At 38.3% G+C, this 81,234-nt stretch carries 69 protein-coding genes, 1 tRNA gene and 1 pseudogene; 33 read left to right on the top strand and 38 right to left on the bottom strand.

Annotated features, from left to right (window positions below; genetic code table 11):
- Window positions 1-149: 149 nt before the first annotated feature.
- Window positions 150-812: an iron-sulfur cluster repair protein YtfE gene (gene ytfE / locus C0T34_RS16970; RefSeq protein WP_098941606.1), complete on the top strand. Its 663-nt coding sequence runs from the start codon at window positions 150-152 to the stop codon at window positions 810-812.
- Between the two features lie 58 nt (window positions 813-870).
- Here the strand turns inward: ytfE and C0T34_RS16965 are convergent, their stop codons facing one another.
- Window positions 871-3,081, bottom strand: coding sequence for an extracellular solute-binding protein (locus C0T34_RS16965; protein WP_098941605.1), 2,211 nt, complete (start codon window positions 3,079-3,081; stop codon window positions 871-873).
- Window positions 3,082-3,426: 345 nt separating this feature from the next.
- On the opposite strand from C0T34_RS16965, the gene C0T34_RS16960 reads away from it, so the two are divergent.
- Genes C0T34_RS16960 through C0T34_RS16950 form a run of 3 tightly spaced genes read left to right on the top strand, consistent with a single transcriptional unit; the run spans window position 3,427 to window position 6,257 of the window.
- Window positions 3,427-4,248, top strand: a complete 822-nt coding sequence (locus tag C0T34_RS16960) for an MBL fold metallo-hydrolase (RefSeq protein WP_098941604.1) — start codon at window positions 3,427-3,429, stop codon at window positions 4,246-4,248.
- Between the two features lie 13 nt (window positions 4,249-4,261).
- The gene (locus tag C0T34_RS16955) at window positions 4,262-5,509 is read left to right on the top strand and encodes an MFS transporter (protein ID WP_109850531.1); all 1,248 of its coding nucleotides are present in this window, start codon (window positions 4,262-4,264) and stop codon (window positions 5,507-5,509) included.
- 34 nt (window positions 5,510-5,543) lie between these two features.
- Complete coding sequence (locus C0T34_RS16950; RefSeq protein ID WP_088494251.1) at window positions 5,544-6,257, top strand: MgtC/SapB family protein; 714 nt, start codon at window positions 5,544-5,546, stop codon at window positions 6,255-6,257.
- Window positions 6,258-6,338: 81 nt separating this feature from the next.
- On the opposite strand, the gene C0T34_RS16945 is transcribed toward C0T34_RS16950, so the two are convergent.
- From C0T34_RS16945 to C0T34_RS16900, 10 genes are all read right to left on the bottom strand, one after another.
- Window positions 6,339-8,321 (bottom strand): acyltransferase family protein, encoded by a 1,983-nt coding sequence (locus C0T34_RS16945; RefSeq protein ID WP_109850530.1) that lies wholly within the window; start codon window positions 8,319-8,321, stop codon window positions 6,339-6,341.
- 101 nt (window positions 8,322-8,422) lie between these two features.
- Window positions 8,423-9,139 carry a hypothetical protein gene (locus tag C0T34_RS16940; protein WP_109850529.1) on the bottom strand — a complete coding sequence of 239 codons (717 nt, stop codon included), beginning with the start codon at window positions 9,137-9,139 and terminating at the stop codon, window positions 8,423-8,425.
- 179 nt (window positions 9,140-9,318) lie between these two features.
- Window positions 9,319-10,209, bottom strand: a complete 891-nt coding sequence (locus C0T34_RS16935) for a dihydrodipicolinate synthase family protein (RefSeq protein WP_109850528.1) — start codon at window positions 10,207-10,209, stop codon at window positions 9,319-9,321.
- Window positions 10,210-10,381: 172 nt separating this feature from the next.
- The gene (locus C0T34_RS16930) at window positions 10,382-11,269 is read right to left on the bottom strand and encodes a MurR/RpiR family transcriptional regulator (RefSeq protein ID WP_088494247.1); all 888 of its coding nucleotides are present in this window, start codon (window positions 11,267-11,269) and stop codon (window positions 10,382-10,384) included.
- 189 nt (window positions 11,270-11,458) lie between these two features.
- Window positions 11,459-11,932 (bottom strand): N-acetylneuraminate anomerase, encoded by a 474-nt coding sequence (gene nanQ / locus C0T34_RS16925; protein ID WP_098941599.1) that lies wholly within the window; start codon window positions 11,930-11,932, stop codon window positions 11,459-11,461.
- Window positions 11,933-11,945: 13 nt separating this feature from the next.
- Window positions 11,946-13,436, bottom strand: coding sequence for a sodium:solute symporter (locus C0T34_RS16920; protein WP_098941598.1), 1,491 nt, complete (start codon window positions 13,434-13,436; stop codon window positions 11,946-11,948).
- 51 nt (window positions 13,437-13,487) lie between these two features.
- Entirely contained in the window at window positions 13,488-14,357 is an 870-nt protein-coding gene (locus C0T34_RS16915) for an N-acetylmannosamine kinase (protein WP_109850527.1), read from the bottom strand.
- Window positions 14,354-15,052: an N-acetylmannosamine-6-phosphate 2-epimerase gene (locus C0T34_RS16910; RefSeq protein ID WP_109850526.1), complete on the bottom strand. Its 699-nt coding sequence runs from the start codon at window positions 15,050-15,052 to the stop codon at window positions 14,354-14,356. Before C0T34_RS16910 ends, C0T34_RS16915 begins: the two co-directional genes overlap by 4 nt.
- A gap of 208 nt (window positions 15,053-15,260) precedes the next feature.
- Window positions 15,261-15,956, bottom strand: a complete 696-nt coding sequence (locus C0T34_RS16905) for an oligogalacturonate-specific porin KdgM family protein (RefSeq protein ID WP_098941597.1) — start codon at window positions 15,954-15,956, stop codon at window positions 15,261-15,263.
- An 81-nt stretch (window positions 15,957-16,037) separates the two neighbouring features.
- Entirely contained in the window at window positions 16,038-17,195 is a 1,158-nt protein-coding gene (locus C0T34_RS16900) for an N-acetylneuraminate epimerase (protein ID WP_109850525.1), read from the bottom strand.
- A gap of 622 nt (window positions 17,196-17,817) precedes the next feature.
- On the opposite strand from C0T34_RS16900, the gene fdnG reads away from it, so the two are divergent.
- From fdnG to fdoI, 3 genes are read left to right on the top strand one after another with little or no spacing between them, the layout of a single operon-like run.
- Window positions 17,818-20,865: a formate dehydrogenase-N subunit alpha gene (fdnG, locus tag C0T34_RS16895; RefSeq protein WP_099659235.1), complete on the top strand. Its 3,048-nt coding sequence runs from the start codon at window positions 17,818-17,820 to the stop codon at window positions 20,863-20,865.
- A 10-nt stretch (window positions 20,866-20,875) separates the two neighbouring features.
- Window positions 20,876-21,805, top strand: a complete 930-nt coding sequence (gene fdxH / locus C0T34_RS16890; protein WP_098941594.1) for a formate dehydrogenase subunit beta — start codon at window positions 20,876-20,878, stop codon at window positions 21,803-21,805.
- A complete protein-coding gene (gene fdoI, locus C0T34_RS16885; RefSeq protein ID WP_109850524.1) occupies window positions 21,802-22,461 on the top strand; it encodes a formate dehydrogenase cytochrome b556 subunit in 660 nt (219 codons plus the stop codon). Before fdxH ends, fdoI begins: the two co-directional genes overlap by 4 nt.
- Window positions 22,462-22,545: 84 nt before the next feature.
- Here fdoI and fdhF read toward each other — a convergent pair whose 3' ends face one another.
- A complete protein-coding gene (gene fdhF / locus C0T34_RS16880) occupies window positions 22,546-24,714 on the bottom strand; it encodes a formate dehydrogenase subunit alpha (RefSeq protein ID WP_109850523.1) in 2,169 nt (722 codons plus the stop codon).
- A 615-nt stretch (window positions 24,715-25,329) separates the two neighbouring features.
- On the opposite strand from fdhF, the gene C0T34_RS16875 reads away from it, so the two are divergent.
- A complete protein-coding gene (locus tag C0T34_RS16875) occupies window positions 25,330-26,646 on the top strand; it encodes a sodium-dependent transporter (RefSeq protein WP_098941591.1) in 1,317 nt (438 codons plus the stop codon).
- A 149-nt stretch (window positions 26,647-26,795) separates the two neighbouring features.
- Here the strand turns inward: C0T34_RS16875 and C0T34_RS16870 are convergent, their stop codons facing one another.
- From C0T34_RS16870 to C0T34_RS18370, 6 genes and pseudogenes are all read right to left on the bottom strand, one after another.
- A complete protein-coding gene (locus C0T34_RS16870) occupies window positions 26,796-28,103 on the bottom strand; it encodes a TRAP transporter large permease (protein WP_098941590.1) in 1,308 nt (435 codons plus the stop codon).
- A gap of 2 nt (window positions 28,104-28,105) precedes the next feature.
- Window positions 28,106-28,666, bottom strand: coding sequence for a TRAP transporter small permease (locus C0T34_RS16865; protein ID WP_098941589.1), 561 nt, complete (start codon window positions 28,664-28,666; stop codon window positions 28,106-28,108).
- A 52-nt stretch (window positions 28,667-28,718) separates the two neighbouring features.
- Window positions 28,719-29,729, bottom strand: a complete 1,011-nt coding sequence (locus tag C0T34_RS16860) for a TRAP transporter substrate-binding protein (protein ID WP_098941588.1) — start codon at window positions 29,727-29,729, stop codon at window positions 28,719-28,721.
- Between the two features lie 340 nt (window positions 29,730-30,069).
- The gene (locus C0T34_RS16855) at window positions 30,070-30,543 is read right to left on the bottom strand and encodes a YhcH/YjgK/YiaL family protein (RefSeq protein ID WP_088494233.1); all 474 of its coding nucleotides are present in this window, start codon (window positions 30,541-30,543) and stop codon (window positions 30,070-30,072) included.
- A gap of 34 nt (window positions 30,544-30,577) precedes the next feature.
- Window positions 30,578-31,198 carry a bifunctional 4-hydroxy-2-oxoglutarate aldolase/2-dehydro-3-deoxy-phosphogluconate aldolase gene (locus C0T34_RS18375; RefSeq protein ID WP_226892366.1) on the bottom strand — a complete coding sequence of 207 codons (621 nt, stop codon included), beginning with the start codon at window positions 31,196-31,198 and terminating at the stop codon, window positions 30,578-30,580.
- A 45-nt stretch (window positions 31,199-31,243) separates the two neighbouring features.
- Window positions 31,244-32,158, bottom strand: a pseudogene (locus tag C0T34_RS18370) (sugar kinase); the annotation flags it as partial.
- A gap of 422 nt (window positions 32,159-32,580) precedes the next feature.
- On the opposite strand from C0T34_RS18370, the gene kdgR reads away from it, so the two are divergent.
- Window positions 32,581-33,402, top strand: coding sequence for a DNA-binding transcriptional regulator KdgR (kdgR, locus tag C0T34_RS16845; RefSeq protein ID WP_098941587.1), 822 nt, complete (start codon window positions 32,581-32,583; stop codon window positions 33,400-33,402).
- Between the two features lie 74 nt (window positions 33,403-33,476).
- Here the strand turns inward: kdgR and C0T34_RS16840 are convergent, their stop codons facing one another.
- The 7 genes from C0T34_RS16840 to C0T34_RS16810 all read right to left on the bottom strand — a co-directional run bounded on the left by C0T34_RS16840 (window position 33,477) and on the right by C0T34_RS16810 (window position 40,427).
- Window positions 33,477-33,989: a YgjV family protein gene (locus tag C0T34_RS16840; protein ID WP_098941586.1), complete on the bottom strand. Its 513-nt coding sequence runs from the start codon at window positions 33,987-33,989 to the stop codon at window positions 33,477-33,479.
- 69 nt (window positions 33,990-34,058) lie between these two features.
- Window positions 34,059-34,820: a 2-dehydro-3-deoxy-D-gluconate 5-dehydrogenase KduD gene (kduD, locus tag C0T34_RS16835; RefSeq protein ID WP_098941585.1), complete on the bottom strand. Its 762-nt coding sequence runs from the start codon at window positions 34,818-34,820 to the stop codon at window positions 34,059-34,061.
- Window positions 34,821-34,903: 83 nt separating this feature from the next.
- A complete protein-coding gene (gene kduI / locus C0T34_RS16830; protein ID WP_098941584.1) occupies window positions 34,904-35,740 on the bottom strand; it encodes a 5-dehydro-4-deoxy-D-glucuronate isomerase in 837 nt (278 codons plus the stop codon).
- 229 nt (window positions 35,741-35,969) lie between these two features.
- On the bottom strand, window positions 35,970-37,340 hold the full coding sequence (locus C0T34_RS16825; protein ID WP_098941583.1) for an adenylosuccinate lyase family protein: 1,371 nt from the start codon (window positions 37,338-37,340) through the stop codon (window positions 35,970-35,972).
- Between the two features lie 11 nt (window positions 37,341-37,351).
- Window positions 37,352-38,908, bottom strand: coding sequence for a PTS transporter subunit EIIC (locus C0T34_RS16820; protein ID WP_098941582.1), 1,557 nt, complete (start codon window positions 38,906-38,908; stop codon window positions 37,352-37,354).
- Between the two features lie 335 nt (window positions 38,909-39,243).
- Entirely contained in the window at window positions 39,244-39,984 is a 741-nt protein-coding gene (locus tag C0T34_RS16815) for a MurR/RpiR family transcriptional regulator (RefSeq protein WP_098941581.1), read from the bottom strand.
- Between the two features lie 197 nt (window positions 39,985-40,181).
- The gene (locus tag C0T34_RS16810) at window positions 40,182-40,427 is read right to left on the bottom strand and encodes a DUF2543 family protein (protein ID WP_098944033.1); all 246 of its coding nucleotides are present in this window, start codon (window positions 40,425-40,427) and stop codon (window positions 40,182-40,184) included.
- A gap of 124 nt (window positions 40,428-40,551) precedes the next feature.
- Here C0T34_RS16810 and C0T34_RS16805 point away from each other — a divergent pair, with 124 nt between their 5' ends.
- Entirely contained in the window at window positions 40,552-41,268 is a 717-nt protein-coding gene (locus C0T34_RS16805; RefSeq protein ID WP_109850522.1) for an RluA family pseudouridine synthase, read from the top strand.
- Between the two features lie 10 nt (window positions 41,269-41,278).
- Here the strand turns inward: C0T34_RS16805 and C0T34_RS16800 are convergent, their stop codons facing one another.
- Window positions 41,279-41,761 (bottom strand): cold shock domain-containing protein, encoded by a 483-nt coding sequence (locus C0T34_RS16800; RefSeq protein WP_109850521.1) that lies wholly within the window; start codon window positions 41,759-41,761, stop codon window positions 41,279-41,281.
- 101 nt (window positions 41,762-41,862) lie between these two features.
- The gene (locus C0T34_RS16795; RefSeq protein WP_109850520.1) at window positions 41,863-42,396 is read right to left on the bottom strand and encodes a DUF2058 domain-containing protein; all 534 of its coding nucleotides are present in this window, start codon (window positions 42,394-42,396) and stop codon (window positions 41,863-41,865) included.
- A gap of 186 nt (window positions 42,397-42,582) precedes the next feature.
- On the opposite strand from C0T34_RS16795, the gene yajD reads away from it, so the two are divergent.
- Both yajD and C0T34_RS16785 read left to right on the top strand, forming a co-directional pair.
- Window positions 42,583-42,930 carry an HNH nuclease YajD gene (yajD, locus tag C0T34_RS16790; RefSeq protein ID WP_006534437.1) on the top strand — a complete coding sequence of 116 codons (348 nt, stop codon included), beginning with the start codon at window positions 42,583-42,585 and terminating at the stop codon, window positions 42,928-42,930.
- Between the two features lie 105 nt (window positions 42,931-43,035).
- Window positions 43,036-43,398, top strand: coding sequence for a YibL family ribosome-associated protein (locus tag C0T34_RS16785; protein WP_098941578.1), 363 nt, complete (start codon window positions 43,036-43,038; stop codon window positions 43,396-43,398).
- A 289-nt stretch (window positions 43,399-43,687) separates the two neighbouring features.
- On the opposite strand, the gene C0T34_RS16780 is transcribed toward C0T34_RS16785, so the two are convergent.
- Window positions 43,688-43,782 (bottom strand) — tRNA-Sec (locus C0T34_RS16780).
- A gap of 240 nt (window positions 43,783-44,022) precedes the next feature.
- Between C0T34_RS16780 and prlC the strand changes: the two genes are divergently transcribed.
- Complete coding sequence (gene prlC / locus C0T34_RS16775) at window positions 44,023-46,065, top strand: oligopeptidase A (RefSeq protein WP_109850519.1); 2,043 nt, start codon at window positions 44,023-44,025, stop codon at window positions 46,063-46,065.
- Window positions 46,066-46,068: 3 nt separating this feature from the next.
- The gene (rsmJ, locus tag C0T34_RS16770; RefSeq protein WP_098941576.1) at window positions 46,069-46,815 is read left to right on the top strand and encodes a 16S rRNA (guanine(1516)-N(2))-methyltransferase RsmJ; all 747 of its coding nucleotides are present in this window, start codon (window positions 46,069-46,071) and stop codon (window positions 46,813-46,815) included.
- A 75-nt stretch (window positions 46,816-46,890) separates the two neighbouring features.
- On the opposite strand, the gene gdhA is transcribed toward rsmJ, so the two are convergent.
- A complete protein-coding gene (gdhA, locus tag C0T34_RS16765) occupies window positions 46,891-48,231 on the bottom strand; it encodes an NADP-specific glutamate dehydrogenase (protein ID WP_075672585.1) in 1,341 nt (446 codons plus the stop codon).
- A 252-nt stretch (window positions 48,232-48,483) separates the two neighbouring features.
- Window positions 48,484-48,915, bottom strand: coding sequence for a universal stress protein UspA (gene uspA / locus C0T34_RS16760; RefSeq protein ID WP_023583131.1), 432 nt, complete (start codon window positions 48,913-48,915; stop codon window positions 48,484-48,486).
- A gap of 406 nt (window positions 48,916-49,321) precedes the next feature.
- On the opposite strand from uspA, the gene uspB reads away from it, so the two are divergent.
- Window positions 49,322-49,654: a universal stress protein UspB gene (gene uspB / locus C0T34_RS16755; RefSeq protein WP_075672586.1), complete on the top strand. Its 333-nt coding sequence runs from the start codon at window positions 49,322-49,324 to the stop codon at window positions 49,652-49,654.
- A 67-nt stretch (window positions 49,655-49,721) separates the two neighbouring features.
- Here the strand turns inward: uspB and pitA are convergent, their stop codons facing one another.
- Window positions 49,722-51,221 (bottom strand): inorganic phosphate transporter PitA, encoded by a 1,500-nt coding sequence (pitA, locus tag C0T34_RS16750; protein WP_098941575.1) that lies wholly within the window; start codon window positions 51,219-51,221, stop codon window positions 49,722-49,724.
- Window positions 51,222-51,530: 309 nt separating this feature from the next.
- On the opposite strand from pitA, the gene C0T34_RS16745 reads away from it, so the two are divergent.
- Window positions 51,531-52,748: an NAD(P)/FAD-dependent oxidoreductase gene (locus C0T34_RS16745; RefSeq protein WP_098941574.1), complete on the top strand. Its 1,218-nt coding sequence runs from the start codon at window positions 51,531-51,533 to the stop codon at window positions 52,746-52,748.
- Between the two features lie 600 nt (window positions 52,749-53,348).
- On the top strand, window positions 53,349-54,050 hold the full coding sequence (locus tag C0T34_RS16740) for a pirin family protein (RefSeq protein ID WP_098941573.1): 702 nt from the start codon (window positions 53,349-53,351) through the stop codon (window positions 54,048-54,050).
- A gap of 208 nt (window positions 54,051-54,258) precedes the next feature.
- On the opposite strand, the gene pckA is transcribed toward C0T34_RS16740, so the two are convergent.
- From pckA to umoB, 4 genes are all read right to left on the bottom strand, one after another.
- Window positions 54,259-55,878, bottom strand: a complete 1,620-nt coding sequence (gene pckA, locus C0T34_RS16735; protein ID WP_098941572.1) for a phosphoenolpyruvate carboxykinase (ATP) — start codon at window positions 55,876-55,878, stop codon at window positions 54,259-54,261.
- A 204-nt stretch (window positions 55,879-56,082) separates the two neighbouring features.
- Window positions 56,083-56,967, bottom strand: a complete 885-nt coding sequence (gene hslO, locus C0T34_RS16730) for an Hsp33 family molecular chaperone HslO (RefSeq protein WP_098941571.1) — start codon at window positions 56,965-56,967, stop codon at window positions 56,083-56,085.
- 26 nt (window positions 56,968-56,993) lie between these two features.
- The gene (hslR, locus tag C0T34_RS16725) at window positions 56,994-57,407 is read right to left on the bottom strand and encodes a ribosome-associated heat shock protein Hsp15 (protein ID WP_098941570.1); all 414 of its coding nucleotides are present in this window, start codon (window positions 57,405-57,407) and stop codon (window positions 56,994-56,996) included.
- 71 nt (window positions 57,408-57,478) lie between these two features.
- On the bottom strand, window positions 57,479-59,587 hold the full coding sequence (gene umoB, locus C0T34_RS16720; RefSeq protein WP_098941569.1) for a flagellar biogenesis regulator UmoB: 2,109 nt from the start codon (window positions 59,585-59,587) through the stop codon (window positions 57,479-57,481).
- A 353-nt stretch (window positions 59,588-59,940) separates the two neighbouring features.
- Between umoB and nudE the strand changes: the two genes are divergently transcribed.
- Complete coding sequence (gene nudE, locus C0T34_RS16715) at window positions 59,941-60,492, top strand: ADP compounds hydrolase NudE (protein WP_109850518.1); 552 nt, start codon at window positions 59,941-59,943, stop codon at window positions 60,490-60,492.
- Window positions 60,493-60,539: 47 nt separating this feature from the next.
- On the opposite strand, the gene mrcA is transcribed toward nudE, so the two are convergent.
- A complete protein-coding gene (mrcA, locus tag C0T34_RS16710) occupies window positions 60,540-63,074 on the bottom strand; it encodes a peptidoglycan glycosyltransferase/peptidoglycan DD-transpeptidase MrcA (RefSeq protein WP_109850517.1) in 2,535 nt (844 codons plus the stop codon).
- Window positions 63,075-63,189: 115 nt separating this feature from the next.
- Between mrcA and C0T34_RS16705 the strand changes: the two genes are divergently transcribed.
- The 11 genes from C0T34_RS16705 to trpS all read left to right on the top strand — a co-directional run bounded on the left by C0T34_RS16705 (window position 63,190) and on the right by trpS (window position 72,906).
- On the top strand, window positions 63,190-64,014 hold the full coding sequence (locus C0T34_RS16705; RefSeq protein WP_109850516.1) for a hypothetical protein: 825 nt from the start codon (window positions 63,190-63,192) through the stop codon (window positions 64,012-64,014).
- Window positions 64,002-64,577, top strand: a complete 576-nt coding sequence (locus C0T34_RS16700; protein ID WP_109850515.1) for a fimbrial assembly protein — start codon at window positions 64,002-64,004, stop codon at window positions 64,575-64,577. The genes C0T34_RS16705 and C0T34_RS16700 overlap by 13 nt, the downstream gene beginning before the upstream one ends.
- The gene (locus tag C0T34_RS16695; protein ID WP_109850514.1) at window positions 64,574-65,104 is read left to right on the top strand and encodes a hypothetical protein; all 531 of its coding nucleotides are present in this window, start codon (window positions 64,574-64,576) and stop codon (window positions 65,102-65,104) included. The genes C0T34_RS16700 and C0T34_RS16695 overlap by 4 nt, the downstream gene beginning before the upstream one ends.
- Complete coding sequence (gene pilQ, locus C0T34_RS16690) at window positions 65,101-66,201, top strand: type IV pilus secretin PilQ (RefSeq protein ID WP_098941563.1); 1,101 nt, start codon at window positions 65,101-65,103, stop codon at window positions 66,199-66,201. The genes C0T34_RS16695 and pilQ overlap by 4 nt, the downstream gene beginning before the upstream one ends.
- A 580-nt stretch (window positions 66,202-66,781) precedes the next feature.
- On the top strand, window positions 66,782-67,303 hold the full coding sequence (aroK, locus tag C0T34_RS16685; protein ID WP_036914409.1) for a shikimate kinase AroK: 522 nt from the start codon (window positions 66,782-66,784) through the stop codon (window positions 67,301-67,303).
- A 54-nt stretch (window positions 67,304-67,357) separates the two neighbouring features.
- The gene (aroB, locus tag C0T34_RS16680; RefSeq protein ID WP_098941562.1) at window positions 67,358-68,452 is read left to right on the top strand and encodes a 3-dehydroquinate synthase; all 1,095 of its coding nucleotides are present in this window, start codon (window positions 67,358-67,360) and stop codon (window positions 68,450-68,452) included.
- Between the two features lie 170 nt (window positions 68,453-68,622).
- A complete protein-coding gene (locus tag C0T34_RS16675) occupies window positions 68,623-69,552 on the top strand; it encodes an SPOR domain-containing protein (protein ID WP_098941561.1) in 930 nt (309 codons plus the stop codon).
- A gap of 82 nt (window positions 69,553-69,634) precedes the next feature.
- Window positions 69,635-70,450 (top strand): adenine-specific DNA-methyltransferase, encoded by an 816-nt coding sequence (gene dam, locus C0T34_RS16670; RefSeq protein ID WP_075672599.1) that lies wholly within the window; start codon window positions 69,635-69,637, stop codon window positions 70,448-70,450.
- A gap of 44 nt (window positions 70,451-70,494) precedes the next feature.
- Window positions 70,495-71,166, top strand: coding sequence for a ribulose-phosphate 3-epimerase (gene rpe, locus C0T34_RS16665; RefSeq protein ID WP_109850513.1), 672 nt, complete (start codon window positions 70,495-70,497; stop codon window positions 71,164-71,166).
- Window positions 71,166-71,876: a phosphoglycolate phosphatase gene (locus C0T34_RS16660; protein ID WP_088494200.1), complete on the top strand. Its 711-nt coding sequence runs from the start codon at window positions 71,166-71,168 to the stop codon at window positions 71,874-71,876. The genes rpe and C0T34_RS16660 overlap by 1 nt, the downstream gene beginning before the upstream one ends.
- A 1-nt stretch (window position 71,877) precedes the next feature.
- Window positions 71,878-72,906 carry a tryptophan--tRNA ligase gene (gene trpS, locus C0T34_RS16655; RefSeq protein ID WP_075672602.1) on the top strand — a complete coding sequence of 343 codons (1,029 nt, stop codon included), beginning with the start codon at window positions 71,878-71,880 and terminating at the stop codon, window positions 72,904-72,906.
- Between the two features lie 88 nt (window positions 72,907-72,994).
- Here the strand turns inward: trpS and yiiM are convergent, their stop codons facing one another.
- The gene (yiiM, locus tag C0T34_RS16650; RefSeq protein WP_098941559.1) at window positions 72,995-73,669 is read right to left on the bottom strand and encodes a 6-hydroxyaminopurine reductase; all 675 of its coding nucleotides are present in this window, start codon (window positions 73,667-73,669) and stop codon (window positions 72,995-72,997) included.
- A 115-nt stretch (window positions 73,670-73,784) separates the two neighbouring features.
- Window positions 73,785-74,408, bottom strand: coding sequence for a superoxide dismutase [Mn] (sodA, locus tag C0T34_RS16645; protein ID WP_109850512.1), 624 nt, complete (start codon window positions 74,406-74,408; stop codon window positions 73,785-73,787).
- 372 nt (window positions 74,409-74,780) lie between these two features.
- Here sodA and acs point away from each other — a divergent pair, with 372 nt between their 5' ends.
- The 4 genes from acs (at window position 74,781) to C0T34_RS16625 (ending at window position 80,870) form a co-directional block, all read left to right on the top strand.
- Window positions 74,781-76,739, top strand: coding sequence for an acetate--CoA ligase (acs, locus tag C0T34_RS16640; protein WP_098941558.1), 1,959 nt, complete (start codon window positions 74,781-74,783; stop codon window positions 76,737-76,739).
- A 159-nt stretch (window positions 76,740-76,898) separates the two neighbouring features.
- A complete protein-coding gene (locus C0T34_RS16635; RefSeq protein WP_098941557.1) occupies window positions 76,899-77,210 on the top strand; it encodes a DUF485 domain-containing protein in 312 nt (103 codons plus the stop codon).
- Entirely contained in the window at window positions 77,207-78,862 is a 1,656-nt protein-coding gene (locus tag C0T34_RS16630) for a cation acetate symporter (protein ID WP_098941556.1), read from the top strand. The genes C0T34_RS16635 and C0T34_RS16630 overlap by 4 nt, the downstream gene beginning before the upstream one ends.
- A gap of 433 nt (window positions 78,863-79,295) precedes the next feature.
- Entirely contained in the window at window positions 79,296-80,870 is a 1,575-nt protein-coding gene (locus C0T34_RS16625; RefSeq protein WP_098941555.1) for a phosphoethanolamine transferase, read from the top strand.
- The last annotated feature ends 364 nt before the right edge of the window (window positions 80,871-81,234 follow it).

The following is an 81,234-nucleotide window of genomic DNA, read 5'->3' as shown; positions in this document are numbered from 1 at the left end:
ACGCAAACAGATACTCTAAATAATTCGAGGTGTAGCTAGGCGACAAGTGAGCGAGTCGCTAGGAGCATACATAAGTATGTGACTAGTGCGAATGAACGCCGTCAACAACGCTACAACTTGAAGTATGACGAGTATAAACAGGTGAAACTATGAATTTACGTGATCAACCACTAGGCCAACTGGCTCTCTCTATTTCTGGCGCCAGTGCCATATTCCGTCAATATAACCTCGACTTTTGTTGCGGTGGAAAAAGAACATTAAGCAAATCTGCAGAGAAAGCAGGACTCAATATTGATGAAATTGAAAGTAAATTAATTGCCCTTTCAGAACAGCCATTAGAAAAAGATTGGCGACAAGCTCCATTGAGTGAAATTATTGATTTTATTATTGTTCGTTATCATGACAAACATAGAGCACAATTACCGGAGCTTATTCTACAAGCAGAAAAAGTAGAGCGGGTTCATGAAGCAAAACCGACTGTTCCTAAAGGGCTATCTCGTCAATTAACGCTATTATTAGATGAGCTGACAAGCCATATGATGAAAGAGGAACGCATTCTCTTTCCTATGATAAAAAATGGATTAGGAAGCCAAGCAGGGGCACCCATTAGTGTTATGGAACACGAACATGATGATGCAGGTGAAATTGTTGAAGTGATTAAGTTTATTACCAAAAACGTCACACCACCACCTGAGGCCTGCACCACATGGCGAGTGCTTTATAATGGTATTAATGAGCTTATCGATGATTTAATGAATCATATTAGCTTAGAAAACAACTTATTATTTCCAAGGGCATTAGCGGGCGAGTAGTCGTGTACATACAGGGGATTTCATCATCCCCTGCCATTTTTATAACAATCAGTAAACCCTACCGCTCACCTTGAGTATCTATTAACAAACGCTGATTTATATATTCGATAGTCTCGTCTATCGTCATAATATTATTAACGACATTCGTAATACCTTGCCCGATAATAATTTCGGCTTGGCGTAAATTAAATAATTTGCCATTAGGTACTGATGATTCTCGTATTCCCTTATTAATTTCTTGATAAGCTAATGTCATCCATGGGTAACGATGGCTAATTTCTTGGTTATGGCTGAAATTTTGATGATTACTGTTTCCACCCAATAAAATAAGGTGATCCATAACCACTGGGGAATAAAGCCAACGATAAAATTGCTCTGCATATCGTGATTTTTGGCTATAACGTGAAACCCCTAATACGCCACCGCCTAATTGCGGAATACTTCCTGGTACAGGTGCAAAACCTGTTTTAGGTAAAATATTGCTATGAGCAACATCGTTAAATAAATTCATATAAGCGATAAGCATAGCAAGATGCCCTTGCTCAAATTGTCTAACCGACTCACTCCACCACTTATTATGAATATTCTCAGTGATCGACAACTGTTTTAAATATTCTTCTAATATTTCACCTGCTAAAGGCATTTCTAATCTAGGAATATTATGGCTTCCTATTAAACACCCGCCTTTTGCGTAATAACGTAATAGATACTCTGTTGCGATCAATCCTGCACTACCCAATGTTGTTGAAGCTCCCATTGGGCGACTTAATTGCCCTTCTTCATGTTGTTCAGTAAAAAACTGCGTCACATTATCGTATTCTTCAAATGTTGTCGGTACAGTTAACTCATTACCTGTTTTTTCGTAATACATTCTTTTTAGAATAGGATCTTCAAACAAGTCTTTTCGATAAAATAGGAGTTGCGCACTAGCATCAAAAGGCATGGCATAAGCAACATTATTCACTAAACTAAATTTCTGCTGAGTAGGCAGTGAAAAATTATTTAATAAGTCTGTTAATCCGTTACCAATTTTATCTAATGGCTGTAATATTCTTTCCGCAAACCAAGGAAAACAAGCCATATCAATACGCAATAAATCATAATATGGATGTAAATGTAACTGGCTTAATATTTGATAAACTTCATCGTATGGATGTATTGCTAAATTAACTTTAATGCCTGTTTGGCGATAAAAATGGGGTAGCAGCTTTTTTAATGCACTGGTTGAAGGGCTAGGTAAAATCAGTAAATTAAGACTGATATCCGCTTTATCCTCACTGACAACTGCCGGCGTTAATGTATAAAGATGATCGCTTTGATTACGCACACAAGTCACATTCTTTTCAGTTATTTCACTTTCATCCTCTTCTTGCATTAATAATGCATCCATGACTTCTAATCCAAGTTGAGCGTAATTCATTGGAAAGTAATACAACCCTTTTAATACAGGTGGAATATTGTCGCTCAATGCAAAAATAGGAGGGCAATCATTATGGCTACCGAAATAACTGGCTTGTGTTAAATAACGTGCTTTCTCTATATCTTGAGCAATAAATATATCTGGGATTTGCTCCATAGAAAAGAAATCAAACGCAATTTTATAACTCTCTTCATCTGACGCACAAAGCACCACATTTTTTTTATTGGGTGCATTCTCTAAAAGCCGATTTTGTAATTCATTGGCAAAGTTTTGATTATTTAAGTAGTTGCTACTCCCCATAAAAATACCCACTAATTTACCTGTGGTTTTTGCAATCTGTTGGCAAATAGCTTCTGCGGCTTGAGCAAAATCGAGTGTGAAATATCGTTGGGTATTTAGTGGTTCACGATAAACAAATGCAACTTGAGAAGGTGGTAATTTTAACGTGTCAAAATAGATATTTGCATCTTTAAGACAGCTAACGGTGATCACTTGTTTATAGCCACCCGCTGCAATTTTCTGTAATGCCTCTAATTCGGTGGTTTCAAGATCATCGGTTAAAAAAAGATCGTAAGTAACCTCAGGAAAATGAGCAATAGACTGTCTTAAGGAATTAAAAAAAACGGCATATTTTTCAGAAACTAATTGAGGGAGAAGTATGGCAATTTTATGGCTTTTATTAGTTCTTAACAGTTGAGCCTGCGTATTTAATTGATAGCCCATTTGTTTGGCGGCTTGATACACAGCTTCAATTTTCTCAACACTCACATTCCCACGTTTATTCAATACATTAGAAACTGTTCCATGAGAGACACCTGCTAGTTTTGCAATATCTTTAATCGTTGCCATTGACCTTTTTCCATCTCAATTTCTGCTTTCACTAGCATACCTGAATTATTTATCGCGACTACTGCTAATTAATTTGAACGTTCCACTTTTAATTTGTTTACAAAACAAGCATTTGTTACTTATCATAAATAAATGATTATCAATATCAATTAAAATATATATCAATATTAATCAATATGATAAGAAATTTAATTTGAATGAGATCACTGATCTGATCTTCATTTATTGGCAAATAATCTTCATCATTTTATCATTGGAACGTTCAAATTAATCTATAACTTATAGATAGCCAACACCAGATAATTAATAAAATCATAATAAAACAATAGGATAAGGGGATTTCTTATGAAACTTCATTTTTTAGGGACGGCTGCCTCAGAAGGCATACCCAATCCCTTCTGCCGTTGTGAACACTGCCTGAAAGCAAGAGAACTTGGTGGGAAAGATATCAGAACTCACTCTTCTGCCATTGTTGATGACATTATGTTAATCGACGTATCACCTACATTTAGTTACCAATTAATGCGTGATGGAATGGATGCTACCAACTTTGAAAGCCTTCTATTCACTCACACTCATCCAGATCATTTCAATGTTGGCGATCTGTTTAGCCGAATGGAAGGTTATGGTTTTGAAATTAACCATCCTCTTCATATTTTTGGTAATGATCGCGCGATTAATGGATGCATTGAAGTTTTACCTGGCTACAGCAAAGAGCGTTTTGCTTTTCACTGCTTAATTCCTTTTGTTACTGTCGAAAGAAATGGCTATAAAATTACACCATTACTCGCTAATCATGCAAAATGGGAACTTTGCTATGTTTATCATATTGAGAAAGATGGCAAGGTTATTTTCTATGGACATGATTCTGGTTGGTTCCCTGAATTAACGTGGGAATGGTTAGAGAACAAACCACTTGATGTCGTTGTTTTTGAATGTACTTATGGACTCAATGGTAAAAATCGTACCGATAATCATATGAGCCTAGAAACCGTATTTGCAGCAAAAGAAAAACTGCAACAACAAGGTTGTTTACATCAAAATACACAAATTGCTGTTTCGCATATTTCACATAGTGGCAAATTGCTTCATCACGAATTAGAAGCTGTTTGTGCTCCTCATAATATCCGCGTTGCCTACGACGGATTAACGTTAGAAACAAATTAAGAGGAGAACGATGATGGATATGAAAATAACTTCTCGCTTACTGATAATGATGTTTGTGCAATATTTCATGCAAGGTGCATGGAATATGACTATGGGACTGGTATTAAGCAGCTATGGTATGGCAAGCATTATTGGTAATGCCTACGCTTTATTAGGTGTCGCTACAATTATCTCCCCATTATTTATTGGCATGGTGGCTGACCGTTTCTTTGCTTCACAAAAAGTCATGGGCATCCTTCATTTAATTAATGCCGCAGTCATTATTTGTGTTCCTCAATTTATTGAAGCACAAAACAGTGGCATGACTTTATTCTTAATTTTCATTATTGGATTATTGTTTTATCCAACAACTGCGCTTTCAAATAGTATTAGTTTCTCCCATATTAATGGCGTGAAATATTTCCCTATTATTCGTGTATTCGGTACGTTTGGTTTTATGGCTATCGGATTTATATTAGGTGAAATGGGCTTCTCTGGTAGTACGATGACTTGGTATATCGCTTCTGCTGTAGGTGTTTTACTTGGTTTCTACTGCTTTACCTTACCTAACACGCCACCGAAAGCGAAAGGTAAACCATTCTCTACTCGTGATATTTTATGTTTAGATGCGCTTTCATTATTTAAAGATCGTTATTTCGCTATCTTAATGTTTAGTATCTTTATTTTAATGATCCCTAAAACAGCATACTCCGCTTATATTCCCGTTTTTATTAAAGCATTAGGTTTTAATAACGCGGCGTCTATCATGCAAATAGGTATAGCCTGCGAAGTTCTGTTTATGTTTGTATTGTCATTCTTCCTAATGAAGTTTGGCTTCAAAATTACATTACTTTTAGGTGCTGTTAGCTGGATCATTCGCTCGGTATTCTTCTCTTATGCAGCGGTAAATACAGAGTTTTATTTTATCGTTATTGGATTAATGCTACAGGGATTATGTTGGGACTTCTTCTTTACTGCTGGTGATATCTATGTTGACCGCAAAGCCAAACCGGAAATTCGTGCCCAAGCACAAGGCTTACGCTTTATTGTCTCTAATGGTTTCGGCTTATTATTTGCTTCCACTATTTGTGGTCAAATCTTTAATTCAACCGTAACAGAAACAGGTGATGCTGCATTACCACAGTGGTCAACATTCTGGATATACCCAGCAATCGTTGCAGCCGTTGTAACCCTATTCTTTATCTTCTTCTTTAAAGATGATGTGAGTAAAAAGAAAAATAACGAAGATAAGAAAGTACCAGAAGGCACAGTAACTCCTTAGTCTTAGAATAATAGGCCAACGTTAGGAGCAAACCATGGACGCATTAATTCAGTTTGTTGGCAGCATTGGCCCTTTATCACTATCAAGTATCGCTAAATTACTGGCCGCCTTTATTTTGGGCGGCCTTATTGGCTTAGAGCGTGAATCAAAGGGAAAACCTGTCGGTTTTAAAACCTGTGTCATTATTGCCGTTGCCAGTTGTTTATTAACCATTGTCTCTATTCAATCTGCGGAATATTACGCCAATATTTCAGACAATATTCGTAGTGATCCCATGAGATTAGCGGCACAAATTATCAGTGGCGTCGGCTTTCTTGGCGCTGGCGTTATATTGCATCGACGTGATGATGCCATTTCAGGTCTGACGACCGCAGCCATAGTATGGGCATCAGCAGGTGTTGGTATTGCTTGTGGCTCAGGTTTTTATTGGCATGCCATGATTGTGACTGTTCTCTTTTTTATGGCTATTCAACTTAGCCCGCAAGTGGTGCTATTTCAGATGAAAAACCAACGTTTAGGTAAGATTAAAGTGCGCATGTTATTTACTCATGAAAGCGGTGTTCCTCTTTTAATTGAGTATTTAAAAAGCCATAAAGATGTGATTGAAAATCTGACTATTCGCGATATTAAAAAAGAGCGTGTTGAAGTAAATTTGAAACTGTTAGTTCGGCAAAAAATTACCTTACCTGAATTTTATTGTTCATTAAAACAGCTTGAACATGTTCATTCTGTTTCTTTAGATCATTAATATATTCAAAAGTAAAAAGTGCGCTTTATCTTAGATAACTGCGCACTTTTTTATTATTTTGATGATAGATTAATTGTCTTGTTAAGAATTTTTCACGATTAACGGATTACCAAAACGTTCTAAATACATCATGCCAAAGACTGTTGAAGCATAGTCTGTAATATGTCCTACATCACGATAAACTGGCACACCTTCTATATCGGTTAGACAGATATTTTTATCACACTGCACATCTTTAGGATCGATGATAATTAAAGTTGGATAGTCCTTTTTTAACTTAACAAATAACTGATCCATCCATGTGTTTCCCTCACCTTTATAGTTTTTTGGGTTACAGTTATTATCTGCAAAATCCTTTCTTAATTTTGCATTTTCATAAAAACAAGTCATAAAACCACTTGGCATAGAATTAACTGTTTTAATAAAAACAGGCTTAGCCCCTGTGGCAATAATCATATCAAGCGCTTCACGCATCGCTTTCTCAACGCGTTTGCGAGACTCTTCAACGGTTCTAACATCACCTATCTTATTAATGACATGATTTGACGCGTAGTTATTCCAAACTTGTCCAAATATTACATAATCAAAGTGGCTATTCTTGATAAGTTGATAATATTTCGCCGTTTGATCGTAACAACGTTGATAAACTGTATTTTTATGATTAGACCAGTCATAAAGATAAATATTAGGAAGCGTAATACACGATGAAGTTGCTTGTGCATATACATCTATCTTGGCGTCTTTACCCAAAATATCCATAAAGCCCCAATAATGATTTGCATGAGAATCACCAAATAAAAAGGCTTTTTTCTGGCTTCCTACTTCACCAATATGACACATTTTCTCTGGATCAGAGGCTTCGAAATTCATACATTTAGTTCGATTGGGATAATCAAATTGATTCAATTTTGCTTCTAAATTAACGTAATTTTGCCCAAGTCTTGCTCCTATACCTTGATATTTTTCATTCAAAGCATTTAGCCCCAAAGCGAATAAAATAGGAACAATTAATAAGAGAGTGATGGAATATTTAAAGGCTAAACGCTTTCTTCTAAACGGTTTTTCAATCAGAAAATAAGAGCTAAATGATAGCAATAAGGTTAATGCTAACAGTGATCCCTTTTGCAGTTCTGTATTAAACACACCAACATAGCGTGCAACAGCAAATAATGGCCAGTGCCATAAATAGAGTGAGTAAGATAATAACCCAACAATCACGATTGGCTTTAACGAGAGTATTTTTTCAATAATACTTCCATGTTGTCCGGTATAAATAATTAGCGCAGCACCAAGACAAACATACAACGTATTAAGGTTCGGATAACCAGCAATAATATCGTTTTGAAATGCAACCCAAACAATAACACCTAGCGCAATTAAGCTAATAACATCGTTTATTCTTCGATTAGGTTTTATCTTTGTTGGGAAGTAGGCAACACAAGCTCCCAACATAAATTCAAAGATCCGCGTACTAAAATAGTAGTAATTTTTCGGTTGATCTTTTTGGTAATAAAACACCAGAATAAATGAAATAGCAGTGACTAACACTACGGGATAAAAATGATTAACCCTTTCTTTTGCATTGATTTTATGTAGAAAATAAACTGCAAAAGGTAAAAAAAGATACCATTGCCACTCTATCGCTAAAGACCACGTATGTAATAACGGTAAAAAGAGTGCATCTTGCGCTGCATAACTGGTTGTTGCTCTTGCAAAATATTTATTAGAGAGAAAGGCTGAGGCATATTTCTCGCTATTCGTAATATCTAAATAATCACTAGGTAGGTAGAAAAGCCCAGATATAACTAGAACCGCAATTAATACAAAAAGATAAAGTGGTTGTAATCGCCATAATCGACGATTATAAAAATCAAGAAATGAAAAATTACCTTGTGACAAGGAAGTTTTAATTATCAACGAGATCAAAAAACCAGAGATCACAAAGAAAATATCAACGCCAATAAACCCTGACGGAATTAAGCGATTATCCAAATGAAAAAGGATAACCAGAATAACAGCGACCGCTCTTAAACCATCTACATCAGCCCGATATTTTACATTCATAATCCAAACACATAATCCGAATAAAAAGAATCGCTGGATTATATACTAATTAGCCATATCACTTTAGTCACAAAAAGATGAGTACAATTTAATATTTACGGTTAATAACACCTAAATGGCCATAACTGATTAAATTCCATCGTTAACCCCATCTGTACTTCTGTTGAAAGCGAACCTTTGCTTACCACAAATTTTGGATGTCGGATAATGATAGGGGTGTTAATTGCATAATGTATTAATGATGATCGGTTTTGCTCTAGCTCATCATAAAGCTTCTTCATATCTGCTGATGGCGTATTTTCACCTAATCGCCCAAGTGTGATATGAATAATGTCTTTATGAAGTTCACTTTCAATTGGGATCTGCTGATAAATCTGTTGCCTAAAGCGTGTTAATTCCTCTGAAATACCCGTTAATATCAGACTACCATTGGATGTTAGGACAACGTCATTAAATAAAATTTCGATACTTTTTATTTGATTAAAGATTTTTGCAATCTCATGACACCACGATAATAGTACGGGCCGTTGCAGTTTAAATTGCTCATTTTGTTGATTAAAAATCGTTAATAATGTGGAATGAAATTCTTGTGGTTGAGTAAATTCAATAAATGGAAATTTAAGCGCAAGCTGTTCACAATAAGCTATTAGTTTTTGACTAAAAGGAATAAAGCTTTCCTCAATTTCAGGCTGAGAAATCATTAATTGCCCTGCATTTAAGCTGACATCAATAATACTTTCATCATTAATTTGTCGTTGCCAAATTTCGCCAGTTGCCAATTTTTTGAGCGTTGCTTGTGTCAGAAATTCGTATGCCATCAAGACACCTTAATTAAAAATAAGACAATAGTTAGTACTTTGGTTTGAGTGGCATTTAAAATCAAGTTTTAGAGTCAATAATAAAAAAGTGGCTTTATTCTAAAAGCCACTGTCACATCAAAGGGGGAGATGTTGAAATATAGGTCTATCTATAAAATTATCAATCAAAGTCAAATCAATTACAGAAAATTAGCTGCTTTAAACTTCGCTAAAGCATCAGCTTTTTGCTCTGCCGTCATTGGACGTAATGGGCGACGAGGGTCACCAACATCAATACCATGCAGTTGCATTGCTACTTTTCCTGCTGCAACACCGCCGTACTCAACTAAAACACGAATAATCGCAATCACTTTATCCATGCAAGCAGTAACACCTTCATGATCACCAGCTTTAAATTTTTCAATAATTTCAAGATATAATGGTGCAGCGTAGTTATATGTACTGCCGACAGCGCTTGATGCACCACAGGCTAATCCCGCAGGAATAAATTCATCAACACCAAATGGAACATCGTACTTTCCACCCTCTACGCGTAAGCAACGCTGGAATTCATACATATCTGGGGAATTAAATTTCATACCAGATAAATTAGGTATTGCTTTACCCGCTACTTGAAGGAATTTTTCCATATCAATATTTAAACCTGACATGGTGGAGTGATAATAGTAAAAACCTTTAGAAGGTGCACTGACAGCAGCCAAACGACAATATTCAACAAGATCATCAACATTGCTCGGTTTAAAGAAACAAGGACCAATAACGGATGTTGCTTTGATGTCTAAGGTTTCGGCATGGCGAGCAAGTTCTAGCGTATCAGCAATACTTAATGCACCTGTATGAATAATAAGATCAAGCTTACCCTGACTTGCATTAACCCAGCGTTCAGCCACTTTCTTACGTTCTTCAACAGAACAATGAATACCTTCGCCTGTTGTTCCTAATACATAAGCACCTGTCACACCACTTGCAATTAGGTGTTTAGCTATTTCATCAATGACAGGATAATTAACGCTACCATCAGTTGCAAAAGGAGTATGAGGTGCGGCAATCAGTCCAGAGAGTTTGTTCATGATAACTTCCTTTGGAGGTTAATTTCTTTTATATTAATCTTATGGAGCTTAGCTCTATATTAGGGAGCAATACTTCAGAACGCAATAACGAAATGAGCATTAAAAGAAGAGAAAAATGAAAGTGTGATCTTTAGCCAATTTTTACTAAAAACCACACAATATAGAGATAAACTTATGCGGAATGAGTCTGCTTTAGCGCATTCAATGTTCGCAGTTTTTGCTCTTTAACCATATCAGGCTGAGCTTGCACTAATAGCGTATAAAGAAGATCTAATACAAAGAGTTGTGCGGTTTTTGTACCAATAGAGTCACCTTGCAGTTTCCCTTGTCGGTTACCATTAATTAAATGATGATCAGCATACTCCATAATTTGTGATCCTAAATTATGAGTCAATGCGATCGTGCTGGCTCCTGCTTCTTTAGCTAATTTAAGAGCATGAACCGTTTCAGGAGAATTACCGGAATGGCTAATTCCAATAGCAACATCGCCTGGTTTTAATAGCGAAGCTTGCATATACATAAAGTGGTTATTTGTAACAGCATCAACACGATAGCCAATTCGCATAAGTTTATTTTTTAAATCTTCTGCTGTAATTCCTGAAGAGCCAACACCACAAATAAAAATATAATTTGCTGATAATAAAGCATTTACAGCACCTTGAACTTGCTTCATATCGAGCAGATTTAATGTCTCTGATAATACGTTATTAATCGTTGCTTGAAGTTTTAAACCAATGGTATGGATATCGTCTTGATGGGTCACTTCTGCATCAAGAATGGGTGACTCTTCATTATCAGAGGTCGCCATTTCAATCGCCAAATCCATTTTAAAATCTTGAAACCCTTTATAACCCAATGTACGGCAAAAACGCACAACCGTCGCTTCACCCGCTTTTGTTGCTTGTGAAAGTTGAGCAATAGAGAGTTGAGTAACTTCTGTAGGATGGAACAGGATATAGTCTGCAATACGCTGTGATACTCGCGTTAGACTATTTTTCATTGCGCCTAGCGTATCAAGTATTTTACCCGGCTTTAATCGAGTCGTTGCCTGTTCTGTCATGGAGATTATCCTTGGTTGCAGAAGATACACGGAAAAAAATTCTGCCAACAAGAGTACCAATTCCAACAGGTTAAAAAAAGCCTTGCTCATACAATAATATGATAATAAAAAACGCTTTATTCCTTAATCGCATCAGAATACAACTTACTGATACATCAGAAATAAAGCGCTTAATAAAAATAGTAATTATTAGTCGGTCAATACGGTGACATCTAGCTTAACAACGACTTTTTTCAGTGTGTTCGCACCTTTTTCAGCCGAAATTCCCGGTTTATGAGGTTCATAAGGCATAAAAACAGCAAACATGCTTGATGAAAGCGTTAAGGTCTGTTGACCTATTATTGTATCGGTTAGTTGGTAATCATCAGCCTCATTATAAGGCGTCACGTCTTGTGCTGAGCCTTGTATACCAAAATCAATAATTTCTTCGCCACTAAGCAATATTTGAATATCAATATAACGCTGGTGTAACTCAGCTCGCTTCTGTTCACGAGGCTGTGTTTCAAACGTCATTACATTCATAAATAGCGTTTCACCATCAATCTTATAACTTCCCGGAGCAAGTGAAGCAGGATCAAGTGCTAATGCTTTTTCCATTGCGTCACGCAACGCGGGATTCATTTCTGGCATTGTAGCCAAATCTGATATGTGTCCAAATAACATAGATTATTCCCTATTAGTTTCCTGATGTTTCACTATCATCTAATGAAATTTGTTTTGCTGATGCGAAAAGCGGTGCTGTAATTGTTCCTGCGATAACAACAGACATCGCACCAATCACTCCGTAGAAGAAGAAATTAAGATCACTGCCATAACGTGCAGCTAATACAGCAATAATACTGACAATGATCCCGACAACTGCACTACCTGCATTAGCACGTTTGACAAAAATACCCAGCATAAACAAACCGGTCATTGGGCCACCCATTAAACCAATCAGACTATTAAAGGCATCCCAAATTTCAGATTCATCAGATAAAACTAACCAAATTGCAGCTAAACTACTGAAGACACCAGCAACAATAATGACTAATCTTGCGACTTTCATTTTTTGTTCAGCGCTGCGTTCAGATTTGCTTAAACGAGTGTAGATATCAGAATTAAAACAGCTTGAGATACTGTTTAAGCTACTCGAAATACTGGATTGAGCTGCAGCAAAAATAGCTGCAATAATTAATCCAGCAATACCAACAGGCATTTCAGTCACAATAAACAGAGGCAGAATACCTCCTGTATTAAAGCCTTCAGGTAAGAAATTAGGATTCTGTTTGTAATACACAAACAAGGCAGATCCAATAGCAAAGAAGAAGATAGGAATAATGGCAACTAATTTCGCATTTGTTATCAGTGTACGTTTTGTTTCTTCAATAGAATCCGTTACGATATAACGCTGCACGACATCCTGACTTGCTGTAAACTGTTGAATATTAGCGAATAAAAATCCGATCATCAAAACAGGAATAGTGCTATCCGTCCAACTCCAACGAAATTGAGTCGTAGGAAAGAATTTATCAGCTTGTGATGTTGCAGTGAAAATTTCACTAATTCCGCCATCAACTTTAAAGCAGATCATAATAAAAATAAGAACTGCACCACCTGAAAGCAATAACCCTTGGATAACGTCCGTCCAAATAACACCTTCAATTCCACCCATCCAAGTATAAATAATACAGAGCAAGCTAATCAGTACGATTAAAACAACAGGGTCAATACCCATAAAAGGACGTAAAGCAAGTACAGTTAAATAAGTAATAATGGCAACCCGACCAATATGGAATAACATAAACGAAAGGCTGGCAAATAAACGACTGCGTACATCAAAACGTGCTTCTAAATATTCATAAGCCGAAGTGATTTTTAATTTTCTAAAGAAAGGAATATAAAAATAAAAAACTAATGGCAAAATAGCGATAGCTAAATATTGGCCGATAATAAAAGTCCAGTCGGAGGTATAGGCTTTTGCTGGGATCGACATAAAAGTAATAGAACTTAAAGTAGTCGCAAAAACAGAAACCCCTGCAGCCCAACCAGGAACCCGACCTCCTCCACGAAAATAATCATCCGCTGTTTTTTGGCGTTTAGAGAAATAAACACCCACGAGTAACATTGCAGCTAAATAACCAAACAGCACTGCATAGTTAATAAAACCAAAATCATGTAATTGCATTTTTTAGTCCTGCCATATGTAGGGTAAAAGGTAAGTTTTACGACAGTTTTTTTATTGCTCTCTAGCCCAAAGGACAGCGCCCCAGAGCCCGGCATCATGATGATAATGAGCCGATAATATCGGCACTTGTAATGCAACTGGTTGCTTTATCTGAGCGGCTTGAACGAGTTCGATATATCCCTTTGCCAGCCCAACACTTCCTCCAAGAACGACACAATCAGCATCTGTTGTTGCTTTAATATCGGTCACCAAATTTGCAATGGTGTTTGCTGAACGTTCGATAATTGATTTTGCTTGTAAGTTTCCCTGATGAAAGGCAGCAAAAATCGCTTTTGCATCTTTTCCAGCAAGCTCCTGTGTCGCTTGTGATGCAATTGCACGACCAGAAGCGATTGCTTCAACACAACCATAGCGACCACAACCACAAAGTGGGCCATGAGGATCGGCAAGCGTGTGACCTAAATGACCTGCAATACCTCGCTTTCCTGTAAAGAGTTGTCCTTGTTGAATTACGCCACCGCCAACACCTGTCGATACGGTGATAAATGCCATATCGGAAATAGTTTCACGGCGATGATCATATTCAGCCCATGTGGCCGCTTGAGCATCATTGAGTAGCCAACAAGGCAATCCTGTAAGTGAGACAAGTGTTTCTTTTAAAGGAAAATCTTTTAGTCCACCTAAATTATCCGGATTCAATGCGGTCAAAATGCCATTACAAATAATCCCTGTTGATGCGACAGCAACACTATCTGCACCGCTTTTGAGTGGTGTAGTAATAGCAACTAAAGCTTCATAAAGTTGCGTTGGTGATGCACTTGCGGGTGTGGCTATCTGTGTATGTTGTGTCAATTGGTTATCTCGACTAATTAGTGCTGCCGAGATTTTTGTTCCTCCAATATCAATTGCTAATGTATTCATTTATCTAACTCCTGCTGCCACTTTAATGCCTGAGTAAACCAATCACAGACATGTTCAAGACGCGTCAATGCAGAGCCTACTGTGACAGCCCAAGCACCCGCTTGCATTCCTCTTGCGGCAATCATTGGTGTGTTATAACGCCCTTCGGCAATCACTCGGCATCCCCTTTCGGCCAATGCGGTGACAAGTTGTAAATCAGGTAGTTTTGGTATCTCACCACCGGTATAACCCGACATCGTTGAGCCAATAAATTCAGTGCCTAACTCTTGGCAATACATACCTTCGTCAAAGGTGGCACAATCTGCCATCGCCAATCTTCCTAAACGATGAATATGAGCTAATAGTGTTTTCACTGGTATAGGACGCACACGACCAGTACCATCAAAAGCAATAATATCGGCGCCCGCTTTAGCTAAGTCATCAACATCACTAAGCCACGGAGTGATCCTTACAGGGCTATCAGGTAAATCACGCTTCACAATGCCAATAATCGGCACATCAATAAGAGGACGAGTTGCTCTTAAATTATCAATTCCCTCAATACGCACAGCGATTGCTCCTGCATTTACCGCTGCTTGAGCCATTGCAGCAACAATCTCTGGCTTATCCATTGGGCTATTATCAACAGGCTGGCAAGACACAATCAGTCCACCTTTTTGTTGAATATCTTTAGTCATCTTTTCAATTAGCGTCATTTTGACTCACTATTCTCTTCATCTGAAATGTAACTCCAAATTATAGTATTTTACGGAGTTTAATTTCTCAATCAAAAAAACAGTAATTTGTGAAGAAGATCAAACAATAATCAATAGCCTCTAACCAACTGATAAATAAACCAAATAAAAATTAGAGTGATGTTTCCACCACTCTTTCTCTTTTTTATTCCGCGTTACTTAACTTAAATTAGAAATGAAACTGCAACCCAACTCGATAACGTGTCTGGCGATCATCACTAAGAGGGCTTACAGCCATATTGCCAACTTCAATGTAGGGTGTGAAAGTGCTGTTGATTTGATATGAAAAAGCGACATTGTGCTCGTAATTGCGTTTCTTATTATCATATTTTATGGCGTCGCTATACATTTGAGTATAATCATATTCCACTTTAAATTTGTTATATTTATAACCTATAAAGCCATCAAGACGATTGGTTTTTTCATCATCAACACCTTGTTTTGTTTTACGGGCATAATCAAAACGATAACGTCCTGCAATATATAAACCATTATCAAAGTTATATTGTGCTTTTAAATAGGGTTTATATATAGAAGTATCTGTTACGGTTTCAAAAATAAGACCAGGTTGTAATGTAATATGGTTATTTAGTTTATAGTTATAACTTAATCCCATTTCAATAGCATTATTAACAACATCACTAAATAGTTTATCTTTCTCACCATCAACACCACCCGATTTAACGCTAGCATCAATATAGAAACCAACACCATTTGAAAAAGAGTGAATAAATGCAACTCTATCTTTATTAATTCGAGTAGAGTCTGCATATTCATGACGAAAGTCTAATGTAGTCGCATATAATTGAGATGACATTAATAAAGTACAGCATGACAATAAAAGTTTCTTCTTTTTATTTAGCATAATTTTTTCCAAAAAGGTGAGATCCCCTGAATTAACAAAGGAGATCTTGATGAATTATTTTAATTTATATTTAGGAAGAGATTATTCAATAATTAATTGTTTATCTTTCATCGTTAAAGTAATAACTGAATTAACAGCTTCACCTTTATTTGTTTCGCCTCCAATTAAATAAAGTGAATTATCATATGAAACAGTAACGCCATAACCAAGAGGAAGAGGTAATTCACCAATGACTTTCCATTGATTATTAATAAAACCATAAATTTCTTTATGCCATGTCTTTTCTAATCCTTGATGCGCAAAGTAATGTTGCTGTGCATAGTTTGCCTGTGCTCCAGGAAAATTTGCCCCACCAGCAACAAGTAAAGTGTGCATACTGTAACCGGAAAATGCACCAGCTAAACCGTCTTGTGGCTGATTAGGCGTAGGATCGGGTAATTTCTGAGCAATAGAATCCCATTGTAATTGAGTATTTTTTAATGTGGCAATTTGCACTTCACTGGTGCGTAACCCTGGTTTTATTTCACCATTAATTAAAGTGATTTTATTGCCATCATAAGCTAATGCAGAGCCTGCTGTTCCATTAAATGGCGTAATACCTAATAATCTCCATTGATTATTTTCAGCATTATATTCCATTATATTTCGATTAAAAAAATAACCTTCAGCAGGCTTATTAAAATAATCACTAATAATTTTTTTATTTTCAGATTCATTCGATTTAGTACGGTTTAAATCAACGAAATAACCGTCAAAGATTTGTTGATTAACACCACCAAGAATAATAGCTTGATCATTGTTAATACTAACTCCTGTATGCCCAACCAATCCGTAAGGTGCTCGAGTGTTGATCTTTTCCCATTTATTTTCTTTTGGTGAATAGCGATAAACATCTGTCAGTGCACTAATTGTTTCGCTATTTTCATTTTCTTTTCCTGCTCCACCAAAAATATAAATATCATTATTTAGCTCTAGAGCAATAGCTTGATCTCTTGGTGTTCCAGGAAAGTCTGCTATTCTTTCCCATTGTTTTTTCGAACTATTCAGGTCAAGCTTATACCATGATTTTCCCGCTGTACCTAAACCAACATAAATAATATTTTCACTAATTGTTCCAGCGCCACTTTTAAATGTTACTGGTAAATTAGGCAGCTTTTCTGCAAAACTAGTAGACGTGAATATTGCCGACACTAGCATTACAGAAAGACAGGAGTAAGATATTTTCTTTATTCTGTTCATACTTATTAGCTCTTATTATTGTCATCAAGTAGGGGTTTTTCTTGTATCTTAAATATCACTCCAATATATAATTATTTTCGGAGTTAAACTTCAAATTGATCTTTTCTGAATTGTGAAGGCGATCAAAATGTCTATTTTTTAATCTTATATTTTTACAGCTTTCTTTAAATCAAATTTAGGAATAAAAATCTGACAATAGAATAAAAGACAGTCTCAATAAATTATTATTGAGATTTTATGCAGAATATAATGTTACTTTTTTTACAGTAAAAAATTTTTATGACACAGGTAAAAATGGAGTTTTATTTCAAGAGCCTTTTTAATAGATTACATCCTCATTTTTACCTTGTGTGTTAATTGAAAAATTGGTTATTTAACATGATGGAAATCAAACTAAATTGTTATTTTTTAATATACTTTGTATCCGCATTGTTAGTATGGATTTATTTTTTTTCCTCGTTATAATCACCAACGTCATTTTAAGTAGTAGTTCATCACATTGAGTTCACAAAACGATACTCAGGTCTGTCTTGAATGATTGAAAAATGAAATCGTATCTTTACTGGACGTTTTTTAAACGCCCGGTACGGATGTTATTTATCAATTTATCAAGGAGACACTGATGCAAATCAGTCGTAGGTCTTTCTTTAAGATCTGTGCTGGCGGTATGGCTGGCACATCTGCTGCATTACTAGGCTTGGCACCTGAAGTATCTATTGCGAACGCTCGCCAATATAAATTATTACGTTCCGTTGAAACTCGTAATAACTGCACTTATTGCTCTGTAGGTTGCGGTATTTTGATGTATAGCCTTGGGGATGGCGCAAAGAATGTCGATAAAAGTATTTATCACATTGAAGGCGACCCTGATCATCCTGTTAGCCGTGGCTCTTTATGCCCGAAAGGTGCTGGGCTTGTCGATTATATACACAGTGAAAATCGCCTGAAATATCCTGAATATCGTAGACCTGGCTCTGATAAGTGGGAGCGCATTTCATGGAATGAAGCGATTGATAAAATCGCCCGTCTGATGAAAAAAGATCGTGATGAAAACTTTGTTACCCATAATGAAAAAGGGCAGGAAGTTAACCGCTGGCTCACCACCGGTATGCTTTGTTCTTCTGCTGCTAGTAATGAAACCGGAATTTTAGATAATAAATTTTCTCGTTCATTAGGTATGATTGCTATCGATTGTCAGGCAAGACTTTGCCATGCGCCAACCGTTGCAGCATTAGCTCCAACTTTTGGTCGTGGTGCAATGACCAATAACTGGGTTGATATTAAAAACGCTAACGTTGTGCTGATCATGGGCGGTAACCCTGCTGAAGCGCACCCTGTCGGTTTTAAATGGGTTATCGAAGCTAAAATTAAGAACAATGCGAAGGTTATCGTTGTCGATCCTCGTTTTAACCGTAGTGCTGCCGTGGCCGATCTCTATTCACCTATTCGTGCAGGCTCTGATACTGCATTCTTATTAGGTGTTATTCATTACCTTATCGAACACAATAAAATTCAGCATGAATATGTGAAAGCCTATACCAATGCATCTTTAATTGTGCGTGAAGATTTTAGCTTTGATGAAGGTCTTTTTAGTGGATTTGATAAAGAAAATCAAAGCTATGATAAAACCTCATGGCACTATGAACTTGATGAGAATGGTTTAGCATTAAGAGATAATTCACTGCAACATCCTCGTTGTGTGTGGAATCTTTTAAAACAGCACGTTTCACGTTATACCCCTGAAATTGTTACCACTCTTTGTGGCACACCTTTAGAAGATTTCACCTATATCTGTGAAGCGCTTGCGTCTACCAGTGTAAAAGACAGAACCTCAACTATTTTGTATGCCCTTGGTTGGACACACCATACCGGTGGTGCTCAAACTATCCGTGCGGCAGGTATGATCCAGTTATTATTAGGTAACGTGGGTATGCCAGGTGGTGGTGTGAATGCGTTACGTGGGCACTCGAATATTCAAGGTTATAGTGATCTGGGTTTATTATCATTAAACCTACCGGGTTATATGCCTCTTCCTAATGAAAAACAAACATCATTAGAAACTTATTTATCTCAGGTAACACCGAAAACCGTGGTTGCAGACCAAGTTAACTACTGGAAAAGAACCCCTGATTTCTTTATTAGCTTACTAAAAAGCTTCTGGGGTGAGCACGCAACGGCACAAAATGAATGGGGTTATCACTGGTTACCAAAATGGGATAAAAGCTATGACATCATGGCGCAAACCCAATTGATGATCGATGGAAAAATGAATGGTTATATCGTTCAAGGTTTTAACCCATTAGCCGCTTTTGCCGATAAAAATAAATGTAGCGCCGCATTAGCCAAACTAAAATATATGGTTGTCATAGATCCCTTAGTGACTGAATCATCTAATTTCTGGCAAAACCACGGCGAGATGAATGAAGTCTCACCAAAAGATATTCAAACTGAAATCTTCCGTTTACCTTCATCATGTTTTGCTGAAGAAAATGGCTCAATTGCAAACTCAGGTCGCTGGTTACAATGGCACTGGGCGGGCGCAAAACCACCAGCACAAGCATGGCATGATGGTAAAATTTTAGGGCATTTATTAATGCGTCTGCGCGAGCTTTATCGTGAAGAAGGCGGCGTTTGCCCTGAGCCTGTAATGAATCTTTCGTGGAACTACGTTGACCCTTACGATCCACAACCTGAAGAAGTGGCGAAAGAAGCGAATGGTCAAGCCATGCAAGATATCTTTGATGAAACAGGCAAATTGTTGTTTAAAAAAGGACAACAACTTGATGGTTTCCATCAACTGAAATCAGATGGTTCAACTGCGAGTTTCTGTTGGGTTTATTCTGGTTGCTGGACTGAAAAAGGCAACCAAATGGCGAACCGTGATAACGCCGATCCATCTGGACTAGGTTGTACACCGGGTTGGGCTTTTGCGTGGCCTCAAAACCGTCGTGTGTTATATAACCGCGCATCAGTTGATCCACAAGGGCAGCCTTGGGATGCAAAGCGTCAGCTTATCAAATGGAATGGTAATCAATGGGTTGGCCCTGATGTACCCGATTATAGCAATGCAGCGCCTAATAGCGGTGTAGGCCCGTTCATTATGCAACCAGAAGGTATGGGACGTTTATTTGCTGTTGATAAAATGGCTGATGGTCCATTCCCTGAATTCTACGAACCGTTTGAATCGCCAACAGAAGATAATATTCTGCACCCAAAAGTCTCTCGTAACCCTGTTGCACGTTTATATAGCTACGATGCCGAACATTTAGGTAAAGCAGATGAATTCCCTTATGTTGCAACAACCTATTCAATTACTGAATTGTTCCGTCACTGGACAAAACACTCATTGATTAATGCTATTGCACAACCTGATCAATTTATTGAGATTGGTGAACAACTTGCTTCACGTAAAGGCATTGTTCAAGGTGATGAAGTTAAAGTCAGCGCTAAACGTGGCTATATCAAAGCCAAAGCCGTGGTGACTAAGCGTATTAGACCACTAACGATCAATGGCAAAGTCGTTGATACCATCGGCATTCCTTGTCACTGGGGCTTTGAGGGGGCAACTCGCAAAGGTTTCCTTGCCAATACATTAACGCCATCTGTGGGTGATGCAAACTCATTCACACCTGAATATAAGGCGTTTTTAGTCAATATTGAAAAGGCATAAGGGGAAACTGATGTCATTGCAATCTCAAGATATTATTCGTCGTTCTGCTACCAATTCCCTCACACCTGCACCACAGGTACGTGACTTTAAAGAAGAAGTGGCAAAGCTTATCGATGTGACAACCTGTATTGGCTGTAAAGCCTGTCAGGTTGCCTGTTCTGAATGGAACGATATTCGCGATAAAGTCGGTCTTAATGTCGGTGTTTATGATAACCCGATGGATTTAACCGCTAAATCGTGGACCGTAATGCGATTTTCTGAAGTCGAAGAAAACGGCAAGCTGGAGTGGCTAATTCGTAAAGATGGCTGTATGCACTGCGCTGATCCAGGTTGCTTAAAAGCGTGCCCAGCAGAAGGTGCCATCATTCAATACGCTAATGGTATTGTCGATTTTCAATCAGAACACTGTATTGGTTGTGGTTATTGTATTGCGGGTTGTCCTTTCGATGTTCCTCGTATTAATGAAGAAGATAATCGCGCTTATAAATGCACATTGTGTGTTGATCGTGTTGAAGTCGGTCAAGAGCCTGCTTGCGTAAAAACCTGTCCAACAGGTGCGATTCATTTTGGCTCTAAAGAAGCGATGACTCACCTTGCCAATGAGCGCGTTGCTGAACTTAATACCCGTGGTTATGACAAAGCCGGTTTATACGATCCACAAGGGGTTGGCGGAACTCACGTTATGTATGTCCTTCATCATGCAGATAGACCTAACCTATATCATGGCTTACCAGAAAATCCAGAAATTAGCTCAACGGTTAAATTCTGGAAAGGTATTTGGAAACCATTAGCGGCGGTTGGTTTTGCAGCCACCTTTGCAGGCGCAATGTTCCATTATTTAGGTATTGGCCCTAATCACACCACAGAAGAAGATGAAGTAGAGGCACAAAAAGAGATGGAAGCATCACAAAATTCAGTGAATAAAGAGGAGCAGAAATAATGAAGAAGAAAAGTGATAAAATCCTTCGTCATACTGCCTCAGAGCGTATTAATCACTGGGTTGTGGCGATTTTCTTTATCTTTACCACTTTTAGTGGATTGGGCTTTTTCTTCCCATCTCTAAACTGGTTTATGAATATTTTAGGCACACCACAGCTTTCGCGTTTACTGCATCCATTTACGGGTGTCGCGATGGTGTTCTTCTTTATCTTTATGTTTTTTAGATATTTAAAGCATAACTTTGTTGATAAAGACGACTTAGTGTGGGCGAAGAATATCCATAAAGTGCTACAAAACGAAGAAGCTGGTGATATTGGGCATTATAACTTAGGTCAAAAAGGGATTTATTGGGCATTAAGTATTAGCCTTATCGTCCTTACCATCAGTGGTGTGATTATCTGGCGTCCTTATTTTGCGGATTATTTCTCTATCCCCGTTATTCGCATTGCCTTACTGGCTCACTCACTGTCCGCTATCTTACTGATCATAACGGTAATTGTTCATGCTTATGCTGCATTTTGGGTAAAAGGTTCAATTCGTAGCATGATTGAAGGCTGGGTAACTCGAGGTTGGGCGAAAAAGCACCATCCACGTTGGTATCGTGAGATTTTAGAAGAAGAGAAAAAAGAAGCAGAAAGTAAATTAAACCAAAAATAATAGACTGCTTTTTTCTATAAAATAGATGTGAGAAAAAAATGGAGGCTTAATGGCCTCCATTTCTATTTTTAATCAACGCTTAACTTAATGTGCCGCTGTTTTTGCTTGCTCCACTAAGTTTATTAAGCGGCTTCTCATTGTGTGATAGTGTTGAGAAACTTGGCTTTCCGCCCATTTTTGATCCTCAATTTTAATCACTCTAGCTGCACAATATTTGGTTTCAGGTGTTTTTGACACAGGATCAAGATTATCTTGAGTTAGCTCATTACATGCTCCAATCCACCATTGATAAGTCATATAAATCGCTTGCTTGTTGATTGTCTCATTCACATTACAACGAGACATCACTTTACCTCTGCGTGATTCCACCCAAACAATCTCTTGATCACGAATACCAGCTTCTTTGGCTATATCAGGGTGAACTTGAACATAACCGGGTTCATCTGCAAGTGATGCCAATGCTTTACAGTTACCCGTCATCGAGCGACAAGAGTAATGCCCCACTTCACGCACTGTAGATAAAATCATTGGATAGTCAGCATCGGGTAATTCAGCAGGTGCTCGCCATGGTGTCGCGAACAACTGACCTTTACCTGATGGAGTGGTGAATTGGTTACCTGAATATAAATAAGGTGTCCCTTTATCTTCAATATCAGTACAAGGCCACTGAATATGTGCTAAACCTGCTAGTTTTTCATAAGTGACACCAAAGAACAGTGGGCATAATGCTCTGACTTCATTCCAGATCTCTTCATTATTTTCATAAGACATCGGGTAGCCCATTTCAGTGGCGAGTAAACTAATGATTTCCCAATCACGTTTTACATTGCCACGTGGTTCAATGGCCTTTTCAAAACGTTGGAATCCTCTATCCGCACAGGTAAAGATACCTGCATGTTCCCCCCAACTGGTTGAAGGTAAAATCACGTCGGCTTGCTCTGCAGTTTTGGTCATAAAGATGTCTTGAACTACCACAAAATCGAGCGCTTCAAAGCCTTTTCTCACTAAGCCTAAATCGGCTTCGGTTTGGAGTGGATCTTCGCCCATGATGTAATACGCTTTTACTTTGCCTTCAATGGCTAAATGCGGTACTTCAGTAATCCGATATCCCACTTCAGGATCGAGTTGTTCAACAGGAATATTCCACGCTTGAGCAAATTTTTTACGTGTTTTTTCATCGGTAACATATTGGTACCCTGGGAACATGTTGGGTAAAACACCCATATCACACGCACCCTGAACATTATTTTGTCCACGAACTGGTGCAACACCAACATGCGGTTTACCTAAATTACCCGTTAATAATGCAAGACCAGATAAGCCTTTAACCACATCAACTGCTTGGCCAAATTGTGTGACCCCCATTCCCCACATAATCGTGGCTGTTTTAGCGCCCGCATAAGTACGCATTGCCTTACGGATTTCCATTGCAGGAATGCCGACAATATCTTGTACCGCTTCAGGGCTATAGTCTGCGAGTTGTTTTTTATATTCTTCGAAACCTTCGGTATAGCGGCTGACATAATCTTTATCATAAAGATCTTCATCAATTAGCGTATACGCAAAGGCATTGACTAACACCATATTAGTCCCATTTTTTAATGGTAAATATTGATTAGCAATTTTGGCTGTTTCGATTTTACGAGGATCACAAACGATTATTTTCGCACCTTTTTGTTTCGCTTTAACCACACGGCGCGCCACAATAGGATGAGAGTCAGCACAGTTATAGCCAAAAACTAATAAGCAATCTGAATCTTCAATATCCGCAATCGAGTTGCTCATAGCACCATTGCCGAGTGTTTCTTGTAAGCCCGCAACAGAAGGGCCATGACAGACACGCGCACAGCAATCGACATTATTATTACCTAATACCGCGCGAACAAATTTCTGCATCACAAAGTTGGTTTCATTCCCTGTACCACGAGAAGATCCTGTACACATGATGGATTTCGCACCGTATTTTTCTTTGATTTCCAGTAATTTTTTTGCCGTATATTGAATCGCTTCATTCCAACTTACAATTTCAAAATCAGCCCCTTTTTGTCGGCGGATCATGGGTTCATGAATTCTGGCTGTCAGCAATTTATTGTCATTAAGAAAATCCCAACCATAGAGCCCTTTTAAGCAAAGTTCTCCTTGATTGGTGACACCATTGGCACCTTCAGCTTTGATTATTCGACCATTTTCGACACAGAGATTGATTTTGCAGCCAGCGCCACAGTAAGGACAGACGGAGTTGATTTTGTTCATTTGATATCCTTTCCCCTAACTAGGGAGTAAAAGAGTCATAAAGAACATTTAACTAAGCAGGAATTATGCCAATTAATTTTCAAAATATAATCAATGAGATATAAAAATAAAATAATATTTGATAATCATTTCGTCATTTTTGTCGATGATTACCATGCACAAATAGGATTAATACTCTAACTTATTACGGAATTAAGTGATTAGCATCAGGAAAACATTTAGAAATAAAAATTAATACTGAATTCTAATAAAATTTATTTCTTTAGTTTGAATTTATGATATAAATAATAAATACGCATTTTGAAAAACAATATTTCATATTGCATTGCGATTATATCCATTTCAATAAAGAGCAAAAAGATGAATATGAACACCAATAACCGACTCCTAGGCCTAAACCTACTACTCCTTCGTTAGGTGGCCGAGCACGTTCATTTTTTTGCAAAAGCCACCAGTCAGGTGGCTTTTTGTTGTGCCCCTACTGGTGGAACTGTTTTTTAGGGGAGTTTCTATGATGTTTAGTTTCACCATTAGGATGATGAGTTACAACGTCTTACCAATAATCCACTGTATGGCAATGCCTTTCATAACAAACCAAATGAAGCAGGAGGCAAAATGAGCCAACAATGGACATCACGAGTCGGTCATATCTTAGCAGCCGCTGGCTCTGCAATCGGTATTGGCGCAATCTGGAAGTTTTCTTATGTCGCAGCCAATAATGGTGGCGGTGCATTTTTAATTGTCTTCTTGTTATTTAGTTTTGTTATCGGGCTTGCTGTATTACTGGCTGAAAATATTTTGGGCAGTAGTACACACGCTGAAGCTGTTAACGCATTTAAAAGAATGATGGGACGCAATTGGGTCATCATTGGCGTTATTGGTGTATTCAGCTCTTGGTGTATTTATAGCTTCTATAGTGTTGTCGGTGGTTGGACAATTGGCTATACCGTTATGGCGGCAACAGGTCAGTTGAATATTACAGATAGCGCCGAATTAACCGGTATTTTTACCCGCTTTATTAGTGATCCTTTATGGCCTATTTTGGCTCACCTTACCTTTGCTGGATTAACCTGTTTTGTGGTTTTAGCGGGTGTACAACGTGGATTAGAGAAAGCTGTCAAAATCATGATGCCAATGTTATTTATTATTATGATTTTATTGATTATTGTTGGTATCAGCTTACCCGGTTCTTCTGAAGGTTTAAAATTATTTTTATACCCTGATTTCAGTAAGTTAACCCCTCAAGGTGTATTAGATGCATTAGGGTTAGCCTTCTTCTCACTGTCTATCGGTTTAGGTATTCACATCACTTACAGTGCTTATTTGGCGGATAACAAAGGGATCGCCAACTCCAGTATGTGGGTCGTTATTTTATCTTGTATGGTGTGTGTCCTTGCCGGATTAATGATTTTCCCTGCATTATCTGCCGCAGGTTTAGAGCCGAATGCAGGCCCCGGTTTAACCTTTATGACTATGCCGGTTTATTTTGCCAACTTACCCGGCGGTAATATTTTAGCAGTAACTTTCTTTGTCTTGTTATTAATGGCAGCGTTAACCTCTGCAATTTCATTACTTGAGCATATCGTAGCTTATGTGCAGATGCGTTTTCAGTGGACTCGTCGCCGTGCTGGATTAGTGGTTACAGCCTCTATTATGTTGATGGGTATTCCCGTTTCATTATCTTTTGGACCTATGAGTGATGTGACATTAGGGGGCAAGACGGTCTTTGATTTATTGGATTATCTGACATCCAATATCTTGATGCCTTTATTTGGTATTGCGATGTGTTTGATCTTTGGCTGGTCAAGTAAAGCGAATGCATTTATTCCTGAAAATATCACTGGGTTAAAACGTCAAAGCTTATTACTGGTATGGCGTTATATTGGTCCAGTTTGTATAGGAATCATTTTAGTTCATGGATTGATTGGCTAAATAAATTCCCTGTAAAAAACGTTTATTAAACAAGAAAAGAGAGGGTCAAATGACCCTCTCTTTTCTTGTTTAATAACAGCCTTTTTATAATCAGGCTTGTTTTATTTTGGATACTTTATATTACTTCTCCCCTAGTAGCTTTATCAATACTACCCAACCAATCCCATAGCTTGAGGTAAGAACATAGAAATTGCAGGAATATAGGTCACTAATAACAACACAAGAATAATCACAGCAAAGAAAGGTAATAGCGGTCTAATTACACCTTCAATCTTAATTTCACCTATCTTACAACCAGTAAATAAAATAGGACCTACTGGCGGTGTTATCGTACCTAATGAAAGGTTAAACACCATCATGATACCGAATTGAACAGGGTCCATACCAAATTGAGCACAAATCGGTAGGAAGATTGGAGTAAAGATTAACACTGCGGGTGTTGGGTCCATAAAAGTACCAACCAACAGCAAAACCAGGTTCATAATCAGTAAGATAACTAAAAAGCTATCGGTAAAAGAGAGTAAGCCTGATGCGATAATGGCAGGTATTTTAGTAAATGCCATTACCCAAGACATAATGGATGATGTTGCGAGCATCAAAATAACAATTGCTGTCATTTTTGCGGTTGCTAAGAAAATAGCAGGCAAATGGTCTATTTTGATATTTTTATAGCACATACCTAAGATTAAAGAATACACAACTGCAATAGCTGAAGCCTCTGTTGCAGTAAAAATCCCGCCTAAGATCCCACCGATAACAACCACAATCATCATTAAGCTAGGAACCGCATCAAGCACGAGCTTAAAGGCTTGTCCTTTCATGGTACGCTTTTCAGCAACATAACCGCGACGTTTAGCAATAAAACCTGCCACTAACATCACACCCAGTCCCCATAAAATACCAGGAATATAGCCCCCCATAAACAGAGCTGTAATCGATACACTTCCTGCAACCGTAGCATATACAATCAGTGTATTACTTGGTGGAATTAACATACCCGTTGGCGCTGATGCAATATTCACTGCTGCACTAAAAGCGGGGTCGTAATTTTCTTTCTTTTGGATTGGGGACATGATCCCACCAATCGCCGCCGCAGAAGCAACACCTGAGCCACTGATTGAGCCAAATAGCATATTTGCGACAACGTTAGTTTGCGCTAAAGGCCCCGGTAAAAAGTTACTGACTAACTTAGCGCAGTTAATTAAGCGAATAGCGATACCGCCGTTATTCATTAAGTTACCCGCCAGAATAAAGAACGGGATCGCTAACAGAGCGAAAGAGTCTAGCCCCACAAACACGCGTTGAGCTGACGTTAAAATAGCACCATCAAAAGGCAATATCATTGCCATGGCGAAGAAAGAAGAGAGTCCAATACTGACGCTGATTGGTGTACCAATAAATAAGAGAAGGAATGCACCAATAAACATGACTAGGGCAACAACAATTGCAATATCCATGGTTACACCTTTTGCTTTGAAGAAAGTTGTCTAACCAATCCATATTGGTTATATAAGCAATAAAAAACAGAGAGAACACCGCTTATAGGTATAGCTGCATAGATAACCCCAATAGGGATTTGCAGTGCCGAATCAAGTTGTCCCATTTGGCGACTCATACCGATGTAGCCACCAATAGTGAGCACCAATAACACAAAAACGGTTGTGGCGAACTCACCTAAAATTTCAAGGCAAATACGGACTTTATGAGGCATACGATCACGCATAAACGTAATCGCGATATGTTCACGTAACCCAAATACATAAGCACTACCAATTAAAATTAACCAGATAAATAGGTAACGAGAAAGCACTTCACTGACTGCACTAGGATCGTTAAATAGGTAACGGGTCACAACTTGGTAAGTCACCAATATCGTCATTAAACCCACAAGAAAAATACAAAAATAAGCGACGATGGTATCTATTTTTAGCTTAATGTTTGTTAAAAAAGTATAAAAATCCTTTTTTGCAACAGGCGTATTAGAGTCGTTTGAAGAGGGTAATTTCTCTGAAGGTTCCATGGTTGATCCTTATAATAGGGGCTAAAAATTTAGCCCCTTGTAACAAACGGCATTAGTTGGCTAATGCGCGGATCTTATTGTAGATATCTTTCTGTTCTGGTGTGGTCAGCATCGATTCTTGCAGCGGTTTACAACGCTCTTGGAATGGCTTGATATCAACCTCAGTAAATGTTGCACCTTGGCTAATAGCAGATTGTCGAGCCGTATCTAACGCTTGGTTAAAGAGATCAAACTCAGTCACTGTACTTTCTTTTGCTAACTTACGGAAAGTCGCCTGATCTTCAGGGCTCATCTTATTTATGAATGCTTCATTCGCAATTAATAAGTCAGCAACCATAACATGGCGGGTATAAGAGAAATGAGGTGCAACTTCATACTGTTTCAAATCAGCATAAGTGATTTCGTTATTCTCTGCGCCATCAAGAACACCTTGTTGGATAGCGGAATAAACTTCACCCTGTCCCATAGGAACACCTGTTCCCCCCATGCAAGACAACATTTTCACCATAGTGTCAGATTGCATGACTCGGATCTTTCTTCCTTTCATGTCTTCAGGTGTTTTAACGGGAGTTCCTTTCACATACATACTACGAGCACCTGCGGTATAGGCAGTAAGTACCTCGAAACCATTTCCTTTGGTTGAGCTAAATAGGCCATCTAACATATCACCTGTAAAAACTTTTCTTTGGTGTTCTGAGTCGTTATAGATATAAGGCATAGCCAGAACAGAGAAGTTTTTGTTGTAGTTTTCAACAAGAGGGTTAGCAACCACAGCCAATTGAATGGCACCTGATTGAACTAATTCAAGAGCGGCACGTTGGTCACCCAATAATTCATTAGGATGAATTTCGAGTTTATATTTACCCCCCGTCGCAGCTTCTAATTTTTGACTGAAATCTTCCAATGCTTTGTATTGAGGATTTTTTTCAGACTGGTTAAAAGCCGTTTTCAAAATAACAGGACTATCTGTTTTGTCATCTTCACCACATCCCGATAAAAAAAGGCTAGCGACTACAACGGTGCTGATAAGAGATAACTTAGGCAAAACATTCATTGTATGCATGTGAACCCCTTATGGGTTTGCGTATTTTGATAATGTTAATCCTACTTGAATTTGACGATATTTCAGTGATCAAATTCAAGAAAATGAAATGGCGTTCCTATTTTTTGAAAATAGATGACCATTTTTATATTTTTAATTTTATAAATATAATAACCTATTGATAAAAAAGTATTAAATTATCTAGAAAAGATAATTTATCGGTAAAAAAACAGAAAATATATCTTCTGAAATAAACTATAGAATCTCTTTAAACCTGAATTATCGGCTACTTATTAAGCAGAAAAGTAGCCAATAATCATATTTAGAATGGGGAATAATAGGATGAAGATCTTAGTTATTATTACTGGGTTGCCAGCCATGTTTTGCTGATTTTAAAAACCGCCTTTTTAATTTTTTGCGAAGCATTTACCTGGCAAGTAGGTCGATGAACTTCTCCGGGATAAAAAATGGCAAAATCCCCTGTATCAAGCAATAAACGAGTTGTAATAGGTGGATTATCTAAGAAAATCAGATCTGGTTTTGTTTCTTGATATTGATGAGGATAGGTAATCGTTGTGCTGGTAGAGATCATCTCTTGCCCTTTAAGCACAACTTGAATATCAAGATAATGATCATGAAACTCACTTTTTAAGTTTTCTTCACGATCAGTAGTCGGTGTGGAAATAATATAAAAAACATCATTATTAATAATGTTATATGTCCCTTCACTCTTCTCTTGCAAAGCGTTTAACGATAACTCTTTTTGAGTGAGTAATTTTAACAGTGCAGGCGGCAGCATTGTTGCATCGAGTTGCTTTAAATTTCCAGTGATCATCAGGTTACCCTCTTAAATCCGTGTTTAAATTCAATTACAAAGCTGCCATTGCTTCCTTAGCAAGAGCGCCTATTTTTTCCCATTGTTGATTATCAACGAGATCTGAAGGCACCATCCATGTACCACCACAAGCAACAACACGAGGTAATGCGAGATAATCTTTCACATTATTGGCATTAACTCCGCCTGTCGGCATAAAAGAGACAGGATAAACGGCACTCAACGCTTTGAGCATACCAATACCGCCTGAAAGTTCTGCCGGGAAAAACTTCAATAGATTGATGCCGAGTTCCATTGCCTCTTCAACTAAACTTGGTGTGTTAATACCCGGAATAATAGGAATGCCTCTTTGCTGGCAATACTGCACAATACGAGGGTTAAATCCCGGACTCACAATAAAATCCGCACCAGCTTCAATTGCCTGATCAACCTGTGCTTTCGTTAATACTGTACCTGCACAAATGATCATTTTCGGGAATTCATTTCTTAACTGTCGAATAGCTTCTGCAGCCGCAGGAGTACGAAAAGTTATTTCAGCACTAGGCATACCGTTTTCAACTAATGCTTTACCCAATGCGACAACATCATCTGCATTTTTAATTGCGATAACAGGAATAATTTTTAGTGCCGAAAGTTGTTCAAGTAATGTTGACATAGTGTGTCTCGTTGAATGAATAAGTGGCGCTTTTATTGAGGAATGTGGCATCGCGACTATTGGGATAATCGCACCACGATGTTGAATAACCGTACTTGCAAGTAAGTGTGCATAACGCGCAGACATCACAACTGACTCACCCGCTAATCGCGTAGCAAGATAACCTGCACTGAATGAATCACCTGCGGCGGTTGTATCAATCACACTTTGCTTATCGAGTTTTATGGCGGGAACTTCATCACAATGTCCTTGCTGTATAATGAGGCAAGGTTCTGCGCCTTTTTTAATAACGATTTCTCCAACACCAAATTCAATCGTTCTAGACACACATTGCGCTACTTCGCTATCCCCCCAAAGAAGGAATTCATCGTCTAATGTGAGAAAAGCCAAGTCAGTGAGTGACAAAATAGCTTGATAGGCTTTTTGCGCAGCATCGAAACTTTCCCATAATCTTGGTCGATAGTTATTATCAAAGGTGATCTTCACACCCTTTTCTCGACACTTCGCTAATTGTTGTAAAAGCAGTTCTCTATCTTCAGGAGATAAAATCGCCAAGCTGATACCGCTTAAGTAGATATAATCAAAATCAAGCAGTTGCTGAAAAATCATTGGGGCTTTTGGTGATCGTAACCAATATCGTGCGGCAGCATCGTTACGCCAATAATGGAAGGTACGCTCTCCTTGGCTATCCGTATTTATGAGATAAAGTCCGGGTAATTTATTGTCTAATCTCTGGACTAATTCAGTATGTACGCCTTCTTCTTGCCATTGCGCTAACATGGCACTACTCATTGAGTCTGTACCTAACGCACTTACATAATGAACAGATAAATTGGGGTTTACACGAGTCAAATAAACAGCAGTATTAAGAGTATCTCCTCCAAAATGGCGTACAATATTCGCCTGACTTTCGGATAATTCAATCATACATTCGCCAATAACAGCCACATTGATAGCCATAGCGCTTTCCATTTTCACATTAGCAGTGATGTTATTTTATTTTAAATCGATTCAATTAAAAAGATTTAAAACAACATTTCATTAATTTTGTGATATTGTCATTATTTTCAAAATACATAGAAAGTAAGTTTAAAGAAGATCCATAAAAAGCCATAAAGTACTCATCATGTTATCGTGTGTTCAGATACCCAATAGCATATACAAAACCATGGCGGCTATTTATCTCTATCTACTTTAAATTCAAAGTGATACACACAGAAAAAAATATCAAATTTAGATATTTTTTGTTTAAAAATATTGTGATTAGCAACACGTTACATGATGAAAAATCATTAATCTTATTGAATCATCATCGCTAATCGCTATAATTTTTGTGGTATTTCAAATATAATGAAACAACAAATCATTTTTTAGGACTCACAATGTCTGAAATAGAAAACACTCCTGATTCAGTTTCCTCTGTACTCAAAGTATTCGCTATATTACAAGCACTTGGCGAGGAAAAAGTGATTGGTGTGACAGAGTTATCCTTACGGATCATGATGTCTAAAAGCACCGTCTATCGTTTTTTACAAACGATGAAAACGTTAGGATATGTTTCCCAAGAAGGTGAAACAGATAAGTATTCTCTTAACTTAAAATTGTTTGAGTTAGGCGCAAAAGCACTTGAAAACCAAGACCTAATAAAGCTTGCCGATGAGCAGATGTATCGCCTTGGAAAACTAACCAAAGAAACGCTTCACCTCGGTACATTAGACGAAGACAGCATTGTTTATCTGCATAAAATAGACTCTGAATATAATTTACAAATGTATTCTCGCATTGGTCGCCGCCGTCCGCTTTATAGCACTGGACTAGGTAAAATTATGCTGGCTTGGCTACCAGAAACGGAAATTCGCGCTATTTTGGCTAATGTGACTTTTGAACCTTTTACAAAATACACACTGAAAGATATCGATGCTTTACTTGTTGAATTAGAACAAGTTCGCAAACAAGGTTACGCAGAAGATAAAGAAGAAATGGAACATGGCTTGCGCTGTTTTGCTGTGCCTATTTATAGTCGCATGGGCAGAATTATTGCAGGACTCTCTTTATCTCTACCTTTAATTCGTTTCCAAGAAGAGAGTAAAGTTGCGTTAATCGCGCGATTACATGAAGCGGCAGCCAATATTTCTGCTGGATTAGGTTTCCACGACTACCCTTTTAGCTACACAGACACCAATGTCTTGGCTGAGAATATTTAAAAATAGAACCTAACTCTTTGTTTATACTAAAAATCCATTAATAATGTATTAATGGATTTTTTTATTTCTCTTTGTCACAACGAACCCTGTAATTTCGCCTTATAGAGCTTAAAAATAGTTCGACTATTCACCACCAAGAAAAGGCTTTCTTGTATTATCCCACCAATTGAACCCGCCCAAATATTATGCGTTAACCAACATAGCGTACTGGTTAACATACACAACCTAAGCACAATGCCGTTAAAGCGAAATAGTGCATAGGTTGTTAATGTTGTCGCAAATAACGTTAAGATCTGTATTGGATGTATAATTTGGGGGATCACTAAAAACCATGCTAATACAATAAAGATCAACATGATCCCAATATTACGCGAATAACCCGATATCCAATTTCGGATTGCACAAAGTAAACAGTTAATGGCTCCTACTGTTGAGCCTATCAAAAAGAAATGGATAGACATCAAAAGGCCATTTAGCGTGAGCTGGAATCTAAGTTTGCTATCTTGTCGTTGCATAAAGGCGGTTGCACCAATAAGGCAACCCAGAACACCAATACCTTGGGCAAACCAATAATTTTCAAAAAACATGCAACCCCCCCCTTATTCCCAGCTCAACGAAAAAAGGCGCCTTTGGGCGCCTTCTTCAACAATAGCGTATTAACGCGCTAACCAACCACCATCGACTGCGATGGTATAGCCATTAACATAATCAGAAGCCGAAGATGCTAAGAAAACAACAGGCCCCATCATGTCACTTGGAACACCCCAACGCTCAGCCGGAATACGCTCTAAAATAGCCGCATTACGCTCTTCATCAGCACGTAAAGCCGCAGTGTTATTTGTTGCCATATAGCCCGGAGCGATGGCATTAACGTTAATGCCTTTACTTGCCCATTCGTTTGCTAACAAACGGGTTACGCCCATAACACCACTTTTAGATGCAGTATAAGACGGCACACGTATGCCACCTTGGAATGAAAGCATTGATGCGATATTAATAATTTTACCGCCAGTGCCTTGAGCGATAAATCTTCTAGCCACTGCTTGAGACATGAAAAAGAGGCTTTTAATATTGAGATCCATAACATCATCCCAATCTTTTTCTGTAAAATTAATTGCATCTTCTCGACGAATGATACCGGCATTGTTGACTAAAATATCAACATGTCCGAAATGAGCGACAGCTTTATCCACCAGCCCTGGCAACTCATTTGTTTTACTCACATCAGCTTGCAAACTTAAAAAACGACGACCAAGCGCTTCTACTTCGGCGATAGTCTCTGTCGGTTCAACAAGGTTGATCCCCACAATATCGCAACCCGCTTGAGCAAGTCCTAATGCCATACCTTGGCCTAAACCTGTATTACAGCCAGTTACAATGGCGACTTTACCTTTCAGATCGAATGCATTCAGGATCATACTATTACCTCGAATATAGGAAATATGTACCACCAATTCATATAATTGGTGGCGGCTTTATTATGAGTAATACATTTATCTGATTAGCGCAGATCGCGAACCGCAATGTGGTCCATATCGCTAAAGACCTGATTCTCACCCACCATACCCCAAATAAAGGTATAAGCTTGTGTTCCAACACCTGCGTGAATAGACCAACTTGGTGAAATAATGGCTTGTTCGTTATGAACTAATAAATGGCGAGTTTCATCTGGTTTACCCATCATATGGAATACCGCAGCATCTTCTTTCATATTGAAATAGAAATAGACTTCCATACGGCGTTCATGTGTATGACAAGGCATGGTATTCCAAAGGCTTCCTTCCTCTAGCTGAGTCATACCCATTACTAATTGGCAGGTCGGTAATACGTTAGGAACTAAATACTTATAAATAGTACGACGATTACTGGTGCTTGCATCCCCTAATGTTTCAGGAGAAGCCTGATCTTGTGTGATTTTACGTGTTGGGTAAGTAGTGTGTGCAGGTGCGCTGTTATAATAGAATTTGGCAGGATGTGCAGGATCAACACTCTTAAAACTCACTTCACGAGCGCCTTTTCCCACATAAAGAGCTTCTGCTTTACCCACTTCATAGTTTGTGTCATCAACCGTAATCACACCTGCGCCACCAATATTAATAAGGCCTAATTCACGGCGCTCTAGAAAATAGGTGACACCAAAAGACTTACCTAACTCATTAGAAAAAGTGAGTGTAGAGTCTACTGGCATAATTCCGCCAAATACAATTCGGTCGATATGGCTATAAGTCATCGTCAGTTTATTAGGGCTAAAAACTTCTTCTATCAGAAACTCGCGGCGCAGGCCTTCTGTATCTAGTTGTTTGGCATGGTCGCTATGAATGCTTTGACGAGTTTGCATAATGAACCTCAATTCCTAGCCTTGATAGGCATTAATGATAATGTGTGAAAATGCATCACTTTAATAGGGACACGATATCAATAAAAAACACAACCATCAATAAAAAAATAAAACATTGTTTTATTTTTTTGAGGATATCGTTCTTTTTATAAAAAAAGAGCCACTCAAATGAGTGGCTCTTGACTTAACTGATAATGATTTTTTATAGATACTTGATGGTTTTTACTATTTATTTATAACTTTGTTTAATTTCTTGAGAAATCGCTAATCCACGTTTTGCTTCTTTCTCAGCAAGTTCAACGGATAAACCGATATAAGAACGAGGATCAAGCATTTCCTTAATTTCATCAGCATTAAAGGCCGCCGTAATGGTTTCATTCTTCATCAGGTTAGTATAAAAATCTTCACCATCTGCAGCCGTTTTAATGGCCTCTTCATATAACAGTGAATGCGCTTTATCTTTACCTAATTTTTCTGCCATTTTCATCATAACGTATTCGGTATTATCTAATCCTTTATTTCTCATCACGTTATGTAGCATTCTCTCTTCATGAGGAACGATGGTTCTTGAAAGCTCTTCCGTTCTTAATAAAATTTCTGTTGTTAATTCTAATGCTTCTTCAATTAAGCCATCGAATAACATATAAGAACTGCTGTCACCTTCATAAGGTCTTACCGCAGAGTACATTCCCACATTAGGTAATGAGTACAGTTTCTGTGAGTTAGCAATAATACCTTTCGCTAATTTTGGATTAATTTTATGAGGCATCGTGCTACTACCCACAGTACCTTTTGTAAATCCTTCAGAAACCTCAGCAATTTCTTCTAATGTAGTGCTATAAACTTCTTCACCAATTTTATGACAGATATTTGCCATCAGTGCCAAGTTCATCATGTACTCTAATTTATGCGTACTTAGGTTACGTGATGGTACTTCCATTGCCCGCATACCCACTAATTCAGCAACACGTTTTTGTACTTTCATCCCAACTTCAGGCATTGAGTTAAAAGCACCTACTGCGCCACCCATCATAATGGTGAATACACGTTTCTCACTCTCTTTCATGCGCTGGTAGCAATCAATAAAATCACTGATCCACACTGAAACTTTATACCCATAAGTGATAGGAATAGCATGACGACCGTGTGTTCTACCAGCCATTACCATATGTTTTGTTTTTTCAGCGAGATTTGATAAGTTTTCAATAATTTCGCTCAACAATAACATGAACTTATTGTGTACGGTTTTCATCATATACAGCTGTGAACTTTGCTGTATGTTTTGCGTGGTAATGCCATAGTGCACGTATTTACCGCTCTCTTCAGAGCACGCATTTACCAGCACTTTTAAGAAAGGCACAAAGCCATGACCGATTTTTTGATAAATACGGTTCATCTCTTCGAAATCGATATTCTCAATAATCGCCTTTTCTTTAATTTCATCAGCAGCAGACTGTGGAATAAAACCGTGTTCAGCTTGTGCTTGCGCTAACATTGCTTCAAACATCAACCAAGTTGAATATTTAGCTTCATTGGACAGCAGATTTTTAATACCGCGATCGTCGATTGTTTTACTTTTAGAATCGTATAACGCTCTCATCATGTATCCTTTTATTTCTTCATTGCTTCATCAACAGCATTGCGAACAAATTCGACTTTAGGGCCATAAACGACATGGACATGGTTTGCTGCCGGAAAGAAGAATGCTGTACATCCAGACTCCAACATTAATTCTTTATCTATTTGATTAACTTCATTAATGTCGATACGTAATCGTGTAATACAGTTATCAACATTACGAATATTTTGTTTGCCACCTAACGCTTGGATTAAAATCTCTGCAATTTCGCCATAACGTTTTTCTTTGATTAACGTATTTTTCATATTGCTTGATTCTTCTCTACCTGGTGTTTTGATATCAAACTTGACGATAGCCCAGTAGAAAATGAAATAGGTCACCACAGCAAGCGCACTACCAATCAGCACTAAGAAGATCCAGTTAGTGTGTTCGTACAGTAAACCAAAGATGGTGAAGTCAAAGACTGTGCCTCGGATATAACCGATCGCAACACCTGCAAAAGAGAGCAGAACTGCACCAATACCCACGATAATCGCGTAAATTAAATAAAGTAACGGTGCGATAAAGACGAAGGTAAATTCAAGCGGTTCGGTAACATTACCTAACATTGCAGTTAAGACCATCGTCACCAGCATTGATTTAACTTCAGCACGGTTCTCTTTTTTCGAGGTTTTATAAATCGCTAATGCAATTGCTGGGAACAGGAATAGCGTAACCAACATTTGTTGCTGAGCCATAAAACGCGTTAGGCTTGGCATCATTGCCCAATATTCACTACTTGGCCCTTGGTTAAATAACACTTCTGTCATTGCTGGAACAACGCCCACATAGGTTTGTCCATCAATCACATAAGAACCACCAGCTTCGGTAAATCTAAACAGAACATTCCAGACGTGATGTAAACCGAATGGAATAAATAGACGTTCACCGCCCGCAGTAAAGAAAGGCCCGACAGGACTTAAGAAGACTACCGAGAGCTTAGTTAAGCCCATCACTAATACTTCCCAAATAAATGGCAGTAATGCACCTACGCAGATCATCAATCCGACCATAATAATGGCGACAGATTTTTTCCCTGAGAAGAAGGCAAATGCCGTCGGTAATTCAAGGTTATAGAATTTATCCGTTGCCCATGCGGCGATTAATCCTGTGATAATCCCCCCTGCGGCACTGATATTCATGGTTTGTATACCAAGCACCTTGATTTGCCCCACCTGCGTCATAATCGCAGGATCAGCAAGCTTTCCTGTCAATACCAACCAGATATTGATAGTACTTATCAAGGTCAAATAGCCGACAACGGAGGCAAAGACCGCTATCCCCTTATCTTTGTGGCTCATACCGTATGCCACACCCATTGCAAATAAGAGTGGAATATTATCAAACACCACGCCGGCAATAGTACGGATACTAACTAATAGAGCATTGACTGTTTCATTTCCTAGAAAAGGAAAGCGTGCAATCATATAAGACTGAACTAAAGCACCACTGATCCCTAAGATCATACCAATAGGTGCCAATACACCGATAGGTAGAAGTAGGGTTCTACCAAAGCGCTGAATAGACTCGCTGAACTTTTTCCTGGCCATATTTTTTTCCTTATGACTTCTCGAATATAAAAGAATTACCGAGGTACTCTATCTTAGGGATTATAGGAAATGAATGACGCGCTGGTTTTAAATATTATCTCAGGTCACACTTTATGACTTAGGTCTTTTTATTAAAAAATTGATTTAATAAAGAACAATGAATAAAACTTTTTATTCTATTAAATAATATTTATTTTAGGGCTTAGAAGTAAGATTGAAAAGAAAGGCTATTTTAGAATAAACGATGATTAATCTAACGGAATATATTAATACTCTTCACGCTTTAATCATTAAAAAGGGTATTTAGTAAATCATATAGGCGCTGTTATCTCTTTTTAAAGTAGATTTTCCAGCTCATTAATCAGTAAATCCACCAGCATAAAAAAGCCTATACGCGATTTGGTATCATCTTTTTTAGTATCATGATTATCAGCAAAACAAAATAGAGCATGAGTTGCATAAGTGGTTAATTCATTAGTATTAAATGCTGTCATGCTAATGATGTTGGCATCTTTTAACTGCACAATTTTTGCTGTCTCAATGATTTTCTTGGTACCACCAGAAAGCGAGATAAAGATAACCGTATCGTCTTCATTAACAAGGCGTGTAAAGGAATCAGATAAGTTGTAATCATTAATAAAAAAGCAATGTAGACCTAATGCAAACAATAGATGCTCAAGGTAATACCCTACCGCTTTGCTCGTACCTCTTGCGACAATAAAAATATTTCTAGAATGGCGTAAAGTCTTCGCGCACTCCTGAATTTGTTCTTCATTAATTAAGGTAAATGTTTTATGAATATTTTTTTCTAATTGTTTTTTATAAGACGCCGCATTAGTTTTTTCGACTTTATTTCTCGTCAAAATATAATTATTAATTTGGAATTTAAGCTCTTTAAATCCACTAAATCCTAATTTTTGCGATAAATTAATGATAACCGTTTTTGATACAAAGGTTTTGGCAACTAAATCATTAATATTTAAATACGGAATATCCGCAATATTATCGGTGAGATATTTTAATACTTTCTTTTCGCTGATAGTTAAATTGTCATAATTTTTTAAAAAATCCAGCATATCTCACCCAATAAATTAATCTAAAACATCTTATGAAAACAGCACACATCAAAAAAGCAGTTCTGTTCTTTTTGCGAGTTTATGTGAAATAAAGTGCATAACGAGTATACGTTAAATCATACAGTTATGTAGGATCAGAGTGATATTTTGTGAATTAGGATAATATTGAGCCCATTTTTTAATGAGCTCAATACGTGTTATTCGTTACCCCAGCGATTAAGAAACATAGCGATATCATCAATGCGCTTTTTATCAATACCCGCTTCTTTTGCCATCTCTTGCTGCGCGTTCTCACTAATTTCTTCGTTATTCATTAATCGGGTGAGTAGCAGCTGGAAGTAGAGGGCAAGCGCATCTTCTTCTGCTTCAGCAACAGGCTCTATCGACTCCATCGCATACTCTTCGACCATATCATAATATTTAAAGTGGATTTCATTGTTCATAAGTTGTCCCCAAGGATTAACGTTTATACTCGCCATATTCGAATTACTAAGAGTATATCTCTACATTCGCCTCTTAACCTAAAATTCGCTATCATCCACTTCCTTCTTTTTTGTGGATAAGCTGATGTCTATGATTATCGATACTTTTATTGCCCCACCTTGCCATGATGAAATCGAGATCCTTTATCAAGACGAGCACTTAGTCCTTATCAACAAACCGACAGGATTATTGAGCTTATCCGGAAAAAATCCACAAAATATAGACTCGGTACATTATCGATTAGTGAAGCTATTTTCGGGATGTACTCTTGTTCATCGGCTTGATTTTGGCACATCTGGATTGATGGTTGTGGCACGCAATAAAGCAGTCAACGCCCTTTTGTGTCAGCAATTTAGCCAACGCAGTGTAACCAAAGTATACAATGCACTATTGTGTGGGCATTTGAATGATAATGAAGGAATAATCGATGCACCGATTGCAAAAGATCCGGCTCTGTTCCCGCGCATGTCAATTTGTCCGATTAATGGCAAGCCTGCACGCTCTCGTTATCACGTTATTGAGCGTTTTTATCATACGTTAGAAGATGGAACGTTATTGCCTTTAACGCGGGTACAATTTGTGCCTGAAACTGGAAGGACACATCAACTTCGTATTCACAGCCAGTTTATAGGGCATCCTATTTTAGGTTGTGATTTATATGGTGGGTGCGATAGAGTCTTAATTGAAGGAATGGAAGGAACTGAACGGACTCCGCGACTGATGCTTCACGCAAGTGAACTTCATTTTGTTCACCCCATTAGCCAAGCACCAATAAAAGCGCATTGCGAAAGCCCGTTTTAAATGTCGATATTTACAACTTAAGTGCTTTTACTGTTTCATCGATATCAATTTCATCTTCAGTAAAAATTATCTCGGTTCCGTGCATTGTGGTGATCGCAAGCTTTCTTAACGTGCGCATATTATTAGAGTCATCCGCTGATTTTGGTCTAATGCTATTCATTAAAGTACCGACAGAAAGTACGGTGTTTTCTTTATTGATATGCGTATCTGCGGACACATCTTCACTAAAAATTCGAAATGATTTAATGGATGCCAGTTTAATTCGTTCACCAGCAATATAAACATATTTGCTATCTGGGATCACTTTCACCGCGTAAGCCGACAGGCCTTTGGTATTGGTGGTTGGTTCAAACGTGACATTTGCATCTGTTTTTATCAAAGCAGGGTTGGCAACTTTAATCACATGAAAATAACGGTTATCCCCGTTTTCATCTTTAATAAATCCAAAACCTTTATCTTCAAACCACTTTGTGATTATTCCGTTCATTGCCATTATCGCCTACTTAATCGTTTATCTACAAAAATTTCCAGATGCAGTATAAAGCACAATGCTTATACAGACTATGCCTTTGAGCTAATAAGCTACTTTGCTGATTACCACATCAAATCATCTGGGATTTTAAAATCAGCATAAGGATCGTCTTCATCTTGTTCTGTCTCGCTAAGTGCGTTATTTAACAAGATACAGTCCACATCTCTTTGTGTAATTTTATCCGCAACACTGGCTGGTATAATTACGTATTCCGTTTTATCTGCATTATCTAGACGAGCAATCGCGAGACGTCCACTAATCAATTGAGATTGTGTCAGTTTATCCACCACGATATTTTTAATCACATTATTGTCAGTGAAGTTAAAATCAATATCACCTTTTTCTGGCGTAATTCTATTCATCTCAATAAGTTGCTTAACTTGCGCTTTATATTCTTTAGATAATGTTGCTTGTTTTTGTTGCTCACTAAGCAATTTATCGCGCTCAAGTTGAGCTTTTTTATTTTCTTCTACGGCTTCTCTCGCTTCTCGTGCCTGAATGCGTGATTTTTTTGCTGTTCTTTGGACTTTTGCCATTTTTTTACTGGTCACAAGCCCTGCTTTTAACATTTGCTCTTGTAAAGTAAGTTTTGCCATTTTTATGCCTAAATCTGCTAAATAATTTTTGAAATTATACCTGTAATTTCTAAGAGTGCATCAGATTGTAAGATTGGTGGTTTGTTGAGAGAAATTGGTCTTGTGAGATTTGAACCTATCCGTACATTCAGAGTATATTGGAAAAAACTATCGTCAAACTTTCTCTGATAACAGGTAATACTAACAATGGCTCTTATCCCTAAAAACTATGCACGGTTAGAAAGTGGCTACCGTGAAAAAGCACTGAAAATCTACCCATGGGTATGTGGACGTTGTGCGCGTGAATTTGTCTACTCGAACTTACGTGAACTCACCGTTCATCATATTGATCACGACCATACCAATAACCCAGAGGATGGCAGTAACTGGGAGTTATTGTGTCTGTTTTGCCATGATCATGAACACTCTAAATACACAGAAGCAGACCAATACGGCACAACTGTTGTTGCCGGTGAAGATGCACAAGATGATGTCGGTGCAGCCACTTATAATCCTTTTGCTGATTTAAAGTCGATGCTTAATAAGAAAAAATAGTGAAGATATTGTCTGCTTTGGTGCAACCAATCGGCTCCCTTTTCACGCTCTTACACAGAATAGTGTATACTTACCAACCATAAATTTGTTCATGGTTAATTAATAATGAAAGAAAACGAAAAAGCAAAAATCAAACTCCTCAGCGACCGTTTAGACTTTATTCGTCACAAGATGGCAAGCCTCTCGTTATCAGACGAAGCAGAAAAATATGCAGGGTTTGAGAAAGAAAAAACAGAACTGGAAACTGAAATCGCTCGTCTGAAAGCAGTACGTAACAATAAACTCAGTAAAGAAGCACAGAAATTAGAGGATATGCCATTCAAACGCCTCATCACTAAGAAAGAACAAGCTGATATTGGTAAGCTGAAGAAAGCCGTACGAGGATTGATAATTGTCCATCCAATGACAGCATTAGGGCGCGAAATGGAGCTAGTGGGTATGACCGGTTTTTCTAAGACTGATTTCTAGTGAGAAAATAACCTCAACTAAAACCTGTCATGATCGACTAATACTGAAAGGTTCTTAATACACTTTTTGTTGTTATGAACCGTCAGTTATCCGCAGTTTTCTTACTACTCCCACCAACACCTTGTTACACTTCGCAGTCATTGAGAGATTGTAATTCAGTATATTACAGCTAAGCTGATTACCTTCTAATCGAACTATCCGGAATTTCCGGATGGTTGTGTTTTGGGCAATTTTCCTCTCAGAGAAAGCATTGATTAGAGGCTTTATTGGAAAGTGATAAAACAAGAAGTGGCGGAAGATCACAGGAGTCGAACCTGCCAAGGACCGCTGGCGGCCCCATCTGGATTTGAAGTCCAGCCGCCCCACCGGGGACGATGATCTTCCATTTTTGAATGGGTCAAAATGAAATAACGGGATGATTATACGCTGAATTATTTTTAATCCCAAGTGCATCAAATCAATAAAACCCCTTTCAAATAAAATAATCCCGTTTTTGAGTAAAACCACCGATAATTACCGCGATACTATTGAACTTATACAGTTTCATCCTCATCTTACTATCTATAACGAATAAACTCAGTGGTGTGTTTTACGTCACTGCAAACCAAAATACAGGATGTTTTTATGTCAAATCCATTACTTAGCACAACGGGATTACCTGCATTTTCCCTTATCAAACCAGAACATGTTGTTCCTGCACTAAAAGAAGTTTTAACCACGTATCGTGAAACAGTTGAAAAATTACTGGCTGATAATACTCAGTTTAACTGGGATAACCTTTGCCAACCATTAGCAGAAGCAGGCGATAAACTTTCTCGTGTTTGGTCCCCTGTTAGCCATTTAAATTCTGTTAAAAACTGTGCTGAACTACGTGAAGCGTATGAACAGAGTTTACCGTTGCTATCTGAATTCAGTACATGGATGGGACAGCACGAAGGCTTATATCAAGCTTATAAATCAATTAAAGAAAGTGCTGATTTTAATGCATTAACTCAACCACAGAAAAAAGCGGTTGAAAATGCATTACGTGACTTTGAATTATCAGGCATCGGTTTAGCAAAAGAGAAACAACAGCGTTTTGGTGAAATCAGTGCGCGTATGTCTGAATTAGGTGCTAAATACGGTAATAATGTATTAGATGCCACAATGGGTTGGTCTAAACTAATTACTGATGTAGAAGACTTATCAGGTATGCCTCAAAGCGCTATTGATGCAGCAAAAGCTATCGCACAATCTAAAGAGCAAGATGGTTATCTGTTAACACTTGATATGCCAAGCTACCTTCCTGTAATGACTTATGCGGATAATCGTGAACTTAGAAAAGAGATGAGCATCGCTTATAGCACGCGTGCCTCCGATCAAGGTCCAAATGCAGGTCAGTGGGATAATAGCGAAATTATTGCCGAGATCCTCGCACTACGCCACGAACTGGCTCAACTGCTTGGTTTTAAAAATTATGCTGAAAAGTCACTTGCTACTAAAATGGCTGAGTCTCCAGAGCAAGTCCTTAGCTTTTTAACTGACTTAGCACAACGAGCTCATCCGCAAGGTGAAGAAGAGTTAGCTGAACTCACTCAATTTGCAAAAGAACACTATGGTGTTGATAAATTAGAGTCATGGGATCTGGCTTACTACAGCGAAAAGCAAAAACAACACCTGTTCTCAATCGATGATGAGCAACTACGTCCTTACTTCCCAGAACAACGTGCTTTAAGTGGCTTATTTGAAGTGGTTCATCGTATCTATGGTTTAACAGCCAAAGAACGTAACGATATCGACACTTGGCATGATGATGTTCGTTTCTTTGAGCTTTATGATGAAAGCAACACCTTACGTGGTAGCTTCTATCTTGATTTATATGCACGCGAACACAAACGTGGCGGTGCTTGGATGGATGATTGCATAGGAAGAATGCGTCATGCAGATGGCAAGCTACAAAACCCTGTTGCTTATCTCACTTGTAACTTCAATAAGCCAGTAGGTGATAAACCTGCACTGTTTACTCATAATGAAGTCACCACACTGTTCCATGAGTTTGGTCATGGCTTACATCACATGTTAACGCAAATTGATACCGCTGATGTTGCAGGTATTAATGGCGTTCCTTGGGATGCCGTTGAATTACCAAGCCAATTTATGGAAAACTGGTGCTGGGAGCCAGAAGCTTTAGCCTTTATTTCTGGTCATTATGAAACTGGCGAACCATTACCGCAGGCAATGCTTGATAATATGCTTAAAGCAAAAAATTATCAGTCAGCAATGTTTGTATTACGCCAATTAGAATTTGGTCTGTTTGATTTCCGTTTACATGCTGAATATGATCCCGCTAAGGGCGCTCGTCTGATGGAAACCTTAACCAGTGTGAAAGAGCAAGTTTCTGTTGTTCCTTCAACACCATGGGCTCGGTTCCCTCATGCCTTTAGCCATATCTTTGCCGGTGGCTATGCTGCAGGTTATTACAGCTATCTATGGGCGGATGTCCTGGCGGCTGATGCATTCTCTCGCTTCTCTGAAGAAGGCATTTTTAACCGAGAAACGGGTCAATCATTCCTTGATAATATCTTAACTCGTGGTGGTTCAGAAGAGCCTATGGAACTGTTCAAACGCTTCCGTGGTCGTGAGCCAAAACTTGATGCTATGCTTAAAGGCTACGGCATTAAAGGATGATATGTGAATATCTGTTTACTTTGTGAAGAAGGCGCTGATAACAGCGCCTTATCTGATTTAGCGCAACGTTGGGGATTAGTTCACGACGAAACGCAAATCATGGCTTTAGTGTTAACGCCTACTCACCTTGAATTACGCAAACAAGATGAACCTAAATTAGGGGGCATCTATGTGGATTTTGTAGAGGGCACAATGGCACACCGTCGTAAATTTGGCGGTGGCCGAGGTGAGGCGGTAGCAAAAGCTGTCGGGATCAAAAAAGACTATCTACCCGATGTTGTTGATGCGACAGCAGGACTTGGTCGAGATGCCTTTGTATTAGCGTCTATTGGTTGCAAAGTCAGAATGGTAGAGCGCCATCCCGTCGTTGCTGCATTACTTGAAGATGGCCTAAAGCGTGCCTATCTTGATGCGGATATTGGCGAATGGATGCAAAAGAGAATGACGTTAATTCATGCCTCTTCAGCCCAAGCACTCACTGAGATCACGCCACCTCCTGATGTCGTCTATCTTGATCCGATGTATCCACATAAGGCGAAAAGCGCATTAGTAAAAAAAGAGATGCGAGTGTTTCAGTCTTTAGTCGGTGCTGATGAAGATGCAGATGCATTACTCGAACCCGCAATCACTTTGGCGAAAAAACGTGTCGTCGTAAAACGGCCCGATTATGCAGAGCCATTAAATAATCAGCCTGCACATGCCAATATAACAACCAAAAATCACCGTTTTGATATTTACCCTTGTGTGTAAACACTTACATATAAGGGAAAAGAATTTGGTCTGAAATCTGACGGGTGTTAAACACCCGTTCAGAATCAATGAAATTTACAGTACGCCTTGTGCCAGCATTGCATCTGCGACTTTAACAAAGCCTGCAATGTTCGCGCCTTGAATATAATTAGTCTGCTTACCTTCACCGCCGTAATTCACACAAGCATGGTGAATATCTAACATGATGTGATGTAAGCGAGCATCCACTTTCTCTGCTTTCCAGCTTAAACGTGCTGCATTCTGCGCCATCTCTAAACCCGAAGTTGCAACACCACCTGCATTAGCTGCTTTACCTGGTGCAAAAAGGACACCGGCTTCGATAAAGGCATCAGTTGCTGCAATTGTTGTTGGCATATTTGCACCTTCAGCAACAGCTTTAACGCCATTTTTGATAAGTACTTTAGCTGCTTCTAAATCCAACTCATTTTGTGTCGCACAAGGCAAAGCAATATCAACAGGAACAGCCCAAGGTTGTTGTCCTTCAAGATACGTTAAACCAAATTCTTTTGCGTACTCTTCAACTCGACCGTAATTATTTTTAATTTCAGTGAGACGAGCTAGTTTTTCAGTAGTAAATCCAGCTTCATCAACCACAGTACCGCCTGAATCTGATGCAGTGATGACTTTAGCGCCTAACTCTAAACATTTTTCGATAGTAAACTGTGCAACGTTACCTGCACCAGAAACAGCCACACGCATTCCCTCAAGAGACATGCCATGGCGTTTAAGCATCGCATTAGTAAAGTAAACTAAACCGTACCCAGTGGCTTCTGGGCGGATTAAACTGCCACCAAATGAAAGGCCTTTACCTGTAAAGACACATTCATTGCTATTAGACAGCTTTTTCATCATGCCTGCCATAAAGCCGACTTCTCGGGCCCCCACACCAATATCGCCGGCAGGAACGTCCGTATTAGCGCCTAAATGACGATAAAGTTCTGTCATTAGTGCCTGGCAAAAACGCATCACTTCTCCATGACTTTTGCCTTTAGGGTTAAAATCAGAACCTCCTTTGGCTCCTCCCATCGGCAATGTCGTTAATGCATTTTTAAATGTTTGCTCAAAACCTAAGAATTTTAGAATGGAAAGGTTCACTGATGGGTGAAAACGCATACCACCTTTGTAAGGTCCAATGGCTGAGTTAAATTGGATACGCCATGCACGGTTAACTTGCACTTGCCCCTTATCATCTAACCAACAGACGCGAAACTGAATAATACGTTCAGGCTCAACTAAGCGCTCAAGTAATGATTGTTCACGATATTGTGGGTTTTTCTCTAAAAAAGGCCACAAAGTGGTAAAAACTTCACGAACCGCCTGATGATACTCAGGCTGATGAGCGTTATATTTTTCTACCCCTTCTAAAAACGAAGATAATGAGCCAGATATATTCATTCAGCTATTCCTTTTTTGTGTAATGTGATGTTGGCATAACCTCATTTATTCGGAATATTTTTGGGTTTTGTGAGGTTGATGTTGTTTTGCTTCTTGAATATATCATTAAAATGCATTCACACTTCAAGACATTTTTTTCATAATTAGACAAAAAAAAAAGGTTGACTCTATTTAACAGCAGGAAAAACGGGAATTTTAGGCAAAAAAATACCTGCATAAGCAGGCATTTTTTTTGCTTAAACAAGCAAGCAATTATTCATCATCTTTCAGAGGAACAATTAGCATATCAACATGCACAGTATTAATTAGTTGACGTGCTGATGACATCAATTTGCTCCAGAAATCTTGGTGATGACCACAAACGACTAAATCCATATCGTATTTCTTAATCGCATCAACCAGAACTTGACCTAAATCACCGCTACCACTCAGGGTTTCCTGAATTTCATAACCTGATTTATCAGAGAGGTCTTTTAACGCGTTACGGGTTTCATCAGTAATACGTTGTTGCATATCACCGAGGTTGACATCAATTAGACCGGTATAAAGATCAGAGTAGTTAACATCAACGTGAATTAAGGAAACTTTGGCATTATAGGGTTTTGCCATAGATACAGCTTTCTGTACTAAGACGTTACTCTCAGGGGATAAATCAACTGCCACTAGAATATGCTTATAAGCCATCGTGAACTCCTTCCATAAGCTGATTAATCGGTTGGAAAGGCGGTTAAGCCTAAATCCTATGTATTAAATATAACGTTTTAAGATGAAAGTTAGATGTCGCCTTGATCACAACTTATGTCAAATTCATCAAGAAAGCATCTATCGATAAATAACAATATACACCATTTTAGATTAGCACGATGTCATTCACCGACAATATCATCATAATAATGAGAATTGAGTATAAAAAACAACAAAAACACCCTTTTAGAGTTATTTTTTATCTTTTTTTCTGAAAAAGGAAACAACTTGAAAAAGTCACTTTTGTTTATTGCTTAATTTCACCTAAACTTAAATTAGAGAAAAAAGTAACCTTTGTTGGTAAAGGTTTTCTCATCTCAGAATCTATTATTCTAGGGAGGGGATTATGTTTAATGTCATTGTTGTCTTTTGGGCGCTATGTATTCTTTGCCTGATTAATATGGTGCGTTATTTCTCATCTATTCGAGTATTACTCACCATATTGCGCCAATCTGATCCTTTGCTCTACCAATCGGTGGATGGTAATGGATTTTTTACTATGCACGGGCAATTTTCAAAACAGTTGCGACTTATCCGCTATATTAACCAACGCCAATACATCAACCATCATAATCCTGAAGTTATTATGCGTTGCGAGCGAATTTATCGGCAATTTTATCTTGTTAGCCGTTTTTGTATTTTGGCTGTCGCAAGTTTAATTGCGATGCTTTTCTGGTAGTGACAAAAACAAAAAAACGGTGACTTTTAGTCACCGTTTATAAACAAACTTGGGTAAATTACTGCTATCAGCTATTCACAATAAATGTCAGTGATATCCAATAAAGTAAACCTGATAAACCAATGCTAACTGGTAATGTTAAGATCCAAGCCAGTGCAATGTTTTTCACTGTCTTCGTTTGAACACCACCACCATCAACAATCATCGTACCTGCAACTGCAGATGACAAAACTTGTGTTGTTGATACAGGCATACCCGTATAACTTGCTACACCAATGGAAACTGCTGCTGTTACCTGAGCAGAAACCCCTTGAGCGTAAGTCATACCTTTTTTACCGATCTTCTCACCAATTGTTACAGCAACACGTTTCCAACCTACCATTGTCCCGATAGAGAGCGCTAATGCCACTGCGATAATGATCCAAATCGGAGCATATTCCACTGTGTTTAGCAGGTCACGACTCAATGTTTTTAAGAACCGTGCATCTTGGGCGCTAGTTTCTGGTAATTTAGCCACTTCTGTTGCGGTATCAGCGATACACATAAGTAATCGACGCATTTGAGCACGCTGGTCTGCTGTTAGCTCATCATAAGAGCTAATATTTGCAAGCATCTGTTCTGTTTGATTCAGAACAATTGGCGTTCTTGCGCTATTACAATGGAAATCTGTATCACTAGCATCAGCTTGTGCTGGTACTACTGGTGTATTCTCAATAGCATGCTGTAGCGCTGGCTGGTGTTTCTCATAATATTGTTGTAAGTGTACAACTGCATCATGAGTTTTGGTGATATCGTATCCGCTCGCACTCATATTGACGACAAAGCCCGCAGGCGCCACGCCAATTAACACCAACATGATAAGACCGATACCTTTCTGCCCATCATTTGCACCATGAGAGAAACTTACCCCAACTGCAGATAAAATCAGTGCAGTACGAGTCCAAAATGGCGGCTTACGCTTACCATCTTGTTTCTCACGTTCAGCAGGTGTCAGGTGAATACGACGACGTTTTTTCGTACCACTCCAGTAACGGCGCAGTAAGAAAATCATCGCGCCTGCAATAACCAAGCCGATAATTGGTGAAAGAATGAGTGATAGGAAGATACTGATCATTTTTGGTATGTTTAATGCGTCAACGATAGACGAATCTGTCACGATAGCATTTGTTAAACCAATACCAATGATAGCACCTATCAGCGTATGTGAACTTGATGCTGGAATACCGAAATACCATGTACCTAAGTTCCAGATAATGGCAGCTAACAGCAACGAGAAGACCATGGCAAGGCCATGAGCCGAGCTCACATTCAGCAGAAGATCTGTCGGTAACAAGTGAACGATAGCATAAGCTACGCTCAATCCACCGAGCAAAACTCCAAGGAAGTTAAATACACCCGCCATCACGACTGCAAATTGCGCACGCATAGCACGAGTATAGATAACAGTTGCTACCGCATTTGCGGTATCATGGAAGCCGTTAATAGCTTCATAAAATAGCACAAATAACAGTGCTAAAACCAACATTAAACCTGTATGAAATTCTAGGTCAGTAAACAAATGTAGCATAGACGTTAAGCCAGTTAGTTGGACATGAACGCGGCGCATTATCAGCGACAAATGCGAACGGTGGAAGCGAAATTTAACCTTTTTTTGATTTGATAACCATGAAAATCAGAGTCTTTTTAAGATAATTCCTTATATATCATTTAATTAATAAAAATAAAAAAAAAGTAAATTTCTGACAATTTTTTTCCTTGCTAATACGAATTTAGGTGAAAAATGCAGATTTCTCCATATAATTTTACAAAAATACTCTGATCTTACGCGAAAATCATTGATTAAGTAGTCAGAGAAAACCAAGAACGAGACATCATTGTGGGATCATACGATACAGTAATTATAGGTGCAGGTGCCGCGGGGCTTTTTTGTGCGTCTTTAGCAGGACAAGCAGGATTATCTGTTTTAGTCCTCGATAATGGTAAAAAAGCAGGCCGTAAAATTCTAATGTCAGGTGGTGGACGTTGTAATTTCACCAATATGTATATCGAACCTTCGGCGTATTTATCAGAGAATCCACATTTCTGTAAGTCAGCACTTGCTCGCTATACACAATGGGATTTTATTGAGTTAGTGCAAAAACATAACATCGCCTACCATGAAAAAACACTAGGGCAACTATTTTGTGATGATTCAGCACAACAAATTGTTGATTTATTACTCGCTGAATGCCAAAAAGGAAAAGTAAGTGTTCGCTTACGTAGTGAAGTCACGCAAATAGAGAAAACAGATATAGGCTTTACTGTTTGGGTTGATGGAAAAGCTATTGCGACACCTACGGTGGTTATTGCCAGTGGAGGGCTTTCGATGCCCGGTTTAGGTGCCACCCCTTTTGGCTATAAAGTTGCAGAGCAATTTGGGCTTTCTGTTTTACCGACGCGCGCAGGATTGGTTCCTTTTACATTGCATAAACCTCAACTTGAGCAATTAAGCCAGCTATCAGGTGTAGCTGTACCCACTATTGTGACAGCAAAGAATGGAACGAGTTTTAAAGAAAACATTCTTTTTACTCACCGTGGTCTTTCAGGCCCTGCTATTTTGCAAATCTCTAGTTATTGGCAACCAGGTGAGTATGTGAGTATTAACTTACTTCCTAACATTGATCTTGAAAGCTTTCTACAAGAAAAACGTCAAGAGCATCCGAATCAATCATTAAAAAATACGCTTTCTCGCTTATTACCAAAGCGCTTTATTGAAATAATGATAGAAAATAAACAGTTGCCTGATGTTTCTCTAACTCAACTTAGTAACGAACGTATTACGCAAATTGCAACGTTACTACAAGAATGGCAAGTTCAGCCTAATGGTACAGAGGGATATCGTACCGCAGAAGTCACACTGGGTGGCGTAGATACTCGAGCCCTATCCTCTAAAACAATGGAAGCCACAAAAGTAAAAGGACTCTATTTTATTGGAGAAGTGGTCGATGTAACAGGCTGGTTAGGTGGATATAACTTCCAGTGGGCATGGAGTTCAGCTTATGCCTGTGCACAGAGCCTTATCTCAACACCAAAATCGACTTTTGTAGAGCAATAATGAATAAATTTGCAAATATTAAAGTTATAAATATTGGCTTTATAATTCTTTAAACTTATAAGTCATACATAATAAAAACCAGCCATCATCAATCAGTGATGGCTTTTTCTTCTTGTATTTCTTAGTAGCGATTAAAAACACCTTATATCCCTTCCTTTTATCTGGTTTTATGCCGCATTTTCTATTTTTTCCCCTATAATTGCCCCTATAAAGAATATTGTTAACTATTTGGTTATATTCATGTTTTAAAAAATTATTAAAATAAAATAACTCGTTAATCAGTGAGTTAAGACTTTTTTGGCTCTTTTTTCTAATTTGCTTAAAAAAAGCACTTTACAAATGATACTGAGAACCATTATCATCAATAACACTTTCAGATGCACCACCTTCAGGGTCATATGAAAGAACGACATTGCTCACATTGCTTCCAGTGTTTTACTTTAGCCAGCCGGGTGCTGGCTTTTTCTTTTCTAGAACCTATTCGATGTTTCTGTTTCCTCTTATTCAAATTATTTGGATACTCAGGTTAAATTCCTCCGCTTTTTTACTTTGCGCTATTGAGTAAACTGTGTTCAACAACTTCAGAGAAGGAAACACATTATGATTTATCTACGCAAAGCAAATGAAAGAGGACACGCTAATCATGGTTGGCTAGATAGCTGGCATACCTTCTCTTTCGCAAATTATTACGATCGTGATTTTATGGGATTTTCTGCACTACGAGTTATTAATGAAGATCGCGTCATACCCGGTGAAGGATTTGGTACTCACCCACATAAAGATATGGAAATTTTAACCTATGTGCTTGAAGGTAATATCGAGCATAAAGACAGCATGGGGAATAAAGAAAATGTTCCTGCTGGTGAGTTTCAAATAATGAGTGCGGGTACAGGTATTACTCACTCAGAATATAATCCGAATAGTGATAAAGGATTGCATTTTTACCAGATTTGGATTATGCCAAACACCGTCGGTATCACACCACGTTACGATCAACGCCGTTTTGATACGACAGTAAGTAAACAGCTTATTTTATCGCCAGATGCCCGTGATGGCTCTTTAAAAGTCTTCCAAGATATGACGCTATGGCGCTGGAACCTGAAAAAAGGTGAAGAAGCACAATATCAAGCCGAAGCGGGTCGTCATGTTTGGCTACAAGTTGTGAAAGGTAAAATAACGATTAATGACATTATTGCGACCACCAGTGATGGTGTAGCAATTGCTAATGAAGATATGATCCGTTTCGTTGGTGATGAAGATAGTGAAATTTTACTGTTTGATTTACCTACTGTAACAGCATAGTTGGGCTACCACCCTCTAAAGCCACTTTTTCTCTAATAAACTATTTCACTTTATTTTTCTATTCCCTGAAATCTTCTCGCATTTCAGGGATTTTTTTTCTCAAAGATCTCAAAAATAAAAAAACACCAAAATCACATCCTATGAGTTTGGTGTTTTTATTCACATCATGTTTTTATTCACGTTATGTTTTTATTCACGTTATTAGTAATTAACGTTTGGGTCCAACTTTAGTCAACGCTTGACCTGCTGGGGTATCCGTATATTTATCGAAGTTTTTCACAAAGCGATCGGCAAGATCATCTGCTTTGGTATCCCATAGTGTTTTATCAGCATAAGTATCGCGCGGATCTAAAATTTCACTGTTAACGCCAGGCAGTGCAGTTGGGATCTCTAAATCAAACACTGGTAATGTTTTCATCGGTGCTTTATCAATATCACCATTTAAGATGGCATCAATAATCGCGCGTGTATCTTTAATTGAAATACGCTTACCTGTGCCGTTCCAACCTGTATTAACCAAATAGGCTTTTGCACCTGATGCTTGCATACGTTTTACCAATACTTCAGCGTATTGTGTTGGGTGCAGAGATAAGAATGCCGCACCAAAACACGCTGAGAATGTTGGCGTTGGCTCGGTTACACCACGTTCAGTTCCCGCAAGTTTAGCGGTGAAACCTGATAAAAAGTGGTATTGCGTCTGTTCTGGTGTTAAACGTGAAACAGGAGGTAACACACCAAAAGCATCTGCTGTTAAGAAAATGACTTTCTTAGCATGACCTGCTTTGGAAACAGGTTTAACGATATTATCGATATGATAAATAGGGTAAGAAACGCGGGTATTTTCTGTTTTCGAGCCATCGTCGAAATCAACAGAGCCGTCAGATAACACAACCACGTTTTCTAACAGTGCATCACGTTTAATTGCACCATAGATATCGGGTTCAGCTTCTTTTGATAAGTGGATTGTTTTTGCGTAACAGCCACCTTCAAAGTTAAACACACCGTCATCATCCCAACCATGTTCATCATCACCAATTAGCTTACGCTTAGGATCGGTTGAAAGAGTTGTTTTACCTGTACCAGATAGACCAAAGAAAATAGCAACATCACCACTTTCGCCAACGTTTGCGGAGCAGTGCATAGAAGCCATACCCTTAAGAGGAAGGAAGTAGTTCATCATGGAGAACATACCTTTCTTCATCTCGCCGCCGTACCAAGTACCACCAATTAACTGAATGCGTTCAGTTAAATTGAAAGCAACGAAGTTCTCTGAATTCAGACCTTGAGCCTTCCAATTTGGATTTGTACATTTCGCTCCGTTCATCACAATGAAGTCTGGTGTGAAATTTTCCAGCTCTTCTTGTTCAGGACGAATAAACATATTTTTAACAAAATGCGCTTGCCAAGCAACTTCTGTGATAAAACGCACTTTTAAACGTGTATCCGCATTCGCACCACAAAACGCATCGACAACAAACAAACGTTTGCCTGATAGCTGATTAGTAACTAATGATTTTAAGTCAGTCCACACTTCTTGTGAAAGTGGCTTATTATCGTTCTTACCTTTACCCTGATCAGCCCACCATACGGTGTCACGAGTAACATCATCACGAACAATGTATTTATCTTTCGGAGAACGTCCAGTAAATATACCTGTATCAACGGCAATAGCACCTAACGAGGTTTGTGTGCCTCGCTCATAACCTGTTAATCCTGGCTTTGTTTCTTCATTAAATAACAGCTCATAGCTTGGGTTATAAATGATTTCACTCGTGTCCTTAATACCGTACTGCTGGAGATCCTTAGGGGTAAGACCTTTAACGCTCATAGTTTCGCTCCTGATAAATAGACCTTTCTACGAATAATATTAAGGTGTTACGAGTAATTAACAGCGATTGTTATCAATATTTTGAAAATTTATAATTTTTTTATGTTAAGAACGAGAGCTAATGCACAAAACTAAAGAAATATTGTTGAATAAAAAAGGACGCAAAATAGCGTCCTTTTGATAAAACAGCCTTGCTAAATCGAATCAGTGCAATTCAGATTCACTCAAGTTATTGATATTATTAATATCATTCTCAGTAAAGATGTAATGTGTTCCACAATATTCGCATTCCATATCAATATTTCCCTGTTCTTGTAACAGGTGGTTCACATCTTCTTTCGACAATGTTACTAATGTATTTTCACAACGTTCACGCGAACAAGTGCAATGAAATTCAACAACTTGAGGATCATAAAGAGTGACATCCTCTTCGTGATATAAACGATGTAAGATCTCTTTAGTATCTAGCGTAAATAGCTCTTCCGCTTTGATTGTGTGTGTTAACTGTGTGAGCAATTCAAAATGTTCCGCAGTATGTTCTGCGGTGAACTCTTCTGATGCTGGCAATACTTGTAATAACATACCCGCCGCGGCTGGTTTGCCCGCTTGCATACCACTACGAATAAATACGCGCGTAGGTAACTGTTCTGATTGCTTAAAGTAGTTATCAATACAAGCTTCAATAGTTTCACCATCAAGAGCAACAATACCTTGATAACGTTCACCTTTTTCAGGTGTTACCGTGATGACCATAAAACCATTCCCGATCATCTCTTTTAAGGTACTACCCGCTTTAACATCATCCCCAATACGTGCAACACCACGCATTTGTTGATTGTTATTTCCATTGATCACTGCCAATCGCACAGGGCCATCACCTTGTATTTGAACTGTAATATCGCCTTCAAATTTAAGCGTAGCTGTTAACAAACTGGTAGCCACCAGTAAATCACCCAGAAGGTGTTGAACTGGCTCAGGATAATGATGATTCTCAAGCATTGATTGATAGGTTTCAGTCACATTGACCAATTCGCCACGTACCGCGTTTTTTTCGAATAAAAAACGTGATAAAGAGTCTTTTTTAGACATGATTTTCTCTCATTTCAGGGAATCGGTTAATCCGATTCTTGTAAATTTGTCTGTTTGAAGCGAAGTAAGGTGCGTCTTTCCTTTTTATCGGGGCGACGTTCAGGATGAGGCATTGTTAACGCATTCATTTTCCTTGCTAGAGCAATTTTTTCTCTTTTAGCAATACTCTCTGGTGTTTCACAATAAAGTGCTTGTGCTTGCGTAGCACCTTGTCGCTGTGAACTGACCATAAGAATGGTTACCGTCCGTTCATCATTACCTTGTCGTAGGCGTATTTCAGCACCCTCTTCAACGGTTTTACTTGGCTTGCCTCTCACACCATTGTAGTGAACTTTACCACCTTCAATCATTGTGCGAGCAATAGCACGTGTTTTATAGAAACGTGCAGCCCAAAGCCATTTATCTAAACGGACGCCATTTTCTTGCGATGGTTGACTCATCCCTTTCTCCTTAACTTCAACTTCTTTATGAAGGCGATAGTGTAAACACATAGCCTTCCACAACAAGGGACTTACTGAGGAGGGCGATAAAAACAGTGCTCATAGTAAAGACTGATTTTATTCATGCGTTGGTTGTTTTGTCGCCGACGCCGGATGATAAGAAATAGGTTCAATATTAAGAACCCAATAGCGATAAACAATAATAACGTATTCCCGATGTAATATAACATCGTCATCGAATCAGGCAGGCTATGTAAAAATATCTGTAACGTACCATTCGCATCAACAAGCATGCCAGTTATTACACCACCTGTATCAAAAGGTGTATGTAATAAAATATCGGATAAACGTTGTAGTTCTCGCCACTGTTCTAACGGAGTAGGTTCAAACACGGAGTTTGAACTTGAAGCGTAATCAACAAGCTGTTTTCTCTCATCACTGATTAACAGCACACCACCTGGTGGAGGACTGTTTAACAGTATTGCGGCTTTATCTATTTCTCGGTAGATAAAAGAAGATGTGGTGGTGTCGATAAGCTTTTCCAAGGCCTCAGCACTCACAGCACGCAATAAAACATTGGTTCCGGTTAATTTACCACTTTCAGCTCGTTGAACTAATGCAGCCCAATCATTGACATTACTTAAGTTAACTAACGCCATTTTAAGGCGAATACACTCATTTTCTCTTGGACATAAATCCTGTGTTTTCAACACAATGCCATCAAAATTATCTAACAGATTCATCCCAGATTTAGTAATCGCTTGGCCTAAACTCGGGTTAACTCGGTTATTAGAAACGGGATGTAATTGTTCTTCAACCATATGCAATAACGCGGCAGCTTTTTCTATCGTGCTCGACTCAGGCATTGGCATTGGATTACTGTTATTCCAATAAATTCCAGAACAATCAAAAGGTGCAAAAATCGTTTTATTATTCTTACTTGATAAATTAGGTGGCATGTAACACATCCCAACCCCTTTCGCTTGAATAATGTCTCCTACATGCAAATCAGTTGTTTCTAACTCAGTAAAATTAGTGACTAAATGAGGTTCTGTATCTTTAAGCCATGAAAAACTGAGTTTCATTGAAAGAGAAAGAGGCTGATAGAGATACAACATGCCAATAATAAACAGGCTCCAAAAAACGAAGATAATATTTTTAATATAGCGTTTATATGGATAATTTTTCTCTTCATCATGCAATGAAAGGTAGTTTCCTTGCTTTACAACATGATGACTTGGATACATTTCTAAATAAGTCACCTTATCAATATCGCTTTGAATATAAGGCTCCCAATGAGGAGGATAGACGAGATCAATCCCCCCTAAAGAAACATTCTTTACCTGACCATGATCAAAGTTGCCAAAAAGCCCCCAGCGCTTTAAACGACCTTTAAAACAGTGGATTTCTTGTTTACGAGGTTTGATCAAAGGGTTGTGGATCAGAAAAACACCAGCAGCAAGAAAAGCACTACCGGTCGCTAAAATCCAAGGAAGAAAAACTTGAGGCATCATTAAGGCTGTTAGACACAAAGTAAGCCCTATACAAATAAAAGAACCATCCCAAAAACCAGATGAGTTATGTAATCGATATTCTTCGTTTGTTTCTTCTCGGATTTGTAATAAGTGAGCCGCATCACCTTCATTCTTTTGAATTGTTGATGAACCATTTGCCAATATAGGTTCAGAAAGCTGCTTTAAACTTAAAGCAGAAAAATGAATTTTTTCATCTTTTAAGAAATGGCCATTCACACCAACCACGATGGGGATCGAAGGGGTGCAGACAACATCAAGAACGTTTTCTTGCTGAAGATAAGGAACAAGCAGTGGGGGAATATGAATTTCTACGGCATCAATATAGTAGCGCCAATGATTTAATCCTTCACTAGAGCCCGCAAAGCGATTAACGATATTTCTTAATGTAGTAACGACTTCGCCTTTAATTGGCATGTCGGGGAAGTTTTGTAATGAATAGCCAGAAGAGAAGTCAGATGTACCAAAATAAGATAAATAATCACTAATAAGCCCATAGTCATCAGAAGTGAGCTTGCGATAAGTAGGTTTAGCGAGAGATGGGAGATGATGTGAGCCATCAAGCCGCCTTCTTTTAAAGAATAGAAAGGCGGCCATTATAAATAGGCTTATCATCAAGATAGCCAATATAATGACTGATAATCTCATTTTTTCCCCATGCTTATACTGATGCTGCGTAGTAACAATAACAAATTTAAAACCCTGCCTAACATAAGGCAATTCCTATTCTTTTGTTCTATTTTTTATTTAAATACAATAGATTATATTCTTGTTGCCGCGTTATAATTTATATCTCTTATCAAGTTTATATCCGCTAACAATGCTATCTTCGGGTAAAATAGCGAATCAATAAATAATAATATTCTCAAAAAATCAATAAATAACTAGGTTTGATAGCGGAGTGTACTCAATTTTCCTTTAAAAGCTAAATCTAATTGTTAGATTTATTTTGTCATTAATGTGTTAAATTCAGGTTAATCTCTATTCTGCCAGGGGCTGTTATGAAAGAACTTAAAAAACCCAATATATTAAACATTGATAACATCGCCCGTTCTCGATTATTTCAGATCCAATCCGTTAATCTGGAGTTTAGTAACGGAGAAAAGCGTACTTATGAGCGAATGAAACCTGCTAATCGCGAAGCCGTTATGATTGTTCCTATTATTGATGACAATCTTATTCTTATTCGTGAATACGCCGTAGGTATCGAAAATTACGATTTTGGTTTTCCCAAAGGCGCTATTGATCCTGGTGAAAATGCCCTACAAGCCGCGAACCGCGAACTAAAAGAAGAAATTGGCTATGGTGCTCACTCATTAATAGAGCTTGCAAAGCTTTCTATGGCACCATCTTACTTTTCTAGCAAAATGAACATTGTTATTGCACATGAGCTTTATCCAGAGCAACTTGAAGGGGATGAGCCTGAACCATTGCTCCAAATACGTTGGCCTATCGCAAAAATGATGGACTTACTCAACCATCCAGACTTCACTGAAGCTCGTAGCGTCAGTGCTCTCTTCTTGGCCCATCGCTATCTATTACAAAATAAGTAGATAATAAAAAACCGGATTTTGACATCCGGTTTTTTATTTTCGATTAATTAGAATAACTCGTTAGATTCGCCATTATCCTCAAAAATCTGAGTTCCTACTTCATTTTTTGCTCTTTCTGTCGGTTGAGTGCCATCAATAAAATACTCTTTCATTGAAGAGCCATCACCTGCCAGCTTTCCTGTTCTTCTATCGATTTGAACAGCGACGACACCTTTTGGTGCAGGCATCATATTAACTGGCACACCATCCAGAGCCACTTTCATAAAGTCGTTCCAAATAGGTTGCGCTGTTTTAGCACCCGCTTCACCACCACTAGCAGCTGTTCGACCTAAATTGCGGCTACTGTCATCAAAGCCAATCCAAGCTGTGGCAACAATATTGGCACCATATCCAGAGAACCATGCATCTTTAGAGCTGTTTGTTGTTCCTGTCTTACCACCAATATCTTGGCGTTTAAGATCACGAACAGCACGCCAACCTGTACCAGACCATCCCGGCTCACCTACAAGGTTTGTTCTTAATGCATCATGCATTAAGTAAGCCAGTGGTGTGCTGATAACGTGTGGTGCGTAAGGACTTTCTTTTACAGTTTCAGCTAACGGTGCTTGTTCTAATTCAATTTCAGGCGCAGCTGCCACGGACTGAGCGTTATTAGATTGAGCAACGTTTTCCATATAGTCATCAGATAATGCAATAGAACGCATAGTATCACCGTAAATAACAGGGATATCAGTACAATCTGGACAAGCTACTTTGGGTTTTGCAGTAAACAGCTCTTCACCATCAGCATTTTCAATACGTTGGATATAGTAAGGTTCAATGAGATATCCGCCGTTTGCCATAACAGCAAACCCTCGTACCATTTGCATTGGTGTAAATGATGGTGATCCTAATGCTAAAGATTCTGTTCTATCAATATTTTGATTAGGGAAACCAAAACGCAATAGATAATCAGCAGCATAATCCACACCCATTGCGCGCATTGCACGTACCATCACTACGTTTTTAGACTGACCTAAACCTTGACGTAAACGAATAGGGCCTGCGTAAGTTGGCGGTGAGTTTTTAGGGCGCCAATCTGTTCCTGCCCCAGCATCCCAACGGCTAATAGGTAAATCATTAAGCAGTGTCGATAATGTCAACCCTTTATCTAACGCCGCAGCATATAAGAAAGGTTTAATGTTTGAACCGACTTGGCGTAAAGATTGAGAAACTCGGTTAAATTTACTGATCTCAAAATCAAAACCGCCAACAAGCGCAATAATCCCACCATTGATTGGATCTAATGCAACAAATGCGGCATTAACACCCGGGAGTTGCGCTAATACCCAACTGTTTTCATTATTTTGACGTACCCAAATTTGCTCACCAACATGGACAACGGCATCAACTTTTGTCGGTGTTGCACCTTGAGAGGTATCAGAAATAAATTTACGAGCCCAACGAACCGCTTTTAAATCTAGCGTAATGTTGTCGCCCGTTTTTAAGATAACTTTGGCTTCTTTAGCATCCGCGGATAACACAACAGCCGGAATTAAAGGGCCATAAGTTTGGATCCCTTTTAATTTCTTGTTGATAGCTTCGTTATCCCATGGCGTTTGTCCTTCACTCCATAAAACTTCTTGAGCACCTCGGTAACCATGACGCATATCGTAGTCGATAACATTGTCACGCAACGCTTTTTCTGCTGCTAGTTGATCTTTACGAACAATCGTAGTGTAGATTTTATAGCCATCTGTATAAGCATTTTCACCATAACGCTCATACATCTCCATTCTCACCATTTCTGTTAGATAAGGTGCGGAGAAATCAATTTGCGGTGCATGGTATTTAGCAACTATCGGCTCAGCTCTTGCAGTTTCATACTGTGCACGAGTGATATAGTTCTCTTCATACATACGCTGTAAAACAACATTACGACGTTTTAAAGCACGATCATAAGAATAGAGCGGGTTAAGTGTCGATGGCGCTTTTGGTAAACCAGCAATCACTGCCATTTCATTTAGACTAAGCTCGTGAACACTTTTACCAAAGTAAACATAAGCTGCAGCACCCACACCGTAAGCACGGTTACCTAGATAAATTTTATTTAGATACAACGCTAAAATTTCATCTTTAGTAAGCTCTTTCTCAATGCGGATCGCCAAAAAGGCTTCTTTAATTTTTCGCATTAATTTCTTTTCAGGTGTTAAAAAGAAATTTCGAGCTAATTGTTGCGTGATGGTACTTGCGCCTTGAGAGGCTTGTCCTGATGTTAATGCCACGACAACAGCACGAGTGATCCCAATAGGGTCAATACCGTGATGTTCACGAAAACGAGTATCTTCTGTTGCGATAAAGGCATTAATAAGTTGAGGAGGCATCTCCTCCAATGTTAGCGGTAAACGACGTTTTTCGCCGTATTGCGCGATTAACTCTCCGTCTGCACTAAATACCTGCATAGGGGTTTGTAAACGAACATCTTTTAATGTCGCGACATCGGGTAACTGAGGCTCAACATACTTATACATACCGTATATCGAGGCTCCTCCCAAAATTATGCAAGCAAAAACGAAGATGAAAAAATATTTTAAGAACTTCACCTTAAATTTCCCATGTAGTGTGAATTGGGCGGTTTATAAACAAACAGTGCGTAGTATAAAGGTAACGCCACTTTGAAAATAGGCAATTACTCATCAATAGATATGGATATCATTTATGGAAACACACAATTACCAGATTGGTATTGAAATTAACACTCATCATATCAATGCAGTTTTGGTATTTCAGCAGAATAATCAATGGAAGATCAGTGCATTTTGGCAATTCCCTTTACCTCTTAATGACGATTTGAATGATATAAAATTAAGAAAAATCCTAATAGATTGGCGTAAAAAATTACCCTCTATTAATAATGTTACGCTTTCTCTACCGGATATTTATGAAATTTATCAAATTATCCCACTACCTCATGCTATTTCCCTTACATCAGCAGCATGTTATCGGTTAGCGCAACTACGAGCCACATCTTACACACAAAACACAAAAATCCCTGTTAATTTTGATTATCGACAAAATAAAGGGAAACTCGCTATTCACCTGTGCCATAAACCGATTTTAGATAAGTATATTGACTTATTTTCTCGAATAAACTTAACAATAACTGCGATTGATACCCCTGCATGTGCACTACGCTACTTAGCAACTTACCTTGATATCTCACCTCAAGATCCACTTTTATACTGTAAAAACAAAATGCTACTTTGGGTATCATCTGATGAAAACATGCCCCATTACGGCTCTCTTGCCTATGAAAACCAACAAGAACAACAAGCATGTATTGACCAATTAATAGAAAAATATCATTGGTCATTAGAGCACTGTTACTTAACAGGTGATAATGAGGCGTATTTTAGCCAGTTAATGCCTATTTGGCCCTGTCATTCCCACGACTTATTTAAAATAACGTCAAATAAAGATCTCATTCCACTTATTGCTTTGGGTTTGGCATTACGCCCTGAAGAGGTGTTATGTATCAAGTAAATTACCTACCTTGGCGCCACAGGTTATTTAGACAGAAAGCAATGTTATGGCTTTCTCAAACGCTATCATTGGTCACAATCACTTTCGTTATTTGTAGCTATTACACTTACCATCTGATACAAAAGCGAACACTCATAACCACGCAACAACGTCAAACACAACAACAAGAAGATTTATTACTAAAACAGCTCGATATATATCAAGAACAAAGAAAGCAGACACTTTTACACTATCAAAACTATTCACTCTATTATCAAAACTGGCTACGCTATTTACATTACATTCGCTTCTTTCGAGCTATCGAAATGCATCTTCCTTCAGCAGGTTGGATTAGCCACTATGATGAAGCAGATAATCAACGCTCCCTGTATCTCACTCTCCCCAATACACAATCACTCTCCTTTATTACCAACCTTAAAAGTCACCCTATTTTGTCCTCTTTAACATTGAGTTATTTAAAACAAAGCAAAGCTGATCCGTCTTATACAGAAGTATATTTAAACGGAAAATCAGAAGAGCAAGGTCGAGGATACGAAAATGAAGAAGATGAGGGAAGCCAATGAAAATAAATGCACAATGGTTGTTATTTATTGCATTTTTACCTAAGTGGAAACTCACTTTACTAAGCTTAATTATACCTTTTATTGCCTTTCTATTTTATTACCTCTTTATCTACACAGATTACCAGCAAGAGATAGCACAACAACATATAGAAATGGCTCAAAGACTAAAGCGCATTAATCACCATCAAAGTACGTTAGAGATAATGCCTTCTATTAATTCACTGATCACACAGCAAATAGATTATGACATCCCATTAAATTACTCACCAGTTAGTGAGCAATTACAACGCTTACTGATGACTTCTCACTTTATACCGGAGATTTGGGAGGTCATGCCTAACTCTTTATATAAACTGACTTTTACTTTGTCTTACTCACAGTTTTTAACACTATTGGAATATCTTAACCAAACGAGCTTAGCGCTTATTTCTCTGAATATTGTTCCAATAGAAACCCATTTAATTTCAGTACAAATGAGCCTTACAGAGCTAAGTTATTCTAGCGCAATACAGGGTGATATATCATGAAGATAGGAATTTTAATTGTCATCTTATGTATGACAACCGCCATTTGGGCTCACACCAGAGATCCCTTCTTTCCTGAGAATATTGATGATGAAAAAATGTCATCCACCTTTATTGAAGAGCGAACATCAATCACAGAACAACCTGAAGAATTACATCACCAACTTTATTCTTTAAATTATGCTGATGCTGATAAATTAGGTGAACAACTAAGTAATCATACCATTCCATTACTTAGCCAGCAGGGGCGCGTTATTGTAGATAGTGAATCAAATAGTCTTTCTATAGTTGATAATAGTAAGGCACTGTCTGAAATTGAGAATTGGTTAAAATTACGGGATACTCCCCAACAACAAGTTCATATCACCGCACATATTGTGAGTAGCAGTCAGGATGCTTTAAATGAATTAGGCACTCAATGGGGATTACAAGCATTAAAAACACAAACCGAAGCCGCATCTACAATACCTAATGCTATTCCAACAACCTCTTCGCTTAATTCAGCGTTATCAACTCCTTCACTTTCTGCATTATCACTCCATCAAAACACCAAAAATCCCCTTCATTATATTGCATTTAATATTGCCAGAATTAATGGGCGTCTATTAGAGCTTGAATTAAGCGCGTTAGAGCAAGAAAAACAGCTATCTATTATTGCAAGTCCACGGCTAACGACCGCCCATGAAAAAACAGCATCCATCAAACAAGGAACGGAGATCCCCTATGTCAGTCGAGATAATGAAATGACACGAGTTCAATTTAAAGAGGCTGTCTTGGGTATGGAAGTAACCCCCATGATCCAAAGAAATAAAAAGATAAGATTAATACTTAAAATTAGTCAAAACACACCGGGTATTGCACTTGTTCAAGGTGGAAGTGAACATTTATCTATCGATAAACAAGAGATCAGCACAGAAGTAACTATTTGTGATGGAGAAACCATTATGTTAGGTGGAATATTTCAACAAAAACAGCAAGAACACACAGCAAAGATCCCTTTCTTATCCTCTATTCCATTATTAGGGGTACTTTTCAGTCATAAAAGAGATCAACACAGTCGCCATGAATTGGTTATTTTTATTACACCCAAATTAATCTAATTTTTTATGTAATAAATACTTTTATTATAAAATACAATGGACTATATGTTTTTTACTAGGATTAAACTGAGAGTTATTCATTGTTTTTTCTTATAATCAGTATTTATAGATTTGACGATGAGGACGATTTAGCTTACAAGGGTTAGCTAATTTGAGTGAGCCTGAAACATCACAATAAAAATACGGATACATTTTATGCACTTCCTCTATTCTTGGAGGTAGGGCTTTTTATATGTAATATTGATCGATTGATGACGAAAAAGACAATATTATCAGATGCGGTTTTCCGACTAAATTGTGTTAGAATCTCCGCGTTGCCAACAAAGATAATTACTTTTTTTAGTAGTTTTTGTTATGTACTGTGGGCAAAGGGATTTTTATCCTATGTTGTCGCTTATGACAGCATGTGGTTATTTTATAGCGATCTACTGAAAGAACTCAGTCTTATTGTGAGAGTAGATAACAAATGTTATCAGGTGTGCATTAGATAAACACTCATAAATTTCAGTTTAGGTCCCGTCGCTGAATGAATTTGGCGGGGCGGGTTATCATTAACGAATATCTTAGTAATACCAAAAACATGGCAGAGAAACGTAATATCTTTCTGGTTGGGCCTATGGGTGCCGGCAAAAGCACTATTGGTCGTCAGTTAGCTCAACAACTTAGTATGGAGTTTTATGATTCCGATCAGGAAATTGAGCGGCGTACAGGTGCGGATGTAGGTTGGGTATTTGATGTTGAAGGCGAAGAAGGCTTCCGTCAACGAGAAGAGAAAATAATCAACGAACTCACTGAAAAACAAGGTATTGTACTTGCAACAGGTGGTGGTTCGGTGAAATCGAGAGAAACCCGTAACAGACTATCTGCACGTGGTGTGGTTGTTTATTTAGAAACCAATATTGAAAAACAACTCGCTCGTACCCAACGTGATAAAAAACGTCCTTTATTGCAAGGTGTTGAACCTGTGCGCGATGTCCTAGAGACATTAGCTGAAGAACGTAATCCTCTTTATGAAGAGATTGCTGACATCACTATTCATACTGATGATCAGAGTGCAAAAATTGTAGCCAATCAAATAATTGAATTATTAGAACAAAACTAATAAATTCAGCTATTTATAAGGTTAAGTAAAGACAATAAGAAGAAGGCCACTGTTATGGAAAAAATCACTGTCACATTAGGTGAAAGAAGCTATCCCATTACCATTGCTTCTGGCCTTTTTTATCAAGAAGACACCTTTTTACCTTTAAAATCAGGGCAGCAAGTTATGATAGTCACAAACGTGACGCTTGCTCCACTCTATTTAGAAAAGGTAACAGACACCTTAAAAAAACAGGGTGTTTTGGTTGATAGTGTGATTTTACCTGACGGTGAACAATATAAATCGCTTGAGATCATGAATGATGTCTTTACTGCATTATTAGAAAAAAATCACAATCGAGATACAACACTTATCGCATTAGGCGGTGGTGTTATTGGTGATCTAACAGGTTTTGCCGCAGCAAGCTATCAACGCGGTGTTCGCTTTATCCAAGTACCAACAACACTATTGTCACAAGTCGACTCTTCTGTTGGTGGAAAAACTGCAGTTAATCACCCTCTTGGCAAAAACATGATTGGTGCGTTTTATCAGCCCGCTTCTGTTGTTATCGATCTCGATTGTCTTGCCACATTACCGCCTCGTGAACTTTCATCGGGTTTAGCTGAAGTTATTAAATATGGCATCATTTTAGATAAAGACTTTTTTATCTGGCTTGAAAATAATATTGATAAACTCTTGGCTCTTGATCCTAAAGCCATGGCATTTTGTATCCGTCGTTGCTGCGAACTAAAAGCTGACGTCGTTGCTGCTGATGAAAAAGAAACAAGTGGTTTGCGCGCACTACTCAACCTTGGCCATACTTATGGACACGCCATTGAAGCTCATATGGGATATGGTGTTTGGTTGCATGGTGAAGCCGTTGCCGCAGGTATGGTAATGGCGGCAAGAACATCTCAAGCGCTTGGTCAATTCACTGAAGAAGAGACTCAGCGTGTTATTCAGTTGCTTGAGAAAGCCAATCTCCCCGTCAATGGCCCTATTGAAATGACACCTGATGACTATTTACCTCATATGATGAGAGATAAAAAAGTATCAGGTGGCAAATTACACCTTGTTTTACCAAAAGGTATCGGTCAATCCGAATTGCGTGCCGATATTACTCGCGAACAAGTCCACAAAGCGATAACATCTTGCATTAATGCAAATTAAGCTCCCCATTACCTGACAAGAAATAAACCAGAATATTCATTTAAGGAAAATTCTGGTTAATATTGTCAAATGCAACGTTTCAGAAAAAGCGTTTCATCCTTATACTATGAGGTAATGGCTAAGGCTGAATAGAATATTTTTCGCTTTTTGACGCTCTGACGGAGGGCATAATGGACGAGTTCAAACCTGACAATGAAACCAAGGGTGATAATTCACTCAAACCTGATACATCGGATAGACCTGAACGTCGAACCAACCGACCTCGTAGCAATCCATTAAAAAACGCACGATTCTCTGTATCCCGTCAACAGATGATGATTGGTGTAGGTGTTTTAGTCCTTATTCTGCTAATTATCGCAATAAGTTCAGCATTAAAATCACCAGAAACAACTGAACCAACTTCTCCAACCAATACAGAAAGAAATATCGATCTGTCTCAGCAACCGTCATCCGTTACGCCTTCAGAAAATGGTCAACCATCAACACCTCAATCTATTTCTGGGCAAGATATACAGCCTGCAACACCACCTTCACAAAATTTACCTCCAATGATTGATTCGCAAGGTCAACGAGTTGAGATCCCTGGAGATATCGTTGATTCATTAAATCAACAACAAGCGGGTATTAATCAAGCGACTAGTCAGCAGTTAAATGCTCAACAACCCAAACCGGTACAGCCTGTTACACAGCCTCCTGTCACCAAACCTGTACAAAAACCGGCTGAAGTAAAAACACCGCCGACAAAACCAGTGACACCACCAGCAACAACGCAACCTAAACCTACAACGACTAAACCTGTTGTTTCAGGTTCATTATCAGCAGGTAATTTAAATACTATTCCTGCCACTAACTATACGTTGCAATTAAGTGGTGCAAGTCGCCAAGATACCTTAGAGGCTTTCGCTAAAAAGAACCTCAATGGAAACTACGCTATTTACAAAACACAGCGTAACGGTAATCCATGGTATGTACTCATCTATGGAAATTATCGTAATATAAGCGAAGCCAAACAGGCCGTTTCTTCTTTACCAGCGCCAGTACAAGCAAAACAACCTTGGGTTAGACCGATGAAACATGTTCATCAGGATCTAAAAAAATAATTAAGACGAAGTTCACCGCTGATATGCTGTCTGAAACAGAGTACAATCGGCGACTCTGAAACGATTGAGAAATTTGGACGGCATGAAAAAAAAACGCGCATTCCTAAAATGGGCTGGTGGTAAATATCCTTTGGTAGATGACATTAAACGTCATCTGCCTGAGGGTAATTGTTTAATTGAACCTTTTATGGGTGCCGGTTCTGTTTTTTTGAATACAGAATACGATTCATATATTCTTGCCGATATAAATAGTGATCTAATTCATCTCTATAATACGGTAAAGCAACATCCTGAAAAATTTATGAAGGATGCCCGCTTATTATTTACCCCTCAAATGAATATCGCAGAAGAGTTTTATCAGCTACGACAAGAATTTAATCGTTCAACGGACGCTTATCAGCGTAGTGTGTTATTTCTCTATCTTAACCGTCATTGTTACAATGGGCTGTGTCGTTATAATTCAAAAGGCGAATACAACGTCCCTTTTGGCCGTTATAAAAAACCTTATTTTCCTGAAGCAGAGCTAATCTGGTTTTCTGAAAAAGCACAAAAAGCCGAATTTGTTTGCCAAAGCTATTCATCAACTATGACAAATGCAGAAAAAGGCGCCGTCGTTTATTGTGATCCTCCTTATGCACCATTATCACCGACTGCAAATTTTACGTCATACCATACAAATAGCTTTAGTTTTCAAGAGCAGGAACATCTGGCTCAACTTGCCTCAATGCTGGCTTACGAGAGACAGATACCCGTGTTAATATCAAATCATGAGACTGCGTTAACAAAAGAGTGGTATGTAGACGCAAAAGAGCTACACAGTGTGAAAGTCAGAAGAACAATCAGTAGCAACACACTCGGTCGTAGCAAAGTGAACGAATTACTTGCCTTATATAAATAATCGTTAACACCTCCCGACAATGGGAGTGTTGTCTGGAGAATGCGATGAAAGATTTTCTGATTGCCCCTTCTATTTTATCTGCTGATTTTGCTCGCCTTGGTGAAGATACTGAAAAAGTGCTCGCAGCAGGTGCAGATGTTGTCCACTTCGATGTTATGGATAATCACTATGTTCCTAATCTGACATTTGGTGCGCCAATTTGTAAGGCTCTGCGTAACTACGGTATTACAGCACCTATTGATGTTCATCTAATGGTTAAACCCGTTGACCGTATCATCCCCGATTTTGCAAAAGCGGGTGCAACTTATATCTCATTTCACGCTGAAGCCAGTGACCACGTCGATCGTACTATTCAATTAATCAAAGATTGTGGTTGTAAAGCAGGCTTAGTGCTTAATCCAGCAACCCCATTAAACTATCTCGACTATGTTATGGATAAATTGGATCTTATTCTGCTGATGTCTGTTAACCCAGGCTTTGGTGGGCAATCATTTATTCCTAATACCCTCGATAAATTACGCCAAGTTCGTAAGATGATTGATGATGGTGGTTATGACATTCGTTTAGAAATTGATGGCGGTGTCAAAGTCGATAATATTGCTGAAATAGCGGAAGCTGGCGCTGATATGTTTGTTGCAGGCTCTGCTATTTTCAATCAGCCAGACTATAAGCATGTTATCGACAATATGCGCCGTGAATTAGAAAAGGTATCGTAATGACAGATAAAAAACTCAAAGGTATCCGTGCTATCGCCTTTGATCTTGATGGCACTCTCACCGACAGCGCTGTTGGTCTTACAGAAGCAACAGACTATGCATTAAAAGCAAAAGGCTTCCCGCCTGCTGGTAAACATAATGTCACTATTTGGGTTGGGAACGGCGTGGATATGCTACTGACACGCGCTTTGCACAATGCGGGTGTTGAAGATGTGACTGATACCTTATTAAAAGAGATGCGTGATCTTTTTGATGAACATTATGCAACCTCAGTCAAAACAGGTAGTGATTTATTCCCTCACGTTAAAGAAACCCTTGAAGTATTAGCTTCACACAATATTCCTCTAGGTATCGTGACAAACAAACCAACACCATTTATTGCGCCATTACTACAACAACTGGAAATTGAAAAATATTTTTCCTTAGTGTTAGGTGGCGATGATGTGAAAGAAAAAAAACCACATCCAGCACCATTATATTTAACAATGGGCACGTTTGGTGTTAAAAAGGAAGAACTCCTTTTTGTTGGGGATTCTCGCAACGATATTATTGCAGCACAAGCGGCTGAATGCCCTTGCGTAGGTTTAACCTACGGCTATAACTACGGCGTATCTATTGCAGACAGCAAACCTGATTTTACTCTCGATAATTTTGCTGACTTGCTTTCTATCCTCGATATCACGCCAATGACAACTGTGGAACAGAATTAAAATGACGACTTCAGTAGAAAAAACGGCACAAAAGCCAATTGTATTCAGTGGTGCACAACCTTCTGGTGAATTAACTATCGGAAACTATATGGGTGCACTGCGTCAATGGGTACAAATGCAAGATGACTATGATTGCATTTACTGTATCGTTGACCAACACGCCATTACAGTACGCCAAGATCCTAAAGAACTAAGAAAAAGAACCTTAGATACACTGGCTCTGTACCTTGCTTGTGGTATTGATCCAGAAAAAAGCACTATTTTTGTTCAGTCACATGTTCCACAACATGCACAATTAAGCTGGGCACTTAACTGCTACACCTATTTTGGTGAATTGAGCCGAATGACTCAATTTAAAGATAAATCAGCACGTCACTCTGAAAACATCAACGCAGGGTTATTCGATTATCCTGTATTAATGGCAGCGGATATTCTGATTTATCAAACAAACCAAGTACCTGTTGGTATTGACCAGAAACAACACCTTGAATTAAGCCGTGATATTGCTCAGCGCTTTAACGCTATTTATGGCGATATCTTCACCGTGCCAGATCCTTTTATTCCAAAAGGCGGTGCTCGTGTAATGGCATTACAAGATCCGACTAAAAAAATGTCTAAGTCTGATGATAACCGCAATAACGTTATCGCATTGCTAGAAGATCCAAAAGCAGCGGCTAAAAAGATCAAACGTGCAATGACAGATTCAGAAGAGCCGCCTCGTGTTATTTACGATCTTGAAAACAAAGCAGGAGTCTCTAACTTACTCGATATTTTAGCGGGTGTTACAGGTAAAACTATTCCTGAATTAGAAGCTGAATTTGAAGGCCAAATGTACGGTCATCTAAAAGGTGCTGTCGCTGATGCAGTATCTGAAATGCTAACCAACATTCAAGAACGTTTTAACACTTTCCGTAATGATGAAGCACTGCTCAATAAAATCATGAAAGAAGGCGCTGATAAAGCCAAAGCTCGCGCTCAAGCAACCTTAGACAAGGTTTATGACGCAATCGGATTTATTGCACATCCATAATTTTTCGTTAATATATAAAAAACACCTCGCCTATTTTTTAGGGAGGTGTTTTTTTAGTAAAAAGATATGGAGCATAACAATTAACTATTTATTCCTTAAATAACCGCCGATTAAAACTCTCAATAGTTTGATTTTGTAGTCTTAACTGCATAGTTTTACTCCAACTTGCTGATAATCCAGCGGCACTTAATAGACGATGATAAAGCTCTTCATCGAATGGCATATGAAAAGCAATCGAAATCGCTTCTTTAACAGAGACATCGCTGTTTCTTGAAACCAAGACAAGAGGATGATGACTACCTGTTTCACCTATACTCACAACACGATATAACCAACCACAATAACCACTATCTTGCATAATTTGCGAAAAGTTACTGACTTCTGTCACAGTGTTAAGTTTGTAGCAAGGAGAGCGAGGTTGAGTAACTTGAATTAATGCTGTTCCCCACTGATAAATATCACCAATAAAAACATTCTCTTCTGTCATACCTGTTGTTGAGATATTTTCACCAAATGCAGGGGCATGAAAAAAATCTGTCAATTGTGGGAATTGCTCAGCCCAATAAAGATAATGCTCTTTAGGATAATGACAAAGTGCGCGATCAGGGCCACCGTGAAAGCTCTTTTCTGCTTGCTCATCACCTTCTAATCCCAGTGATGTTAATTTGATATGACCATCCACCAGCCTTTTGGTGATCGCACTGGTCAATCCATTAGATGTTGTTGTGACATTACCGATAAAAACACTAGGAAAATAACGCATAGCTCACTACCTAAACAGAAAAGAATAACTCATAGTAAAGATAGTGTTCAAAAGAAACAATGCCGACATTTGTCGGCATTGAAAATATAAAAGAGAAAGGAAGTTATTAACTCAATTATGCTTTGCTCTGAAAACGCTTTTGCGCTTCATCCCAGTTAACCACTGACCAGAACGCTTTAATATAATCAGGGCGACGATTTTGATATTTTAAGTAGTAAGCATGCTCCCACACATCTAACCCTACAATTGGGTAACCAGATGCGCCAGCTAACTCTTCACCCATTAATGGGCTATCTTGGTTTGCAGTAGAAACAACCGCAAGTTTGCCATCGTCTTTTAATACTAGCCAAGCCCAACCAGAACCGAAACGGCTAGCTGCAGCTTTTTCAAATAGCTCTTTAAAGGCATCAACACTACCAAAATCACGTTCAATCGCGTCTTTTAGTGAGCCTTGTAATTGAGTGCCTAGCTTCAGACCTTTCCAGAATAATGAATGATTAGAGTGACCACCTGCATTATTACGTAGAAAAGTACGTTGTTCCGCAGGCACTTTATGAAGATTTTTAACTAACTCATCAATTTCTAAGCCAGCAAGCTCAGGCAATTTTTCTAATGCTGTGTTGGTATTATTCACATAAGTTTGATGATGCTTAGTATGGTGAATTTCCATTGTACGCTCATCAAAGTGAGGCTCTAATGCATCATAAGCATAAGGCAGTGCAGGTAATGTATAGCTCATATTAATCTCCAGTGCTGTTTTATCTTGGATCACACCATGTGATTTATCTTTTCATTTCATTATAGTGAAAAAAACGTTAATGAAAATCATTATCATATCCATATTATTTTTGTGGTTTTTTTGTCCAGCACGGTTAAATTAATTTTCACAGTATATTATTTTAATTTAAAAGCTTTCTATTAAACGATGATCCTATTAAACAAGAAAATAGTAGATAAATAATGTACTGCTAGCTTTAGCACTAATTGAACATTCCATGAAAAGCATTTCCATTAATTCGTGATCTTCTGCGCAAAAAAGAAACAATCTCTATTTGCCCTCTTTTGTTAACGACTTTTTGACATAGTATTAACAATAGTGAGGAGAACTATTATGACAAAAATAAACCAACATCATATTCCTGCAAGCATTGCAGAACACGCCCTGATCAATAAAGAGCAATACCAAAAAGATTATGAATTATCCATCAAAAACCCTGAGGCCTTTTGGGCAGATAAAGGGAAAATCATTGACTGGTTAAAACCATATACCGTGGTAAAGAATACTTCTTTTGACCCAGGCCATGTACGCATTCGCTGGTTTGAAGATGGTCAGCTAAATATCAGTCAAAACTGTCTTGATCGCCACCTTAAAACACGAGGAGATCAAGTCGCCATTATTTGGGAAGGTGACTCACCTAATGAGTCGAAAAAAATCACTTACAGACAACTCCATCAAGATGTTTGCCAGTTCGCTAATGTATTAAAAAATTTAGGTATTAAAAAAGGCGATGTTGTGGCGATTTATATGCCAATGGTGCCAGAAGCTGCGGTTGCTATGCTCGCTTGTACTCGTATTGGAGCTATCCATTCTGTTATTTTTGGCGGTTTCTCTCCTGAAGCTGTCGCTGGTAGGATCATTGATTCAAAAGCTAAATTAGTGATCACAGCTGATGAAGGATTACGTGCGGGTCGAGCCATCCCTTTAAAGAAAAATGTTGATGATGCTTTAAATCACGCTGATATTCCTCCTATTAATCATGTAGTGGTATTTCGTCGAACAGGACATACCGAACAATGGATTGAAGGACGTGATGTTTGGTGGGATGAAATCATTCAAGGTGTCAGCGCAGAATGTGATGTTGAAGTTATGGATGCAGAAGATCCACTCTTCATTCTGTATACCTCCGGCTCAACAGGTAAACCTAAAGGTGTACTGCACACAACAGGAGGTTATCTCGTTTATGCTTCAATGACCTTTAAATACACCTTTGATTATCACGAAGGCGATATTTATTGGTGCACTGCTGACGTAGGTTGGGTAACAGGACACAGCTACTTACTGTATGGCCCTCTTTCAAATGGTGCTACTACTGTTATGTTTGAAGGTGTTCCTAATTATCCATCAGTTAACCGTATGGCTCAGATCGTTGATAAGCACCAAATCAATATCTTATATACTGCACCTACCGCAATCCGTGCATTAATGGCTGAAGGTGATAAGGCGATTGAAGGCACTCAACGCACCTCTCTGCGTATTCTAGGCTCTGTAGGTGAACCTATTAACCCAGAAGCATGGGAATGGTTCTATCAGAAGATGGGGCGTAGCCAATGTCCTATTGTTGATACATGGTGGCAAACAGAAACCGGTGGTTTCATGATAACCCCATTGCCTGGTGCTATGGATCTAAAGCCTGGTTCAGCAACACGTCCTTTCTTCGGTGTTCAGCCAGCAATTGTCGATAATATGGGAGAAGTACAGCAAGGGGCTTGTGAAGGCAACTTAGTGATTACTGATTCTTGGCCGGGTCAAGCAAGAACACTTTTTGGTGATCATGATCGTTTTGAACAAACTTACTTCTCAACCTTTAAAGGTATGTATTTCTCTGGTGACGGTGCTCGTCGCGATGAAGATGGTGACTATTGGATAACAGGGCGTGTTGATGATGTCTTGAATATTTCAGGTCACCGTTTAGGAACAGCAGAGATTGAATCTGCTCTTGTTGCACATCCTAAGATTGCAGAAGCTGCAGTAGTTGGTATTCCTCACAATATTAAAGGACAAGCTATTTATGCTTATGTCACTTTAAATCACGGTGAAGAGCCAACACCTGAACTTTACACTGAAGTTCGCAACTGGGTACGTAAAGAAATTGGACCAATAGCCACACCTGATATCCTACATTGGACAGATTCCTTACCTAAAACACGTTCAGGGAAAATTATGCGCCGTATCTTGCGTAAGATTGCCTCTGGCGACACAACTAACCTCGGGGATACCTCAACACTCGCCGATCCGGGTGTTGTAGAGAAACTGTTAGAAGAAAAACAGTCTCTATCACTTACTGCTTAATACACAAAAAATAGCTGTCATTTAAAAAAACGTAATATGACAAAGCAAAGGCATGAAAATGCCTTTGCTGGGCTCTCTTACCTAAAAATCATGAAATGCGGGGGATTGAAACCTCTAAATCAAGTGATAAACCAAACAATTATATAGAGGAGAACTCTGATGAATGCCAATATTTATCAAGAGATAGAAAATAACCCTCGCTTTAAAGAACTGGTTAAAAAACGTAGTCGTTTTTCATGGATACTTTCAATTATTACGCTCGTTATGTATGTCTCATTTATCTTACTTATTGCGTTCTATCCACAATGGTTAGGTACGCCACTGTATGAAGGAAGCTACATTACACGAGGTATTCCTATTGGTATAGGCTTAATCATCGCCTCATTTCTATTAACAGGCGTTTACGTTATTAAAGCCAATACAGAGTTCGATAAACTTACCGCTGAAATTATTGAAGAGGTAGAAAAATGAGAAAGTTACTCTATGCAATAAGCTTATTTTTCCTCTCCTCAACGGTTGCTTACGCTACCGCAATAACAGAAGAAGGTGAGAAACAACCTATGAATATTCAGGCAATTATAATGTTCCTAATATTCGTAGGATTAACACTCTATATCACTTATTGGGCTTCTAAACGTACCCGCTCTCGTGCTGATTACTATACTGCTGGCGGGAAAATTACTGGTTTTCAAAACGGTATGGCGATCGCAGGTGACTTTATGTCTGCCGCCTCCTTCTTAGGGATCTCCGCTCTAGTTTATACCTCTGGTTATGATGGACTTATCTATTCAATTGGATTTCTGATTGGTTGGCCTATCATTCTTTTTATCATTGCTGAGCGCTTACGTAATTTAGGGCGTTATACCTTTGCTGATGTTGTCTCCTATCGCTTAAGCCCTAAACCCGTTAGAACACTCTCAGCTGTTGGATCACTGGTTGTTGTTGCACTTTATCTAATTGCACAAATGGTAGGTGCCGGAAAATTAATCGAACTCCTTTTCGGCTTAAATTACCATATTGCTGTTGTGCTCGTCGGTATTCTAATGGTCCTATATGTTTTATTTGGAGGCATGCTAGCCACCACATGGGTTCAAATCATTAAAGCTATCTTATTACTTGCAGGTGCAAGTTTTATGGCTGTTATGGTTATGAAAGCCGTCGATTTTAATTTCAACACCTTATTTAAAGAAGCCGTTAGTGTTCACTCAAAAGGGTTCTCTATCATGAGCCCAGGTGGTTTGGTTTCTGATCCTATATCTGCTCTCTCTTTAGGTCTTGCACTTATGTTTGGTACGGCGGGACTTCCTCATATCATCATGCGCTTCTTTACTGTTAGCGATGCAAAAGAAGCCCGTAAGAGTGTTTTCTATGCAACAGGTTTTATCGGTTATTTCTATATCCTTACTTTTATTATTGGTTTCGGCGCTATCTTACTCGTTAGCCCTAATCCTGTGTTCAAAGATGCCGCTGGCGCTTTGATTGGTGGAACCAATATGGCGGCTGTTCACTTAGCAGATGCTGTTGGAGGTAATTTCTTCTTAGGCTTTATCTCAGCAGTTGCCTTCGCCACTATTTTAGCCGTTGTTGCAGGGCTAACTTTGGCGGGTGCATCTGCGGTATCACATGATCTCTACGCCAATGTAATTAAAAATGGTCATGCGGATGAAAGACAAGAGCTTAAAGTATCCAAAATTACTGTAGTTATCTTAGGTGTCGTCGCTATTGGTTTAGGTATTTTATTTGAAAAGCAAAATATTGCCTTTATGGTGGGATTAGCTTTCTCTATTGCGGCAAGCTGTAACTTCCCAATCATATTGTTATCTATGTATTGGAAAGGACTTACAACGCGAGGTGCTGTCGCGGGAGGATGGTCTGGTCTATTAGTTGCGGTCACGTTGATGATTTTGGGACCAACAATTTGGGTAAGTATTTTAGGCCATGAAAAACCTATCTATCCTTATGAATATCCAGCATTATTCTCAATAATTATAGCTTTTGTTGTCTCGTGGCTTTTCTCTATTACAGATAAATCATCTTTAGGTGAGCAAGAGAAAGCAAAATTCCAAGCACAATTTATTCGTTCTCAAATTGGCTTAGGCATTGAACAAGGTAAACAACACTAACAGCCTCAAATAATGTTATCTTTCTAAATAAAAGTAACCCCAAAGTGATTTTCAACTTTGGGGTTATTCATTTTCAACATTTTTATCAATTATCATAAGAATCTCGATTATATTTCTATCATTTACTTATTTAGAATAATTTTAAGCTTCAAATACATATCTATACGATTATTTAAATAACTTATTATTAGTTATTCAATTATTATAAATAGAAATATAAATTAATTTAAAATCAGTTAATTACAAATAAAAACAAACATAATTTATTTGCTATATCGCATATTAATAAACTCAAAAAGCCCAAAACAGTGAGGAATAACCATAATAATAGCAATTTCAGACACACTTCAGCCAAACAAGGCTTGTATTGTCAAAAAGTAAATGGTTAACTTTTTATTCTACATAAGAAGAGGTGGTAGTTTTTAAATAGATTATGTCTCGGTTAACACATTACGCACTTTTATTTTTCTTATCTATGGCACCTGCAATATTGGGTGGTTCAACGCTGTATATAGAACAAAAAATCTATATTGTTCTTATTGGTTGGCTACTTATGCTGATGTGTAGTGGTATTTATCGTTCTGTTTTTGGAAAAATAATAACCTTTATTATTAGTGCATTATGGGCTTTAAACCTTTCTATTTCTTTGTTTTTTTATCGTGAACACGATATTGCTTTTTCATCATCTATTGCTGAAACTTTTATTAATACTAACGGCAGTGAAACTGTTGGTATGCTCTCTTATAATAAGTACTATGTCTTATTTTATCTATGTGCTTTTGCCATTTACTATTTTCTCATCCATAAAACGGCTCGAGTCTCTGATCTAAAAACAGCAAAAAAAAGTGTGATTGCATTTGTTATATTAATAGCCATTATTCCAATATATAAAAACTTAGCATTAAGAAACGATGACAACAGTAAATTACTTGCAGAATATACTCTTTTAAATACCCCTTTTTATAATGCTGCAGCACTTGTCCGAACTTTCCATGAAAATCGCCAAATTAAAAAAATTGTGACTCAGAAAGTAGAGTATCAATATAATAAAAGTAATGATAATACAGAAGTTTATATTCTTATTCTTGGGGAATCGGTTCGCAGAGATCATCTAGGAATTTATGGCTATCAGTACGATACAACGCCTAATTTGATGAAAGAAAAGAGTAATCTTATCCTATTCAATCAAGTTTATTCTCCAGCACCAGTAACTATTCTTTCTGTACCCATTTCACTCTCAAATATAGGATTAGAACAGTTACAAAATAAAAATCATTATGCTGATAATATTGTTTCTCTCGCTAATCACGCAGGATTTAAAACATATTGGCTAAGTAACCAAGGTGAAGGTAATCAAAAAACCAGTGTTATTTCTGTCATTGCTAATATGGCTCAAAATAAAAAGTGGAATGAGTTTATCGGTTATGATGAAGAGCTACTTCCTTATTTAGATCAGGCTCTCAATGAGCCTTCTACACAGAAAAAACTAATTATCTTACATACATATGGTAGCCATGAACCAGCCTGTAATCGATTTCCAAATCAATATTTAAAGAAATTCACGCAAGAAGATAATGATAACTGCTATGACAGCTCTATCGCTTATACAGATAAATTAATTAATGACATTATTGGGAGAGTCAAAGACAAGCCAGCTTCTATTCTCTACTTTGCAGATCACGCTTTACAGCGTCTCGATAAAAATAGAGAGGTTCGTTATCATCATGGCGTAAATACACCACGAAAAGAAGCTTATGATATACCGCTATTTATTTGGTATAGCCCATCATCTATTAAACCTATTATTAATGATGATGCAGTGAATAAACCTTATTCAACGGTAAATAACTATTGGCTGTTAAGTAGTTGGCTTGGAATAGAACATAATTCCCCCAAAAAGTGCCATTCACCATTAAATAAATGCTATCAGCCTACTAAATCACCAATAACGGTTATTGATGGGAATAAAAACCTCTTAAACTATGATTTGTTAAGTTCAGAAGAGTAGGAACCACAATAATATCCTCGTGAAAAATATCCAAATACGAAATACACTTAATAATGAAAAGTGTATTTATATCCTCATTATCTATTTCTAATAAGATCTGTCTGAGATAACAAGAGTTGAAAAGAGCAAAGTGCTAGGTATCAAATTAAGTGATGTTAGAAGAGGATAATCGTACCAATGGAATGCTATAAATAGAGTTTAACTGCGTTAAGAGTGGCTATTTTATTGAGGAATATACCAACAATAATAATTTTTTATTCAGAGTAGCTAAACCTCCAAACGCAAAAAAGCCAACCCATTGGGTTGGCTTTCTCGTCTTATTTAATGCCTGGCAGTTCCCTACTCTCACATGGGGAGGCCCCAC

The organism is Proteus sp. CA142267 (genome assembly GCF_003336825.1).
Classification (GTDB): Bacteria; Pseudomonadota; Gammaproteobacteria; order Enterobacterales; family Enterobacteriaceae; genus Proteus; species Proteus terrae.
This window is presented reverse-complemented; position numbering and strand designations above follow the sequence as displayed.

Coding starts and splice junctions, on each gene's coding strand:
- ytfE (WP_098941606.1), top strand. CDS start 150: ATGAATTTACGTGATCAACCACTAGGCCAACTGGCTCTCTCTATTTCT.
- C0T34_RS16965 (WP_098941605.1), bottom strand. CDS start 3,081: ATGGCAACGATTAAAGATATTGCAAAACTAGCAGGTGTCTCTCATGGA.
- C0T34_RS16960 (WP_098941604.1), top strand. CDS start 3,427: ATGAAACTTCATTTTTTAGGGACGGCTGCCTCAGAAGGCATACCCAAT.
- C0T34_RS16955 (WP_109850531.1), top strand. CDS start 4,262: ATGGATATGAAAATAACTTCTCGCTTACTGATAATGATGTTTGTGCAA.
- C0T34_RS16950 (WP_088494251.1), top strand. CDS start 5,544: ATGGACGCATTAATTCAGTTTGTTGGCAGCATTGGCCCTTTATCACTA.
- C0T34_RS16945 (WP_109850530.1), bottom strand. CDS start 8,321: ATGAATGTAAAATATCGGGCTGATGTAGATGGTTTAAGAGCGGTCGCT.
- C0T34_RS16940 (WP_109850529.1), bottom strand. CDS start 9,139: ATGGCATACGAATTTCTGACACAAGCAACGCTCAAAAAATTGGCAACT.
- C0T34_RS16935 (WP_109850528.1), bottom strand. CDS start 10,209: ATGAACAAACTCTCTGGACTGATTGCCGCACCTCATACTCCTTTTGCA.
- C0T34_RS16930 (WP_088494247.1), bottom strand. CDS start 11,269: ATGACAGAACAGGCAACGACTCGATTAAAGCCGGGTAAAATACTTGAT.
- nanQ (WP_098941599.1), bottom strand. CDS start 11,932: ATGTTATTTGGACACATATCAGATTTGGCTACAATGCCAGAAATGAAT.
- C0T34_RS16920 (WP_098941598.1), bottom strand. CDS start 13,436: ATGCAATTACATGATTTTGGTTTTATTAACTATGCAGTGCTGTTTGGT.
- C0T34_RS16915 (WP_109850527.1), bottom strand. CDS start 14,357: ATGAATACATTAGCAATTGATATTGGAGGAACAAAAATCTCGGCAGCA.
- C0T34_RS16910 (WP_109850526.1), bottom strand. CDS start 15,052: ATGACGCTAATTGAAAAGATGACTAAAGATATTCAACAAAAAGGTGGA.
- C0T34_RS16905 (WP_098941597.1), bottom strand. CDS start 15,956: ATGCTAAATAAAAAGAAGAAACTTTTATTGTCATGCTGTACTTTATTA.
- C0T34_RS16900 (WP_109850525.1), bottom strand. CDS start 17,195: ATGAACAGAATAAAGAAAATATCTTACTCCTGTCTTTCTGTAATGCTA.
- fdnG (WP_099659235.1), top strand. CDS start 17,818: ATGCAAATCAGTCGTAGGTCTTTCTTTAAGATCTGTGCTGGCGGTATG.
- fdxH (WP_098941594.1), top strand. CDS start 20,876: ATGTCATTGCAATCTCAAGATATTATTCGTCGTTCTGCTACCAATTCC.
- fdhF (WP_109850523.1), bottom strand. CDS start 24,714: ATGAACAAAATCAACTCCGTCTGTCCTTACTGTGGCGCTGGCTGCAAA.
- C0T34_RS16875 (WP_098941591.1), top strand. CDS start 25,330: ATGAGCCAACAATGGACATCACGAGTCGGTCATATCTTAGCAGCCGCT.
- C0T34_RS16870 (WP_098941590.1), bottom strand. CDS start 28,103: ATGGATATTGCAATTGTTGTTGCCCTAGTCATGTTTATTGGTGCATTC.
- C0T34_RS16865 (WP_098941589.1), bottom strand. CDS start 28,666: ATGGAACCTTCAGAGAAATTACCCTCTTCAAACGACTCTAATACGCCT.
- C0T34_RS16860 (WP_098941588.1), bottom strand. CDS start 29,729: ATGCATACAATGAATGTTTTGCCTAAGTTATCTCTTATCAGCACCGTT.
- C0T34_RS16855 (WP_088494233.1), bottom strand. CDS start 30,543: ATGATCACTGGAAATTTAAAGCAACTCGATGCAACAATGCTGCCGCCT.
- C0T34_RS18375 (WP_226892366.1), bottom strand. CDS start 31,198: ATGTCAACATTACTTGAACAACTTTCGGCACTAAAAATTATTCCTGTT.
- kdgR (WP_098941587.1), top strand. CDS start 32,581: ATGTCTGAAATAGAAAACACTCCTGATTCAGTTTCCTCTGTACTCAAA.
- C0T34_RS16840 (WP_098941586.1), bottom strand. CDS start 33,989: ATGTTTTTTGAAAATTATTGGTTTGCCCAAGGTATTGGTGTTCTGGGT.
- kduD (WP_098941585.1), bottom strand. CDS start 34,820: ATGATCCTGAATGCATTCGATCTGAAAGGTAAAGTCGCCATTGTAACT.
- kduI (WP_098941584.1), bottom strand. CDS start 35,740: ATGCAAACTCGTCAAAGCATTCATAGCGACCATGCCAAACAACTAGAT.
- C0T34_RS16825 (WP_098941583.1), bottom strand. CDS start 37,340: ATGAGAGCGTTATACGATTCTAAAAGTAAAACAATCGACGATCGCGGT.
- C0T34_RS16820 (WP_098941582.1), bottom strand. CDS start 38,908: ATGGCCAGGAAAAAGTTCAGCGAGTCTATTCAGCGCTTTGGTAGAACC.
- C0T34_RS16815 (WP_098941581.1), bottom strand. CDS start 39,984: ATGCTGGATTTTTTAAAAAATTATGACAATTTAACTATCAGCGAAAAG.
- C0T34_RS16810 (WP_098944033.1), bottom strand. CDS start 40,427: ATGAACAATGAAATCCACTTTAAATATTATGATATGGTCGAAGAGTAT.
- C0T34_RS16805 (WP_109850522.1), top strand. CDS start 40,552: ATGTCTATGATTATCGATACTTTTATTGCCCCACCTTGCCATGATGAA.
- C0T34_RS16800 (WP_109850521.1), bottom strand. CDS start 41,761: ATGGCAATGAACGGAATAATCACAAAGTGGTTTGAAGATAAAGGTTTT.
- C0T34_RS16795 (WP_109850520.1), bottom strand. CDS start 42,396: ATGGCAAAACTTACTTTACAAGAGCAAATGTTAAAAGCAGGGCTTGTG.
- yajD (WP_006534437.1), top strand. CDS start 42,583: ATGGCTCTTATCCCTAAAAACTATGCACGGTTAGAAAGTGGCTACCGT.
- C0T34_RS16785 (WP_098941578.1), top strand. CDS start 43,036: ATGAAAGAAAACGAAAAAGCAAAAATCAAACTCCTCAGCGACCGTTTA.
- prlC (WP_109850519.1), top strand. CDS start 44,023: ATGTCAAATCCATTACTTAGCACAACGGGATTACCTGCATTTTCCCTT.
- gdhA (WP_075672585.1), bottom strand. CDS start 48,231: ATGAATATATCTGGCTCATTATCTTCGTTTTTAGAAGGGGTAGAAAAA.
- uspA (WP_023583131.1), bottom strand. CDS start 48,915: ATGGCTTATAAGCATATTCTAGTGGCAGTTGATTTATCCCCTGAGAGT.
- uspB (WP_075672586.1), top strand. CDS start 49,322: ATGTTTAATGTCATTGTTGTCTTTTGGGCGCTATGTATTCTTTGCCTG.
- pitA (WP_098941575.1), bottom strand. CDS start 51,221: ATGCTACATTTGTTTACTGACCTAGAATTTCATACAGGTTTAATGTTG.
- C0T34_RS16740 (WP_098941573.1), top strand. CDS start 53,349: ATGATTTATCTACGCAAAGCAAATGAAAGAGGACACGCTAATCATGGT.
- pckA (WP_098941572.1), bottom strand. CDS start 55,878: ATGAGCGTTAAAGGTCTTACCCCTAAGGATCTCCAGCAGTACGGTATT.
- hslO (WP_098941571.1), bottom strand. CDS start 56,967: ATGTCTAAAAAAGACTCTTTATCACGTTTTTTATTCGAAAAAAACGCG.
- hslR (WP_098941570.1), bottom strand. CDS start 57,407: ATGAGTCAACCATCGCAAGAAAATGGCGTCCGTTTAGATAAATGGCTT.
- umoB (WP_098941569.1), bottom strand. CDS start 59,587: ATGAGATTATCAGTCATTATATTGGCTATCTTGATGATAAGCCTATTT.
- nudE (WP_109850518.1), top strand. CDS start 59,941: ATGAAAGAACTTAAAAAACCCAATATATTAAACATTGATAACATCGCC.
- C0T34_RS16705 (WP_109850516.1), top strand. CDS start 63,190: ATGGAAACACACAATTACCAGATTGGTATTGAAATTAACACTCATCAT.
- C0T34_RS16700 (WP_109850515.1), top strand. CDS start 64,002: ATGTATCAAGTAAATTACCTACCTTGGCGCCACAGGTTATTTAGACAG.
- C0T34_RS16695 (WP_109850514.1), top strand. CDS start 64,574: ATGAAAATAAATGCACAATGGTTGTTATTTATTGCATTTTTACCTAAG.
- pilQ (WP_098941563.1), top strand. CDS start 65,101: ATGAAGATAGGAATTTTAATTGTCATCTTATGTATGACAACCGCCATT.
- aroK (WP_036914409.1), top strand. CDS start 66,782: ATGGCAGAGAAACGTAATATCTTTCTGGTTGGGCCTATGGGTGCCGGC.
- aroB (WP_098941562.1), top strand. CDS start 67,358: ATGGAAAAAATCACTGTCACATTAGGTGAAAGAAGCTATCCCATTACC.
- C0T34_RS16675 (WP_098941561.1), top strand. CDS start 68,623: ATGGACGAGTTCAAACCTGACAATGAAACCAAGGGTGATAATTCACTC.
- dam (WP_075672599.1), top strand. CDS start 69,635: ATGAAAAAAAAACGCGCATTCCTAAAATGGGCTGGTGGTAAATATCCT.
- rpe (WP_109850513.1), top strand. CDS start 70,495: ATGAAAGATTTTCTGATTGCCCCTTCTATTTTATCTGCTGATTTTGCT.
- C0T34_RS16660 (WP_088494200.1), top strand. CDS start 71,166: ATGACAGATAAAAAACTCAAAGGTATCCGTGCTATCGCCTTTGATCTT.
- trpS (WP_075672602.1), top strand. CDS start 71,878: ATGACGACTTCAGTAGAAAAAACGGCACAAAAGCCAATTGTATTCAGT.
- yiiM (WP_098941559.1), bottom strand. CDS start 73,669: ATGCGTTATTTTCCTAGTGTTTTTATCGGTAATGTCACAACAACATCT.
- sodA (WP_109850512.1), bottom strand. CDS start 74,408: ATGAGCTATACATTACCTGCACTGCCTTATGCTTATGATGCATTAGAG.
- acs (WP_098941558.1), top strand. CDS start 74,781: ATGACAAAAATAAACCAACATCATATTCCTGCAAGCATTGCAGAACAC.
- C0T34_RS16635 (WP_098941557.1), top strand. CDS start 76,899: ATGAATGCCAATATTTATCAAGAGATAGAAAATAACCCTCGCTTTAAA.
- C0T34_RS16630 (WP_098941556.1), top strand. CDS start 77,207: ATGAGAAAGTTACTCTATGCAATAAGCTTATTTTTCCTCTCCTCAACG.
- C0T34_RS16625 (WP_098941555.1), top strand. CDS start 79,296: ATGTCTCGGTTAACACATTACGCACTTTTATTTTTCTTATCTATGGCA.